This is a genomic window from Haladaptatus cibarius D43 (assembly GCF_000710615.1).
GTDB lineage: Archaea > Halobacteriota > Halobacteria > Halobacteriales > Haladaptataceae > Haladaptatus > Haladaptatus cibarius.
In genome coordinates this window covers 57,672-146,002 of the sequence record NZ_JDTH01000011.1, presented here as the reverse complement: position 1 = coordinate 146,002, position 88,331 = coordinate 57,672, and the positions used below count along the sequence as shown (strand labels likewise).

91 protein-coding genes and 5 pseudogenes (1 of these 96 only partly in view) are annotated in these 88,331 nt (G+C 53.6%); 45 read left to right on the top strand and 51 right to left on the bottom strand.

What is annotated here, in order from left to right:
• The 4 genes from HL45_RS18945 to HL45_RS18930 form a co-directional block, all read left to right on the top strand.
• Positions 1 to 779, top strand: a 779-nt coding sequence (locus HL45_RS18945) for a bacterio-opsin activator domain-containing protein (RefSeq protein ID WP_211250908.1), incomplete at its 5' end; no start/stop codon positions are given.
• 116 nt (positions 780 to 895) lie between these two features.
• Positions 896 to 1,039, top strand: coding sequence for a rubrerythrin-like domain-containing protein (locus HL45_RS20635; protein WP_144240147.1), 144 nt, complete (start codon positions 896 to 898; stop codon positions 1,037 to 1,039).
• Between the two features lie 2 nt (positions 1,040 to 1,041).
• Positions 1,042 to 2,343, top strand: coding sequence for a glutamate dehydrogenase GdhB (gene gdhB / locus HL45_RS18940; protein ID WP_049972767.1), 1,302 nt, complete (start codon positions 1,042 to 1,044; stop codon positions 2,341 to 2,343).
• 477 nt (positions 2,344 to 2,820) lie between these two features.
• Positions 2,821 to 3,564, top strand: a complete 744-nt coding sequence (locus HL45_RS18930; RefSeq protein ID WP_049972766.1) for a uroporphyrinogen-III synthase — start codon at positions 2,821 to 2,823, stop codon at positions 3,562 to 3,564.
• A 235-nt stretch (positions 3,565 to 3,799) separates the two neighbouring features.
• Here HL45_RS18930 and HL45_RS18925 read toward each other — a convergent pair whose 3' ends face one another.
• A complete protein-coding gene (locus HL45_RS18925) occupies positions 3,800 to 4,966 on the bottom strand; it encodes an MFS transporter (protein ID WP_049972765.1) in 1,167 nt (388 codons plus the stop codon).
• 176 nt (positions 4,967 to 5,142) lie between these two features.
• Positions 5,143 to 6,093, bottom strand: a complete 951-nt coding sequence (locus HL45_RS18920) for an NADP-dependent oxidoreductase (RefSeq protein WP_233274858.1) — start codon at positions 6,091 to 6,093, stop codon at positions 5,143 to 5,145.
• Between the two features lie 548 nt (positions 6,094 to 6,641).
• On the opposite strand from HL45_RS18920, the gene HL45_RS18915 reads away from it, so the two are divergent.
• The gene (locus HL45_RS18915) at positions 6,642 to 7,076 is read left to right on the top strand and encodes a DUF488 domain-containing protein (protein WP_049972764.1); all 435 of its coding nucleotides are present in this window, start codon (positions 6,642 to 6,644) and stop codon (positions 7,074 to 7,076) included.
• Positions 7,077 to 7,135: 59 nt separating this feature from the next.
• Here HL45_RS18915 and HL45_RS18910 read toward each other — a convergent pair.
• Positions 7,136 to 7,506, bottom strand: a pseudogene (locus tag HL45_RS18910) (NAD(P)-dependent oxidoreductase); the annotation flags it as partial.
• Positions 7,507 to 7,813: 307 nt separating this feature from the next.
• Positions 7,814 to 8,209 (bottom strand): hypothetical protein, encoded by a 396-nt coding sequence (locus HL45_RS21735; protein ID WP_049972763.1) that lies wholly within the window; start codon positions 8,207 to 8,209, stop codon positions 7,814 to 7,816.
• 202 nt (positions 8,210 to 8,411) lie between these two features.
• Here HL45_RS21735 and HL45_RS18900 point away from each other — a divergent pair, with 202 nt between their 5' ends.
• On the top strand, positions 8,412 to 8,696 hold the full coding sequence (locus HL45_RS18900) for a hypothetical protein (protein WP_049972762.1): 285 nt from the start codon (positions 8,412 to 8,414) through the stop codon (positions 8,694 to 8,696).
• Between the two features lie 69 nt (positions 8,697 to 8,765).
• Here HL45_RS18900 and HL45_RS18895 read toward each other — a convergent pair.
• The 4 genes and pseudogenes from HL45_RS18895 to HL45_RS18885 all read right to left on the bottom strand — a co-directional run.
• Positions 8,766 to 9,281, bottom strand: a pseudogene (locus HL45_RS18895) (deoxyhypusine synthase family protein); the annotation flags it as partial.
• A 16-nt stretch (positions 9,282 to 9,297) separates the two neighbouring features.
• The gene (locus HL45_RS20630) at positions 9,298 to 9,531 is read right to left on the bottom strand and encodes a helix-turn-helix domain-containing protein (RefSeq protein WP_144240146.1); all 234 of its coding nucleotides are present in this window, start codon (positions 9,529 to 9,531) and stop codon (positions 9,298 to 9,300) included.
• On the bottom strand, positions 9,528 to 10,493 hold the full coding sequence (locus HL45_RS20145; protein WP_084157166.1) for a transcription initiation factor IIB: 966 nt from the start codon (positions 10,491 to 10,493) through the stop codon (positions 9,528 to 9,530). The genes HL45_RS20630 and HL45_RS20145 overlap by 4 nt, the downstream gene beginning before the upstream one ends.
• 204 nt (positions 10,494 to 10,697) lie before the next feature.
• Positions 10,698 to 11,993, bottom strand: a complete 1,296-nt coding sequence (locus HL45_RS18885; protein ID WP_049972760.1) for an OFA family MFS transporter — start codon at positions 11,991 to 11,993, stop codon at positions 10,698 to 10,700.
• Between the two features lie 313 nt (positions 11,994 to 12,306).
• Here HL45_RS18885 and HL45_RS20140 point away from each other — a divergent pair, with 313 nt between their 5' ends.
• The 5 genes from HL45_RS20140 to HL45_RS18860 all read left to right on the top strand — a co-directional run bounded on the left by HL45_RS20140 (position 12,307) and on the right by HL45_RS18860 (position 17,856).
• Positions 12,307 to 12,789, top strand: coding sequence for a helix-turn-helix domain-containing protein (locus HL45_RS20140; RefSeq protein ID WP_158413730.1), 483 nt, complete (start codon positions 12,307 to 12,309; stop codon positions 12,787 to 12,789).
• Between the two features lie 327 nt (positions 12,790 to 13,116).
• Positions 13,117 to 14,034 (top strand): DMT family transporter, encoded by a 918-nt coding sequence (locus HL45_RS18875; RefSeq protein ID WP_049972758.1) that lies wholly within the window; start codon positions 13,117 to 13,119, stop codon positions 14,032 to 14,034.
• A 371-nt stretch (positions 14,035 to 14,405) separates the two neighbouring features.
• Positions 14,406 to 14,783 carry a winged helix-turn-helix domain-containing protein gene (locus HL45_RS18870; protein ID WP_084157162.1) on the top strand — a complete coding sequence of 126 codons (378 nt, stop codon included), beginning with the start codon at positions 14,406 to 14,408 and terminating at the stop codon, positions 14,781 to 14,783.
• Entirely contained in the window at positions 14,780 to 15,055 is a 276-nt protein-coding gene (locus tag HL45_RS18865) for a DUF7521 family protein (protein WP_049972756.1), read from the top strand. Before HL45_RS18870 ends, HL45_RS18865 begins: the two co-directional genes overlap by 4 nt.
• A 194-nt stretch (positions 15,056 to 15,249) precedes the next feature.
• The gene (locus tag HL45_RS18860) at positions 15,250 to 17,856 is read left to right on the top strand and encodes an efflux RND transporter permease subunit (protein ID WP_049972755.1); all 2,607 of its coding nucleotides are present in this window, start codon (positions 15,250 to 15,252) and stop codon (positions 17,854 to 17,856) included.
• Between the two features lie 182 nt (positions 17,857 to 18,038).
• Here HL45_RS18860 and HL45_RS20135 read toward each other — a convergent pair.
• Positions 18,039 to 18,488 (bottom strand): annotated as a pseudogene (locus tag HL45_RS20135) (IS5/IS1182 family transposase); the annotation flags it as partial.
• Between the two features lie 216 nt (positions 18,489 to 18,704).
• Between HL45_RS20135 and HL45_RS18855 the strand changes: the two are divergent.
• From HL45_RS18855 to HL45_RS18845, 3 genes are all read left to right on the top strand, one after another.
• The gene (locus HL45_RS18855) at positions 18,705 to 19,670 is read left to right on the top strand and encodes a PLP-dependent cysteine synthase family protein (protein WP_049972754.1); all 966 of its coding nucleotides are present in this window, start codon (positions 18,705 to 18,707) and stop codon (positions 19,668 to 19,670) included.
• A gap of 656 nt (positions 19,671 to 20,326) precedes the next feature.
• Entirely contained in the window at positions 20,327 to 20,560 is a 234-nt protein-coding gene (locus HL45_RS18850; protein ID WP_049972753.1) for an antitoxin VapB family protein, read from the top strand.
• Positions 20,541 to 20,924, top strand: coding sequence for a type II toxin-antitoxin system VapC family toxin (locus tag HL45_RS18845; protein WP_049972752.1), 384 nt, complete (start codon positions 20,541 to 20,543; stop codon positions 20,922 to 20,924). Before HL45_RS18850 ends, HL45_RS18845 begins: the two co-directional genes overlap by 20 nt.
• Positions 20,925 to 21,483: 559 nt before the next feature.
• Here the strand turns inward: HL45_RS18845 and HL45_RS18840 are convergent.
• From HL45_RS18840 to HL45_RS18830, 3 genes and pseudogenes are all read right to left on the bottom strand, one after another.
• Complete coding sequence (locus tag HL45_RS18840) at positions 21,484 to 23,781, bottom strand: heavy metal translocating P-type ATPase (protein WP_211250907.1); 2,298 nt, start codon at positions 23,779 to 23,781, stop codon at positions 21,484 to 21,486.
• A gap of 67 nt (positions 23,782 to 23,848) precedes the next feature.
• The gene (locus tag HL45_RS18835) at positions 23,849 to 24,598 is read right to left on the bottom strand and encodes a helix-turn-helix domain-containing protein (RefSeq protein WP_049972751.1); all 750 of its coding nucleotides are present in this window, start codon (positions 24,596 to 24,598) and stop codon (positions 23,849 to 23,851) included.
• Positions 24,599 to 24,666: 68 nt separating this feature from the next.
• Positions 24,667 to 24,951, bottom strand: a pseudogene (locus HL45_RS18830) (hypothetical protein).
• Positions 24,952 to 25,192: 241 nt separating this feature from the next.
• Here HL45_RS18830 and HL45_RS21730 point away from each other — a divergent pair.
• On the top strand, positions 25,193 to 25,414 hold the full coding sequence (locus HL45_RS21730; protein WP_084157160.1) for a hypothetical protein: 222 nt from the start codon (positions 25,193 to 25,195) through the stop codon (positions 25,412 to 25,414).
• A gap of 78 nt (positions 25,415 to 25,492) precedes the next feature.
• Here HL45_RS21730 and HL45_RS18825 read toward each other — a convergent pair whose 3' ends face one another.
• Positions 25,493 to 25,966, bottom strand: coding sequence for a hypothetical protein (locus HL45_RS18825; protein ID WP_049972750.1), 474 nt, complete (start codon positions 25,964 to 25,966; stop codon positions 25,493 to 25,495).
• Between HL45_RS18825 and HL45_RS22000 the strand changes: the two genes are divergently transcribed.
• Positions 25,965 to 26,420: a winged helix-turn-helix transcriptional regulator gene (locus HL45_RS22000; protein ID WP_368085956.1), complete on the top strand. Its 456-nt coding sequence runs from the start codon at positions 25,965 to 25,967 to the stop codon at positions 26,418 to 26,420. The two genes, HL45_RS18825 and HL45_RS22000, sit on opposite strands and share 2 nt — an antisense overlap.
• 94 nt (positions 26,421 to 26,514) lie before the next feature.
• Here the strand turns inward: HL45_RS22000 and HL45_RS18815 are convergent, their stop codons facing one another.
• Positions 26,515 to 26,883, bottom strand: a complete 369-nt coding sequence (locus HL45_RS18815; RefSeq protein WP_049972748.1) for a winged helix-turn-helix transcriptional regulator — start codon at positions 26,881 to 26,883, stop codon at positions 26,515 to 26,517.
• A 153-nt stretch (positions 26,884 to 27,036) separates the two neighbouring features.
• On the opposite strand from HL45_RS18815, the gene HL45_RS18810 reads away from it, so the two are divergent.
• From HL45_RS18810 to HL45_RS18795, 4 genes are all read left to right on the top strand, one after another.
• On the top strand, positions 27,037 to 27,444 hold the full coding sequence (locus HL45_RS18810) for a DoxX family protein (protein WP_049972747.1): 408 nt from the start codon (positions 27,037 to 27,039) through the stop codon (positions 27,442 to 27,444).
• Positions 27,445 to 27,460: 16 nt separating this feature from the next.
• A complete protein-coding gene (locus tag HL45_RS21995; protein WP_368085955.1) occupies positions 27,461 to 27,997 on the top strand; it encodes a DUF6789 family protein in 537 nt (178 codons plus the stop codon).
• A gap of 85 nt (positions 27,998 to 28,082) precedes the next feature.
• Complete coding sequence (locus HL45_RS18800) at positions 28,083 to 28,331, top strand: SelT/SelW/SelH family protein (protein WP_049972746.1); 249 nt, start codon at positions 28,083 to 28,085, stop codon at positions 28,329 to 28,331.
• A 47-nt stretch (positions 28,332 to 28,378) separates the two neighbouring features.
• Positions 28,379 to 29,371 (top strand): arsenic resistance protein, encoded by a 993-nt coding sequence (locus HL45_RS18795; protein WP_049972745.1) that lies wholly within the window; start codon positions 28,379 to 28,381, stop codon positions 29,369 to 29,371.
• A 269-nt stretch (positions 29,372 to 29,640) separates the two neighbouring features.
• Here HL45_RS18795 and HL45_RS18790 read toward each other — a convergent pair whose 3' ends face one another.
• Positions 29,641 to 30,249: a class I SAM-dependent methyltransferase gene (locus HL45_RS18790; protein WP_049972744.1), complete on the bottom strand. Its 609-nt coding sequence runs from the start codon at positions 30,247 to 30,249 to the stop codon at positions 29,641 to 29,643.
• A 349-nt stretch (positions 30,250 to 30,598) separates the two neighbouring features.
• Between HL45_RS18790 and HL45_RS18785 the strand changes: the two genes are divergently transcribed.
• The 5 genes from HL45_RS18785 (at position 30,599) to HL45_RS18765 (ending at position 35,557) form a co-directional block, all read left to right on the top strand.
• A complete protein-coding gene (locus HL45_RS18785; protein ID WP_049972743.1) occupies positions 30,599 to 31,303 on the top strand; it encodes a metal-dependent transcriptional regulator in 705 nt (234 codons plus the stop codon).
• A complete protein-coding gene (locus tag HL45_RS18780; RefSeq protein WP_049972742.1) occupies positions 31,303 to 32,562 on the top strand; it encodes a multicopper oxidase domain-containing protein in 1,260 nt (419 codons plus the stop codon). The genes HL45_RS18785 and HL45_RS18780 overlap by 1 nt, the downstream gene beginning before the upstream one ends.
• A complete protein-coding gene (locus tag HL45_RS18775; RefSeq protein WP_049972741.1) occupies positions 32,563 to 33,798 on the top strand; it encodes a ZIP family metal transporter in 1,236 nt (411 codons plus the stop codon).
• An 11-nt stretch (positions 33,799 to 33,809) separates the two neighbouring features.
• Positions 33,810 to 34,238, top strand: a complete 429-nt coding sequence (locus tag HL45_RS18770) for a plastocyanin/azurin family copper-binding protein (RefSeq protein WP_368085954.1) — start codon at positions 33,810 to 33,812, stop codon at positions 34,236 to 34,238.
• 371 nt (positions 34,239 to 34,609) lie between these two features.
• Positions 34,610 to 35,557 carry a cation diffusion facilitator family transporter gene (locus tag HL45_RS18765; protein WP_049972740.1) on the top strand — a complete coding sequence of 316 codons (948 nt, stop codon included), beginning with the start codon at positions 34,610 to 34,612 and terminating at the stop codon, positions 35,555 to 35,557.
• An 18-nt stretch (positions 35,558 to 35,575) separates the two neighbouring features.
• On the opposite strand, the pseudogene HL45_RS18760 reads toward HL45_RS18765, so the two are convergent.
• Positions 35,576 to 36,085: pseudogene (locus tag HL45_RS18760) on the bottom strand (permease); the annotation flags it as partial.
• A gap of 638 nt (positions 36,086 to 36,723) precedes the next feature.
• On the bottom strand, positions 36,724 to 38,979 hold the full coding sequence (locus tag HL45_RS18755; protein ID WP_049972775.1) for a copper-translocating P-type ATPase: 2,256 nt from the start codon (positions 38,977 to 38,979) through the stop codon (positions 36,724 to 36,726).
• A 211-nt stretch (positions 38,980 to 39,190) separates the two neighbouring features.
• On the opposite strand from HL45_RS18755, the gene HL45_RS18750 reads away from it, so the two are divergent.
• The 3 genes from HL45_RS18750 (at position 39,191) to HL45_RS18740 (ending at position 41,648) form a co-directional block, all read left to right on the top strand.
• Entirely contained in the window at positions 39,191 to 39,685 is a 495-nt protein-coding gene (locus HL45_RS18750; protein ID WP_049972739.1) for a CBS domain-containing protein, read from the top strand.
• A 337-nt stretch (positions 39,686 to 40,022) separates the two neighbouring features.
• Positions 40,023 to 40,586, top strand: a complete 564-nt coding sequence (locus HL45_RS18745; RefSeq protein ID WP_144240145.1) for a hypothetical protein — start codon at positions 40,023 to 40,025, stop codon at positions 40,584 to 40,586.
• A gap of 60 nt (positions 40,587 to 40,646) precedes the next feature.
• Complete coding sequence (locus tag HL45_RS18740) at positions 40,647 to 41,648, top strand: sulfite exporter TauE/SafE family protein (protein ID WP_233274855.1); 1,002 nt, start codon at positions 40,647 to 40,649, stop codon at positions 41,646 to 41,648.
• A gap of 13 nt (positions 41,649 to 41,661) precedes the next feature.
• Here the strand turns inward: HL45_RS18740 and HL45_RS20970 are convergent, their stop codons facing one another.
• Together HL45_RS20970 and HL45_RS18735 are read right to left on the bottom strand one after the other, a co-directional pair.
• A complete protein-coding gene (locus tag HL45_RS20970; protein ID WP_158413729.1) occupies positions 41,662 to 41,835 on the bottom strand; it encodes a hypothetical protein in 174 nt (57 codons plus the stop codon).
• 42 nt (positions 41,836 to 41,877) lie between these two features.
• Positions 41,878 to 42,696, bottom strand: a complete 819-nt coding sequence (locus HL45_RS18735; protein WP_211250904.1) for a hypothetical protein — start codon at positions 42,694 to 42,696, stop codon at positions 41,878 to 41,880.
• Between the two features lie 289 nt (positions 42,697 to 42,985).
• Between HL45_RS18735 and HL45_RS18730 the strand changes: the two genes are divergently transcribed.
• Positions 42,986 to 43,330, top strand: a complete 345-nt coding sequence (locus tag HL45_RS18730) for an SHOCT domain-containing protein (RefSeq protein WP_049972735.1) — start codon at positions 42,986 to 42,988, stop codon at positions 43,328 to 43,330.
• 23 nt (positions 43,331 to 43,353) lie between these two features.
• Here HL45_RS18730 and HL45_RS18725 read toward each other — a convergent pair whose 3' ends face one another.
• A complete protein-coding gene (locus HL45_RS18725; protein WP_049972734.1) occupies positions 43,354 to 43,584 on the bottom strand; it encodes a hypothetical protein in 231 nt (76 codons plus the stop codon).
• A 163-nt stretch (positions 43,585 to 43,747) separates the two neighbouring features.
• Between HL45_RS18725 and HL45_RS18720 the strand changes: the two genes are divergently transcribed.
• The 3 genes from HL45_RS18720 (at position 43,748) to HL45_RS18710 (ending at position 45,385) form a co-directional block, all read left to right on the top strand.
• The gene (locus HL45_RS18720) at positions 43,748 to 43,945 is read left to right on the top strand and encodes a heavy-metal-associated domain-containing protein (RefSeq protein ID WP_049972733.1); all 198 of its coding nucleotides are present in this window, start codon (positions 43,748 to 43,750) and stop codon (positions 43,943 to 43,945) included.
• Positions 43,946 to 44,021: 76 nt separating this feature from the next.
• Positions 44,022 to 44,621 carry an AsnC family transcriptional regulator gene (locus tag HL45_RS18715; protein WP_049972732.1) on the top strand — a complete coding sequence of 200 codons (600 nt, stop codon included), beginning with the start codon at positions 44,022 to 44,024 and terminating at the stop codon, positions 44,619 to 44,621.
• A gap of 410 nt (positions 44,622 to 45,031) precedes the next feature.
• A complete protein-coding gene (locus HL45_RS18710) occupies positions 45,032 to 45,385 on the top strand; it encodes a four-helix bundle copper-binding protein (protein WP_049972731.1) in 354 nt (117 codons plus the stop codon).
• Positions 45,386 to 45,446: 61 nt separating this feature from the next.
• Here the strand turns inward: HL45_RS18710 and HL45_RS18705 are convergent, their stop codons facing one another.
• The 4 genes from HL45_RS18705 to HL45_RS18690 all read right to left on the bottom strand — a co-directional run bounded on the left by HL45_RS18705 (position 45,447) and on the right by HL45_RS18690 (position 49,280).
• A complete protein-coding gene (locus HL45_RS18705) occupies positions 45,447 to 45,965 on the bottom strand; it encodes a DoxX family protein (protein WP_394324790.1) in 519 nt (172 codons plus the stop codon).
• Positions 45,966 to 46,089: 124 nt separating this feature from the next.
• Positions 46,090 to 46,728: a helix-turn-helix domain-containing protein gene (locus HL45_RS18700; protein WP_049972730.1), complete on the bottom strand. Its 639-nt coding sequence runs from the start codon at positions 46,726 to 46,728 to the stop codon at positions 46,090 to 46,092.
• 75 nt (positions 46,729 to 46,803) lie between these two features.
• The gene (locus HL45_RS18695) at positions 46,804 to 47,742 is read right to left on the bottom strand and encodes an alpha/beta fold hydrolase (RefSeq protein ID WP_049972729.1); all 939 of its coding nucleotides are present in this window, start codon (positions 47,740 to 47,742) and stop codon (positions 46,804 to 46,806) included.
• Positions 47,743 to 47,876: 134 nt separating this feature from the next.
• Positions 47,877 to 49,280 carry a permease gene (locus tag HL45_RS18690; protein WP_049972728.1) on the bottom strand — a complete coding sequence of 468 codons (1,404 nt, stop codon included), beginning with the start codon at positions 49,278 to 49,280 and terminating at the stop codon, positions 47,877 to 47,879.
• A gap of 330 nt (positions 49,281 to 49,610) precedes the next feature.
• On the opposite strand from HL45_RS18690, the gene HL45_RS21725 reads away from it, so the two are divergent.
• Both HL45_RS21725 and HL45_RS18680 read left to right on the top strand, forming a co-directional pair.
• Positions 49,611 to 49,910 carry a hypothetical protein gene (locus HL45_RS21725; protein WP_233274854.1) on the top strand — a complete coding sequence of 100 codons (300 nt, stop codon included), beginning with the start codon at positions 49,611 to 49,613 and terminating at the stop codon, positions 49,908 to 49,910.
• A gap of 187 nt (positions 49,911 to 50,097) precedes the next feature.
• Positions 50,098 to 50,370, top strand: coding sequence for a hypothetical protein (locus tag HL45_RS18680; protein ID WP_049972772.1), 273 nt, complete (start codon positions 50,098 to 50,100; stop codon positions 50,368 to 50,370).
• Positions 50,371 to 50,476: 106 nt separating this feature from the next.
• Here the strand turns inward: HL45_RS18680 and HL45_RS18675 are convergent, their stop codons facing one another.
• Both HL45_RS18675 and HL45_RS20620 read right to left on the bottom strand, forming a co-directional pair.
• On the bottom strand, positions 50,477 to 50,839 hold the full coding sequence (locus HL45_RS18675; RefSeq protein WP_049972727.1) for an SHOCT domain-containing protein: 363 nt from the start codon (positions 50,837 to 50,839) through the stop codon (positions 50,477 to 50,479).
• A gap of 566 nt (positions 50,840 to 51,405) precedes the next feature.
• A complete protein-coding gene (locus tag HL45_RS20620) occupies positions 51,406 to 51,675 on the bottom strand; it encodes a hypothetical protein (RefSeq protein WP_144240144.1) in 270 nt (89 codons plus the stop codon).
• A gap of 24 nt (positions 51,676 to 51,699) precedes the next feature.
• Here HL45_RS20620 and HL45_RS20615 point away from each other — a divergent pair, with 24 nt between their 5' ends.
• Positions 51,700 to 52,122: a hypothetical protein gene (locus tag HL45_RS20615; protein ID WP_144240143.1), complete on the top strand. Its 423-nt coding sequence runs from the start codon at positions 51,700 to 51,702 to the stop codon at positions 52,120 to 52,122.
• A 179-nt stretch (positions 52,123 to 52,301) separates the two neighbouring features.
• Here HL45_RS20615 and HL45_RS18660 read toward each other — a convergent pair whose 3' ends face one another.
• From HL45_RS18660 to HL45_RS18620, 9 genes are all read right to left on the bottom strand, one after another.
• Positions 52,302 to 52,574 carry a DUF7521 family protein gene (locus HL45_RS18660; RefSeq protein ID WP_049972725.1) on the bottom strand — a complete coding sequence of 91 codons (273 nt, stop codon included), beginning with the start codon at positions 52,572 to 52,574 and terminating at the stop codon, positions 52,302 to 52,304.
• A complete protein-coding gene (locus tag HL45_RS18655) occupies positions 52,574 to 52,882 on the bottom strand; it encodes a winged helix-turn-helix domain-containing protein (protein WP_233274853.1) in 309 nt (102 codons plus the stop codon). The genes HL45_RS18660 and HL45_RS18655 overlap by 1 nt, the downstream gene beginning before the upstream one ends.
• 160 nt (positions 52,883 to 53,042) lie before the next feature.
• A complete protein-coding gene (locus HL45_RS18650) occupies positions 53,043 to 53,567 on the bottom strand; it encodes a hypothetical protein (RefSeq protein ID WP_049972723.1) in 525 nt (174 codons plus the stop codon).
• Positions 53,564 to 54,583, bottom strand: coding sequence for an ABC transporter ATP-binding protein (locus HL45_RS18645; protein ID WP_049972722.1), 1,020 nt, complete (start codon positions 54,581 to 54,583; stop codon positions 53,564 to 53,566). The genes HL45_RS18650 and HL45_RS18645 overlap by 4 nt, the downstream gene beginning before the upstream one ends.
• Positions 54,580 to 55,638: an ABC transporter ATP-binding protein gene (locus HL45_RS18640; protein WP_049972721.1), complete on the bottom strand. Its 1,059-nt coding sequence runs from the start codon at positions 55,636 to 55,638 to the stop codon at positions 54,580 to 54,582. The genes HL45_RS18645 and HL45_RS18640 overlap by 4 nt, the downstream gene beginning before the upstream one ends.
• Positions 55,635 to 56,543 (bottom strand): nickel transporter permease, encoded by a 909-nt coding sequence (gene nikC, locus HL45_RS18635; protein ID WP_049972770.1) that lies wholly within the window; start codon positions 56,541 to 56,543, stop codon positions 55,635 to 55,637. The genes HL45_RS18640 and nikC overlap by 4 nt, the downstream gene beginning before the upstream one ends.
• A 20-nt stretch (positions 56,544 to 56,563) precedes the next feature.
• Positions 56,564 to 57,511 (bottom strand): nickel ABC transporter permease, encoded by a 948-nt coding sequence (gene nikB / locus HL45_RS18630; protein ID WP_049972720.1) that lies wholly within the window; start codon positions 57,509 to 57,511, stop codon positions 56,564 to 56,566.
• An 11-nt stretch (positions 57,512 to 57,522) separates the two neighbouring features.
• On the bottom strand, positions 57,523 to 59,127 hold the full coding sequence (locus tag HL45_RS18625; protein WP_049972719.1) for an ABC transporter substrate-binding protein: 1,605 nt from the start codon (positions 59,125 to 59,127) through the stop codon (positions 57,523 to 57,525).
• A 23-nt stretch (positions 59,128 to 59,150) separates the two neighbouring features.
• Positions 59,151 to 59,348 carry a heavy-metal-associated domain-containing protein gene (locus HL45_RS18620; protein WP_049972718.1) on the bottom strand — a complete coding sequence of 66 codons (198 nt, stop codon included), beginning with the start codon at positions 59,346 to 59,348 and terminating at the stop codon, positions 59,151 to 59,153.
• 770 nt (positions 59,349 to 60,118) lie between these two features.
• On the opposite strand from HL45_RS18620, the gene HL45_RS18615 reads away from it, so the two are divergent.
• The gene (locus HL45_RS18615) at positions 60,119 to 60,901 is read left to right on the top strand and encodes a hypothetical protein (RefSeq protein WP_211250903.1); all 783 of its coding nucleotides are present in this window, start codon (positions 60,119 to 60,121) and stop codon (positions 60,899 to 60,901) included.
• Between the two features lie 134 nt (positions 60,902 to 61,035).
• Here the strand turns inward: HL45_RS18615 and HL45_RS18610 are convergent, their stop codons facing one another.
• On the bottom strand, positions 61,036 to 63,630 hold the full coding sequence (locus HL45_RS18610; RefSeq protein WP_049972717.1) for a heavy metal translocating P-type ATPase: 2,595 nt from the start codon (positions 63,628 to 63,630) through the stop codon (positions 61,036 to 61,038).
• Between the two features lie 105 nt (positions 63,631 to 63,735).
• On the bottom strand, positions 63,736 to 64,335 hold the full coding sequence (locus HL45_RS18605) for an AsnC family transcriptional regulator (RefSeq protein ID WP_049972716.1): 600 nt from the start codon (positions 64,333 to 64,335) through the stop codon (positions 63,736 to 63,738).
• 131 nt (positions 64,336 to 64,466) lie between these two features.
• Here HL45_RS18605 and HL45_RS18600 point away from each other — a divergent pair, with 131 nt between their 5' ends.
• The 6 genes from HL45_RS18600 (at position 64,467) to HL45_RS18575 (ending at position 70,245) form a co-directional block, all read left to right on the top strand.
• A complete protein-coding gene (locus tag HL45_RS18600) occupies positions 64,467 to 64,664 on the top strand; it encodes a heavy-metal-associated domain-containing protein (protein WP_049972715.1) in 198 nt (65 codons plus the stop codon).
• 274 nt (positions 64,665 to 64,938) lie between these two features.
• On the top strand, positions 64,939 to 66,336 hold the full coding sequence (locus HL45_RS18595) for a vitamin K epoxide reductase family protein (protein ID WP_049972714.1): 1,398 nt from the start codon (positions 64,939 to 64,941) through the stop codon (positions 66,334 to 66,336).
• An 87-nt stretch (positions 66,337 to 66,423) separates the two neighbouring features.
• Positions 66,424 to 67,344 (top strand): NAD(P)H-binding protein, encoded by a 921-nt coding sequence (locus tag HL45_RS18590; protein WP_049972713.1) that lies wholly within the window; start codon positions 66,424 to 66,426, stop codon positions 67,342 to 67,344.
• A 1,363-nt stretch (positions 67,345 to 68,707) separates the two neighbouring features.
• On the top strand, positions 68,708 to 68,848 hold the full coding sequence (locus HL45_RS21330) for a hypothetical protein (RefSeq protein WP_162833898.1): 141 nt from the start codon (positions 68,708 to 68,710) through the stop codon (positions 68,846 to 68,848).
• Between the two features lie 339 nt (positions 68,849 to 69,187).
• Entirely contained in the window at positions 69,188 to 69,667 is a 480-nt protein-coding gene (locus HL45_RS18580) for a DsrE family protein (RefSeq protein WP_049972711.1), read from the top strand.
• Positions 69,668 to 69,717: 50 nt separating this feature from the next.
• Entirely contained in the window at positions 69,718 to 70,245 is a 528-nt protein-coding gene (locus HL45_RS18575; protein WP_049972710.1) for a DUF411 domain-containing protein, read from the top strand.
• Between the two features lie 135 nt (positions 70,246 to 70,380).
• Here HL45_RS18575 and HL45_RS18570 read toward each other — a convergent pair whose 3' ends face one another.
• Together HL45_RS18570 and HL45_RS18565 are read right to left on the bottom strand one after the other, a co-directional pair.
• Complete coding sequence (locus tag HL45_RS18570; protein WP_049972709.1) at positions 70,381 to 71,826, bottom strand: multicopper oxidase family protein; 1,446 nt, start codon at positions 71,824 to 71,826, stop codon at positions 70,381 to 70,383.
• A 424-nt stretch (positions 71,827 to 72,250) separates the two neighbouring features.
• Complete coding sequence (locus HL45_RS18565) at positions 72,251 to 72,649, bottom strand: DUF302 domain-containing protein (protein WP_049972708.1); 399 nt, start codon at positions 72,647 to 72,649, stop codon at positions 72,251 to 72,253.
• Positions 72,650 to 72,836: 187 nt separating this feature from the next.
• On the opposite strand from HL45_RS18565, the gene HL45_RS18560 reads away from it, so the two are divergent.
• Positions 72,837 to 73,199, top strand: a complete 363-nt coding sequence (locus tag HL45_RS18560; RefSeq protein WP_049972707.1) for an SHOCT domain-containing protein — start codon at positions 72,837 to 72,839, stop codon at positions 73,197 to 73,199.
• Between the two features lie 566 nt (positions 73,200 to 73,765).
• Here HL45_RS18560 and HL45_RS21490 read toward each other — a convergent pair.
• The 4 genes from HL45_RS21490 to HL45_RS18540 form a co-directional block, all read right to left on the bottom strand.
• The gene (locus HL45_RS21490) at positions 73,766 to 75,175 is read right to left on the bottom strand and encodes an AAA family ATPase (RefSeq protein ID WP_211250901.1); all 1,410 of its coding nucleotides are present in this window, start codon (positions 75,173 to 75,175) and stop codon (positions 73,766 to 73,768) included.
• A 47-nt stretch (positions 75,176 to 75,222) separates the two neighbouring features.
• Positions 75,223 to 76,710, bottom strand: coding sequence for a hypothetical protein (locus tag HL45_RS18550; RefSeq protein WP_049972706.1), 1,488 nt, complete (start codon positions 76,708 to 76,710; stop codon positions 75,223 to 75,225).
• A 73-nt stretch (positions 76,711 to 76,783) separates the two neighbouring features.
• On the bottom strand, positions 76,784 to 77,893 hold the full coding sequence (locus HL45_RS20610; protein WP_144240141.1) for a hypothetical protein: 1,110 nt from the start codon (positions 77,891 to 77,893) through the stop codon (positions 76,784 to 76,786).
• 793 nt (positions 77,894 to 78,686) lie between these two features.
• Positions 78,687 to 79,028, bottom strand: coding sequence for a hypothetical protein (locus HL45_RS18540; RefSeq protein WP_049972704.1), 342 nt, complete (start codon positions 79,026 to 79,028; stop codon positions 78,687 to 78,689).
• 244 nt (positions 79,029 to 79,272) lie between these two features.
• Here HL45_RS18540 and HL45_RS18535 point away from each other — a divergent pair, with 244 nt between their 5' ends.
• Entirely contained in the window at positions 79,273 to 79,641 is a 369-nt protein-coding gene (locus HL45_RS18535) for a helix-turn-helix transcriptional regulator (RefSeq protein ID WP_084157150.1), read from the top strand.
• Positions 79,642 to 79,729: 88 nt separating this feature from the next.
• Here HL45_RS18535 and HL45_RS18530 read toward each other — a convergent pair whose 3' ends face one another.
• The 8 genes from HL45_RS18530 to HL45_RS18495 form a co-directional block, all read right to left on the bottom strand.
• Complete coding sequence (locus HL45_RS18530) at positions 79,730 to 80,317, bottom strand: metal-dependent hydrolase (protein WP_049972703.1); 588 nt, start codon at positions 80,315 to 80,317, stop codon at positions 79,730 to 79,732.
• A 600-nt stretch (positions 80,318 to 80,917) separates the two neighbouring features.
• Entirely contained in the window at positions 80,918 to 81,553 is a 636-nt protein-coding gene (locus HL45_RS18525) for a hypothetical protein (protein ID WP_049972702.1), read from the bottom strand.
• Between the two features lie 71 nt (positions 81,554 to 81,624).
• Entirely contained in the window at positions 81,625 to 82,431 is an 807-nt protein-coding gene (locus HL45_RS18520; protein ID WP_049972701.1) for a hypothetical protein, read from the bottom strand.
• Positions 82,432 to 82,525: 94 nt separating this feature from the next.
• Positions 82,526 to 83,695 carry an SHOCT domain-containing protein gene (locus HL45_RS21485; protein ID WP_049972700.1) on the bottom strand — a complete coding sequence of 390 codons (1,170 nt, stop codon included), beginning with the start codon at positions 83,693 to 83,695 and terminating at the stop codon, positions 82,526 to 82,528.
• A gap of 945 nt (positions 83,696 to 84,640) precedes the next feature.
• The gene (locus tag HL45_RS18510; protein ID WP_049972699.1) at positions 84,641 to 86,230 is read right to left on the bottom strand and encodes a transposase; all 1,590 of its coding nucleotides are present in this window, start codon (positions 86,228 to 86,230) and stop codon (positions 84,641 to 84,643) included.
• Positions 86,231 to 86,421: 191 nt separating this feature from the next.
• Complete coding sequence (locus HL45_RS18505; RefSeq protein WP_049972698.1) at positions 86,422 to 86,817, bottom strand: VOC family protein; 396 nt, start codon at positions 86,815 to 86,817, stop codon at positions 86,422 to 86,424.
• 4 nt (positions 86,818 to 86,821) lie between these two features.
• Positions 86,822 to 87,139 carry an ArsR/SmtB family transcription factor gene (locus HL45_RS18500; protein WP_049972697.1) on the bottom strand — a complete coding sequence of 106 codons (318 nt, stop codon included), beginning with the start codon at positions 87,137 to 87,139 and terminating at the stop codon, positions 86,822 to 86,824.
• Positions 87,140 to 87,486: 347 nt separating this feature from the next.
• Complete coding sequence (locus HL45_RS18495) at positions 87,487 to 87,678, bottom strand: hypothetical protein (RefSeq protein ID WP_233274850.1); 192 nt, start codon at positions 87,676 to 87,678, stop codon at positions 87,487 to 87,489.
• Positions 87,679 to 87,936: 258 nt separating this feature from the next.
• On the opposite strand from HL45_RS18495, the gene HL45_RS18490 reads away from it, so the two are divergent.
• Positions 87,937 to 88,331, top strand: the 5' portion of a protein-coding gene (locus tag HL45_RS18490) for a helix-turn-helix domain-containing protein (protein WP_049972696.1). Its footprint extends 262 nt past the window's final position; 395 of the gene's 657 nt are visible here — the first part of the coding sequence; it begins with the start codon at positions 87,937 to 87,939; its stop codon lies off the right edge, out of view.

Sequence of the window (88,331 nt, the reverse complement as noted above, 5' to 3'; positions counted from 1 at the left end):
ACGACACGGCAAAGGCCGTCCTTGCCGAACTCGGGGAAACCATCGCGTCGGCCCTCAGTGCAATCGAACGGAAGAACGCGCTCCTCACGACATCGATGACGCGTGTCGAGTTCGCTATCGACGACCCTACGTTTGTCCTCTCACGCCTTGCACAAGACGCTGCGTGTACCCTCTCGTATCAAGGTGGCGTCCAGCAATCTGATCAGGGAAGTTATGTATTTGTCACAGTTGAAGACGCATCTCTAAATGATGTCGCTGAAGCAGCAGCCCAGCTCATTGCAATCGACGATGTACAACAGATCAGCGTAGATGATGAGGGCGGCGTCTTACGGTTACGCTTCACACAGCCGTTCCTTGCCTTAGAACTCGCCGATCATGGTGCTATCTTCCGGGAAGCGACAGCTAATCCGACCACCACGATGTTGGTCATCGATATTCCGGACAGCATTGACGTCCGAACAATCACCCAACTTGTCCGTGAGACGTTCTCCACTGTCGAACTCCGTTCTAAGCAGACGCTCGACCAATCGATAGAACACGATCTTTACTCGAAGTTCCTCAATAAGCTGACCGAGCGACAACTCGAGGTGATTCAGACAGCGTACTATAGTGGTTTCTTCGAATCACCGCGCGAGAGTACAGGGGAAGACGTTGCGGAAACTCTCGGGATCTCCCCACCAGCGTTCTATAAACACGCTCGAACCGTTCAGCGCAAACTGTTTGCAACGTTTTTTGAGGAGAACAATCTCACTGTCGTGATGCCTACCGGATCGGTTTAATAGCTAACCCCTTGATTAGAATATAGTTTGATAGTCAACTGCTGATTATTCCCTTATACACTTATTACATCTACACAGAGTGCCCCGGATTCCCTGCAGGCACTCGTGAGTTCATTATGAGAGATGTCAACCCCAAACCGGACGGAGAAACCCCATATGAGTGCTTCCAATGTGGCAACATCATCATCGCTGAGAACAGCCCCAGCCAATGCCCCGACTGTAGCGGTCCAATGCGAAATCGCCGGATTCCACTCGAATAGCCATGCCATCTCAAACTGATACCACCCGCAACAGGTCGGATGATACGGCGGCAGAATCTACCGACTCGGAATCGGCGCTGGAAACGGCCCGTCGGCAGCTGTATCATGCTGCTGACCATCTGAATATCGACCAGAATATCGTCGAACGGCTCAAGTATCCAAAGAAGGTTCACGAAGTAACAATTCCGGTCAAGCGAGATAGTGGAACGGTTGAGGTGTTCGCCGGCTATCGAGCCCAACACGATAGTGTTAGAGGGCCATTCAAAGGGGGGCTCCGGTACCATCCCGAAGTGACCCGGGACGAGTGTGTCGGACTCGGCATGTGGATGACCTGGAAGTGCGCAGTCATGGATCTCCCGTTCGGTGGTGCCAAGGGTGGTGTTGCGGTTAACCCCAAGGAGCTGAGCTCGGCGGAAAAGGAGCGACTCACCAGACGGTTCGCACAGGAACTTCGGGACGTTATCGGCCCCAACCAGGATATCCCAGCCCCAGATATGGGGACGGACCCCCAGACAATGGCATGGTTGATGGACGCCTACTCGATGCAGGAAGGTGAAACGACGCCGGGTGTCGTTACTGGAAAACCACCAATTGTCGGTGGCAGTGAAGGCCGTGAAGAAGCGCCCGGACGTAGTGTGGCGATCATCACGCAACTGGTTTGCGAGCACTACGACCGACAACTCGATGAGACGACGGTCGCGATTCAGGGCTACGGGAGTGTCGGTGCGAATGCTGCTCGACTACTCGACGACTGGGGAGCGACTGTCGTCGCAGTCAGTGACGTGAACGGTGCGATGTACGACCCAGAGGGAATCGATACGGCTTCGGTTCCATCTCACGACGAAGAGCCAGAGGCCGTCACCAAATACGCGGACGACGTCATTTCGAACGACGAGTTGCTCGCCCTCGACGTCGACGTACTCATTCCAGCCGCGCTTGGAAACGTGATCACGAAGGAGAACGCGGAGGCGATCGCCGCTGATTTCGTCGTCGAGGGTGCGAACGGTCCAACGACGTCCACGGCCGATTCGATTCTCGCCGAGCGAGAGGTCGCAGTTGTGCCCGATATTCTCGCCAACGCTGGCGGAGTTACGGTGAGCTACTTCGAGTGGCTTCAGGATATCAATCGCCGGGCATGGTCGCTTGAACGAGTGAACGAGGAACTCGAAACGGAGATGCAGGCCGCGTGGGATGCGGTTCGATCAGAGTTTGAACAGCGTGACGTCACCTGGCGCGATGCAGCCTACATCGTCGCACTGTCCCGCATCGCGGAAGCACACGAAGCACGAGGGCTCTGGCCGTAATCAAATGTTCCACCCCTCCGCTCTGCGAGCGTGGCACCCATCGACGCCGCTTGAGCGAGAGCTTTATCGAGTGTTTCGGCTGTCATCGGTTGGGAGCGCAGTGACAGTGGTCGGCTTCGCCGGGTATCTCTGCATTGGCATTGTTCTCCGTGTAGTCGGCATCTATACGCCCCCATTCCCACTACTGAGTTTCTCAGATCCCGTGTTCATGATTCTGAGCTTTGTCATTGGGGGATTCATCTGCCTCCTCTCTGGGTCACTCACGTTACTCACACTTCTTACGAGTGTGAAGGATGCCAACGCCGAATTTGTCCTCTTGATGAGTCTCATCGCCTTCGGTTTCGGGGCAGCCACGATTCGAGTCACGGCCGATCCAGTCTTGTCCTGGCTTGTAGCACTCGGATCGGTATAGAACCCAGAAATGACGGATTCTGCAAACCGCTGCACATTAATTCCAATACGACCATCTTTCAAAATATGAGTAAGCCAACAGTAGCTGTCCTCCGGCCCGATGACAATCGTATCGACGAGGCAGTCGAGTATCTCCGCTCACGTGGAGTTTCGCCAGTGGCAGATCCCATGCTCACGGTCTGTTCAACCGGGGAGACGCCAACGGCGGCAGATTATTACGTCTTCACAAGCCGGACCGGGGTACAGATAGCTGCCGACCAAGATTGGCAGCCTGGCAGGGCAACAGTATGTGCCGTCGGACAGCAGACTGCTTCGGCATTACGAGTCTACGGCCACTCAGTGGATGTTGTGCCGTCGACGTTCACGTCTGCCGGTCTTGTTGAAGAGCTCGCTGCTGAGGTCAGCGGAGCGACTGTCGAGATCGCTCGCAGCGCACACGGCAGCGATGTATTGATTCAGGGACTAGAGGCTGCCGGTGCAGATGTCCATGAAACGCAGTTGTACCGATTGGAAAGACCGAAATCAGCTGGTCGGTCAGTCTCGCTTACAATTGACGGTCAATTGGATGGGATATTGTTCACGTCACCGAGAACGGTCGGTCATTTCTTCGAGATTGCTACGGAGCAAGACGATGCGGCGGAACTCAAACGTGGGTTAGAGGAACCGGTTATCGGAGCAATCGGCGCTCCGACGGCACGTGTGATACGTGACATTGGGCTGGAGATCAATATCACACCAGATTCTGTAGATTTCGAACAATTAGCCAGACTCACTGTCCAAGAGATTAGAAATGGAGCGTCAACCAGATGAGTGTCCTCATCACGATGACATCCTGGTCGATGACGTTCCTCGTGGGATGTGTATTGGCAATCGTCACGGGATTCAGTGTATTTCTTCTTCGGCCGCCACGGGATGTGAAATAAGTCAATTTTGGTGTATACCGACGTCAGAGTAGTAGACGTAGTCTCTCGGAGTCGTATTTTCAAACGACTGCGTATGCAACAGAGTTCCCCGTTGGCGAGTGAGCGAGTAAGTACGGGAGATATTATAAACGTTTGACCATGAACCAGCTCATACCAATGACGAAGGCACCGGCGCCGGAAACCAACAGCGTTCGTCGATAGCCGAACAGTGCTGCAGTCCCGACACTGAGCGGCGGGCCGATCGTCGTCCCGAGTCTGAGTACGCTTGTACGAATACTCATGATACTCCCGCGAAATTCGTCCGGTGCTCGTTCGTTGAGTGCCGTATCCGTGATTGGCTCTGCAAGCCCTTGACCAAGGCCGAACAATAAGAGTGCGCCAGCGACCAGGTAAATGGAGTCCGCGACGGCGACGATGACGAGTCCGATCCCGTAACTCACGAATCCGAGTGCGATCGATTGGAAGGTTGTGAGCGACCGAAGCACGCGGCCACCTTGCATTGCTGTCGCCCCCATTGAAATCGCTGGTAATCCCACGAGAAGGCCGATGCCGGCTGAAGAGAGGTGATATTCGTTGGCGAGCAGGAACGGAACAGCGGTAAGCTGCGCGCCATAGAGGATGACAAAAATACCGAAAATTGCCAGATAGAGTACGACGAAGGGAGTCATCGGTGTGGGCCCAGTGAGGAACGCATGGATACTCGAATTCGCATTGTTCTGATCCCGTTGTGGCTCCTCGAGCAAGGTTATGCCGGGTACAGCGACGAGCAGCGCGAGGAGAAAACATGCGAATGGGGCCGACCAAGCGACTGTTGCAAGTGCACCACCGAGTAGTGGATAGCCAGCGGCACCCACCGCGAGAATCGCCGCGTTGGTCCCAATCAGCACTCGTCGTTGTTCACCGGAATAGAGATCCCCGAGGAGTGTGACCGTGAGCATTGCAATCGCACTACTCGCCGCCCCTTGGATGGCTCGCAGGACCAAAATCAGGCTGAAATCGGAAATAAAGATGATACCGCCCCCACTGATCCCGAAGACAACGAGCGCCGGGATTAGAATCGGTTTTCGACCGATGTGGTCGGTTAGCAGTCCAATCGGGAGGGTGAGAAAGATCCCGGGAAGCGTGAACGCCGACAACAAGAGGCTGGCCTGCGCCTCCGAAATGTTCCACGCTGCCTGCACCGCTGGAAGTGCAGGACTGATGAGTGAGACACCCATGACAGCGACGAGCGTACTCGCGAAAATCACGGCTGCTGCTGGCGAGTTCCGGAGTTTTTGTATCCATTCCATTCGTTCTACTACTCTCTCGGTAAGTGCACCCCGTAAGTCATTCGCTACAGGGCGGTGGTCACGCTGAATCGGTGTTGGATGAATATTCTAACACTATTGTATGTTCAAATTTGGGTGAAGTAGCAGCTTCCACCGATAGAGGCTATGGATCTGAATACAATGTACGCTATGTCGAATCATGCAACGCTGAGAACGAGTTTCCCTTGTACGTGTTCTGTCTCACCTACTTCGTGTGCCCGAGCTGCATTTTCGAGTGGGAATTCGGCACTGATCGTAGGGCGCACTTCTCCGGCGTCAATCAGTTCGCTAATGGTGGTCAGGAGCGACGGCGAATTCGACCGCCCACTTACCACCTGTACATCAATGTCGTGGTTGGTGGTGAGCGCTCCGGATGGTTGTCCAACAACTGAGACGAGTACCCCATGTTCCTTGAGCACGTCGACTGAGCGTGCTGGGATTTCACCCCCGACTGTATCTACTACGATATCGACATCGTCAATCACTGATTCGAAGCGCTCTTCGCGATAGTTCACGAACGCGTCAACGCCCAAATCTCGGAGATAGTCTTCGCTGTACCCCGACGCCGTGGCGATTACGTCGGCCCCCTTCCATTTCGCCAGCTGGACGGCCATGTGTCCAACACCACCGGCTGCACCGTGGATGAGAACTCGCTGGTCAGCCGTGCAATCAGCATACTCAAATAACGCTTGCCAGGCGGTCTGCGTGACGACTGGCACGCCGGCCGCCTCTTCGTGACCGAGCGTTTCGGGCTTCGGGGCTAATTGCTCGGCAGGTGTGGCCGAATACTCCGCATAGGAACCTAACTCCGGGAACCCGTTGACACCGAACACCGCATCGCCCGTCTCAAATTCAGTGACTGACGCGCCGACCTCCTCAACGACGCCTGAAACGTCCATCCCGAGAATGAGGGGAAACGGGTTCTCGGGCAGCATCGACACCAGCTGCATTCCCTGTCGAATCCGCCAGTCGACTGGATTGATGCCCGCTGCGTGAACCCGAACGAGAACGTCATCATCGAGCGGGTCCGGGCGAGGCGCATCCTCGTATCTGAGGACATCCGGCGAACCGAATTCGTGAATACGAACAGCCTTCATTTTATCCGTCATGTGTACTCATTCCTCGGTAGGTGGTTCAAGCTGCAGACTCTTAACCGCCTTCATCAGGAGCACTGGTGGTCAGAGAGTCGGTTGCCAGCGGGTGAAGAACCAAATGATTTTGCGGACAATTATCTCAATGGTTCAAAGGGAGGCTTGGGAATCGCTACTGGAGAACACATGCATTGAGAGCATCAGATCCGACCGTCACTGGCAGGATGTACTCGTCGTTGCCGCCGGTACACACAGACACTCCGAGATCATACTGCTTTGAATGGTTCTTGTCGAGAGGTTCCAAGCTAGGGATGTGAGACAACATCGTCTAATTCTCAACCCCTGTTCAAGGAGTAGTCTCCATTTGGCGTGCACTATGGCAGCAGTGCGTCAATCCACTGGGACAATCGATGTGGATGTCCTGCCTGCTGTGGGCTTCGACTGTATAGGCCAGTCGTATTCCTCGACTTTTTTTAACTATCATAGAAGTCTCACCAAGCAGGAGCGGCACAGACGTCCACCGGGAGGTTGACTACGCTGGGTATCAAACGGCCAAGACAGAGATCATGACCACAACTGACCGCCTCAAGGATACGTACGTCGCAGCGCTACAGCATGATCTCGTGGACATTTCCCCTGAAGCCACGCACGTGGGTGTAGTTCGCCGGCCAACCGGCTGGTTCAGAACAACGATCGACGAGAACTATCCTGCACTCGGTCCACCCCCAGACCTCCTCGACGAGTTCAAACGGCGCCACGAGGATTTCAAGATGCAAGGGCTGTGTGACGAAGGCGCCCATAATGCTGCCTGGGACGAGGTCGGATTCGAGGACCGGTACCGAGCATATCTCACCGAAACTGCGGAAGCCCAAGACGCAGTCGCTGAACTCACCGATCGCCTCCGTAACGAGGAACACCTCGTCCTAGTCTGTTTCGAGAACACCGACCAGAAGCGGTGTCATCGAACGCTGCTCAAGAAGTACATCACAGAACAGCTGTAGCCGGACTCTATCGTGTCTCTGTTCAAACTGCGCAATCTGCGTAATCCCAAGCCACTCGACTATACGATCCGATTGACGAAATCCTCGCCAGCGTCGATGTGGGCGAGGTTCTCCCGGACGAGATCCGCGACGTTCCGATAGTAGTCCTCAGTGAACCCTGCGCAGTGGGGAGTGATAAGAACCTCCTCGAACTCCCAGAGTAGAGACTCCTCGGGCAGCGGTTCCGCCTCGAAGACATCGAGTGCAGCGCCACCGAGCTCCCCAGCTTCGAGGGCGTCGACAAGCGCCGTCTGGTCGACTACGGGGCCACGTGCGACGTTAATCAGAATTGCATCGTCGCGAATTTTTCGGTGGACATCAGATGGTGAGTCTCGTCGACGGCGTTCCTGAGAGCATTCCACAACTCTTCGGGGGGTGAGACGGTCGAGACAGACTCATCGACTGCAATACTCGAGACTTCCATACTCATCGTGTTCGGTCGAACGGGTATTCAAGGGTTCAAAGCGTACCGAAACAGGACGGTTACTGCATCCCAGTTCAAAGTTGTGACGGCCTCCGGCTCTTAGCGGACTCATCAGTATGTGTCTTCAGCCTCAATCAAGGCGTTGACTATCGAATAGTGTTTCTCAAAGTCCCCGATGTAACAGCAGGCCAAACTCGGGCAGCATCACAGCTCCACCGGAATGCTTGGAATGGGTTCACAGCTCCTGGAAGAATGTCGCCGGTGAGATGATTGGTCACGGATCCGTCGATGTACGCGTATCGTGGACGAACTGGATTACGGCAACGAGGAGGGCGAGACAGATAACAATCATCGCGCCCTGAGAGACGGCCGCGATAACGGAGTCGACTGCGTCGCCAGTTAGCAACGCGATGATCGCTGGAATCCCCCGCATCGACCCCAGCACTCCGAGAACCGCCAGGAGGCCGATTCCGTAGGCAGCGAGCCGTTGCCGAGCCGGCTGCTGGCGTCCCACCACGCCCAGGATGGCGATGACAACGCCGAAGATAGCAGGAATGAGCGCCGTAATACTCGCGAAGTCGGAGAGGACGTAGGCACCGATACCCAAGACGACGAGTACGATTCCGAGGACTATGCCCAGCATGAACGCGGACGGACTGGAATTCGCCATATACGAACCCTGTGTGGGACAGACGTATAGGTTTCCACTCGTGACGGCCTGGTTCACCGCTCGTCGCTGTTCCGGGACGGATACCAGAGGGTAGTTCACATAGCAGTGATGTAGGCAATTATGGTACTAGGTTCGTACTGTTACGCCGAAAGGACAAGGAGATAATCAAAACCGTTTATTGCCACGCTCTCGGCGATCAGGTATGGCAGATCTCAATCGAATTGCGAAGCGAATTCACAATGTAAGTCCGGATCCCATCAGACTCACACTTGACGACGGGACGAACGCAATCTTTCATATCTCCGGAGCTGAATTCTTTCAAGAAGACTTTCAGGCAGAAGGGACTCGCGAGAACGAGGATGCCCAATACCGATTCATCTCAAGTGAAAATAACGAGTCTGTCCTTGTTGGCCGAAAAGAACCAGACGAATCGAACTGGTCTATGGTCGGAACCATCCTTGAAGTAGATACAGTAGAATCCAGATGAGATATATAAAATCGGATGACGAGTTGGCGGCCTGTTGGGGTGGAGATTCGAGGCGGGTTGCTGTGTCGCCTATCGCTTGAATGTACCCGCCACAAGCAGTGGGAAGACGAGCGTCGTCTCCGCCTCAACTTGCGTGTAGTTCGTTCGCTTTTCCTTTATCTTTCCCCAAGAGACAGCCTCGTCCAGTGTAGCCTCCGATAGGGATCCGTCGCCCTCCATTCCTGTCGAGATATAAAGAACGTAGTCCGCCCCGCCCCGAAAGATATTTGTCATAATTACGTGGTGTTTTGGCACGCCGCCCCCGACCGCGATGAGACCCGTCGAATCCGCGAGTAACCCGTCTTCGATAAGTGAATCGCAATCGTCCAAAATCTCGATGCAGACCTCCGAGTCGTAGCCTTGGCGATAGTAGTAAAGGAAGTTCCCGACTTCGGCGTCTGTCAGCGCCGGGTAGTAAATCGAGACGTCGTTATCTGCCGCCTGCTTTAGGACTGAAACCTCGTCATCAAGGGTCTCGCCCAACTCGCGTGCAAACGCCGTCGGCGTCCGGATCTTCTCCTCCGCGAAGAAGTCGTTGAGAGAATTAGAGATGATAATTGACTCAAGATTCATCTTGGTTTCTATCGTTGGCTAACAACTCGTATCCATTGTCAGTCAAAGAATAGCGGCCACCACCAATTGTAATAATATAACCGCTTTTATGAAGTTGTGAACATGCTTCATCAACAGTAATGGGATGTTCATCGAGTCGATCAGCAAGTTCAATAATGGATAAAGGATCGCCGAGACAAAGCACAGAAAGAATATCCGCTTTCACGCTTCCTTCTTCGGTCATTTTTCCTTCGCTTCGAGGAGTTCTGGGTAGCGATCTCTGATCGTGACTTTACTGACATTAGCAACATTGCTTACCATTTGTTGTGTGAGAGCGTCATTTGTTAGATGGGATGCAGCGTACAGAGCAGCTGCTGCAAGCCCTGACGGGCTCTTGCCACTATGCAGGCCCTGTGCCTTTGCTGTTTCCAGAAGATCACAGGCAACATGCTCGACTTCACTGCTCAACTCAAGTTTTGATGCGAATTGTGGAACATATTGTACAGGATCGGTCGGCTCAATTTTGAGATTAAGCTCCCGAGATATGTAGCGGTAGGCACGTTGAATGGGTCGTTCCTCGACACGGCTAACATTGGAGAATTCAACCAATGTGCGGGGCGAGTCCAGTTGTCGAGTAGCTGCGTACAGACTAGCTGTTGCGACACTTTCAATTGATCGGCCGGGGAGGAGTTCTTCCTCAACAGCTCGACGGTAGAGTACACCCGCGGTCTCCCGGACGTTTTCTGGGAGATCAAGAGCACTTGCCATTCGCTCGATTTCGCCGAGGGCTTGTTTGAGATTGCGTTCCTGAGCGTTCTTTGTCCGAAAACGTTCGTCCCATGTTCGGAGTCGCTGAAGTTCTTTTCGCCGATCCGAAGGAATAGGATTCCCTCTTGCGTCCTTATCTTGCCACCCGATAGTCGTACTGAGTCCTTTATCATGCATTAAATGTGTGAGTGGCGCACCTGCGCGACTCCGGTTCTTCGTTTCTGTAGAATTAAATGCGCGCCACTCCGGACCACGATCCAGGATTTCTTCGTCGAATACGATACCACACTCCTTACAAGTTGTCTCCCCACGTGCACCGTCATTGATGATTTGTCCACTACATTCGGGACAAGATTCGTGTGTTGAATCGCTGGAAACGTTATTCTCGAACTCGCGTTTTTCGGTGTGATTCTTTTGCTCAGTGGATTTTTCACTCATGTCTCTAATTCACAAGTATTCCACACTACCCAGATTGTGTGTCTCTAGCATACTACTGAGGTGATGTATTGTAAATAATCGGTGGAATTTCATATACTGAGAATCAGCGAAAAGTGTGTGTATACCGATAGAGACGCTCGCTAGTACATTGATACGTGTCGGTCAAGTGAATAGTGTACCCTTCATAACGGGCTTGTTGTAGATCTATGCCTCGGTATCTGGGGCACGTAACACGGTTGCCCCCAACCCAGCAATCAATGCGAGTACACCACCGATGAGAAATGCCGTCGTCCAATTCGTAACGCCTACAATCCAACTGACTGCGGCCCCGCCGAAAATGCCACCAACCATTTTTGCGGAGTAGAGGATTGCATAATTTGTCGAAGAATGCTCTTCACCGTAGTAATCTCCGATAACACTTGGAAACAAGGTATACTGAGTGCCCTCAAAGCTGGCTGCAATCACAACAGCTCCGAGAAATCCGAGGGTAGAGCCGATCGCTCCCATCCCGACAAGCAAGAACAGGCCAATTCCACAGAGTGAAAAGGTTGCAATCATTGAGCGTTCACGACCGATCCGATCGGAAATTCCGCCTACACCGAGTCGACCAATCCCATCAGCAATCGGTAGCACAGTTGCTGATGCAGTTGCAATGAATGCGGCGATTCCCAGGTTCTCAGCAAATGGAATCAGGTTCGCCGCAAGCATTAGATTCGCTCCAGAAATACCAACAAACATCGCATACATTACCCAAAATTGCCACGTTCGCACTACTTCATCCCAAGTGTATTGGGGTGTCCTGTTCACTGATGGGTTCATAGCAGTCGACTGTGCTGTCTGACTTGGATCCGATATCAAATCTGCCTTGTTCTTGTCAGGAGTTTCGGTGTCGTTGGGCCAATCATCTGGTGGATCTCGCAAAACGAGTGCACCAACAATGACACCGATGCCGATGAGCAATCCAACATTTTCCAGGACGGACGCAAATGCACTAACAGTAGCATTTGCTCGCACATACGGGACAAAGAGGGCACTTCCTGCCGCGAATGCCATCGTACCAGCACCAGTTGTGAGCCCACGCCTGTCCGGAAACCATTTGACGGCAGTATTCACAGCAATCGTATAGACGATTCCGACACCGATCGCACCAAGTGAGTACAGAAAATACACTTGCCAGAGTTCGTTTGCATATGCGAGACCGACGTAACCACCACCAGCGAGAAGCCCTGCTACTACCGTCATTGTCTGTGGTCCATGCCGATCACGCCACCAGCCGGCAGGAAACTGGGTTCCCGATTGAAAGATCACGTAGAGCGTAAACACAGCTCCAAGTGCCGGTAATGAAACTCCAAGGTCATTCGCAAGTGGTTCTTGAATAGACGACCACACATATTGGTATGGACTAACGAGAGCCATCATTACCACCGCTGCAACGATCTGCCACCATCGCGAAAACCCCAACTCTTCATGGGCTTGAGTCGCGATATCCACTTCAGCCATTCAAACCATTACTCCTGTTCGTGTGATTCATTTCTATCTCATACTTGTAGTTAGACTCGCGAAAATGTCTTGCCCAGTATATAGGGGAAGAGAAATATGCTGTGAAGCCTATAAGTATTCAACAATGTGGGACGCTACGCTATTAATTCGGCATCAAGGATGCCCAATCTCTGATGAAAGTTCGATGGTCTCCGATATACAACTCCGATATCTTTCGAAGATATATGATGGATCTGAGCGACGGTTGATTTATGTCGATGGCCCAGAGGTACAAACGGAACAATTTTTAGACGCATTGCGGGCACGCCCGGAGGTGACGTACCTTGACACAGATGTTAGAACAGATACAAGCCAGATAATTGTCTCAGTAGAGTATTCGTCAGACAATCCGAGTATCAGACAGCTAATCGAGCAGTTCAGCTGCTATCCAGTGGAATTAGTGGTCGTTCAAGACGGAGTTGAACGTTGGCAAGTTCGGGGTGAATCCAATGTTGATCTCCGCAAGCTCATCGAGGCGATTGAGGGATATGAAAATTCGGTTGAATTGCTTTCTCGAACCGGAGTGCGAGAATCAGAAACAGGAATCGTTCCAATTGCACCACCAACAGATCTACTCACGACAAAACAACGCGAAACACTCCACAAAGCGTTTACTCTCGGCTATTACTCCTCAGATAGCGAAACTACAATTGAGAAGATTGGAAAAGAACTTGACGTGCATCCAACAACCGCTTGGGAACATCTGAAAAAAGCAGAAAACAAATTAATCAACAATTATTGCTCTCTCGTCTTCTGAGTTCTCTGACTCGCTAAAAAGGCTTTATCTACTCACCGCGAATCCGGTAATGTATGTCTATTTACTATTTTATGTTAATTTGAGCTTTCCTTCGACACCGTGTATTTGGGCTTCAAACGACTGGCATCAATACGGCATATTCAACCGTGACCCACATCACTATTTGAATTGAAATCGAAGTAGGCATATCATGTTGTATTTCGTGCCAAAAAAATGCAGTTTTATCAAAACATTATCACACACGGGTTGTGCTACCACGCAACCATCAACACGTAAAAAGACAGTCCAGGCTGTGATGACCACTCGACGTAAGGAGGTGAGTGTTACGTGAACAGGCGTCTCATCGTGGCTCAGTTCCTTTTGCTTGGCGTACTGTGGGGAAGTTCATTTGTTGCCATTGATATTGGACTACCATTCTTCCCACCAGTGCTCTTTGCTGCACTACGATATTACATCGCTGGGTTCGTAATTCTCCTCTTTGCGGCAACCACAATCGAGTACTGGAAGCCTCAAACCCTCCCTGATGTAGCTGTAATCGTGGTGGTCGGTGTATTCATCATCGCAGGCCATCACGCTCTATTGTACATTGGTCAACAATATATCTCTGGAGCAGTCGCTGCGGTCATTATTAGTCTTGGCCCTGTGCTGACTGCACTGTTCGCAGGTGTAATTCTCGGAGAACGGCTCACATGGCTTGCGGGCATTGGCTTCGGTTTTGGAATTTTGGGCGTCTCGCTTGTAGCTGATCCTGATCCTGGACAGATATTATCCGCAAATGTGACTGGAACCGCTATTGTTCTACTCTCGTCTGCTTGCTTCGCACTTGGAAGCGTTCTTACTCGACCACTGAACACACAGATGCCACCGCGGAGTCTACAAGCTTGGGGAATGCTTTTCGGAGCACCACTTCTTCACATTACAAGTCTGGTTCGTGGCGAGTCAATGGGTTTGATCGAGTGGACATCGATCTCAGCTGGATCATTGCTCTATTTGGGACTTGTGTCTGGGGCTGTTGCGTTTCTTATTTATTTCAAACTTCTTGATGAACTAGGGCCGATGGAAATCAATCTTATTGGATATCTTGAACCAGTCGTAGCAGCCCTCATTAGTTGGGCGCTTCTGGATCAATTGATTAGCCCTCTTACTGCTATTGGTTTTATTACTATCTTTATTGGATTCACATGTATTAAGCGTCGTGCCCTTATTCAGATGATACTCTCACTACGACATAAGTCGGCAGGCTGAGTCACGTTTTGTTTTGGCAACTCTGCAGACCATGGCTTTCGGGTTGACTCGATTTGTAGTTTCGTGTGCCATCAATCAATTATTTCGAGGGAGATTATAAACGTCAAAGGAGACATCCCAAAGTCTGGGATCGACATTCGTGGCACATAGAAACAGCATCGAAGGGTTCAACGTGCTATTCCAGCAACCTGGGAATGACCCACGACTGTATAAGCTCCACGACGAAAGAATTGAGCACTATAACATGACACCCATGAAATGCCACAGCAAGTATACGTTATACAGCAACAGAGATGACCGAACAAAACGTTGACTCGAATCGGCTATCACTGATTCCGTCGAAGATATCATTTCATAACTCATCTACTGAAATGGGCCGATTGTCGTCCGAAGAAATCGACGAACCCGCCCTCCCGACGGTGTTAAAATCCCTTGAGGACGATAAGTGTCGAACCATACTCACGCTTTTGGACAAACCGAAATCTGCCAGCGAACTCTGTGAGGAGTGCGCTCTATCGAGTTCATCAGTGTACCGGAAGCTCGACTTGCTCCGCGAATCAATGCTCGTCCGTGAATATACCGAAGTTCGACGGGACGGACCGAACGCGACTCTCTACGAACGCAATTTTACTGATATCTCAATTAGCGTCACCGATGACGAGTTCACGATCGAGGTATCCCGACCCAAAGAAGACCCAGAAGACCGCATGGCAACGTTTTGGTCTGCAATGAAGGAGGAATCGAAATGAACCTCTCTATCGTTTTACTTGGCGTGGTCAAGATTGCTACCCTCGTTCTCGGGGGTATCGTGTCTCTGATGGCATACAGAGCGTACAATCGCACGCGAATCGCAGGTCTCCAGTTCTTTGCGATAGGGTTGACAGTCATCACGCTCGGAACGTTTCTCGTTGGCGTTTTTCATCACATTGGGGGAGCTTCCGTTATTATCGGGATGACCCTTGAGAGTGTGATCATCAGTATCGGATTCATTGTGATGATCTATGGGCTCAAACAGACGTAGAATCCGGTCTGCCCTCGTCGAGGGTAGCTACCCCAGCAGGTGCGTTCGAAGCTTCGACTAGTTCTCCCACGTTTTGGGAACCTTCCATTGTCCCTTATCAATCCTAATCGAAATGAATGTATGGACAGATTCAAGATAGTTGTCAATCAGTCAGATTTCACACCAACTCGAATAAGAGGCGGTGTCAGTAATCGATGAAGCGAAACCTGACATCCGAGTACGCGGATCTAGTGGCATCGCGGAGCAGGTTACTTATTGTACTGTTGCTCGTCTTCAGCGCCCTCGTTGGCGCTGGCGCGATCGTCGGCACCACTGGGGAAGGACAGATCGGCCAAGCTGGCATCGATTCTCCAGAACAGGCGGCACTTGATCGTATCGAAGCGACGTACGAGACGGACGATACAGCTGTTGCACAGGTCGTTGTCAGGGACGAAGGCGGTGACGTACTCACCCGCGAATCGCTACTCGAAAGTCTCCGTTTTCAGCAGGAACTCCGAGAAAACGAATCGGTCAATGCGACACTTCGTGACGGGACGGGGATGGTCGGCATTGAGAACGTGGTTGCGAACGTTGCGTACGCACACGAACAGAGTGAAAGCAGCGGTTCGTCAGCCATCGCCAATGATTCTGGAAACAATACGTCGGTGGCAAGACAGGGTCAGTCGTCAGCACCGACACTCGACCAGCAGATCACAGCACTTGAATCCAGCACCAGCGAGGAAGTCGAAACGTATCTCAGCCGTATCCTCGACCCAGAGGCGTCTGTCCCCGGCAATAACCCGACCCAATTTCTACCGACGGATTACGAACCAGGAACGACGAATGCAGACGCGAGAACGACCCTCGTCTTTCAGCAGAGTCCGAGCAGTTCGGCGACAACCACCGAGTCGGTGAACGATGCACAGCTGGTCATCAGCTCATACGTCGAGAAGCGCTTTGACGACGCGTTTGTGTTCGGGCAGGGTACCATCGATGCGGAATCTTCGCAAGCCATCGGTGACACGTTCATCATCATCACGCCCGTTGCAATCGTTCTCTTGCTCACCGTCCTCACGATTGCCTACCGAGACCTCATCGACGTTCTTGTGAGTGTATTCAGCGTGGCCGTCGTGCTGGTGTGGTACGCTGGCATACAGGGGTGGCTCGGGATTCCGTCGAGTTCGACCCTGATCGCCGTTCCGTTCTTGCTTATCGGCCTGAGCATCGATTACTCACTCCATATCGTCATGCGCTACCGCGAAGCCAGAGAGGGAGTGCTCGACACCGACGATGAGAACGTCGGTCGGCGAAACCCCGCGACAGCGATGCGTCTCGGAGTCGCCGGGGTCGTTCTCGCTTTGGCCACCGCCGCGTTCTCGACGGCTGTCGGGTTCCTCTCGAACTACGTCAGTCCGTTGGGATCAATTCAAGATTTCGCCATCCTGAGCGGTGTGGGAATCGTCGCCATCTTCGTCGTTTTCGCCGCGCTTGTACCAGCCGTCAAGCTCGAACTCGAACGGTTTTTCGACCGCCGTGGCCGCGATCGGCATGCCCCCGCCGTCGGTGTCGGTTCCGGCCGGTTGAACCGTGTTCTTTCGGGTACGGCGACGGTTGCTCGGCGAGCTCCCATCGTCGTTATTGTCCTCTCGTTAATCCTCGCCTCCGCAGGGGCGTACGGCGCGACAAATATCGACACTGAGTTCAACCAAGCCGATTTCATCCCCCAGGATGCTCCGTCATGGATGGAGTCTCTCCCGGAACCATTCGCACCTGGTGAGTATGAGGTGAGTGAGAACCTTGCATACCTCAGCGACAATTTCCGCCAACGTGGAGAGGGCTCAGAAGGCCAGATATTGATACATGGGAACGTGACCGCGCCAGCACTGCTTACCGCAACCGACGACGTGGTCCGCAGTACGAACAGTAACAAGACAATCGTCGTCGGTTCTGATGGAAGAGCAGCTATCGAAAGTCCAACATCTGTCCTTCGAGCTGTCGCCTCGGAAAATCAAACGGTTGCAGATTCAATCGCAGCACGTGACACGGATGATGACGGCCTCCCAGACAGAGACGTCGCGGCAGTCTATGACCTGGTGTTCGGTGCGGCTCCCGAACAAGCATCGTCGGTCCTCTATCGTGCCGAGAACGGGTCGTACAAATCTGCACGGCTAACTATCGGCGTGCAGGGAGACGCCTCGGCTCAGTCGGTCGCAAGGGATGTACGAGACATCTCCTCGGCTATCGAACAGAACGCCCCAGTACGAGCTGTTGCAACGGGCGGTCCGGTCATCACTGCCGTCGTCCAAAGTGCCCTGTTCGAAACGCTCGTCGAAGGATTTGCTATCACTCTTGGGGTCATTCTTGCCCTTCTTATCGGTATGTACTGGTGGCGGTACCGCGCGCCGGGGTTGGGTGTCGTGACGCTCGCGCCCGTCCTAATCGCGCTCGCGTGGTTGCTCGGCACCATGTCCGTGCTCGATATCCCATTCAACAGCGAGACCGTCGTGATCACGAGCCTGGCGATTGGTCTCGGTGTGGATTACAGCATTCACGTCAGTGAGCGGTTCGTCGATGAACGTCCTCGCCACGATTCGCTCGCCGAGACGCTGGAGACAGCACTTGAGGGAACTGGTGGTGCGTTACTCGGAAGTGCGGTGACGACTGCGGCAGGCTTTGGGGTGCTCGCACTGGCGCTGTCACCCCCGCTCCAACGCTTTGGCATTGTTACCGGGTTAAGTATCGCCTACGCGTTCATCGCCTGTGTGACGGTACTTCCGTGTCTGCTTGTCGTTCGGGAGCGCGTACTCACACGAGTAGCCTAAGCATCTCCTTGGGACGCACACGTGTTCGTCCTTCCACACAATGCTGTAGTTTCTCAACCGGGTTGGTCACCTTGCGATCCAGAGAACATTCTGAAGGAATATATTGAATCGTCATAAGACGGTGGAATTCATTGTTTCACGGCACGCCTGATGTTATAGCCAACACACATCAGCGCGATTTCTCAGAATTCATGGAACCAAGACACGCTCGCACGGCGAAGCCAAGCAAACGCTTCACAGCCGAGTTCACCGTCTCAGACATCGAGTGCTGATTGTAGCACTGCGTCTATTCTGGCGTTGTGAGCATGGTCGTAGGGTGCGAAGATACGATGTTTGATGAGCCGGCGAATCCCGAGTTCACGAAGAGATTTTGCGGAGCGATTGCTTGTCGTTCCCATCATCGGCGGCAAGAAACCGTAGATCGCCCGCGTTCCGGCGGGCAACCTGCGGTCTGCATCACCTCCCTCACGGTTCGCCGAACGGTGTACGTCAAGAACGGCTTGAGAATCTGTATCGGCGAACTTCGTGAGCTTTTGCACGCAGTCGCTCGTTCGCTGGCAGTAGTGGCGGCTCGCAGCTGAGCGTCCGTAGAATGTGGTGTCAATGACAACGTGTTTCGTGGGATCGTGCAGCTACACCGACTGGCGGGTGCCGTTATCATCGGGTTCGGACTGCTCGCACTTTGGAGTGCCCTGTAACTCCAGCCAATTTGTTGGAGTAAAGGGGCTAATCCAGAACATCCACCAGATATATAACCGTACGACCTTGCCGATTGTTTGGTCAATGCATCACAGTCAGACCAAAAACAGCAAAAGAGATGCCCCCAAACACAGGAGTAATACCCAAGCATGCCTACACCAATGAACGAGACTAACACACTCGGTGCAATCGGTGAGACACCGATGGTCGAACTCCCCTCGATGCGCCCAGAGGGCGGTGCATCGATTTCCGTCAAATGGGAAGGAGCAAACCCAACAGGAAGTCTGAAAGACCGGATGGCTCTTGCAATGATTACCAAAGCACGACAACACGGAGTGCTCCAGCCAGGTGAGCCAGTTGTGGAATTCACTGGTGGCAGTACCGGGTCGAGTCTTGCGTTCGTGTGTGCGGTATTAAATCATCCGTTACACATCGTGACAGCCGACTGTGTCGCAGAGGAAAAAATCGCATCGATGCGAGCTCTCGGGGCACACCTCGAAATCGTCGAAACGCCCAACGGCACGTCGTACGACGGACTATTTGACGACCTCCGAGACAAAGCCGAAGAAGTGCAGGCACAAACGGGAGCGTACTTTACCGATCAGTTCACCAATTCAGATCAACTCAACGGATACGAGGCACTAGGGCAGGAGATTCTCGATCAGCGGCCAAACATCGACGAGTTCGTGATGATCGTCGGGACAGGTGGCTGTGCAATGGGTGTATCTCAGTCGTTCCGAAATCACGGTGCTGAAGTTGATGTCACGCTCGTCGAACCTGCAGAATCGCCCGTCATTTCCAGTGGAACCACCGGATCTCACACCGTACAGGGGACAGCCATTGTTGGAGCCCCACCGCTCGTCGAGCAGGAACGATACGACCGTGTTCGAACACTCCCCGCTCAGAAGGGCATCGACTGTGTTCAGCAGCTCGCAAGCGATGATGGGCTTCTCGTTGGAACAAGTACTGGAATGAACGTCGCGGCAGCGCAGCAGATCGCAGCAGAGCGTCCTCCCGATGATACGGTGGTTACAATTGCCTGCGACACCGGATTAAAATACCTCTCGGATGGCCTCTATGAGGGGCTGAGAGGGTCAGAGTTCTGTCTGTCATGATCTGTTGAGATTCTAGTATCTGAAAAATGTATTTCCACCACGATCTTGCCGCTGGTAGAATTTCTAGATCTCGTTGAAAACCACATTGTTAAACATAGTTAGTGAGGGAACGAGACAGAATGAATACCCTCCCGAAGTCACAACTCCTCCGACTCATTGAAGATGCTGGCGTGTTGGCTCGTCGGATTGTGTCACGGTTCTCGACGCGATACTCCCGGAATCATCACCTCAGAACATGTTTCCGGGCTTTGTTTGATCACACGGGTACTTTCAACGACGTGCTCGAGGGGACGTGGGAATGTTCGGAAGACGGGGTTAGTTGGGAAGTGGATTTCAACATGACTTACACGAGAGTCGGAGTGTAGAGCGATGAGGATTGGATGGGTCGGGCTTCCGGCACGTTGATCGTCGGCGAATAGAAGACAATAGGCGCGCTAGGGATTCAGGATAATATATTCTACCTGAATGCATCCGCGCTACCGATGGAAGTTCGAGCCAGAGTATTGCCTCGAGGAGTAGATGCTTGCTTTGGGAGTAGTGTCCGTACATAGATTGGTTGGGCACTCCCGGGGAGGGTCTACTTCTGCTTATACTCTAATCTCACGTTGGAAGGTTGACACAACACTTATCTCCGTGTACTGTGTATGTGTATGTGTATGAGTACAAAGAACATTAGTCTCACCGAAGAGGCCTATGAAAAACTCAAATCTCGAAAGCGAGAAGGAGAAAGTTTCACCGACGTGATTCTCCGCGAGTTCGGTAACGAAAAGGACGTATGGAAAGGCTTTGGCAAGCTCGAAGGGACGGGACTCCGAGAGGCCTACGAAGAACAGCGCGAAGAATTTGACAAGGATTTCAAAGAGAGACAGGATGAACTGTTTGGACAGTAGCTTCCTTATCGACTATCTTGAGGGAGATGACGGTGCACAAGCGTGGTTGGACGACCATGAAGACACGATGCTGGCAACCACGACAGTCGCATTGTATGAGACGTATCGGGGCGTCTTGTGGTCGGACTCTCCAATGACGATGGACGACGTGTTCGACACGTTTGACTGGGCGACTGTGTTGGATTTTGATGAAACTGCGGCCCGTGAATCAGCACAAATTCAGCGAGAATTGCGCGAGAGCGGGACGCCTGTTGGCACACCCGATGTAATGATTGGTGCCATTGTTCGGTCTATCGGTGGCACTGTTGTCACCCGTGATTCGGATTTTGACTACATCCGAGGTGTCGATGTTGAGAACTACTGAATCTACTGCTCATTTCGGATTTTTACGACAGTGAATCCAGGCTGACTTAGTTGAGATCCGTTCGTATCACTACCCCATGTTGCACAAGACGGAAGTGCACTACACACCACCACGTCCAGTGTAAATACCGGATATAGAATCGCTATTGTACGGTTGGGAGTGCTGCGATCGTCGGCTCCTGTACGTGTGGGTGTTGTGGTCCACTCGTTGCGAAAATCGCAGTGCTCGCAGCCGGACCCTCTATTGCAGCACCCCTCTATTGGGTATTCGTCGATACAGCGTCTCCACTCAGTGCACTATTCATTATCGGGAGTATCATCCTCTTCACTGGGAGCTTGGTCTATTCAGTCGAAGCAGCACGGCAGCCTGATCGACCGACCTCGATTATTCCCGCCGATTAGATCACAGGCGAGCACGTTTCCAGAGAGTGCTGACAAACGCACGGTGGTTCGTTAGGAAGAGAGCTCAGAAAATGGATAATGAGTGGGAATGGATCTCAAGACCGGGATGATTGTATCGAGATGGTCGGCTGAAACGTTTTGGGGTACGTAGTAGCCGTTCAGGACTCGAAAAACTGGTCAGGTTTGAGCCGCGACAGCCGCATCGCGTTGCTTGTCACCCCGAGGCTCATCCCCATGTCACCCACCACGACTGCAAGCGCAACACTCACATATCCAAGCGGCACGCCAATCGCCAACACTGCCTTCATACCGAGACTCATCCAAATGTTCTGTCGGATAACGCCGTTCGCCTTGTGCGACAGCGCGTACAGATACGGAAGTTTCTCAATATCATCACCCATCAATGCAATGTCCGCCGTTTCGAGGGCCGTATCAGTCCCTGCTGCACCCATCGCGATACCCACTTCAGCGGTCGCGAGGGCTGGCGCATCATTGATACCGTCACCTACCATCGCAACATCGCCATACTCTGCTTGTAGTTGTTCTACTGCATCGACTTTCTCCTCGGGAAGGAGTTCAGCACGATACTCATCAACGCCGACCTGTTCAGCAATCGCTCGTGCAGTTCCCTCGTTGTCACCAGTCAACATCACCACGTGGGTGACACCCAGTTCGTGCAGGCGTTCGACAGCACGTTCAGCGCCCGGCCGCATCTCGTCGGCGATCGCCACGATACCCACCAGATCCGACTTCGTGCCGACAAGAACAACTGTTTTACCCTCCTGTTCCAAATCGACAAGCACGTCCCTGCTCTCTTCAGTTATCGAATCCTTCGTCATCGCACCGCCATCTGTCGCACGGTGAGTATCCGACAGGTCGAAGCCAAGCTCCTCGAACAGTGCGGGCTTGCCTGCATAGTACGTGTCGCCCTCGAGTTCAGCACGGATCCCCTTTCCGGTGAGACTTTCAAATGCAGCGGGTTCTGGAAGGGCGGTCACGTTTGCCTTGTCAGTATGGGTGAGAATTGCTTCCGCAATCGGATGCTCACTTCGCTGCTCCAGTCCGGCAGCGTATCGAATAGCGTCTGTTTCGTTATAGTCTCCGAGTGGGACGACATCCGTGACAGTCAGTTCACCTTTCGTGAGTGTGCCAGTTTTGTCGAGTGCGATGGTATCAACCTCACCCATCGCCTCAAGATGATTCCCACCTTTGATCAGAACACCATTCTTTGCAGCACTCGTGATGCCCGACACCACGGAGACGGGCGTCGAAATAACGAACGCACAAGGACAGGCTATCACGAGGAACGTCAGGCCCCGGATGAACCACGTCTGCCACGGCCATCCAAATGCGAGCGGCGGGACCGCGGCGGTGAGAATGGCCAGTGCGACAACCACGGGCGTGTAGTAGCCTGCGAACCGATCGACGAACTGCTCTTTCTCTGTCTTCTTCTCTTGGGCGCCCTGAACCATCTCGATGATTCGCGACAGCGTTGAGTCACCTGCAGCGGAGACGACGTCTATTTCAAGATATCCCCCCTCGGCAATACTCCCGGCGTACACCTCATCTCCCATCGTTTTATCGACAGGGACACTCTCACCAGTAATCGGAGATTCGTCAACGGCGCTCTCACCATCGATGACTTCGCCGTCAAGTGGAATCTTATCCCCGGGACGGACGATAACAGTCTCGCCGACCTCCACATCGTCGGCTGGTACGGTCACCTCTTCGCCGTCCCGGCGGACAGTGGCCTCGTCCGGCGAGAGCTCCATCAACTCGCGAAGCGAGTTCCGTGCCCGATCCATCGAATAGTCTTCAAGCAACTCAGCAATGCTGAAGAGAACGGCTAGCGTCGCGGCTTCAACGAAGTAGCCGATGCCCGTCGCAGCGAGAATCGCCGTCCCCATCAGAAGATCGATATCGAGACTCCGATTCCGTGCCGAGTAATACCCACCGCGAATAACCGGATAGCCACTGATTGCGATTGCGACAAGGAATGCCCCATCAGCGAGCGTAAGTGGGTAATTGAGGACGCTTGCAATGGCGAGATTCTGTCCCGTGAGGACGAATTCGAAGAGAAGCCCAAATGTGACGAACACTGCACCAATCCACGTTTTGATCGCCCGTGAACTCGTCCAGATCTCTGATGGCGGTGCAATCGCCATCTCGCCACCAGTCGCTTCCGTGGAGTCACCCTCGTCGTCAACAACCTCGTAGCCTGCATTCTCGATGGCCGCAACGACGTCAGCTTTGGCGACATATTCGGGGTTGTAGGTAACCGTGGCCATCCCTGTGGTCGGTTGCAAGGTGATCTCGATGATGCCCTCCACACGCTGGAGACTCTTATCGACCTTCTGTGCACAGGACGGACAGTCCATTTCCGGGACCGTGAGACGGAGCGAAAGCTCTCGCGATTGCCCGTTACCTACCTGCTCAGTCGTCGCGTCATCAGTCATTACGTAGAGATTGGACAGTCAGTTCGATAAGCCTTAGTTGGAATATTCCAAACCCAAAGAAGCAGTGTCAAACCGGAGTCGACGGCCCATCTGCAATCTGTTCACGAGAAACATGCTGTTTTGCTAAATGTTCCTCTGCACGTCGAAGTCGGTAGGTGAGCGTCGATCGTGGCACATCAAGATGCTCCGCGAGTTCGCCGACGTCGATGGCCCGTGGTGATTGGTAGTAGCCATGCTCAACGGCAGCTCGAAGTGCAGCCTCTTGTTTCGGCGAGAGTTCGCTCGCCTCGTCGTCTGCACCGGGTGTCGAGACAGAGGTATCCGCCGTTCGAAGCATTTCCATGTGGGCACAGTCGCCGACAGCATCATCTAGCTCAGCAAAGAACGTAGCGACATCTCCGTTCCCCGGGTGGATGATGCGCCATGTATAGTGACGGCTCTCGTGGCGTGTATCGAACAGCAAGCCGTCTCCAAGGTGTTCACGTGCGATATGAGGAACAGACGAGCAAGTAGGAGTGCGTTCCCAATACGAGTAAAGGACGAGTGTATCATCGGTGTGATCGAGAACCTCGGTAGATTGAGAAGCACCGCAATCTTCGGTCGCAAGACAATCCGCATAGTAGTCAGCGGTGAGAAAAGCATCTTCGATATCAGTGAGTGCATCGGGCGTTCCAGTGGCATGGTCAACTCGCCAGAGGCGCTCGGTTGTAGCGTGTAACGAGAGTGATCGAATCCGGGCGTCAGGGTGTGTAGCAAGTGTATCTGCTACTTTATTGCACCCAGGCTCATACTCAAGGGCGAAGACGAGTTCGCGCATATTGCTATTGTAGGAATCGCCGAAGCATAACGGGCAGGTTCCCACTATTTGTAGCGCCAATATTGAAGTTATATGCTGTCGTCAGGGGTGTGGGAGTCCTTCATCCGCTGAGCTTCGGCAGCGTATCGCTCTTGCAGCTCTGGATCGTCAACCGAGCCAAGATTGTCGGAGTCAACGGTAACAGCTGCTGTCGTATCTCAGGTATCAGTAAAGGAAGTGAGTGCTCGCTCCTTTCGGTAGTAGCGGTCACCATCTGGGGTAGCATAGGTCAGGATGATGAGGTTCTGCTCGTCGTCCGAATACGTTCGTTCCACTAACCACACACGAACTCCGTCGGCCAGCTCATTCGGCATGGTTCATTGTTCTTAGTGGTAGGCGTTAAACGCTGGCGGCTCTCAACAAGAAATTGTATGATGGTAACTTCTGAGAAGCTCAGATGATAACCTCAGTTTCGGAGAATGGCGAAGTTAGTAGTCAGTGGTTCGGTACGTTAGTGGGATCGTTGAATACAGTATGAGAGCCAACTGGTATCGTCCATGGAGTTTAGACGGGTGACTGCGAAACACTTTCTTCGGTCTGTCTCCTAATACAAATATGTCTACGAGCATTGCAGTACCTGACGCAGAAGAGGAGTGCGCGTACTGTGAGTCGCATATATTCGACCACAACCCAATCTGTGTACGTGATTGTACCGACAAATGTGGATCGCCCAAATACTTCTGTAACTATGCTTGTCTCTCGACGTACATCGCTGAAAACGACCTTACAATGGGAGATGCATGCGAATGGTCACCCGACGAAAGCGGTAGTTGTTGATTAAGGTATCTCATTGAATACGCAGCTCTACTGAACAAGTGAATTGCATTCAGCTAAAATCGAATTGTGGCAAATACACTAATTAAATCCACCCTTCGAGGTTGGGATGACGTGCCTTTGGCAGAGACAACGCAGAACATAGTCTCCTGTAGCTGTGTCTTCGAATTCTTGGAGCGTTTCCTGGAACTTTCCCCTAAAGAAGTCCACACCCTCTTTCCGGTCTGAACTGATATTCCACTTGAGGGGATCGTCGCCTGGCGGGAGTTCGATTTCAAACGTGGCCCATGAGCAGCATTGAGTTTCCTTCCACGCTACTTCTGCGACTGCAGTGTAGGCCTCCGGATTCCGGTCAAACACGAACGAGAAGCCGTCCTCGTGCTCCTCGATAGTCTCTAAATGAGGGAGAAGGTTCTCCTCAACCCATTTTCTCCGTTGGTCGGTCTGTTCTTCCGTGAGCGTGCAGGTAATCTCTTGAAGATCTCCATCCGTAGGACCATCGATCACTCTGTTTACAGGCTGGTTGTCTCTCGTACTCTTACTGGGGTCTACCATGGTGCACTGTTACTTTGAGACTCAAAGCTATTATACTGTCAAGGCCGAAGTATCGAACGAACTACGGGGAACAACAGCTATGGCGAATAATCAAGAGACATCGTCTGAAACGGAAAATTCACCTAGTGACGGTCCAATCTGTTACTGTCCACTTGGGGGAGTAATGGATCTACTCAGTCGCCGCTATGCAATGCAGGTAGTTTGTGTTGTGGGGGCGTTAGGGCCAGCTCGGTACAGTGAAATCGAGGATATGTTCGACGACGTAAGCAGTTCAACGCTATCGACACGCCTCGATGAACTCGTTGCAGCCGGGTACCTCTCGCGAGAGCAGTATGCAGAAATACCGCCGCGTGTCGAATACGAACTCACAGAGAAGGGAGAGAGCCTCCGTGAGAAACTTGATCCTCTGCTCGAATGGGTAACTGAGCAGGAGTCTGTCCAAACCGAATCCTAAACCAGGTCGATAATCGGCATCGGTGTCTAGTTTGATTTCACGTAGCGGCGCATGATTGTGGCAACGAAAATCCGACGAGATAGACTGCATCGATTCAGGCACAGCTGTTGGATCTATTGAGATAGTCATCGCCCCAGGCATCCATCGCCTCAATAATCGGCTTAAGTGATGCTCCTTCCGTTGTTAGGGAGTACTCGACGCGAAATGGTTTCTCGCTCACGATCGCGCGATTCACCAGGCCATTTTCTTCGAGATCCTCCAGACTATTCGAGAGGACAGTACTGGAGATACCGTCGATTTCTGTTTTAAGGGCGTTAAACCCGAGTGGGCCGCACGCAAGTAACCGATGCACGATAACCGGATGCCACTTCTTCCCGATAAGATGGGCTGTACACGTCACAGTACACCACTCATCGTCAGCACACCACGACGCAATGCAGTCCTCGTTGGATGCTTGGCTCATTCTACTCAAGCAGTAGTGATTGAGACGTCATTACTATACTGCTACTAAGTCCGCATTCCAAAGCCAATACGGTAATTAGAGTTGGTTAGTAAGCAGTACCTCATCAGCATGAGCTTCGCTTACGCTTATTCGAGCTGTTGACGACTGCCAGATATGGGAGAAGTGCGCGTAAATCCTCTTCAGTCACTTCATCAGTTGACCCCGAACTGGCTTCTTACAGGCCTCCGTCTCGTTCTCGTAGCACTTATCGCGAAACCAGCACTGAGTAAGTTCGTCACGTACAGCGACTCGGTTGCTTTCTTTGATGCGTATGGAATACCATTTCCGGCAGTAATGGTCATCGTCACCGGACTTCTCGAAGTCGCAGCAGTTGTGATGCTTTTGTTCGGAATTGGCGGGCGACTCGCAGCTTTGTTCTTAATTCCCGTGATGATCGTCGCGATTCTGTACGTTAGGCCAGATTGGAAAAACATCGTCGTCCTCGTCGGATCCAGTGTGATTCTCGTTCTGGGCACCGGTTCATATTCGCTGTGGCAACCAACTGACCGTCTCCTCGATTAGGGTGACCTCACCTGGTATGGCTCCGCTGAGTTCGTCAGTTCGGCCTTGTCTTAGCCTTATGTGGGCGGTCTCGGTCTCTTTGACTATGCCACGACAACGACTGAGACGCGGATTCAGCTATGGGATTGGTGCGACAATCGCGATGTCGATCCCCATGCTGCTAGCAACAGTAACAGGTACATCCCCGATGCCACAACCAATCCCAAAAGCTGTAGCCGGTCAGCTCCTCGGTAGTGGTGTCCCAAAACCACTGCTGATGGCACTCGCGATCGGGCTCCATCTCGGATATGGTGGTCTGTTCGGTGCCGTTCTCGTCCGAGTTGCGCATCCAGTGACGATCTGGAAGGGACTTGGTCTCGGAGTCGTGCTCTGGGCCCTCATGCAAGTCACGTTCCTTCCCTTCCTCGGGTGGGGAGTCTTTGGGACGGCGATTACTCCCAAAATTGCAGTTGCAACATTCGTTCTGCATTTGGTCTATGGTGGTGTGCTTGGCTGGACACTGGACCGTGACACTTCGTTGACGAGCGGAGAACCGGCCACAACTGCTGACTGATGAGAAGCTGGTTAGCTTGCGCTAACCCGGTTAGGGAACCCTCATCCTAGCTTTATGGCGATACCAGCTCGAGAAGCGAGTAGATATGACAGTAATCGAAATCGAATACTGTGTTCCCTGTGGACTTCTCGACTCGGCGATTAAGACTCAGACCCGACTCCTGAACGAATTCGGGCAGGATCTGGATGCTGTCACATTCACCCCTGGCCATGGGGGTGTGTTCATCGTGACTGTCGATGATGAGACGATCTGGGAGAAAGACGTTCACGGCGCTAACCTTGACGTGGAACTCATCGTTGGCGCGGTCAATGACCGACTCCCGGCAGAAGCCTAACCACCCCGTACTCAATACTCGAACTTCAATAACTACAGAGAGACTCTATGACCCGACTTTCAAAGCAATGGATTCAGCACAACCAGGTCGGATTGTACGCTGTCGCCGTCCTCCTCGCGATCGGGGTCGGTCTTGGACTGCCAGGTGCGAGTTCAGGTCTCGAACCGCTCATTAATCCTGTTCTGGCGGTATTGTTGTACGTGACGTTCCTGGAGATTCCGTTCGTTCGAATCAGGCGAGCCTTCCGGAACGGGCGCTTCATGGTGGCCGCGCTTGGGATGAATTTCGTGGTTGTCCCCGTCGTGGTGTTCGGCCTTACACGGTTCCTGCCACAGAAACCGGTGATACTCGTCGGTGCGTTCATGGTGTTGCTGACGCCGTGTATCGACTATGTCATCACGTTCACGGATCTCGCGGGCGGGGACGCCGAGCAGATCACTGCTGCGACACCGGCACTGATGCTCGTGCAATTGCTGTTGCTCCCGGTGTACCTCTGGGTGTTCATGGGCCAGCAGGTGGCTGAGTTCATTGAGGCTGGGCCGTTCATCAAGGCGTTCGTCATGATCATTGCACTACCGTTGACGCTCGCGTGGGCAACCGAACTCTGGGCAGATCGGTCAGAACGTGGTGAAGAGTGGCAGGACGTGATGGGATGGTTGCCGGTGCCGATGATGGGTGTGACGCTGTTCGTGGTCATTGCCTCACAGCTGCCGCGCGTCCAGGATTCGATCGGGCAAATCGCGGCTGTCGTTCCGGTGTACGTGGCGTTTCTTGTCATCATGCCGCTGCTCGGTCGACTTGCTGCTGGACTGCTCGGGATGGACGTCGGTGAGAGTCGTGCGCTCGTATTCACGTCCGTGACGCGAAATTCGCTTGTTGTCCTACCGTTGGCGCTAGCATTACCATCGGGCTATGCACTCGCACCGGCGGTCGTCGTGACCCAGACGCTCGTCGAACTGACTGGGATGGTCATCCTGACGCGGATTGTTCCGGGGTGGCTTCTACCAGATTCCCCGTCCCCGATTCCGTCAGGCTCATAAGTGGATGCCGAAGTGACCATCCGCTTTTGTGTGTACAGCATATGACTACCATGAGAAGTCAGTGAGTGAGAACGTAACCGCACTTGCGAGTACTGTGAGCTGCTCGGAGAATCCTATGCAGTGAGAAACGTATTCTCGACTTCTGGGAAGGGATGGAAGACCGCAGACTCGAAGGAAATAGTACCTTCATTTCATCAAGAACGGTCAGGCTGTGTCGGAGCTCATTTTTCCTTCAGGATTCGATCCTATTCGCTCTCGGTTCAGTTGAATCACTTCCTGACGATTGCGACCGTGTAGAGTCCGTTGAAAACGGGTTCCCGTACCTCGATGGAGAGATCAGAGCTGTCAACCATCGGTTCGAGTCGTCGATTGAGATCCGAGAAGAGCGCGGATGCAAGCGGATTAATCAGTCGTCGAGGGAGCGACGGCTCTTCATCCATAGGGAGGAACTTATCGTATATTGAAACTCGACCACCCTGAACGAGAACCCGCGAAACTTCGCTGACCACCGAGGACGGTTCGGGAACGACGGCGAGGATCAAGTGAAGTATCACGGCATCAAATTCGTTGTCGTCAAACGAAAGCAAACGAGCGTCCATCACTTGCGAATCGATTTCGTGACCAATTCGTTCTGCGGACGCTACCGTCCGTCGAACCATTTCTGGCGTGAGATCAACTGCGGTGATATCCACCCCCCTAGGGATGTATTCGAGGTCTGCGCCGGTACCACAACCGACGATGAGAAGCTTTTCATTCGGATCCAGGTCAAGGAGTTCTATCGCTTCGCGACGACCCTGTTCCAGCGGCTTGGTTATTCGGTCGTAGATTGGCGCGTAGAGACGGTATCGGATTCGATTCCACCAAACAGGGGATAGCATACATCCTATCCATTGGAATCACCAAACATAACAACCACCGATTAGTTCTGCGGATAGATTCAAGACAAATAGTTCGGAGCTTGTTGGTCAACGAGCTCGTGTCGTTGGCGCTGATGCTGTCTGAATGGTTCTCGGAGGGGCCAGCCCGTTCAAGTTACAGTGCAATTGAATACACTTGGTTAATTGACAGATGAACAAGGCAAATGCCTCGGGGCGTGACCCCGAGTTGGTTCACGTTCGTTAGAGGCTCAGTGGGGTGTAGAAGAAGCAATATCCACCGTATTTAATATCGCAAAAACACAATAACGGGATGGCAAAGTTTTTATTTAGACGTATCAAAACCTTCGTCATGGTCACTCCAAAAGTGGAAGACTACCTGAAGGCGATCTACAGTCTTCAGGATGACCACGCACCAGTCGCACCATCAGCGATCGCGACTGAACTCGGAGTGACGCCACCAACAGTAACTCGAATGCTAAACCAGTTACAGGACGACGAGCTCGTAGTCTACGAGAAATATCAGGGTGCAAGTCTCACCGAGAACGGTGAGAAGATTGCACGTACGGTAGTTAGACGTCATCGTCTGCTTGAACTATTCCTGACGGAGGAATTCGGCTACGATTGGACGGAAGTTCACGAGGAAGCCGACGTGCTCGAACATCATATCAGTGAAAAATTGGAGTCGCGAATCGCCGACAAACTGGACAACCCGACAGCAGACCCACATGGGGCGCCTATTCCGACAGAGGAGCTCAAACTCCCAACAAATGCAGACGACTGTTTCCTCACCGAATGTGAGGTGGGCGACAAAGTAGTAATAAAAGAAGTTCACGAGAATACGGCAGACGTTCTCACGTACTTTGCTGACATCGGTGTTGTTCCTGGAGCAGTGATTCGGGTGACCGAGGTGGCACCAATTGGAACAATAACTATCCACGTTCGGAATACGAAGCAGAGCAGTCCGCTTACTCAAGAAATAGCAGCGACAATTCGTGTTATTTCAGCAGATAGAGAGGATTCTGCAGCAACCGAACAGATACACGAGGTAACGTAATGCCATCACTAGATTATTCACGTGCAGCAGAACTCACAGACAAACTGGAACATAGCTTAGTAGACTCACTTGGAGAGGACTTCAAAACCACTCGGCGAGCAGTTCTCGGCGGTGTCGGTCTAGCGGGAAGTGCCGCGCTTACTGGTATCGGACGAGGAAGCGACGACCACGGGGGCTCTGGCGGAGACTCACACGGGAACTTTGGAGCGGTCGGCGAATACCGTGATGTGGATTTTGACCCGCATGAGTACCTGTATCAGTTCAACACGGGTCGCGGCGAACAGGAAAACGTCCCTCAGCGGAAATACAAGGAGAATGGTCGAACGGTTCGCGAGTTTGAATTCAGGGCCGTCGATACGACGATTAGCATCGCACCCGGAATCGAGTTTCCAGCGTGGGCGTACAACGGGCAGGTGCCTGGCCCGACGATTCGCGCCGTCGAAGGCGACCTCATCCGCGTGAAGTTCGAAAACCTCGGTCGGCATGCTCACACGATCCATCCACATCTCCGGAACCTCAATCCGGAGATGGACGGGATTCCGCAGAACGGACCGGGTGTCCTCAATACGGGAGAGTCGTTCACTTATGAATGGATTGCCCAACCCGCAGGTAGTCACTTTTACCACTGCCACTCGCTTCCACTCAAAGAACACATCCATCGAGGATTGTACGGGGCAATCATCATCGACCCAGACCCGGAGCGCGTTGCCGAGCAACCAGAGGAGTACTGTAATTTTCATCGGTCGCAGATTACCGAACAACTTCGGACAGAACTCGTCGCGGAGGCAAAAAGCCGGAACCACGAGTATCAGGAGAACGATGCCATCAACGAGATGGTGATGGTGATGAATGGGTTCGACACCAACTTCGATGGCGACAACGAGGTGTACGCCGCGAACACTCGTGCGTTTGCGTACGGCGTCGGGCAGACTGACGGCAGTGGCAACTGGAAAGCTGGTGAGACGAAGCGCCCGATTCAGCTGGACAAGACGAAACGCCATCGGGTGTACCTCGTTAACGCCATCGAGTTCGATCCCATCAACTCGTTCCACACCCACTCGCAGTTCTTCGACTACTATGACCACGGGACGACGCTAACACCGACGCTCCAGACGGTGGATACGGTCATGCAGTGTCAAGCACAGCGCGGTATCATCGAATTAGACTATTCAAATCATGACCCGGGACTGTACATGTTCCACGCTCACCAGTCCGAGTTTGCTGAACTTGGCTGGATGAGCTTCTTCGAGGTGGTCTAAATGAGCAAACCCAACACTGATGGCGGCACGACTGTGAACCGAACCGAACGTCCACTCGGGCTTCCCAAGTGGGTGGCTGCACTCCTCCCAATCCTCCTCTTAGGCCTCATAGCAGGCGGCTTCTTCGCAGCAACGCCGTTCGCGTCGCTCGATACCGGGGGCGAACCACTTCCCGACGTGACAGTGACGCACACGACCTTGCCGAACGACGAGACGGTCGTCGTCCACGTCACGAACAACGGGCCGAACGAAGTGACGATATCACAAGTGCTCGTCGCCGAGGCATATTGGAACTTTGATGTCCAAGGTGCAGGTGGCGACAATACGCTCGCGCCACGTGAGAGTGCGCAAGTCGTCGTTCCGTATCACTGGAATCCAGGGTGGGATCTTGAAGTCGCCCTGATGCTCTCGGACGGCAGCACCGTCCACCACACTATCGTCGCACCCAGCCAGTCGCCGGGATTGACGGGTGACCTCTTGTTGACGATGGCCGTCATTGGCCTGTTCGTTGGCGTCATTCCCGTTGCACTCGGGATGCTGTGGTTCCCGTTCCTGCAGTCAATGAGTGATCGCTGGCTGCATGCGATTCTCGCCTTCTCGGCAGGTATCTTGGCATTCCTCGCTATTGATGCCGGATTTGAGGCGTTTGAACTCGGCGAACAGGTACCGGGTGCGTTTGAGGGAACCGCCCTCGTTGCACTCGGCATTATCGGCGCATTACTCGCAGTGCAATCCGTCAGCGCATGGCGGAAGGGCCGCGCTGCTGCTGGTGATTCGCGTGCACAGAGCGGGCTGTGGATCGCTTATTTGGTCGCGCTCGGCATCGGCCTGCACAACCTCGCCGAAGGGCTAGCCATCGGAAGTTCGTTCGCACTCGGACGCGTCTCGCTTGGCGCGTTCCTCGTTATCGGCTTCATGCTCCACAACGTGACCGAAGGGCCGGCCGTCGTCGCACCCGTTGCACGTGGTGAACGTCCAAGCATCGCACACTTCATCGGGCTCGGTGTCCTCGCAGGAGCGCCCGTCATCCTCGGTGGATGGCTCGGGAGTCTTGCATTCTCGCCGACGCTCGGTGCATTCTTCCTCGCCGTCGGCGTGGGTGCAATTCTCCAGGTCATCTGGGAACTGCGCGGCATGATTAGCCGGAACGGACAAGCAGCGTCTGCACTGAACCTCGTCACATTCCTCGTGGGACTCGTCGTGATGTACGTCACCGACCTTTTCGTCGCACTCTAATCGTACTCCATATGACCTTCACACAACATATGAATCGACGACAACTACTCCGACTCGGCGGAACGACAGTCATCGCGACAGTTCTTGCAGGCTGTTCGTCCCAAAAGAGTTCAAACGGGACGACGCGTATCTCGATGAACGATAGTTTTGCCTATGATCCGAAACGTCTCACAGTCAGTCCAGGCGCGACAGTAAAATGGGTGAACGACAGCGACGTTGGTCACACAGTAACGGCCTACGAGGACAAAATACCCGCTGACGCACGATACTTCGCCAGTGGTGGATTCACGTCCGAGCGAGGGGCTCGAAACGACGTCAGTGGTGGTCTCCTAGCTGCGGGGGACACATATGAACATACGTTCGAAGTCACCGGCAGTTATGAGTACTTCTGTGTGCCTCACGAGAGTTCTGGAATGCGTGGGACCGTGGTAGTTGAGTAGCTGTACTCGATATCATCCCATCTCTTGGATTGGTGGCGTACCGACTCGATTGAACTCGTGCAGATCTCGAGATTAGCTAACCACTGATGACCTTCTTACTTGTTGATATTTTCATGACTTATTTAGGAGTTGGAGATGGGTGACACGATCGGACTGGGAGCGGTAAATAGTCTCAAATATTTGTGAAGATCTGATCATAGTCTGTTTCAACTGTTGTTGAATCATCCTAGGCCGGTTTCGCTTACGCGCCTGTATCAATAGGTGAATAGATTATTAATAAAATATCTACCGTCTCTTGTTAGAGATAACCGAAAATAACGTCATAATTGGTAGCTGATTTGATAACGGTGGCGTGACAACGAGGAAGCACGATGAACGACCACGGGATGACTGGTTCCGACGATGGCACTCATAACGGACATAGCCACGGCGACAGCATTGATTCAACAAGCAGTCAGAAATTGGCCGCTGTCTCCGTGATCAACCTTCTAGGATTTCTCGCCGAACTCGTTGGCGGCCTCCTCTTCGGTTCGGTCGCGTTGCTTAGTGATGCTTTCCATATGCTGTTCGACGCATTGGCGTACGTGATGGCGTTCGCCGCGTCATATATCGCCGAGAATTACGGGAGCAGCGATCGGTGGTCATACGGACTTCATCGTCTCGAACCGTTTGCAGCCTTCCTCAACGGGCTCTTGCTCCTTCCGATGGTTGGGTTTATTCTCTGGGAGTCTTACCAGCGATTCCTTGACCCAGTCACCATCGGTACTGTGCCTACACTTGTTATAGCAACCGGTGGTCTGCTAGTGAACATTGGATCAGTCTACGTTTTACAAGGTGGAGAGATGAGTCTCAACGAACGGGGTGCATTCTATCATCTCCTTGGCGATACAGGTGGCTCAATCGCCGTTATTTTCTCTACGATCATCATCGAGGTGACTGGAATCCGTGTCGTCGACCCGATCACAGCAGGCCTCATTGCTGTCATCATCACGTGGTCAGCGGTGAAAGTACTGCGGGGTAGTAGTGCCATTTTCCTCCACCAGACACCGCTGAGCGGGGAGGAAATCCGGGCACGCCTCCTTGACATCGAGGGTGTTGAACGAATTGACGACTTCCATGCGTGGCAGATCTGCAGCCAGATCACGATCGCAACGACGCATATTGAAACCCCAGTGGAGACAATGACCGAGGCCGAGGTAGTGTCGCAGCGTGTCCACGAAGCACTCGCTCACAACGGTGTTGACCACGCAACGGTCGAGCTATATCCTGCCTCCGTCTCTGGAGACCGTGATTCCTACCTCACCACCCACGGTCACTAACGCTGTCGAACGATATTGAGGGACGACGTAGACGAACCCGAGTGCCATCAAGCCGATGAGCATGAACCCACCGATGATGTCCGCGAGTAGGAACTGCCAGCCGAGTAGAATCCAGATGACTGCGCCGATTTCGATGACAAGGTTCGTACTCGCGAACATGAACGCACCGATGGTCGCCGCCGCCGATCCTCCCTTCTTGAAGAGGTTTTTCGCCGTGGCGATGGCGCTGTACGAACACGACGAGGAGATGAATCCGAACAACGATCCGTACCCGATCTCACGTGCACCGTGGCCGTCGAGGAGGTCCGCGACTTCTTCGTTGGACGTCCACGCTTCGACGCCACCAGCGATGGCGAAGCCGATGACGAGCGCCCACCACGTGATCCACGCCATCGCCGCTGTCGTGGACAGGAACTGGCGTGTGCTCTCGACGAAGAACGTCGCCAGTGGCTTCGACGTGGTGATCACGCCGATCCCGACCGTCGCGAGCGCGATGAGTGCGAGGATTGCGTACTCTCTTCGGTCCATGTCTGTGGCTTATGGGAGAGACACTTTACGGGCTTTCGGCTAACAAGACAAAGGTACGAAGGGGGTTGTGGTTTGTCTTGATAGCCTGCTCGCCACTGTGCTCACGTTCTCTTTAGCGACAAAATCCGTCAAGCAACTAATTCAACTGTGGCTTTGAGCATCCCTGGACAGCCATGAGAACCGTGTTTGTCATCAGAATTCTGGTACGGCGGATTACGTACTGTGTACGACATACAGTGTTATCACATGTCACAATCTTTTCCGAGACTAGCTCGCTACACATGCCACTGGGAAACTGCAACTAATAGGGGGTCCTTTGCAATCAAAGCCAGAAGCGGGGAAAGTGAGCCTGCTGTAGTGTGTGTGTGTGCAATGTCCCTTGCAGAAACGACGTCCAAGATCGACCACCTGAGTGACGAACAGCAAGAGTGCATCGAGATCTGCACCCAAGCGATCGAGGTCTGTGAGTGGTGCGCCGAGAGCTGCCGCGACATGATGAGCGCCTGAATGGCCAAGCGCTCGCCATCAATCCACACAGCTGCTTTGTGCCAGTCTAATAGATAGGCCACTAATCGGAGCAAACCGTCTCAATACGAGCATTGGGGTGCAAAGGAGTCGAAGAGCGATGTGGTCTTCGGTTAGTCGGCCGGTCGTGGACTCCTAGAAGGAGAAGTGCCTGGAAGCGATGGAAGATCAAGATCGACGCGACGGAGGAACTGGGCATTGATGGCGACGATGACCGTGCTGAGTGACATCAAAAGTGCCCCGACAGCAGGTGAAAGGAGGATTCCAATCGGTGCGAGCACGCCCGCTGCAAGTGGAATCGCGAAGACGTTGTAGCCCGCAGCCCAAACGATGTTTTCCTGCATCTTCCGGTAGCTCGCCTTACTTAGCTTCACGAGTCGGACCACATCCATCGGATTGTTCTGGACGAGGATGACGTCAGCTGACTGGACGGCGACGTCCGTCCCACTTCCGATTGCGATACCGACGTCGGCCCGCGCCAGTGCGGGTGCGTCGTTGACACCGTCGCCGACCATTCCGACAAGTTTACCCTGATTCTGGAGTTCCTGTACTTTCTTGTCCTTGTCTTCAGGCAAGACCTCGGCGAACACCGTGTCGATACCCAGCTCGTCCGCGACGGCGTTTGCGACATCCTGGGCGTCACCAGTCAACATTGCGACCTCGATGTTCAGGTCATGGAGTGCGTCGACGACCCGGTAGCTTTCCTCGCGAATGACATCGGCCATCGCGAACGCAGCTATTAGTTCTCCCTCCCGGACGAGATAAACGACCGTCCGGGCGTTTTCGCCTGCTTCGTCGGCGAAATTCTGTAGGTTGGCTGGAACATCCCTGTCAAGATGCCCTAGGAGGTTCGGACCCCCGACGTAGACCTCTTGGCTTTCGACGGTTGCGCGGACGCCCCGGCCTTTCATCGCTTCAAAGTCGTCTGCAGCAGGCGCGTCGATCCCCCGCTCAGCGGCAGCCTCTCTGATAGCTCGCGCAATCATATGCTCGGAATCGCTCTCGACGGCAGCAGCGAGTCGGAGTGCCTCCGCTTCATCAATGCCGTCGACAGTTGCCGCCCCGACGACGCCATGTTCTCCCTCTGTTAGCGTTCCAGTCTTGTCGAAGATGATCGCATCGAGATTTCGCGCCTCCTCCATGGCGATGCGGTCGCGGACGAGTATCCCATTGCGAGCCGCTAGCGAGGTGTTGATTGCGACCACCAGTGGAATCGCCAGGCCAAGTGCATGCGGGCAGGCGATGACGAGGACGGTGACTACCCGTTCGATCACGGTCGCATTGAACGTCGTCGCGACCGTCCAGGCGACTGCGGTGAGCAGTGCTGCCCCGACAGCGACGTAGAATAGCCATCCCGCTGCGCGGTCGGCGAGTACCTGCGTCTTCGACTTACTCGACTGCGCCTCCTCTACCAGACGCATGATCCCGGCAAGGGTCGTTTCGTCGCCGGTTGCGTCGATCCGCACCCGGAGGCTCCCATCACCGTTGACCGTCCCACCGATCACCTCGTCGCCGGGTTCCTTGGCCACGGGTTTGGATTCGCCGGTGATCATTGCCTCGTTTACGTCCGACTCGCCGTCCTCGACGATGCCATCCGCGGGAACGCTGGCGCCCGGCCGTACGAGGACGAGATCGCCATCCGAAAGTCCATTCACTGGCACCTCCTCAGTGTCACCTGACCCAGTGATCCGCTCTGCAGTGTCGGGCATCAGTTTTGCCAGTTCGTCTAGGGCACTGGACGCCCGCCGGACTGACCGCATCTCGATCCAGTGGCCTAGCAACATGATGTCGATGAGCGTCACGAGTTCCCAGAAGAACGCAGACTGCGTCGGGAAGACGACGCTCGCCAAGCTATAGATGAACGCGACAGTGATCGCCATCGAAATGAGTGTCATCATCCCCGGCGAGCGATCTTTCAGTTCGGGGCTGGCCATCTGGAGGAACGGCACACCGCCGTAGACAAAGACGATCACCGCGAAGACGGGGTTGATCCACTGGCTTCCTAGAAATACCGGAACGGAAAAACCGAGCGTCTCCTGGAGGAACGGACTGTAGAGAAGAACAGGAATCGAAAGGAGGGTCGAAACGAAGAAGCGTCGACGGAACATCTGTTCGTGCCCTTCGTGCATACCCCCGTGATCACCGTGACCGTTTCCACCGTTGCCGTGACCCATCCCGTGTCCATCGTGTTCTGCAATCTCCCGCTCGGCCTCGTCAGCGTCCTCGGCCTCTTCCTCGAGCATCGATTGCTCTACGCGGTCGTCCGCATTGGTTCCGACTGGCTCATCATCATCTACACTGTTGCGACCATGGTGAGAATCGGTTCCTGATGGAGGATCTCCGTTCTGTGAGTGTTCGTGGTCGTCCATGGCGAACTTATAGATGTACGATCCAGAGGTTGATGGATGTGTGGGCTCTACACCGAGTCGATCACAGTATATCGCAGTGACCTCGTCAACCGGAGTGCGATCATCGTCGTATTTGCCGACGATAGCGTAGACCACTGGCACGAACGCCGACTCAACCGGCCTTAGGAGACAGGCAAATAATTTAGACTATCGCTAGCGTACGGTTGGTGCCATGGCCACCGAACGAACCGACCTTGGGATGACCGCCCGACGACTCGCACGGAGGGACGTGGTCAGCGTCACGCCGGACACGCCCATCACCAAGACTGCCCAAATAATGCGCGACCGAACGGTCGGGAGCGTCCTCGTCACCGAAAACGACGAACTCGTTGGCGTCGTCACCGACCGGGACATCGCTGTCGAAGTCGTCGCCGACGACGGGTCATCAAGCCTGACCCACGAAGACACTGATATCGAAATGCTCACTGCACAGGACGTGATGACGCCGAATCCACAGTCCGTCGACGCAGACGCAAAAATCCAGCGTGTCTTGCGGGCGATGAACGACGCCCACGTCCGCCGAATTCCAATTGTTGACGACCATCAAGTCGTCGGCGTCATTGCCTTCGATGACCTCGTCCTTCACCTTGCCGGAGAGTGCACACACGTCTCGGCGCAACTCGACAGTCTCGCCGAGATCGTCCACGCCGAGTCCCCACCGGACTGACAGCGTGACTGGTGTATCCAGCGTTTTCGATGCACTGCGAATCAACCGGGGATTTCACTGAACTGCCAGTTATGCCATCGTCATGGGCTTGCGTGTTACGAGTTTAATGCAAATATCGGTCCCGAAATCGATTGTATTGATTGCACTGCTATGGGATATTAGTTTGATTTATTATCATCTATGCCGTGGTCGCGAGGGGGGGAGTACCATGTTCGAGAAACCACGACCAGCAAAGCAGACACGAAGACGGTTCATCGCGACCGTGGGAGGGACCGTAATTGGCTTGTCATCAGGAGTGGGCGCACAAGAAACGACGTCTCGTGATCAGCACCGCGGTATGTGTTGTTTCCGCTTCGGTGGCCGCGTCTCCGGTTGGCGAGGACAGGGTCCACAATCGATTGCCGGACGACAAAACCCGACGCTCCAGCTAGAACCGGGACAGACGTACGGCGTCATGTGGCAGAACCTCGACGGGCAACCGCACACGTTCGCGTTGAGAGACTCGAATGGGAAGAATCTCTCTGTGATTTTGCCGACTGTGCGGACCATGCAGGACGGCGGGCCGATGATGGGTGGTCAGAACGGGACGATGATGGGCGGAACGAATGGAACCATGATGGACGGGATGATGGGGAACCATCGAGGGAGACAAGAACCACCCGAGGATGCGATTCGAGTGACGCCACAGGTTGCCGAAGAGGGGGCAGTACAGATGCTCGCGTTCGTTGCTACGCGCGACATCGCCCAGTATATTTGCACCGTGCATCCATCGACGATGGTTGGTGACGTAACTATCGAGAACGACCGAGACCAGAGCAATACGAGCGGTGACCACGGTAGCAACGGTGAGCACGGGAATGGCGGCGAAAGTGGCAACGAAGGCGGACACGACTACGACTGACGGACACCTACGGCACGCGGAGTAAGATCCAATATCGTTGCTCTCGTCACGGACAGCGGTATGGGGGGAATGAGCCTGTGGTCGTTCGAACCGGGAATCGCGTTCTTCGTCTTGTTCGGATTCACGGTCGGCATCCTCTTCGGCTTCTTTGGTCTTGGTGGAAGCTTCTTCGTCACGCCTGCGCTGCTCGTTCTCGGCCATCCGGTCGAGGCGGCGGTCGGCTCCGGGCTGGTATTCGTCTTCGGAACGTCGATTACGGCCGTCGTGACACACCGCCGTCTCGGCCACATCGACTACAAATTGGGAGGGCTCCTCATCGTGGGGATGACGATGGGGTTAGAGGTCGGGAAGCGGGTGTTGTTCGAGCTTTCAGCCATCGGACTCGCAGACCTCATCGTCAGCACCGCATACGTCGGGTTGTTAGCGGCGGTCGGACTATTCGTGCTATTCGACGCTCGTAACAGGACTGCCGTGCAGGGAACAATGGTAGATGCGAACGTCCTTCAGCAAATTGGAACCGTCAAAATTCCGCCAATGCTATCGTTTAGCGGCGGGGTTACCGCTTCCGTGTGGGTCGTGCTGGTAATCGCATTCACGACGGGGGTGCTGGCTGGCGTCCTCGGTGTCGGCGGTGGATTCCTCGTCCTGCCGAGTCTGATGTACGGGTTGAGCCTGCCGGAAACGGTAGCGGTCGGAACAGACATCTTTCAAATCGCAATATCGAGCGGCTACGGCGCATTTATCTATGCCCGAACGGACGCGGTTCACCTCTCGGTCGTCGTTCCTCTACTCGGTGGGAGTGTCTTCGGCGCGTATCTCGGCTCTCGGTTGACGGCGTTCGTCGAGGAGGCGAAGTTCAAGCAGTACTTCGCGCTCATTCTACTCGTCGACAGTGTGGCAGTGGCGAGCAAAACGATCAGTCACACCTACGATGTCGTCGCACTGCACGTCCTGAGTCTCGTTCTGCTCTTCGGAACTGCAGTGGGCATGAGTTCCATCGTTGTCTCATTTGGAACTCGAAACGCCCTTCGAGAAGGCGATACTCTGTCGAAAAATAACTGAAAAACGAGGCGTTTTAGTTCTCGTTTCGACGTCGGACATCTCGAACCGCATAGACCAAGATGGTCAATTGGACGACGACCAGGACTACCGTGAATCCCCAAAATGCGATACCAGTGAATATCGAGGCACTGCCTAACCAGAGGCCGACCAGCACGAGCGTCACGAGGACATATATGAGTTCACGCATTTGTGAAACCCATCTCGTATCGAATCGGGCCCAAAGCACTAATCAGAACTGGTATTCTTCGTCTGACGCGGTGAACGGCGCGACCGACGCGTTGTGTTGGGCGACCCACGAGAGTCGGAGGACGAACGAAAAGAGAACGACAAGGGGACCAAATCCGGCAGTAAGTGCGACAGGGACGAGCACGTCGAGCCACCCGGCGACGAGTGGTGTCGTCTTTACGCCACCGTAAACGACGAGGACGACGGCCAAGAGGAGCTCTGCAGGGACGCCGACGTACAGGATGATTCGCGAGAGATGTGAGAGTTCCTTTTCGACGTAGACAGTTCGATAGTACTTGCGGGCGACGTCGATCTGCAGGAAGTTCGTTCGAATCTCTCCGAGTACGTTTCGCTGGTCGTCAGTCAGGTACTCGTCGAACTCGGCCTCTATTCGGTCGATTTCACGGAGTTGCCGGGCGTGATTTGTCCCGAGTGTCGCCTCGATGACTGCGAAGATTTGCACTGGCTCCGTGTCGAGCGCCCGAAGAACCGTCTTCACGTCCATAAGAACGTCGTCGGCGAACGTCTCGACACGTTCTTGCAAGCGCCCGTCCGTCGTGTTCACCACGCTCTTACGGAGTTCTTCGGTTCGCGTTTCGGTCGTTTCGTGCAGAAACCGCAAGAAGCTCCCCGGCAGTACCGGAGCTACCGATTGGTCGGCGCGTTTTTGCGCGTTCTCGCGGTATTCGAGCGCGTTTTCGATTCGCTGACGTAACTCACCGGGAGCACCCAGTTCACGCGAGAGGACGAGCTGGTTGATTGAGAGCACGACCGAGATTACCGTGAAATTCCCGCCGAGAAACGCACTGAACAGAAAGTACATTGGACTAGACGGCCGACCAGAGAGGATACCAACAGACGTCAGCACAGCAACGAAGAGGAGAATTCCACCGAGAAACACACCGGCGAGAGTCACGCGGTTGCCAGCCACGAGCAGCCACCGGAGCGGTCGATTGGACAAGCCATTACTAGGTCGTTGTTCTTCAGACATCAGTGGGTGCTTTCACATTCGGCGCGGCCGACTAATCCATTCTGGCAGTCTGATTTCGCGGTTCTAGAACGAGTGCAGAACCGTCGATACCTCTTTTTGACTCTGAGTGCTAGTATTCCATATGACCGCCACACGTCAGAACGACTCGTGGCTTCGACTGATCGTCGTCATACTGGCTGTCATCTTGTTCGCGCCGATGCTGATGATGGTGTTCGCGTTCCCGATGATGGATGGCTGGATGATGGGGCCGAGATACGGCGGCCAAACGCCAGTCTGGGGCTGGATGATGATGCTCGTCTCGCTATTGGTCGTGCTTGCACTCGGGTACGTCCTCTACCGCGCGCTCGCTGGCGATGGGGCTGGCGGTGATGCAGCGCTCGAAGAACTGCGACTCGCCTACGCCCGCGGCGACCTCTCTGAAGAGGAGTTCGATACGCGCCGGGAACGCCTCCAACGCGAACAATAGCGGCGACGACTCGCATCGTCCAGTTATTCGGCGATCAAGAGGTACGCCAAGACGACGACCAACAGCGTCTGGTTAACTTTGTCCAATAAACCGTAACCCTGGAAGTGTGGCATGCCGCTTGTCCACCAGAGGACGAGTTGCGCCGCGACATACGGAATGCCGCCCGTGTAGAGGAGTCGTCGGTTCACGCCGAGGAAGAGCAAGACGACTACGCCGGTGGAGGGTGAGGAGTTCGCGTGGATAACAATCCTCACACACGGTCACGGATGCTTGTAATCGGAATAAAGCATTTCGGGTTTTCTCGCTGGCTGAAAAGGCCTTCGAATCGCTTAGTTTTGAAACCTCGAATTTATCGACCGATGATGCGCGGATTCGAAGCCGAAACGAGAAAAAGACGTTCGCCCGTATTATCGCGATATGACGACCGAACTTACCGTCGAAGGGATGAGCTGTGGCGGATGCGAACAGACAGTCGAATCGACACTCGAAGAATTAGACGACGTTGAGAACGCCGCCGCAGATAATGAGTCCGACCGGGTCAGGGTTAGCGGAAACGCAGACACAGATACCATTGCACAAGCCATCGAGAACGCAGGGTATACCGTGGAACGCTGAGCATGAACTATCACACTCTTCCAAAGAAGCGACAAGCAGTTGCACGAATTACCCCGAACCTCTCCCGACCCCATTAATGACCGAGTTGGACTCCACCGATATCGAAATCCTGCAATTGTTGCTCGAAGACGCCCGTCGCCCATATCGGGAGATTGCCGACGTCGTCGGTCTGTCACCTCCGTCGGTGTCCAACCGGGTCGAACGACTCCAAGACCTCGGTATCGTTCGACGATTTACCGTCGAGATGGATCAAACACAGCTTTCGAGAGCCGACGAACTGCTGCTGATTCTCGACGTTCAAGCCAGTAAGGCGGCGGATATCCGGTCACAGTTGGTATCCATCGAAGGTGTCGAACACGTGTTTCAGACGGTCGAATCGCGTATCGTAGCTAAAGTGATTCTCGACACGTCGGAAGTTCACGAGTTGTTCACCGACACCTTAGACGAGGCGGCAATCGAGGACTACAAAGTCGAATCGGTGCTGCATTCGTCGTGGCAACCAGCGCTCCGAAGTGGCGACGTTGGCATCCAATGTTCAATCTGTGGAAACCAGATTAGTGGCGACGGTGAGACGGTGGAAGTCGATTCCGGGGATATGTACCACGTCTGTTGCTCGTCCTGTGCCGAGGAGATCGTCGAACAGTACGAATCACTGCAGGAGGCAGCCAACGAGTAATAGCTTCACGCTTTTTGTCTCCTCATCAGTTCGTGTATCTGCGATACGCCTCATAGGGGTGGGATTTTGAACGGAAACGCGAGGACGTCGAAGAGAGCCAGTGCATGCTTCAAAGTAGACACACCGCGGTAGAAACGATGGAATCAACGTGACCGTTAACAAACCACCGAATATCAACCTCCCTATTTCGGTTTGTAAACCTCCGGTCGGACTACTTACCCCATGAGGACGAAGATCCTCCACAGCAGCGAGTTACGTTCCATGGTTCATGGCCAATCTCGGGATTCTGCGCTCGTCCGTTGCGAATACAGCACCTCCACGAACCCGTCGATGGTCTGGATTACAGTCGTTGTTCCTTTACAATCGAAGCCACAATCCCGGAAAAGCAGCATCCCATAGTAATGGATGCAATGTCGCTTTCAGACACCGTCTCCGAGATCGACCACCTGAGCGAAGAACAGCGCGACTGCATTGAAATCTGTACGGAAGCCGCCGAAGCCTGTGAGTGGTGTGCCGATGCGTGTGCCGACCACGGCGAAGACATGGCCGAGTGCATCCGTCTCTGCCGTGACGTCGCGGACATCGCATCGCTGCACGCACGGTTCATGGCCCGCGATTCGGACTACAGCGACCAACTCGGTGAACTCTGTGCGGACGTCTGTGAGGCGTGTGCCGATGAATGCGAGCAACACGACCACGACCACTGCCAGCTCTGTGCAGACGTTCTCAGCGAGTGCGCCGAGAGCTGCCGCAGCATGCACTGATTACGGAGCCAGCCGAACGGCGAACTCGTTCGAACACCGTTTTTTGCGTCAAATATGAGTTTCAGCCGAGAACGTATTCCAACTGAGGGTATCGGTCGAGCAAGGCCCGTCCATCGATTTTGTACTGTTCGACGATGGCGTCGAGACCGAGAATACGACCGGCACCGAACGCAGCGACAGAGAGGAATACCAGCAGGTACATGAAATCAGCGTTGATGAACCCGTGTTCGAGGTTCCAGTTGCCGAAGTAGAACATGAGCATCAGGAACGCACCGAAGAACGCCACGAGACGGGTCAGAAGTCCGACTATGAGGCCAAGTCCGATGGCCACTTCTCCCCACGGAACGGCGACGTTCACAAAATCGACGAACCACGACGTCTGCCCCATCGACAGGAACAGTCCTGCAAGGGGGTTCCCATTCGTCGCGGCGACGTTTACGAGGTAGTTCTGTGCGTCGAACCCGCCGAGAATCTTCTCGATACCCGTGTAGAAGAACGCGAACCCAATGACCAGTCTGAGCGCGAGGACGAACCACGCGCTCAGCGAGTGGGCACGTCCTTCAATGGTAACGCCAGCAATCGTAGATCGGAACTCGTTGTACTGAGGTTGTGAGTCGACCACTGTTCTCACCTCTTCACTAGAGTACTCCACCAAGCAGTGTATACGTACCGTCTATACAAAAACGAGATTCTTAGTTTCGCGCTCACTCCGAGCCTACGAGGTGGATAAAGAGTCGTGCTTCGAGTTTCCGAAGATGTTCAGCCGCCGTACTCGGCGCACACCCGACGACTTCACCAACGTCTTCGGCGGTTCCCGACCGCGGTGTCGCATAGTAGCCGACTGCGACGGCCGCATGCAACACTTCTCGCTGGCGTTCAGTGAGGACTGACAGAATGCCAGAGTAATTCGGGACGTACTTGCCCACTTGTTCGATTGTCGTTCGGTGTCGAATTTCCGGCGGGAATTGCTTGTATACCTGGTGTAAGGACTCGGCTTCCCCGATGATGTCGACCGTCGCGCCAGTCGTATCATCGAATAGCAACGGAAGGACGACCATCAGATGGAACTCTTCTAGCAGTTCGATGAGAGCCTGCACTTCCTCGCTCGGACGCCCGGAGTGGAAAATGTAATGCCTACCAGCCTGGGTGCCCAGATATTCGAACCGACACGTGTTCGGACTGGTTTCCATCTGGTGTAAAATCCTATCCAGGTCTCCCTCGACCGAGTAGAGCTCTAGAACTGTTCCATCGGAGACGTACTGAACGTTGAGTACCTCGCCACTGGTCGCTGCTGGACTGGGCGCGATGAGTTCCGGACCGAGTGTTAATCGGAGAAACCGCATACCGTATCCGTTCAGCGGCACACGTAACGAAGCTACCGATGAGAGTATGCAGTCACATTGGATGCGATTTGCTCGTCACTCTCTTGTGCCGTTCTGTCTAGAGACGCTCTTCTCGGCGAGTGCGCCAAGAATTTCGTCGAAGTGTTCGTACGCGATGAGGTGGCCCTCCTCGGGAAAGATCGTGAGATGGCTGTGAGGAATCGTTTCGGCGAGATACTCGGCCATCGGAAGCGGTGCGTTGCGGTCGTCGCCGCCGTGCCACAGTCGAACCGGGATGGAGATTTCGGCGAGCTCGAACTCCCACGACCGTGCAAGTGACTTCAAATCCTCGACGTGCCCCTCGACGCTGTGTTTGTACGCAGACGCTAGTTCGCGTGCCATATCTCGTCGGATATCTGGGTCGTCCAGTATCTGCTGGTCGGATGGTGTGTATCGGGAGCGAGCGTCGGAAACGACCGCTTCGGCGTCATCTCGTGCTTGCCGAGCCATCGAGCGGAGAACCAGTGGTAGCACGAATGGTGTATAACGAGCGAGGAGGAATCCAAGCCGATTATACAACGACATCCCCTCGGTCGTGTTTCCCACTCCTATCGGAGCCATGCAGCTAATCACGTCGACAGTTGTAACTCGATCCGGAAGTGCTGCTCCGCAAGCCAGTGCGTATGGTCCGCCGCCTGAGAGCCCTGCAACGGCGAACTCCTCAATGCCGAGAGTATCGGCTAACTGGGCCACGTCGTCGGACCAGTCCATCAGGGATCGATTGGAAATCGGCGTCGATTTACCGTAGCCGGGTCGGTCGACGGTGATGAACCGGACGTTGTTTGACGATATTGCGAGTGGGTCCGGGACACAAATGCGGGACCCAGGTGTTCCGTGGAAGAAAAATACTGGAGTACCGGATAGGTCTCCGTATTCGGTGTAGGAGAGGTTTCGTCCATCGTGGAGTTCGAGACTCGATTCCGTATCGGAAAGGCCGTCGCACGGCTGGCCACTCGATTGGGGTTGCTCTTTCATACTGGATTCGAAGGGATGATTATCGATGTCGTTGCTGCGCCAATTCTATGGTGTTTTAAAAACAACACAAGTCGTTTCCGCCGAGCGAAATTATAGCGGGTATATAAGCAGTGACGAAGGCTAGAGTGGGTCGTTCAATGATGCTCGTGGCTTTGAGAAGAACTCGTCCCAGAAATTTGTGGGTGTAGCTGCGAGAACTCAGCCGGATTGCTCTCGAACGACTGCTTACATCGATTGGAGCAGAAATAGTAGGTTTCACCGTCGTGGGTCACGCTCGGACCGCTGTCGTCGATCCGCATCCCGCAGACGGGATCCCGGTACTGCCCGGGTGCGCCAAGTCCTCGTCGGTAGACGTAGAAGAGGAATCCCGAGAGCGCGAACGCGACGACATTGAGATAGAACGTGTAGTTGAGTTCGAAATACGTCTGTTCGGTCGCCGTCTCCCCGCCAGCGAGGTTTGGCACGATACCCAAGGCAGTGAACAACTCCTCCATAAGAAATCCGGAGAACGCCATCGTGACGAAGAACACACTGAAGATGTAGAGCGTCACCTTCCAGCCGTAGTACTTGCGGTAAACGTTCAGCACCGGAATGGTGATGAGGTCGGCGTAGACGAACGCAATGACACCCGCGAAGCTGATGCCGCCGCCCCAGAGTGCAACGGCGAACGGAACATTTCCGATACTGCCGACGAAGCTGATGACGGCAATTGTCACACCCATGATCGCATTTTCGGCACTTACGAGCAGGCCATCTCCCTGAAGGAAGAGACTGTTCCAGACCCACTGTGGGACGAAAACGATAACGAAGCCGGAGATAAGAAAACCAGCGATAACGTCTTTCCAAATCATCGACCACTCTTTCCGATACTGATTCCCGAGTTTGTACCAGCCACCCCACGTCAATAACTCGTCCCGCCAGTCACCACTGCTCGCAACCTCCTGCTGGTACGTCTCCAGACACCCAGCGGAACAGAACTTCAGTGTTTCACCCCCGTCTGTCATGAGCGAGTACTCGTCCTTGCCCTCCATTCCACACGTCGGATCCTCGGTGACACCGTGGTCGTGGTCTTGCTGATTCAGTTCCTTCCGAACGTCTTCAAAGAGATTTTCCGGGAGTGTTACGTGGACGATAAGAGCCATCACCGCGATGAGAATGAGGCCTCCGAGGAGTTCGGCGACGAGAAACTCCCAGCCGAGGAGGATCAAGATCATCAAACCGAGTTCGATAATGAGATTCGTCGAGGCGAACATAAACGCAAGAACGTTGACCACGTGGGCCCCCTTCTTGAACAACCCCTTTGCGATAGCAACGGCCCCGAAGCTACAACCACTACTAGCAGCACCGAAGACGGTCGCCTTCGCGAGTCCACTGAGGTCATCGTCGCCGAGCAGGCGTGCCATCCGTTCTTTCGAGACGTAGACTTGCACGAGGCTCGTGATCATTAACCCCATAGTGATTGCCCATGCAGCGGTCCAAAGGAAACCGACCCCGATTCGTAACGATTCGAGGATTCCGCTGACGACAGTGGTTTCCATACATGAAACTTGGCCCGCATCACTTTTGCCAATTGCCCTTAAAAATGTGAAGGAATAGGCAATCCATACGGTTACTCTGAAAGATAGTATCTGGCACGATAATCAGCTACCGCGAGTCAGCGACCAGAGCATCTTCTAGACGGTGGTTAAAACTGTTATTACATTTAGCGCGACGACGTTTATATCGAAACATCCTATGTGAACTATTCACACGGTCTTACTCCTGTCTTTCGTTTTGGTTCGAAATGAAGCCACAGAGGATTGGGCAATGGCGAGTGCTTTCGAATTTAAGCTGCAATCCGATTGAACGAGCGCGACGTATCTCTACGTATGAGCACTACGACCACTAGCCATAGAGAGTACGAATCGGAGACTGCCCACGAAACGATGAAACTCAACGCACTAGCATTCGCTAGTGCCGCGGCAATTGTTTCAGCCGTCGTCATGCTCCTTCTGAGAATCTTTGGAGCAGTCGGCGTCTACGAAGGCGCAGTCGAGATGATGGAACAGTGGCACCTGTTCTTCGAACCGACCATTGTCGGAACCGTAGCAGGCATGATCGAAGCAGCGATCATCAGTTTCATCTTCATCTACGCCTTCGCGTGGCTGTATAATGCACTCACTCGGTAGAACTGGATAGTGCCGCAGTTCAATGTACGTCACCGACCCAGTTCACTGGACGGCATCGAATCCCGAGACTCATTAGAGACTTAACTGCGAGTATCGCTATTCTCTCGAATTCAGGTATTCCTGACACCGATTTCGAATGCGAAGGGAGACCAAACTGCCTAACATCGTGATTCCCGTCACTATCACTATGGCTACTGAAACTGGGGATATCCGTGTGTGGCTTGTCGAGCGTGGGTACAACAATCGTGATCTCATCATCCTTAAGTACGCAACGCCAGACGGTAAGCGACTCTATCGCCGAGAGCTCGCTGCACAGGCGGTCGACATGGATTCGGTGACCGCTGCGAAAGACGTCCCACCTGCCGATCTCGAAGCCGTTGATGATTCGACCCTCCAAAACCGATACGAGGCCGAAGTCGAGCGAATGGCGGACAAACACGACCCCAGTGATACAATTTAACAGAGTAGGACTTTTTCTGTTGATCGCAATGACAGTCTCGTAATCGGGCGACTTCTCCGGGAGCTTCCCCGATCAATCGTAACCCGATTTCGGGAATGTCGTTACTCTACCTATCTGTTCGAAGTTTCTCCCGGCGCATCTCGAACTCTTCTTCGGAAATTTCCCCGCGAGCAAATGCGGTTCGGAGTTCGTCAAGCGCTGGGTCATTAGTACGAGCGCTATCACTGCGCCCGACAAGTCCACGATACAAAGCATAGCTGATGCCCAATAGAACGAGGAGCCACACGAACATCATACCGAATCCCCATACTGGCGAGACTCCTCGTCCGAACATGCCACCACCCCACCAACCCATCATCCCCATCATCGGCACCGCAAAGGCCATCAACAGCACTGGAATCAGGACGATGACACCCAGAACGATAAGAGCAGTTCGGAGTAGTTCGTCTTCCGTGGTTTTAGTTGCCATAGTATCTAGAAAGCGATGGAGATTTAACCCAATTATCCATTATAAATCACAGGATATGAGTGAAACACCCGCGCAACCACGTCAAATAGGTGGTCAACCCTTTACTTTCAAAATTCAACAGCGACAGACCATCCCGATACGGAGTTCCGTTTCTGCACCACTATTTCAAAATGACCACCGGAACCCGAACTAACGCCGTCAGGATGCAGTTTGGGTGCGAAGGTTCATCAGGCAAGATGGACAGCCAACTATGGAACTCACCGGTTGCGCCCAACTCGCGCGAGAGAACGAGTTGGTTGATCGAAAGCACGACAGAAATCAGCGTGGAATTCCCGCCGAGTAACGCACTGAAGAGTAGGTTCATTGGACTCGACGGCCGACTGGAGAGAACGCCGACGGACATGAACAGAACAAGCAGAAACAGTATGCTGGAGAGGAGCACAGCAGCAACGACTAGCCGGTTGCCGGTAACGAGCAACCAACGAGAATCTCGATTTGAAAGGCCTGCACTCCATGGCGGTTGTCTGCGCATCGGTAGATAGTCTCGTATTTCACGGTCGCGAGGGCTATTCCACGATGAGAAGGTACGTCAGGACGACGACAAGCAACGCTTGGGAGGCCTTGTCGAGCAGGCCGTAACTCTGGAGGTGTGGCATGTCACTCATCCACCAGAGAACGAATTGTGCTGCGACGTACGGAATGCCGACTGCGTAGAGAAGTCGTCGGCTGATTCCGAGGAAAAACAGGACGACTGCGCCGATAAATCCGAGTCCAGCGAGGAGCATCTCGAGTTCGCTGTGCTGGAGGAATAGATAGAGGTGAACGGCTGCACTCACTAGAATAAGTCCGACTGCGGCAACATGGGCAGCATCGACATTCGAGATGTGATTTCGTTGTTTTCCAAACCAGTAGACGGGTCCAACGGAAACCGCAGAGAGCGCGAGCAAGCCAGCGATACTGGCCAGCCACGCCATCGAACTTTGGTTATGCTGGTCACCGCTGCTCTCGCCTGCATGATGGTCATCGCTATTTCCATCGGAATGGTGACCACCAGTGGTTTCGGTTCCTTCATCGTGACTGTCCCCATCCGAATGATGACCACTCGTAGTTTCGGCACCCCCATGGTGGTCACTCGTAGTTTTGGTCTCTTCCTGGTGGGCGCTAGTAGTTTCGGCTTCTCCGTGGTCGTCATCGCCATGACCGTGGCCCTCCGTCGTCGTTGTGTCTGCAGCAACGCCAGCGACAGCAGCAGTCAAGAGCGCTACGACGACTGCAAGTCGTAGTAGTTTTCGTCGGTGATTAGAATTTTCCCTGGACATTGGTGAACGGTTCTACATACAGAGGGCTCAAAAGCGAATGGCGTATTTTCACTGGATTTAATCGGCAGAACCATTTAAATAGGACGAGACTGATTCCTACCGCGGCAAGAGGAGATTCAGCCAGCAAGGGCAGTTCGAAAGCGTTAGCGCTCCCGACCGTACAGAGAGTACAGAACAGCGACCATGCCGAGTGCGACGACGATTGACTGAACCATTCCGGCGTAGAAGAGAGACAATTTCACGACTTCGTAGAGAACCCCTTCGATGACTGAGCCAATACTGATGAGGGAGAAACCGAGTGCAAGATACAACATTGGACTGCTGTCGTACCGAGCGTAGGCGCGATAACTCTGGAATGCAATGAGTAGGCCGAGTATCGCTACGACGATTTTGGCGACGACGAGTCCGATATGCATTATGACTCATCCTCCCGAATGTTGTTCCACATTCGCATGAACCGATCCGGTGCATCTTCTCGTTCAACGGTGTCAAGATCAACGACAAATTCGCCGTCGTCCAACTGAACGGTTGCTTGCTCAAGCAGTGCCTCATACGTCTTGTAATGATTGCCGTTAGCGTCGATCTCGTTTCGTTCAGCAAGGAGGTGACAGGCGACCATCTCTTCGATGCGCCGATACACTGTCGGCAATGATGTCCCACAAATATCACTCAATTCGTTCGCTGACAGTGGCTTATCACTCGTAGCGGAAAGTACGGTTTGCACGTATTCATCTCCCAAGAGGGCGAGGAGTTCGCGCGGACGGCAATCCTCACACACGGTCGATGATGAGTGCGTCTATAAGTAAGCATTGTGGGTTTTTTCTCCCGGTGAAAAAGCTTCCATTGTGTGAATCGAAAGCAAACCCTTCGAAAAATAGCAGCGATTACTCCTCTTCAACGGGATTTTCGATCCAATTGTAACACCGGAAATGTTCCGGCTTCCGATCCGTCGTGAGCATCTCGACGGGAACGAACCCACGACCGGCACGGGCACCGATCTTTGGACTGTCAGTATCCTGCGCGAGCATGACTTTCGCGTCCAACTCGAACGACACCTTGAGTTTTCCACGATGATCGTCGTCCGGTTCAAACGCCATCGATACTGCATCGGGCCGGATACCGAACGTGACGTGGCGGTCGGACGATTCAACGGCGATGTCGTGGCTGGTGAGCCCTCCGGCAAGGTCGGAGAGCCAGTTTTCCATCTCGTCACGCTTCAGCGTTCGTTCGAGGTCGAACGATCCATCCGGAGAAATAGAGCCGTCCTCGAACGTAAACTCCGGATACTGAAGATCCTCTGCGGGTAGTGCGTTTTCACTCGGTTCAATTGAAGTAGAGTCCGTTGATTTGCTGGTCTCCGCTGACCCAGTATCGGACGGCACGGAGGTGTTGGAATTGTCGTTAGTCATTGTTCCGCCTCCGATTCGATTTCATCATCTATAGGATATAGACACTTTGTCCGTCCATGACTAATACCCTCGTACTGAGGGTTGATTTCGGCACACTCCGGTCGCGCAATCGGACACCGGGTGTGGAAAACACAGCCACTCGGAGGATTCACTGGGCTTGGAATATCTCCGTCCAGAATCACCGTTTCGCCATCATCCGGCCCGACCTCCGGAATCGCGGAAAGGAGTGCACTCGTATAGGGGTGCGTTGGTTGTTCGAACAGTTGTTCGGTCGGTGCAACTTCCATGACCTGCCCAAGATACATGACGGCGACACGGTCGGCGATGTGTTCGACGACACTGAGGTCGTGTGCGATGAACAGCATCGTGAGGCCGAGCGTCTCCTGCAGTTCGACCAGTAGATTGGTGATTTTCGCTTGAACACTCACGTCGAGTGCCGATGTGGGTTCGTCGAGCACCAGCACACGTGGTTCGAGTGCGACCGCACGTGCAATAGCAACTCGTTGTGCCTGTCCGCCCGAGAGTTCGTGAGCGTAGCGGTCAGCGTGATGCTCCGACAAGTTGACCAGCGTGAGCAACTCTTCGATTCGCTCCTCGCGACGAGTGCGTGACCAGCCCTGTGCTTTCATCGGCTCCTCGATAGCATCCCGAATCGACATTCGGGGGTCGATACTCGCTTTCGGATTCTGAAATACCATCCCGATTTCCGAGCGCACGTCGGTCGATCGAGCGGAAACGTGACCGACTGGCTCACCGTCGAAGGAAATCGTCCCCTCGGTCGGTTCGTATAGCCCGGTAATCAGGTTCGCAAGCGTCGATTTACCGCTCCCGCTCTCTCCAACGAGTCCGAGCGTTTCACCCTCGTGGATAGTCAAGGAGACATCGTCGACGGCGGTGACGAACTCCCGTGTCCCGATGGCTCGGTCGAGCAACGAATCGGAGAGCGCGAAGCGTTTCGTGACGGATTCGATTTCGAAGACCGGCGTCGAACCTGTCATGGGTTGCTGAAGGCTCATTCGGCATCACCACCGCTCGCCACACCAGCATCGCTAACGAACTCGATTTCATCACATTTCACTACGCGATCGGAACCGACGTCGTGTTCCGGAATTGGGCCGTTAGTACAGGCATTCGTTGTGTGGGAACAACGGTCGGCAAACGGACAACCAGTCGTCCCACCGACCATATCCGGTACCTGTCCTTCGATGACGTTGAGTGGTTCTTTGCGCCTCGTATTCTGTGGCATACAGTCGAGGAGTGCCTTCGTGTAGGGGTGTTTCGGATCGGAGAGCACGTCGTCCGTTGAGCCGGTTTCCATCACCTCGCCACCGTACATGACGATGACGCGATCGCACACCTCGGAGACGACACCGAGGTCGTGGGTTACCATCAGAATGCTCATTCCATGCGTTTCGTTGAGTGTTTTCAGTTCACGCAGAATCTGTGCCTGGATGGTCACGTCCAGTGCGGTCGTCGGTTCGTCCGCGATGAGGAGATCGGGTTCGCTCGCGAGTGCGATAGCGAGCATTACGCGCTGACGCATACCCCCACTAAACTCGTGAGGATACGCGTCAGCACGTTCCGCAGGGTAGGGAATACCAACCTGTTCCATCAACTCAACTGCGCGTTCCTGTTTGCGTTTGTGTTCTGACCGATTGCTGAACAGTGGTGCGTTGAGAAAGTCGAGGAGGCTCTGCGAGTTCGGTTTCTCGTGTACCTTGAGCGATTCGATGATTTGATCGCGCACCGTAAAGACAGGGTTCAACGTTGTCATCGGGTCTTGGAAGACCATCGACATCCCACCGCCGCGGAGACGGCGAATATCTTGGGATGACGCCGTCGTTAACTCTGTTCCCTGAAACCGTATCGAGCCATCGACGATACGACCCGGATTTTCGAGACGCATAAGCGAGAGTGCGGTTACGGACTTCCCACTCCCGCTTTCTCCAACGATACCGACGATTTCGCCGTGGTCAACAGAGAATGAGACGCCGTTGACCGCGTGAACGGTTCCTTCGTGCGTGCTGAATCGCGTATGTAAGTCGTCAATTTCGAGTAATGGTTTGCTCATAATCCCTTGTCCTCCATATCGGCCATATCCTTGGGGTCGAGAAGGTCACGAAGGCCATCACCGAGGAGGTTGAATCCGAGAACGACGAGCATAATCGCCAATCCGGGGAAGTTCACGACCCACCACGCATCCTGGAGGTAGTTTCGTCCGGAGGCCAACATCGTTCCCCATTCGGGTGTCGGCGGTTGGGCGCCGAGACCGAGGAATGATAGCCCCGCCGTCCCGAGGATGACGTATGCCATATCCATCGTGCCAAGTACGACGACCGGCGCGATGACGTTCGGAATGATGTGTTTGAGAACGATACGAGTTCGTGAGACGCCCATCAATTGCGCGGCTCGAACATACTCCATTTCCTTCACGGAGAGGACGCTTCCGCGAACGACCCTCGCGTACTGCGTCCAGCCGACGACGGCAAGTGCAATCATGATGTTCGTGAGACTCGGCCCGAGGATTCCCGCGATAACAAGCGCGAGGAGAATTCCTGGGAACGCGAGCAGGATATCCACGAAGCGCATGAGCGCCTCGTCCACGTATCCACCTGCATATCCCGCTGTCACTCCGACAGCGGTTCCGATGACCAACGTGATGCCCACCACCGTAACGGCGATTCCCAGCGAAATGCGCGCGCCATAGAGAAGTCGGGCGAAAACGTCGCGACCGAGTTGGTCAGTTCCGAGGAGATGTTCCTCTGATGGTGGCTCCAATCGGTCGAAGAGGTCTCCCTTTTCCGGATTGTACGTCGTGAGAACCGGGGCGAATACCGCACCGAAAAGCACCGTCACGACGATGACAAGGCCGATGATGTTCAGTTTGTTCGCGGTGAACTGGCGGAACGCTCGTGACTCGACGGCGGATCGATATCGCGGGAATCGCGTCTCGTCCACGACGCCGCCGTCAGTCATCGCATCGGATTCTGAATCGCTCATGCGCTGGCCCCCTCGAACGAGATTCGTGGGTCAATATAGCGATAAACGATATCCACAGCGAAGTTCGTCAGGACGAAGATGGCCGCGATAAGCAACACTAATCCCTGCACAACGGGGTAATCGCGGGCGAAAATGGCATTGATGAGCAAGCTTCCGAGACCCGGTCGTTGGAAGACGATTTCCACCACGACAGCACCGTTGAGCAGATAACCGAACTGGAGACCGACGATGGTTACGACCGGGATGAGTGCATTCCGAAGTGCGTGTTTGTAGACGACAATCCGTTCTCTTAACCCCTTCGCACGGGCCGTCCGAATGTATTCATCGTCCAGCACCTCGAGCATCGATGACCGGACGAGTCGGGTCACGATAGCGGCCATCCCGGTTCCAAGCGTCACGGCAGGGAGAATCAACCGTTCGAAACTCCCAACGCCGGACACCGGAAGGACACCGAGTTCGAGAGAGAAGACGATGATGAGTAGATAGCCCAGCCAGAAGTTGGGCATCGATACGCCGAGCAGTGCAGCGAACTGACTGAGGTAGTCGGGCATCTTTCCTTTGTGAACCGCGCTGAAGACGCCGGCAGGGAGCGAAATAGCCAACGATACGGCCATCGCTGCGACGGCGAGTTCAAGCGTGGGCCACACACGGTTCATAATCATCGCGGACACCGGTGTGTTCTCGTAATACGATTGGCGAAGGTTTCCGTGGAGAATGTCCCAGACCCAGTTCGCGTATTGAATCGGAATTGGGTCATTGAGACCGTGTTGAACGCGAAACTGTTGGACGGCCATACTTGATGGTGTTCGGCCTCCCATCTGCTTACGAAGTATCGTCGTCGCGGGATCGCCGGGCGTGAAGAACATTAAGGCGTACGTGAGTATCGAAACGCCGACGAGGACGAGCAGAGCGGTTGCGGTTCGACGAACGATGAATTTCCACATTCTGTCGTGCCTCAGTTTGTATGCGTCAGACTATCCCACCGAACCATCTCGGGGATGGGTCGAAGGTCAAGATTGTTCACGTCACGAAACGCCGCGACGACGTACTCGCTGTAGTACAGCGGAACGATAACCGCCTTCTCAGCGATCATCCGTTGAACCTCTCGATAAACCTCCTTCTTCTTCTCCTTGCTCCCCGTTTGGAATCCGGTCTTCAGAAGTGAGTCTACCTTCGAACCGAGGTTGTAGAGACCAGTTCCTTCGTCGCCGTACAGTCGCTCGTTCATGTCCCCTTCCGAGTGGAAACTCTCGTAGATGACGTAGTCCGCCGCGCCGCTGTTCGTCCCTTTCTCGCTCAGTGCGAGATGGCCCTGTCCGTTGCGCTCGGCGTCGTTGAACGCGGCATCCTCCAACACCTGGATGTCGATGCTGACACCGACCGCTTCCATCTGTTGGGCAACGGCCTGGGCGAGCAGATTCCCGTCGGTCATATCCGTGCTGACGAGGAGTTTGAGCGCCTCGCCGTCATAATTTGAGGACTTTACGAGAGACTTCGCTTTGGACTTGTTCTGGCCGTACTCGGGAAGTTGGTCGTGGGCCGACCAGTAGATGCTCGGGGCGATTGAACCGCGCGCCGGTTTGCCGACCCCACTGAGGATGGATTCGACGATGGCGTTCTGGTTGACTGCATAGTTTAGCGCCTTCCGAAGTTTCACGTCGTCAGTCGGCGATTTGTAGAGATTGATACCGAGATAGCCTGCGGACGGCGAGCCTTGTGTCTCGACGTTCGTTTTCGAGGCTTTCCGAATCGAATTTATCTTGTTCCGAGGAGGCTGATACGCGACGTCCGTTTCATGTGCCGACAGCGACAATGCACGCGTATTTGCATCCGTGATAACACGGAACTTCAGACCCGATAGTTTCGGCGGGTCGTTCCAGTAGTCCTCGAACGCCGTCGTTTGAACGAACTGTTCTTTCTTTACGGTCTCGACTTGGAACGGTCCCGTCCCGATAACCTCTCCTGCCTTACGGTCACGGTCTGGGTGTTGGATTGCAACCATGTTGTGAGCAATGGTTCCAGGGAACGTCGGGAAAGGGTCGGTCGTGGTAAACTCGACCGTCGTCTTATCGAGTGCCTTCACGCCGTCCTTTTCGACGTGGAGCCATCCGGGTGCCCACGACCACTCATCGAGGAGTTGATGGAACGAGAAAACGACCGCTTCGGCGGTGAGCGGCTTGCCGTTGTGGAACGTGACGTCCTCGCGGAGCGTGAACTCCCACGTCGTTTCACCGGTTGCCTTCCACTCCGTAGCGAGCCACGGTTCGAGTTTCATATCCTTCGAAACCCAAATGAGTGGTTCGAGAATGTTTGTATAATACGGCATCACACCGCCGTACACGCCCCACGTGCCAGCAGTGAGGTCTGTCGCGAGGGCAACCGTCGCACTCTTCGAACCGTTGGTGGCACCATCGCCTCCGCCCGTAGTCGAAGTGGACGAACCGTATGGATCCGATTGGTTGGGAGAATCCGATGAACTCGAACAGCCAGCGAGCCCAATTAGACTGCCCGCACCGATTATTTGTACTGCGCTTCGCCGAGTGATGTTTTTGTTTGTCATTGTTTCGTCCCGTATCGGGTCGGTTACGCACTCGCGTCGTATCCAGCGTCCTCGACAGCACCGATGAGTGCGTCCGTCTTCGCGGAACCCTCGACGGACGCCGTGTTTGCTTCTCTGTCCGCGTTCGCATTCGAAACGCCCTCCACCGCTTCGAGTGCGTCGATGACGTTCTGTTCACAACCACCGCAAGTCATTCCTTCAACAATGAGTGTTGTTGTCATCCACCAATACCAATGAAGGAATCGTATTAGCCACTTTCGCACAATATAATTTCAGAAAACGCCCGTATTGCTTAGAAAATAAGGTGAACGGTGAGAGGGCGGTGATTCAGTAAGGTGTATTCTGATATTAAGCCGTAGTATCAAAATTTGAGATGGTGGTGATAACGATCTATCGAGGTTAATCAGTGTAGCTCAAACTGGATAAAAATCCGTTCAAGCCCATACAACGCCGTCAGACGTTCAAAGGAGAGAAGAGGGTCTCTTCGAACGATGTGTTCGTTGCTTCCTGATTTAGAAAATAAAATAGAAAATATTACAGCTGACGGGGGTTGATGGGGACGGTTTACTAATGAAATGGCCGTCGCAGAGGAATGAATGTGTAAAAGTTAGTCGGCAGTGTAGGTATGCTCGCTTTGTCCCGCCACTATCCATATACACCGATAGGGGAGTTACGACTAATGGCGTTTTGACCAACAGACCATCGATGAGGGGGCGTCTACAAGTATGTTCGTTAATCTCACTTTCTCAGCTATTTCTATACACAATACTAGCGTGTGAAGGGATTTAGAGCGTTTGCAACTATCAAAACCCGTCAAGTAGAGCGTGGCCTGCGAAGATACCGAGAGACATTACATTCGAATCAATCGGTTGGCCGGACGAACAAGCGGTAACTATGCACCGATCAAAATTTTGTATCTGTACCCCCATGCATTGCCCAGATTTCAACGACTGGAGAAACCGGTAAGAGGATAGCAATGGTACCCAGTGTTATGGGGGAGCAGTCCGATCATGAGAGTCACGACACGGAGTTTCAAGATGAGACATCCGCTTCCAGTTCGGGTGGACACACGGCAGTAGATGGACTGTCGGTTGCCAGCGACGAATTTCGACTGGTACCGTCGGAAATTCGATTTGAGTCCGGCGTCCCGACCGCTTGGTCGTTTCAAGTCGTGACTCATGAGGGGGATACAGTAACTGAATTCGAAGATTCACACGGAGAGCTCCTTCACTTGATCGTAGTGCGCCGAGATTTGGCTCATTTTCAGCACTTACATCCCGATATCGACTCGGATGGCACGTGCCGCGTCGAAGATTTCACACTTCCCGAGCCAGGAGTGTATCGTGCATTCGTAGATATCGCGATTGCAGGTCGGTCAATGACGCTCGGATTTGATCTCTTCGTACCCGGTTCTACCACGTTCGAATCGGATCCGGAGATAGCGCGACAAACGACGGCAGAAGAATATACGGTCGAACTACGCACCGACGATATTGGCGCGAACGAAGAGACGCAGGTATCATTCGAGATACGTCGTGACGGCGATTCTGTTTCGGACTTACGGGATTATTTAGGAGCACGAGGTCATCTTGTGGCACTTCGGGAGGGAGATCTCGCGTATCTCCATATACATCCGAAGAACACAACGCCACAACCAGGTCGCGTCGAGTTCGGTACAACATTCCCGACACCAGGTCGATATCGGCTATACCTACAGATCAAACCGGATGGAAATCTGATTACGACCCAGTTCGATGTCCGGATCGAAGATTGAAAAAACGTTCATTCATTTCACTTGTACGAATGTCGAGGAACAGACCGATGATGGTGAACCGTCGTTCCGCACACGTTAGCTGCAGTCACGTTCGGAGTAATTGACTCACCACTAGTGAAGTGTGAAACGGATCGTTAGCGCAGTCTGCCGAAGAGTTTGTAATCGTGGTCAGGAGTGTATTGGCGGAACAGCAAACTGTTCGTGAGCACCGACACGCTGGAGAATGCCATTGCACCCGCAGCCAGCACCGGCTGAAGTAAGCCGAGCGACGCCAGTGGGATCATCGCCGTGTTGTAGCCCAGCGCCCACACGAGGTTCTGTTTGATCTTTGCGAGCGTAGCATCCGAGATACGGATCGCCTTCACCACGTCGAGCGGATCATTCCGCATGAGCGTTACGTCCGCTGCCTCGATGGCAACGTCGGTTCCGCTCCCGATAGCAGTCCCAACATATGCGACAGCGAGCGCCGGCGCGTCGTTAACGCCGTCACCAACCATCATCGCCTTCCGTCCCTCGTCCTGAATTGTCTCGACTGCATCGGATTTGTCTTCGGGAAGGACTCCAGCCCGGACGTTTTGGGAATCGATCCCCACCTGCTTGGCGACAGCACGGGCAGTACGCTCGTTGTCACCGGTAATCATCATCACGTCGATGCCACGCCGCTGAAGCGCACTTACCGCATCTCTTGCGCTCTCTTTGACCGTGTCGGCATCAGCGACCACCCCAATGAGTTCGCCCTCGTACGCGACGAGCATCGCCGTTTTCCCTTCGTTTTCGAGACGTTGCATCGTTTCTTCGGCCGGATCCGGAGCGACGTCATTATTGGATAGGAGTTTGCGATTGCCGACGAGAATCTCGCTTCCACCGAGCGTTGCCTGGATACCGTGCCCCGGAACGTTCTCGAACGAGTCAGGTTCCATGACCTCGATATCACGTTCTTTGGCTCCCTCGACGATAGCTTGCGCGAGTGGATGTTCACTCCCGCTCTCCGCACTGGCGGCAAAGCGCAGCACGTCGGCCTCGGTGAGACGTTCGTGAGTGGCCAGTTGGCCACCATTGGCAATTGTGTCTCCGCCATCCGTACGAGGCTGACCATCGGCATCGAAGACAATGACGTCCGTGAGTTCCATTTCACCTTTCGTCAGGGTACCTGTTTTGTCGAAGACGACGGTATCCACGTCTTTCGCCCGTTCCAGAACATCGCCACCTTTGAAGAGGACGCCGTTCTGCGCACCCAGTGTGGTGCCAACCATCGTTGCTGCTGGCGTTGCTAACCCGAGCGCACATGGGCACGCAATGAGTACCGCGCTGGCAAAGACGATGACCGCGAACTCGAACGTGGAGAGAGCAGTCGGCCCACCACCAACTAATCCCCACAGTGGGAGTGCGTCCACGAAGCCAGCGAGTGCTCCGGGGAAAAGATACCAAATAGCCCCCCAAAACAAGGCATTCACGATGACAACGGGAACGAAGTACGCTGAAATTCGGTCGGCGAGATTCTGAATATCGGGTTGACGGGACTGTGCTTCTTTGACTGTCTGAACGATCTGCTGGAGTGCAGTGTCCTCCCCGACCTTCGTCGCTTCGACGACGAGGACACCATTTTCGTTGATGGTCGATCCGACGACCTCGTCCCCCTCCTCTTTCTCTACGGGTACTGATTCTCCGGTAACCATCGATTCGTCAACCGCACTCTGTCCATCCACGACGACACCGTCAGTGGGAATTTTCTCACCGGGACGGATCTTCATCCGGTCGCCTACTGTCACGTTTTCGATGGGTACCTCGCGCTCGGTACCGTCTTCATCAACGACGGTTGCAGTGTCGGCTTCCATCTCCAACAACTTGCGTAGCGCGTCACTCGCTTGCCCCTTCGAGCGCGCTTCGAGATAGTTGCCGAGCGTGATGAACACGAGGATGAGCGCGGCCGTGTCGAAGTAGAGACTTCCGGCGATCAGTCCGAGCAGCACGACGACACTGTAGAGATACGCCGTAGACGAGCCCAACGCGATGAGCACATCCATGTTGGCGCTCTTGTTCTTCACGAGGGCCTTGTAGGAGTTCTTGTAGAACTCCCACCCAAGAACGATTTGAACCGGCGTCGCGAGCAAGAACTCGACCCAGCCGAACTCGATTCCGAATACCGTCTCCGGAAGAATCCCTCCGCCAAGAATGAATTTCTCAGCAAGGAAGAAAATGAGCGGTGCAGAGAGTACGGCACCGAACAGAGTGAGTCGTAATTGTTTACGGATTTCGGCCTGCCGAGCGGCATCGCGGCGATCTGTGGCAGATTCACCGGACTCGCCGTCCGCGCGAACAGGTGCGTAGCCGGCATCTTCGATAGCATCGTAGAGGTTCGTGAGCGTCGCTTCAGCGGGGTTGTATCTGACCTGTGCCTCGTCAGTAGCGAAGTTGACGTCCGCTTCGATAACGCCTGATGTCCGCTCGAGCGCGCTCTGTACCGTCTCCGAGCAGTTCGCACACGACATATCCGTAATGCCGATCGTTTTCGTCTCCGTGACAGGAGTATAGCCGGCACTCTCGATAGCTTCGTAGATCTGCTTTGGAGAAACCTCGTCCGAGTCGTACTCGATGGTTCCTTCGTCGGTCGCAAAATTGATGTTTGCTTCCGACACCCCATCAAGGGATTCGACGGAATCGGCGATGGTCTGGGAACAGTTCGCACAGCTCATTCCCTGAATATCGATGTGCACTCGATGCTGGCTCATTACTATATCATAGGGCTTGGCTATTCAATCGATTTGTCCTTTCATCTATTCGGAAAAGGAGCTCGAAAAGCTTCGATTCAAAAGCGCTGGCGCGTTGACCGTTGCTCAGTCCGCTCCTTGCTGGAGTTGTTCATATTTCTCCTCGAAACGGGCTTCACACGACGGACAACAGAACTGATAGAGATCGCCATCAATGCGAGTCGATGTTCCTTCGCTATCGACCGTGTTACCACACTCCGCGCAGGTCAACGCGAACTCCATCCCACCAAGGTCAGGAGACCAATCCGCACCTGACAACAGTGTCACTTCGAAGTCGTCGATCGTTCCCTCGTCGAAGATCGTGTCAAGCCAGGCAGCGACATCAGTGTCGGGTACCCGCACGTATGCAATGAGGTCAGCTTCTGCAGTAGTAAACACGTATTCGACTTCGCCGGTATCGAGGAGTGTCTCCTTAACTGACGGAGCGTCTCGACTGTCAGCCGCGACGTCAAGAGTTACCAGAATAGGAATTCCTTGACGAAGTTGTGAGGAGTCGATATCGAGCGTAAATCCACGGATGATTCCCCGCTCCTGTAGTCGAGCGACCCGATCCGAGACGGCAGGTGGTGACAAATCAACAGCGTCCGCCACATCGCTGTAGGGCCGACGAGCGTTCGACATCAGTAGCTCCAGGATTTCGAGGTCGGTTTCGTCCAGATCGCGCATAACAGCACTACGTCACCGAGAGCCAAAAGCCGTGCGTGTTTTTGACTTTCGTTTCCAATGTTTCTAGACGGCTTCTACCGACCAATCTAAAGAGAAGTCCACAAAAGAAAGCCACCCATACACTGAGATGTATGACGACGACCATCACTGTCGAAGGAATGTCGTGTGGACACTGCGAACAGACTGTCGAAGACGCCCTCCGTAGTATCGACGGCATCACTGATGCTACTGCAAACCACGAAGCCGAACAAGCGAGTATCGAAGGAGATGCCGATGTCACGGTTCTGGTTCAAGCCGTCGAGAATGCAGGATATACCGCGCACGCCTGAGAGACACCGGACAATCTGCACTACTAAACTCATCGGTATGTGATCCATTTTTTCGTTGGTTATCATAATAATGACCCAGTTGCGTTGTAGTCAGTTTCCAGATATAGAGACTCGTATTGGAGCGTTTGCCGCGTATCGACGACTGTACGCTAAAGATGCGAAAAGCTGAGAACACTCAATCGGTGCGGTAGACAACTACTCAACAGACTCAGTATTTCCGAAAAGTGCAGTCAGAAATCTTCCACCACAGGTGTTGCCAGTGATTCTTTGGCCGATGCCGCCGAAGAGAACCATCGGGTGGGAAACAGTGAGTGGGAATCAGGACAGAGTATCCGATGGAACGGCTGACCGCCAACACCAGGAGTCACGAGCACCGGGAACGATGATGCTCAAACATCCCACGATGGAGATCTGGCCGCAGTATCCTATCGTTATCCTCGGACTCTGGCTCATAGCGAGTCCGTTCACCTTCGGGTACGAGAGTCTCGCGATGACCATCAGCGACACGGTCAGCGGAGTGCTCCTCATTGTATTCAGTGGTGCTGTGATTTTACTCGGGAGCGGCATCGCGAATTACGTAAACGGGTTCGTCGGTGTCTGGTTGCTGCTTGCTCCGTTATTCTTCTGGGCTCCGACGAGCGATGCCTACCTGAACGACACGCTCGTCGGTGTTTTCGTCATCACCTTCGCTGTGCTCGTCGTCATGCGAATGGAGATGTCGGGGCCAGATATCCCGAGAGGTTGGACGTACAACCCATCGACGGCAGCACAACGGGCACCGATCATTATTGCCGGACTTATCGGCTTCTTTTTCTCGACCCACATGGCCACGTTCCAGCTCGGCTACACCGACTTCGTCTTCGACCCGTTTTTCGGCCGTGGAACGGAGAACGTGCTCACGTCCGATGTCTCGAGGATGTTTCCGATCTCTGATGCGGGTCTCGGTGCCGTCGCATACGCGGTCGAGGTTCTTATGGGGTTCATGGGTGATAAGCGCCGGTGGCGAACGATGCCGTGGATGGTGACGCTATTTGGTATCGTGGTCATCCCCCTCGGCTTCGTTAGCATCGTTCTCATTATCCTCCAGCCGTTAGCCGTCGGGACGTGGTGTACGCTCTGTTTGCTTTCCGCGCTCGCGATGCTGTTCATGATTGCACTGACGGTTGATGAGGTCGCCGCAATGGGACAGTTCCTCTACCAACAGACGCGAGGTGATGTCTCACTGTGGCATGTCTTTTGGATGGGTGGTTCCTTCTCAACTTCGGATGCTGGTGTGGATGGAAAGACACGCTCGGATGCAGACTCGTGGTGGTCGATGTTCTGGGGAATGTCCGTGTCTCGGCCTCTTCTCGGTACAACAGGGTTAGGTCTCTGGTTAATATCGTCGCCTGCCCTCCTCGGAACGGTTGGTGCCGCCGCAGACAGTAGCCATCTCGTTGGCGCACTCGTCGTCACGTTTTCGGTCATTGCGATGGGAGAACCGGTTCGTACCGTCCGATTCCTGAACATTCCTCTCGGGATATGGGTCATCGTAGCCCCGTGGGTTCTCACAGGATCCTCAATAGTCGCGATGTGGAGTAGTGTTGCTGTCGGTATCCTCATCGTTGTTTTCAGCGTTCCTCGCGGAAGTATTCGTGACCAGTACGGCAGCTGGAATCGATATATAAGATAGTGCAGATTTGAGCGAGGATTCATTTATTCGCCAGAAAAATGAAAACTGAGACAAATATTTACATTCGAAAACGGTGCCAGTCTGCGTATGAACGTTCTCATCGCGGGGGGAGACGGGTTTGTCGGCCGAAACGTCTGTGCCGAACTCGTCACCCGAGGTCACACAGTCACGTCGCTCTCTCGGTCGCCGGATGCCGAAGTTCTGCCGGATACTGTCGAACTAGTATCGGGCGATATCACGGACTACGACTCCATCGAAGCAGCATTCGAAGAAAAAGACGCTGCAGTAAACCTCACAGCACTCCCACCGCTTCATCAACCACGACCGGGAACATTCCACGACACCGTCTGCATCGGCGGCGTGATGAATGCGGTACATGCTGCTCAGGAACACGATGTATCACGATATATCGAGATGAGTTCACTCGGTGCAGATCCGTACAGTCCGATTGCTTATTGGCGAACGCAGGGTCTCGGTGATTTGGTAGCTCAGTATTCAGATCTGGACTGGGTGATTCTCCGTCCCTCGTTCATTTTCGGGAAGGGGAGTGAAACGTTCGCCTTCATCAAACAGTACACAACGCCGTACGTCACGTTTCTCCCGGATGGTGGAGATCAACCGAGTTTTCAGCCGATATGGGTGGAGGATGTCGCGCAAATCGTCGCAGATGCAATCGAGCAAGACCGTCACGTGAGGCAGGTGTACGATCTCGGAGGTCCCGAGATACTTACGTTTGGGGAGGTCACACGCATGCTCTATCATGCTGCAGGGGAATCAGTCCGCATTCTCCCAGTGCCGATGCAGTTAGTAGAGTTTGCTCTGTCTGCTGCCGAACCGCTGCAGACAATTCCGTTTGGTATCGACCAGGCGCGGGCACTGGAAATGACGAACACTACAGATCACAACGATATCAAGGCATTCGGCCTCGATAAAAGTGATCTGATGCGGGTTGAGACGTACCTGTCGACTACGTCAACGAACAGCAACAGGGAGCAGAATCACGGATAGTAGTCAAAGGGAAGTGATGGGTGGCGAGGAGGGAAGTAGATGCAAATCATTCAGTTTCGGAAACTGAGATTGGGCCGCAAACCTCCCATTTGTACGGTCGACGAAATTTGCTTCCCCGAGGGTGGCGATCCGCCCCATTTCATTTCCACTTCTGATTTGAGGGGACAGTAAATTTGTCCTGCTCACCCATGAAGAGTGAATTGGCTATGGTTCAGTTGTCTTACTACTCCATGTTGCACTAAGCAAAACTAGGAGAGTCTAATAAACGATTGGTAGACGTGACGACAGTAAACTGCTCATCGGGGAAGTCCTTGGGATTTTGAATGGATTCACCTTAGAGTCCAGAGCCGAAATACGACACGACGATGCCGAAGAAGAGACACAGCCCATCCATCACCTGGACTACCCGCCGAGCGATTCGACCGTGCGTCGGATCATCTTCGGGATACCAGAATTTGTCTGGAGCGCTTGGATCTCGTATCATCGACGCGCCGAACACGACACAAATCAATCCAAAGACAAGTGCGACGACTGAAACCATAGTTCAGGGTGAATTAGAAAGTGAATAAAAATTCCGGGCATTTTGTGACACTAATCATAAAGAATGGTTCGACTTGGTAGTAGTATGAGAAATCATTTCAACACCTACCGTAGTCGATTCAGCGACCTTTCAGTCGTTCTTCGACCATCGTTATCTCAAATGGACATACCATAGCTCACCGCCCCCAATGCCGGCCTCCGTTGTAACTTGTCGAGTGCTCCAACTCAGCGCCACCGTGGAAGAAATACTACTGATTTGGCGTGGGATATCCGGCCAGACCATCGACAGCGGGTGTGAAAGTAAGCGTACGGCGCGTATCTCCGCCCTAAAGGGCGAGGCTTTGCGCCTGTGATCCACATAACCATCGGCACCTACTAGCGGCGTTCATGCACCGTTTCAGTGTGAGGGATCGCGTCCGTGTCGATATTCCTGACAAGAGTGATCCTGACTTTGAGACAGCCCACGATCGACAGGGGAGTGTTGCTGAAATCATCGCGGATGATGCGAGCGATATCACTGGTGACCGGCGCGACAACCGACTCTATCGGGTTCAGTTCAACAATGGCGATCAAATGGATTTTCGCTGGCGAGATCTGCGGCCACTATGATCTCGATACGTGTGTAGCACAACGGCTCTATCATCACCTTCTCATCAACGCACAAGCGTGCATCTGGGGACGTTACGGTCCAGTGATCAGAACAGCTGCTTAAGTAGCACAGGAGAGGAATAATTGTTAGTATATCATACTAACAAGCGTCTGCCGCTGTTTTATACGATTCCCGTGAGAAGGCCTGCGTGTCCGTCTGAAACGGCGGACAAAAATGACGACAGAAACACCGTCGCATGGTGTTTCCGTTGCGCTCATCACTGCCGGAGCGACGATCGTTGCCAGCCAGCAACCTGCTGGATGGATACTCGTCGCTGCTGGATTGGTGGTAGCAAGACGGAAACAGGGCGAGTGAAGCTCTCCAAGCAGACTCGCCCAAACGTCGCATTTTATTTGTTTTCGCGACGCCGAGCAATCGGGCTCGACAGTCAATACTACACGCGTCTGTGATTTAGGTTTTGTGGAGATTTCAGCATCCGTCACAACCTACCCTTGACACAGAGATTACGACAGCGTTCTCGGGAAATCTCCATCGCTGCTTATGATTTAATGAGGAAATTTCAAACGAATCCTTCCGACATAAATGGTTTCCCTATCCGCCACTTTAATCGGAATACAAATACGTTTTGCTACTTCTCAGCGCCCGCAGTTACTACAGTGTATTTATCCCAATTTCGTACAACGATATCAGTAGATGCAACGACGGAACTTCGTCTCGGTAACTGGCACGCTTGGTGCGATACTCCTAGGGAGTGAATCGGTAAGTGCGAGGAACACGGATCATCCCGCACAGCAAAACTCGTGCGCGCGACCCGCACCGAAAACGAAAACAGTTCTTCATCTCTCGAGCGGCGACTCGATGGCCCACAAAGGTGCCCTAATGAACGGAAAGAATCTTCTGGACGATGAGAGTGTTCCTGTTAAGGATCTCGTCGTGTTAGCGAACAGCAAAGGGGTACAACTGTACACACCGCCGACCGACGACAACGAGTTCGCAGATCAAATTGCGTCGCTCCAGGATCGTGGCGTTACGTTCCGTGCTTGTGGGAATGCAATGGAGATGCTGGGCCTCACGAAGGACGATCTCCTCTCAGGGGTCGAACAGGTCCCGTCTGGTGTCGGTGAACTCGCTCGCCTGCAAGCACTTGATTTCGGATACATCAAGGTTCCATAGCACAAAATTACGATGCCAAATCAATATTCCGATACATAGAGAAAATACCTATGACAAACCTCGATCGCCGTGCCTTCCTCGGCACACTTACGACAGCAGGGCTGGGAGCAGTTGCTGGCTGTACGAACAGTGGTCAGACCGAGACCAATATGAAATACAAGACGGATGGGAACGAAAAGCAGCTCCGTCAAGCAGCGACGACATATTTGACGAAAGCCACCCTCTACAAAGCACCAAACTGCATGTGTTGTGAAGGGCATAAGAAGTACCTCGAATCAACAACAGATGTGGATATGTCGGTGAGAGATATAGATGACCTGATGAAAGTAAAGTCAAGATTTGATGTGCCAAAAAAGCTCGTGAGCTGCCACACTTTGGACACTGGGAAATACATCGTGGAAGGTCATGTTCCTCGAGAAGCAATCGGAAAGCTTGCACTTGAAAAACCAGACATTCTCGGCATTGCACTCCCAAAAATGCCAGCGGGATCACCCGGTATGGGAGGCGAGAAAACCGAGGAATTCGTTATTTACGCAATGGAAAAAGATGGCTCCTATCGTAAGTTCATGACTATCTGATATCATGGCTTCGATGCTGATGATTCTGACCACTGCAAGTGAATAAACCAGACTTCTCCAGATGGGATGAACCGTTATCCGGGTAGCCTACACCAATGTGAGGCCTTCTACTGTGTAAACACACGTCCCGAGGAGCTATCCCCTGACGTATTTAATGACACGGGCCATCCCCGCCTCCAAGTGATAGAGGTTGTGACAGTGGAAGAACCAGTTGCCGGGGTTGTCTGCGAGGAAGTCGAACGTCACCGACCCCATGTGACCCGGCACGATGACCGTGTCCTTCATTGCGTCTCCGACACGGAAGAAATGCCCATGGAGGTGCATCGGATGAAGCACCGGACTCCGATTCGTCATCTTCACGCGCACGTGTTCACCTTCTCGAATCTGTAACGGATCGGCGTCGGGATACGCCTGTCCGTCGATGAGCCAGCCATACGAGCCGCCCATCTCGGGCGAGAGTGTCAGGTCGAAGGTTCGGTCGGGAGTTCCGCGGAGTTGCTTCGGAATTTGCTTTGCTCGCAGATCCCCATACTGGAGTGTCTGTCCCCACGAGTTGAGACCGGTTGGTGACTCCGACGTATTACCATACCGAAGGACTGCACGAGCCGGCTGTTCGTCGCCATCGACTGCTTCCCCTCGTAGTTCCCATGCACCGGGATTCGTCGCTTCGATGACGGCATCGTAGCGTTCGCCAGCCCCAAAAACGAACGAATCCACTGGGACGGTGTCAATGGGTTGCCCGTCGGCGTGCGATATCCGTAGTTTATGTCCGGCAATCCCGACACGAAACGCCGTTGCACTGCTTGCGTTGACGAACCGTAAGCGAACTCGTTCTCCTTCCGTCACATCGAAGGATGCAGGGTCTGCTGGAAGACGTCCGTTTACGAGTAAGCCGGCGTACGGGGGGCGTTGGTCACCCATCATTCCACCGCCGCCCATACCACCCATGCCACCCATACCGCCGTCCATTCCGCCACCACCGCTCGACGACTCCCCGAGCGGTTCGGGTGAGCGGGCCAGATAGTCGTCGAAGAGGAGAGTGTATTCGCGGTCGTACTTGACGTGTGGTGATTTTTCTTCGATTACGAGCGGGGCGTACAGTCCGCGATCAAGTTGGAGACCAGCATGGCTGTGGAAGAAGTACGTTCCCGCCGGTTCAGCCCGGAATTTGTACGTGAACGTCTCGTCGGGCTGGATGGGCTGTTGGGTCACGTTCGGTACGCCGTCCATTTGGTTGGGAACAGGAAGCCCGTGCCAGTGTATCGTCGTTTCCGAAGGAAGCTGGTTCTGCAAGTCGACGTGAACGATGTCGCCTTCTTTGGCGCGGAGTTCGTTGCCAGGGAATGACCCGTTGTACAGCCAATTCTGTGCCGACGAAGAGGCGGGCGACACTGTACCAGGGGAGGTAGTCAGTGTGGTTTGCACGTCCGGGTTGCCCGACACCGTCGTCCGTGGGGCGACTGTCTTTTGCTCGTCGAACGACGGGACGGAACTGGAGGAACAGCCAGCCAGGGAACCAATTCCTGTGACACTGAGTCCACGAAGGAGGGCGCGTCGGGAGAGACGTGAGTCGTTCGTCATCGGTTGGCGTACGAACTGAAGGATAATAAGGTGCGGTATTGGGAATATTACGAAAAATACTGGAAGAAGATCTAAATATGAACGAGGTGACGTCGAGACCGTCACCGTAGATGACGAGGCCGACCTGGTCAGGGTCGAGAGGAGTACCGATGTCGACACCATCGCACAAGCTATCGAAGACGCAGGCTACATCGTCTTGGTTCTCTACTCTCTGTCGTATCCTCACGCTCGTTTCAGTAACTTGGAAAGGTGAACCGCCTCGGGTCAAGTGGTTCGAGACGCCTCCGGCGTCTCGTCATCACGAGAGAGCGTCGCTCTCTCGAACGACCCCGAGGTACTCGGCCTGTTACGCCTGTAGATGCTCTATCTGGAGTACCACTGGCGAGTCTTTATGACCCAGTCGCTCACCGGCAGGAATAACTCGTCAGTACTCGGCGGCGACATCGTCTAACACGCGATCGAATCGTTCGCGAACGTCTTCGGCGATACCGTCGAGGGCTGGATTCTCGACGACACCCAGCAGGGTATCGGGGTCAACGGCGCTGACGACCACGTCGCCGTCGTCCTTGTAGACGACGACGTTACAGGGCAGCAGCGCGCCGAGGTCGCGTTCGGCATCCAGTCCTTGTTCGGCTAGCGGTGGGTTACACGCGCCGAGGATGCGGTACTCCGGATATCCCTCGAGGTCGAGTTTCTCTTCGAGTTTGGCTTGTAGGTTGATATCGCTCAGCACGCCGAACTCCTCGGCTTCTAGCGCGTCGACGGTCGAGTCGACGACATCTTGAAACGGACCATCGACGCGGCGGGTCATCGTGTAGCTCATAGCCACCTCACGGTTCGACCGCCACCAGTATAGTGTTTAAGGCACAATCGTGATAGTAGCTGACGCATCTACAGTACGGGAGATGGAATCGCTAATTTCGATGGATTATTGTTCTCAGTGGATAAGAATCACCGACTTGATATAATTCATCAGACATCGTAGTAGTAGATGTAAGGGTGAGCTCCACATGACTCTCGCACGCCGACTCACAACGAGAACAACAACACTGACCACTCTCACGATGGTGCTCCTCGCAACGACGGCTGGAACGGTCGTCTCTCACACGAACGGTACGATCGGCGGTACTCACTCGTGGGGCGGTCATATGTGGGGTGACAGCTGGATGACCGGTCCCGGCTGGATGGGTCTCTGGGGACTCCTCTGGATAGGTCTCCTCATTGTGGTCCCCCTTGTGCTCGTGTACATCTTCGCAGGGCGCCACGATACCGAGCGTGAAACTGACTCCGCGACGGCGGTGCTTCGAGAGCGATACGCTCGGGGTGAAATCAACGATGAGGAGTTTGAACGACTTCGGGCGAAACTGTCGTAATCCTCATTTCGCTGTTTTAGTTAACCAGTCGTGCCTCTAGTGTCTGATGTCCTTCTGCTCATGCAACCAGTAGATGGCTATTGGATACTGATTGTTCGGGCAGGCTGCCGATGTGGAGCAGGTGAGAGATGTGGACAGACAAAATATGCTTCACCGAGGGCGGCAACTCGGGCAATTGCACTTCCGCTTATGGATTTAGGCGATAGTAATTGCGAATCGCGTAAGGAGAGCGAGTCGGCTGAAAGGCACCACTGCAGCTTCGAGCGTCACGAGAACCGTGTGATCATTTTCCAGCGATCACTAACCCATACTTCGAGAGGGAAGTAGCTCAGCACGAGAGATAGAGGTTAGTATAATATACTAACAATCGTCAGTCAAAGACGGAGCTCAGACATCAACGAGAAGTGGTATCGCGTGAAAATCTTCCTCACATCTATTCCTTGTCGCAAGAATAGCTTAAATGAACGAGAGGTACCTAGAACACCAGAAAATGAAGGGAGAGACCTTATCAGCAGCTACTACCCATCGTACTCACCACAACTACACTTCTCAAGCCATTTGATTTCCTATCCAGTAGTCATCGAATCAGGAAACGACTCGGCGAGATCCTCGTACGTGATTGCTTGCGCATCTCGTTCAGCAGCTTTCATTGCAGCGTCGTCAACAATCCCAACAATATCAGCACTACTGAGCTCGGTGGATCGCTCGGCTAACTTCTCGTATTCCTCTTGATCGAGCTCAGTCGGGAGCGTTTGCAATCGGACTTTGAAGATTTTCTCGCGTGCCTCCTTGTCGGGAAGACCAACCTCATACTGCTGGTCAAAGCGGCCACGGCGGGTGGCGGCTTCATCAAGCAAGTCTGCACGGTTCGTTGCCGCAATGAGCAGAAAACTCGGGTCTTCATCGTCCAAGTGCGCCAGAAACTCGTTGACGACTTGGGCGTGCTCCCGGTGAAGATCGTTCCCACGACCGGCAAGGAGTGCGTCTATCTCGTCGACGAAGATCACACAGCGCTCGAACTGCTCGGCCTCATTGAACAACTGGTTAACTTGCTCGGTGGACTCATTCACCCACCGGCTTTTGATATCGCCAGCGCTCAGCTCGAGGTATGGATGGCCGAGTTCACCAGCAATTGCCCGAGCGAAATGCGTTTTTCCGGTACCAGGTGGGCCATGCAGGAGGATGCCGTTTGGTGGCGAGACGTTGAATCGTTCGTAGGCAGCGTCAGTGTGCGAGAGCGGGCGAAGCACTGACCGCATTATATTGCGTTTGAGGGCGTCCATGCCCCCAACATCGCGAAACGTCGTGGTGGGCGCTGACTCCCAGCCAAATGTGAAATCAGACTGAATATCCGTCATCGTCTCTTTGTTGTGATTCTGATGCTGACTCTGCTCTTGTCGTTTGGTGGATTGACTATCCTGGTGGTTACGATCTCGAGATTGTGCTCGCTGTTTCTTTGTCTCCTTTGAGTGGTCCTCATCCGAGCCGAGAACTACTGAAAAGCTCGTCAACTGTATCGGAATGCATGCGATCCAACTAAGGCCCATTAGCCATGGCTCGTCGAGCATGGGAGCAACACGGAAGAGTTGCAAGATTCCTGCAAGCTGTGGGAAAAGGTGGGTCCAGAGCGGAAGAAACCACACACCTGTTAGTAGAGTTAGTCCGATGACCTCTCCAAGAATCCATCCAGTATCTATGTCTTGGGAATCCAATCGAGCTACCTGGTTCGTGAGGTCATAGATTATAGAGGTTACAAGAGTTGGAACGGTCCAAATAGCAAATACTCCGATAATTGCTGGAATGAGTATACCAACAGTCGAGGCGAGTTCACCTGTGACCAATAATAATCCAATTGGAACAAGGAAATAACATATCGAAGCAATCAGTGTCGAGAGCGCAATTCTAGTAAGTCTCTTGGGATCGAGTGAGCGATTGTTCTGCGCTGCGGTGGACGTTATGTTTTCTTGACCGTCCATGAGTTATCTTAGATTTCCCCCGTCATAAGTGCGTTCTGTGAGCCAGATTATCTGGTTCCCCGTTTCTCTTGGGATGAGTCGGTCCATTCGTTCAACGTGCTTTGGTCTGCTTTTGATCCATTCTCAGATGGGTCTATAACTGGATTTTCGCGATAGTGCCCCAGACCTGCTTCTGCCCAGTCAAGGGGTGAGCGATCAAGATTTCGCAATGCGAAATTTGTGCCGACACGAGCGTCGTTTGCAGCACGCTTTCCACCGCTCTTTGCTCGCTTTCCCTTTTTCTTCATGAATTCAACCCCTTGCTCTGTCCTGGGCCCTTCAATTTTGGATCCAGCACGACTTTTAACGCTTCCAACAGTTGAGCTGGCTTTACTGACACTTCCACTAACCGCTCCACCAGTGAAACGCTGATCAAGGGAACCCATCTTAGAACCTGCATAGCTACCCGCTTGCTTCCCTCCAAACCGTGCCTGCTTCATGATACTGGCACGGCTCGACTCCTGTGACCCACCTGCTGATGCAGCCGATCGACTTCTGGATGTCCGCTTCCGCCGACTACGTACGCGACCAGGAATAAAGCCCGACGACATGGCTGTTTTCAAGCCATAGATCGCCGGTGCGACCAAGCCGATCAACCAGAAGAGGAACGACTCGAGAACTTCATTGAACGACCCTGGATCTGACCCTGCAGTGGCCGCTGCATGTGTAGCTGTGCCAGATCCAGTGGCACCAATCGCAGCAGCGCCGACATACATGAGGGCAGCCATGAAGATTCCGGCGAGAAATAGCGAGAGCGTCGCGTTGATGAACATCTTCGCTGCTTTCGCTGAATCCTCAAATGGCCCGAAGTCAAGATAGAGCATCACCGCCAAAATCGGTAGCGTCACAAACATCGCCACGAAGAGGAACTCCCGAATCACCAGCATCGCAAACAGGAGGAGAATTCCGGCAATCGAAGTTACACTCAAAATTACCATCCCGACTGCAACAACACCCGCCGAGGCAGCGGCGCCTTCCATCCCGGTTTTGAGCACTTGCGTCCCGAATGCGCCATAGCTCTCGGGGTAGATGTAGGCGATGACCGCGTTCACGAGCAGCAGGCCGAAATGCATGAGCTGGCGCCCCACGGCAACAAAGATAATCGCCTTGAGTGCCTTCCAAACCAGGATGACACTATCCACGTCGGCGTTCTTTGAAAATGGCTGTGAGGCAAAGCCAGCCATCACCACGACCACAAGCAATTGGGGAAAAATACCCAGCAGGTGGTCAAACGCCTGGAGGTACTGCGGATCGGTATACGGGCTATCGAAGACCAAGAACGTGTACACGCCACCGGACATCAACAGCCCCACAAAGCCCATTAGCCTCGTCATCAACCAGGTGAACAGATCTGCGATCCAGCCGGTGAATCCGGCGGCAAGAACGAATGACGTCATCTCTAGCGGGTGTTGTACAGCTCCAACTGCGAGCTTGGGAATCGTCACTAGGATGCTGTGAACAATGGATGTGCCGTGTGATTGGAGGGTGGGGATCATTGGGTGTCAAAAAGATGGGGTTTACTTGTCTATCGCCATCATCGCGTAAAAATATTTTCTTAGCTTTTATGAATTATCGTCGGCGGAGATAGTGGAATGGGAGATAGAATAGCACAAACGCGATGACAGCCACGAATCCGTTACTCAGTGCCACCAGTGCGCTATAGATGTTGAACGATGTTGGCGCAAATCGAATCTGATTGTGCGATGGGGCGTAGTAGAGACCACGTGAATCGTTGGCGACACCGCGAAACGTCGCTTCGACGGCACTCTCATCACGCATGACGACAGCAACACCGTTGCTGTTGGTGGTGACACGACCCTGAACGGCCCCATGGAGATAGATCGGCTGGTTAGGGACCGGGCTCCCAGTCTGTGCATCAGTGAGTTCGATCCGGACGTGTCTCTTATCCTGCTTCGTGAGTGTGAGCGAAGCTGGGTGTTCGGAGACAGTCCTCGTTTTCAGTGGAATTGCATCGCCATGAATATCATAGAGCGTGGTGAGTGGCTGATCGACGTTCGTAATAACCACACGAGTGGACGCCCGTGGTGGAACCGATGAGAGGTTGACGGTCGGCTTGAGCGGTGCAGCATCTGGAGCGAGTGGAACAGTACGAACGCGACTAACGGTTGCCATCGACGCTGTCTGGGAGGCTGTGCGAGCAATCGCTGGCTTGCTTCGAACGGCGATCAGTTGTTTCTCGAGAACACCTGGCGGCGGGACTGTTCTTTGTGAAGTCGTGCTGAGTGGCGAGGAGCGATTGACCGACCTGTTGAGCGGAACTAACGGTTGTGATGTATTGAGTGCGAGCGTCGTGTTGGGATGCTGGGTACCGATCGTTGCATTCTGGTAACGATGCTGGGAGTAGACGCCCCACACGTTTTCGAGGCGCATCTGCCCGGATTTGAATGACGCGTAACTCCAGTATCGGCGATTAGTGACGGTCGCCGGCCCGTCCAGGCGGAGAATAATGCGTTTGAGTTCGCCGTTGTCAGTGACGAGGGTTTGCGTCGCGTTGAGGTGCTGGTTCGGTGTGATCACGACGGGTGCTGCATCGCGAACAGTATGCGAAAGAAGAGTCGTATTCGAGGTCACATTCGTTTGCTGCCACCCCGAGTTCGTCCGGATTGAGACGGTCTTGTGAATGGCCAACTGCGTTGTGATCGTCCCTTTCACGACCATTGTCGTCCGCCCAGTCGCCCGCACGTTCGTGTATGTGAGCGGCCGCGATGCTCCGGCTTCCTGTGAGGTCTCCTCGGAAGTCCATGTTTGCGAGCCGATTCTGAGAGACCGATTGATGGACTGGCTTGTGATGGAGTAGTTGATGCAGGTCTTGGTGCCATTCGTGACCGTACAGGTCTGATTTGGAATCGCCGTCGAGTAATCGAGCGAGGCGAGAATAGATCCGTTTCGAGGAAGCAAGAAGAGATTTTGTGACGATGTATTCGGTCGTCCCAGACGGGTTTGGGTGCCGTTCTGCGTCCCGAGGATCGTCACATGCGCATTCTTAACGACAGTACCGTTCGTACGATTCGAATCAGGAAACCACACGCTCGTCGAGCGATTGTGCGGAAGGGTCTGGAGGCTGGTGCGACGGTACTCGGCAAGCGTCTGATTGTGAGGCCCGACTGCGTGAGACGGCTGGGACGTCGAATACGTGAAATCACGAGCTCGACTGGCATTTACTGCCGAGATATTCGGAGACTGAAGAATCGTCCGGAGGTCTGGTTGAATGAACGGTGGCAGTGCACCGATATTGGGATCTGGGTCATCAGAGACGAAGACGTCAGTAGCGTTCGCGAATCGGTCGGTGCTGACGCCAGTTGTAAACGAGCTCAGCAATAGGAGCAACACAATGAGTCCAAGAATGAGTGGCCGAAGACGTGTGTCCGAGAGTGGTGGCATTCGTGGGGAAAGCGTGTCTAGGGCGATGGTCAGCCGATGAGATACAGGAGACGAAACTGGCGCACCGTCGTTAGAGGAACGGTGGGACGATCATCCCCGGTGCGAGGTTTTCGAAGAGGGTGACGAACACATTATAGCTGACCGAGAGCACGATCATCCCAGCGCCGCCCCAGAGCGCACGCCAGCCCCACTGTGTGCGACTCGCGTTCCGCCCGGAGACGAACCACAGAGCGGCGCCAACCAGGAAGACAATGACTCCGAGTTGGCCCAACGTGGTTGCGACGAACTGTTCGATCTCACTGAGCGAGTTGTTAATCTCGCTTTGCTGAGCGGCGGCGATGCCCGTACTGACGCTGATCGTGAACAGGGCGGTGACCACATACGTAGCTTGCTGTCGGAATGGGAGGTGCATACACGATTTCGTTCTTTTCCCCGTGGTAAAAACTTTAGCCTTTATGAATAATATACTGAATTTTAGCGGGCGTGGTAGAGCGATCTGGACTCGTTTTGAAGATGGTTTCGGACGGTCAAGACGGTCGATACTCATCTTTTCCCAGCAAAGACGAGCGTTGATCTGTATTCTTCCACGTGTTTCGCATTGATTATTCACTATATATTATAGCAGGATTTAAGTAGCGAAGATTAGTCACTCCAGTATGACTAATTTAGAATCCGACCAGGACGACTCTGCTGACCCAGACGAGAACGAATCCGCTCTTGATTTTGCGTCCTATAATCTCCCGACTGATCTCACTGCCTTTCAGGCACACCTGTTGTGCGTCATCTACCGCTTAGGGCCAGCTGAGGGTGTTGATCTGCAGGAGGCGTTAGAAGACATCTATCCTGAGCCGATCAATCATGGCCGATTATATCCTGGCCTCGACCGACTCGTGGAGAAAGGGTTGATCTCGAAGCAGACAAAAGCAAGCGATAAGCGACGGAATGCGTATGCGACTGTCGGTCGTGGCGACTGGGCGGTCGAAGAGTATCACCGATTCATGCACGATATTGTGACGCCAGAGTAGCTATCAAAACATCTCTAACTGCTCGTCGTCGCTCTCTCGCTCGGCCTCATCACAGTTTATGATGGGACTTGATTCGGGTCTGATTCCCTTACGGGAACGCTCCTGCGAACGGAGAGAGTGCGAAAATGACTGTCCCCATCGCGAGCACGCCAAGCAGCAAAAAGACGGTGTTCGCGAGTGTGCTCGCAGCACGAAGGCGTGACAGTGAGATCCGGCGCCGAGAAAACGGGAGGAATGGATGGATACCGCTGACCGTAATGATGTCACCGGCGAGATGGGCACAAATACCGAGAACGCCGATGACAAACCCGAGTCCGGCGAGTGTCTCGGGAGTGAGTGCGGCAAGTTGCTCAGTCGCGATTACAACTACCGTCGTATTGGTCGCTGGAAGGACACTCGTCTGCATCCAATGTGCAAGTGGGACAGTCAGATACCGTCCAAGAAGCCAACCACAACCGGCACATATGAGTCCAATGACGCCAGCGGTCAGCAGCGAGTGACTCACGCCACGGTGCGAGAGTCCAGGTACCCAGTGGTCGTTATCAGGAAGAGGTTCGATAATGAGGACGCCAAGAACGAGCAACCCAGTAAGTGCGAACTGACCAGTTTGGACGAGTGCATAGGAAATTGGTGCGAGAATGAGAAGTGTGATGCCGAGGTGGCCGTGTCGGTACATGCTGAGTCGCCTCTGGATCTAATTTTGCCTCGTTTTCCTGCTCGCATAAGCTCTTTGTATCGTCTCAGTCAATTCTGTTTTGAACAGGGTAGCGTTGGATATCAAAAATCGATTATCAAACGTTAGTATGAGATACTAACTAGCGTCTGCCCCTGTTTTATACTATTGCCGTGAAAACCCTCCGCATGTCCGTTGTAAAAGACGGACAAAAAATGGCCAACGGAACACCCACGAACGGTGTACCCGTGGCGCTTATCACCGCTGGCGCGACCATCGTAGCTAATCAGAACGTAGCTGGTTGGGTACTCATCGCTGCTGGCTTGGTGGTAGCAAAACGGGATCGGGGTGAGTGATAGAGTTCCAATCGAGCACTCATTCCCGATGACCTCGTATTTATTTTGTTTGAACGACGCCGAGCAACGACGCTCGACAGTATACGGTTGTATGCGAACGCACATCAGTTTTTCCCGTGGACGATCGCTTCCCCCGCCTGGCCGTCTGTTTGTATAAAATCAAATTATCCTATACACCGGTTGAGTTGGATCTACTGGGAGCGTTCACTTTCAATACGGGTGAATCAGGTTCCCGTCCGAGAGATAATCAAGTAGTGCGAAGATGACCTCTTGCTGGCTCATAGACCTCCCCTTTCTGCTTAAGGTTATCAACCTCTTGTTGCGCTTTGATTTGTGACCATCCCTGTTCCTCCGCTGACAAGACAACAAACGGAATGGGTGCTCCATGGTCGTATTCATCTTCAAGTTCCTGGATGAGTTGTTTGAAGTTCTTGATTTGATCGCGCCTGCTGAGTGAACTCAGATCTTTATCCGAACAATTACTCTGCGAGCGGTGGTCGTCACACCAAGTCTCTACACTCTCACGTTCCAAGAACGTCTGGGAGATACCACATCGGTTGCAGTGACCGGTCCAGACTGTGGTTTCTGTAGTACCGTTTGCTTCGTGGTCTGTATATTCGGCATGCTCACTTCGAAATGTCTCGGCAGCTTCAAACGAATCAAATGACCATGTCTCATCACAAGTCCGGCATTCTAGTTCAACGTTCGTACCCTCCTCGATACCTACATCCGGAGGCGAAGTGTTGGTTGTCCATCTGACCGAGTGACCGGTGTGTTCCTGATGCTTCTCTGCAAATGTGAGCATCTCGTTATAGTCATCGGCGTCCTCACCGAGGGTGCACTCTTGACATTCAACCGCGACGCTCTTTTCAAGCGAAGTCATATGAATTCAGGATGCAGTCTCCGACTATCAACGTTTATGTTTCTCGTAATATTGTTGGTTAGCTCTACTCGTTATGAGGGTGTCTCTTCGATATTCACAGTTTCCCAGTATTTTCGATCTGAATTGTATGACCAACCAAACTCATTTTCTGCTTTGGAGAGATACGCTTCTTGTGGGTCGATATTTTCGGCTTCGGCAGGCACACTAAGCTCACCGCCTGCATCATAATTTCGTATCTGCTGTTCAAGCAGGTATGTCATAGCCCGAACCCCTAGCAAAATAGCATCATAAGAATACTGCATATCAAGCCAAGACCGATGTGCGACATCGTTACGAATTGCTCGGACAAGATGACCAACGCGACGCTCAATATCCGTGAGAAAATTCACCTCATCGTATGTAGATATATTGAGTAGTTTGGCGAAGGATGGGTCGTTATGATCAATAAAATCATTCCATGGAATAGTGTTTTGGAGATATTGTTCAAAAAAGGCACATCCACGTATAACAGCAGCTGCTGGATTATTTGGTTTCACATCTCCACTAACATAGTCTATATCAAAAGCAAGATCATCGATCTCACAGTATTCTACCATGAGAAGAAACACCTCTGCACTAATCGAGCCTCCTAAATCTCTCATACGCTTGAAATTATAGTAGAGCATTTTTAGAGCATTGTAGCGACCGTGTATTCGCTTCATTTCAATCGCTGCTGGCACTACGTGGTCTATATCTCCAATTGTATACTCTCCTGTTGTTTCTGGCAGATCCAACTGATCTCGGACGCTAGGCTCGACCTCGAATTGGTTCGGTGGATATAGGCACTTGACCGCTTTGAGTATCTGTTGCTGTAATTCTAGCGGGTCACTTAGAGACATCAGTTACTACAAGGTAATTAAGCAGTAAAATATCATTTGTTCTTGAGGGGTGGCTGGCTCCTATACACTCACATTCGTATGTCGATCTCAGTAATCAAATCTGTTCCAGTAACTCAGCTTTCTTCGTCTCAAACTCCTCGTCAGAGAGGGCGCCGTTCTCGTATAAGGCAGACAGTCTCTCTAATTTTTCGAGCGGATCAGCACGCCCCTCGTCTGAGTCGGGATCCTCCTCCGATCGCGAATGTTCAGTCTGCTCCTCCTCAATACGATCTCGGATGTACTCGATCGCCTGCATAATCTTCTCTTTCTCCACTTTTTTCGAGGGGAACTCGAGTTGGTAGACTAAGCTACCACTATGTAGATGCATCCCATGATCGTACCCGGATTTGTAGTCGACAGCTTCGATTTGGTAGTACCGTCGAGTGATCTCCTGCTCTTCCATCATATGTGCGATGCCTTTCTCCGGAGTTCCCGCTCGGATATACACCTCATCGATCGTGACCTTCACCTCTTTCAGCCTCGTTTCGTAATCATTCCCTTTGATTGTCGCCGCTTTCGTCCAGGTAGGCCTACCGGGGTTGTGTATTTCCTGGTCGCCACCGGTCTCGAGGTTCGGTATCCGCAGTGTTCCGCCAGAGAACTGCACAATCACGTTCTCGTCGAGCACATCCTCGTCACCAGACGGGTCGGCGTCATCGATTGCTTCATCCTTCGCTGAAACCTCATCTACTAGCTCGATGTCGTCGTTCTGTTTGACGACGTACTCCGCCATTGCCAACAATTCGTTGTCATTAATGTCGGTGAGATTGCGATCAGAATTGAAGGTGTAAGTCTTTTCGTCGGTCGTGATTTCAAAAACGCGATCGACCCCGGAGAATCTCGTCGAACCATGCGGTGCGATCCGGACGAGTGTGATTGAGTCATATGGGATCGGAATAATCAGATCGCCATCTTTCGACGGAGTCGCAAATATGACGCGACGGTCTGTGATAGCGACGAAATTCCGATAATTGACCCCGAATTTGAACTTCTCACCATCGTCCGTCTTCAGTGGCTGCATCGACCGGTAAATAAAATGTGGTTGCTCACCCGTTTCGAGATGAGTGATGAGCGGGCCATCGTTGAAGTACTGGACAATCCCTAACGTAGACCCCTTCGTCTGTGTTAGGATATCCATCGTCACTGACTCGCTCTGTGCATTCGCAACCAGCTTTTTCGCTTCCTCGCGGTACTCCGAGCCCGATCCGCGGTCGAAAAGGCCCATTGATTATCGTCCCTCCGCTCGGTCGCATGGACTGTTCACTGAGAGCAATATTTCAATTGTTAGCATTGATATTCACTATTTAATTAGAGTGTCTTATAGATACTCCAGAAGAACCTGCAATAACCCTCTCTACGTGGTGTTCACTTTCACTCTGACACGGAAGGGGTTACTGTAGCTGCTGTTGAGACTAGAGTTCGCTTCGTGACACACCGCTCTATAATATGCTCCACAGCGAGCTCCGAACCGAAATCGAAGCTTGCCGATCATAGGTCGATGCCGAGCGAGTCGTGACGAGAATTCTGGATAATGATGGCGACAAGTGGCTGGTAATCGGATTATACCATGGTTTCAGTGGGGTTCTCACATACGATCGGTTGATGAACTCGATCGACAAGACGCCGATACTCGAGGAGGATTGGACGGGTCGGGCTCCCGGCACGTTGATCGTCGGCGAACAGAAGGCGTATAGGCGCTCCAGGGACTCAGGATAATGCATTTTACCTGAATGCATCCGCGCTACCGATGGATGTTCGAGCCAGAGTATCGCCTCGAGGAGTAGGAGCTTGTTTTTGGGGAGTAGTGTCCACGCATAGATTGGTTGGGCACTCCCGGGGTGAGTCTACTTCCGCTTACTCGGTTAAGTGGAAGTGAATAGCCGTGCGTCGAAAACGCTGATTTACCGTGTAAAATCCGCTGAAACGCACGAATCCGATTTGGTAAACCACATATAGCTATATAAAAAAGAGTCACCGGAAGATGCAGAGTTTCGGAGGATGGACTATTTTCGCGTATTTTCATACCTATCGTAGTTCAGGTGAATCTCATTGATAGTGTATCGACTACTTTTCTCGGTGAAATGCCATTGACTACGCGAATACAGCCTAAAATTCGACCTCTCGCAGAGTGTCGCCACTCACGATGGGCGGGCCGAGTCGGCGTTAAGCGTTAATCCGGCGGAATCAGTGCTGAACAGACCAACTCGACACACTCGCCAGCTGTCAGAACCGGAGCGTAATCCATCTCACCACCGACACCAGCCTTCAACAGGAAATCGGTAAGCCGCCAGATATTGTGCAGTAGCACCGCGAACACGAAGTAGAACAGCCGCACTCGATAGTCCTTCGACGATGTCTTCGCCAAGAAGTCGTTCTTGATGCTCTTGTACCCGTTCTCGATCTGCCAGCGGCGGCTGTAACGGCGGCAGAACGTCTCAGCTTCCTTGGAACCGACTGAGAGGTTCGTCGCAAAGACCGCTGTGCCCTCTCCTTTCGTTGAGGGGACGTACAGAAACTGCATCGCGTGCGACCCATGATCGACATGGACAGTAGCCGATTCAACGGCGACTTCTTGCCCATCTTCGTCCATCGTCTCGATGTTTTCGCGTTCGGTACTGTGGATTCGCTTCGGGATGAGATAGTTGACGTCGAGATTCAAGAGCGTCTGAGATACCTGCATCGAGTCGAATTCGCGGTCGCACAGCACCATCTCGATGGGGACGTGCTCCTGTGCGCGTCGAACGAGTCGTCGGACCACGCGATGAATCCGGTTCGGCGGGTTCTCGTCCCATGATGAACTCTCACGAACCGGTTCGACAGCGAGAATCAGTGGGATATTCCATCCAACAATTGAGAGCGTGGCGAACTTGAATGCCCGTCCTTTGCCGTCTTTCGTGCCGCTGACCATCGGCATTCCCTCTACATTACCGAAGTAGCGAATGGTCGTGATATCAATCGCTACCGTGACTGGACGGCGAAACGAGGACTCTGATTGAATCACCGAAAGCAACCGTTCTGTCGCCTGTTGAAATCCTTCGAGCAGATCTTCGGGATTGAATTGCTTGACTGCACGGAGGTGCGTGTCACCGTGAGGACCGTATTCTGTGCCCCGACGGAATTTGAACCGTACTGCGCCTTGTGGAGTACCACAATTGACCATTCCGATGAACGTTTGGAGCTCGAAGAATCGTGTATCCTCGTACGTCGCGTTCTGGGCTCTCCCGGAGTCGAACGGCCCGAAGCCATGCTCACGAGCGAGACGGGTTGTACGGTAGATTTCTTCGTCAGAGAACTCGGTAGCATCCTCAGCCGAGTCAGCATCCTCTTCTGATGGCTGCTTGACCTCTTCTAGTGGCCGGACTTCGGGAACAGAGAGGTCCTCGTTGTGGATTTCCTTGACTAAGAGGTGTGCGCTGGCGGTGATGTAGCCTCGAACACCGTCGTCGAAGCGATTGCGCCACGTCCGTGAGAGGACCGACTCGTCAGGGATTCGCTTGAGACCGAACACGTCTGTGAGTTCCGGGTGACGTGTGAGCGACCGATAACTGTCCCCGGTAATTTCGAGGTAGAGGAAGAGCTTGAGCATGCCAACGAATGGATACGAAGCGGGATGCCACTCAGGATACCCATCTTCGAGTGTCTCTATCTGAAGCGTAAGATCGGTGAGCGCAGTACAGAAATCCGTGCCTTCACGGAGGTGTTCGCGGAGTCCAAGAGCAGCGACGAATGCGTCGGTCAATCGGCGGCCACGCTGTTCCATCGGATCGTCTTACCGGTAGATAATCAACAGCCGGGACGGCCCTTTCTCTGTACATCTCACGGAGTCGATTCTCCCCGAAAAATCGATTGCCGGTACGCTACACTCAAGAGCGAAACTGACTGACTTCACACCGAACTCAAGAGTACGTGTCGCAGTCGGCATCTGGTGGTTGGCTTTGTCCACCAGATCCATCACTGTTGGATGATCTGGATGAGGTTCCCGCATGTGTCGTCGAAGACGGCCATCGTGACGCCCCCGGCGGTCATCGGCTTTTGGGTGAACTCGACGCCTTGCTCGCTCAGGCGTTCGTATTCGGCCTTCACGTTCTCACACCCGAACTGCGTCCAGGGGATGCCGTTGGTGACGAGCGCGTCGCGGTACGCTTCGAGCTCCTCAGCTACTTCTGGACTCCCTATGGATTCTAGGAACAGTTCGACGCCATCGGGTGATTTCGGTTCGACCACGGTCAACCATCTCGCCTCACCAACTGGTTCGTCGGTCTTCTTCTCGAAGCCGAGGACGTTCGTGTAGAACTCCAGGGCCTTCTGCTGGTCATCAACGTGTACGCTTGTTACAGTAATTTCCATTTGGTTAACTCCTCTCGGGTTCCGTATTGGTGTCGTTCTCGGTCAGACGGTGCATCCAGGCTGCTGCTGCCTTGACATGGTCTGCGCCACCGAACTCCATGACTTTGGTCCTGCCGCGACGCGTCGAGGTGACGAGACCGGCCTCCTCAAGGACTTCGAGGTGCTTGCTCACCCCTTGTCGGGACATGTCGACATCGTGCTCCATGGTCAGGCGCGCACAGAGTTCGAAGAGCGTCTGTTCACTGTTGTCCGTCAATTCCTCTAGGATCAACCGCCGCGTGCTGTCGGCCAAGGCCCGGAATACGTCGTCGTTAGAGGTCATGGGACAACATGCAACTAGACGGTTGCATGTATAGATAAGCCTGCCGGTGGGTCGCGAGGTCGACCAAGCAGTACATCGGGATACTGTTTCAACGAATCAGGAATCGATTTCATGATGTCCGCAGAGAACAGAAGGCACGCATCAAATCCATCCTCCGAGGTTGTGATGTCTCGCACAGTTTCGGAGGTGTGAACAGGGGTGGATTCACTGATATGCATCGAAGGCATCAATCACAACCTCTGGTATTGTCCGGTTCCGATCTCCTTCTTCAGCAGTGTCAACGTATATCCGCCGTCACGACCGGCGAGTTGGCGTTGAGTCCGAGTTGAACTGCGTGGTGTCGCTAGTCATATCGAATTCACGTTCTTCCCCATGGCGGGAGCGTCTACTTCGACCGAGTTCTCGATTGCTGCCGACTGTTGGGGGTAGTCGTACGCTCCGTACTCGGCAATCGCCAAGTCCACCACTAGAGCCAGCATGCTGCCGGGGAGCATGCCGAGTTCTTTGTTGCCGACTGTGATGTAGAAGCCATCGCTCACAACCGCAGATATTCGCTGAAATTAGTTAATTGAAACGCATTCGAAATGTGTGAAGTACGGCTGACGATGGCGTTATTGGGAGAAATCTGTGACCACATCGTTCACGAAATGAACGGTGGTCAACCGTTTCTGCCATTGGTTGCATCGTCGATAGGGTATAAATTCCCCGTGTAGCTCAGTAGGTACACTGCCTCACCGCGATGGAGTTTAAGTGGCATAAGCCGTGGTTGTTTAACTCCGCGCACTCCTGGTTCTTGTATGCGATATCTCACAGTATTAGTTAAACCAGACGGAGGAAAGGCGTTCCATCCACTCGGGAAGAAACTGACAGACGCCCCGTCTATCGAGCGGAGGGCCATTCATCATATTGAACTACTTGATGATGATACTGTACTCCTATTTGCCGAGGCGAGCGGTAGTAAGAAACACTACGAGCAAATCATGGAGGAGTCCCCACATGTCATCAGTTATCTTACTTCCGGAGATGACCGGTGGATGGCAGTAAGCCAATTTGAGCCGACAGAAGAGGTTCGCCAATCCCTCGAACTGCAACGAAAATCGTTTCTGGTAATCGAGACACCAATTCACTTCACGTCCGATAACCAGCTCAAAATCACATGGTTAGGAACTGATAAAACATTCAGAAGACTGTA

What these genes read in the sequence shown, in the direction of transcription:
- HL45_RS22000 (WP_368085956.1), top strand. Translation starts at nt 25,965, where the DNA reads ATGGTGCACTGTTACTTTGAGACTCAAAGCTATTATACTGTCAAGGCC.
- HL45_RS18870 (WP_084157162.1), top strand. Translation starts at nt 14,406, where the DNA reads ATGGGCCGATTGTCGTCCGAAGAAATCGACGAACCCGCCCTCCCGACG.
- HL45_RS18505 (WP_049972698.1), bottom strand. Translation starts at nt 86,817, where the DNA reads ATGGAAATTACTGTAACAAGCGTACACGTTGATGACCAGCAGAAGGCC.
- HL45_RS18540 (WP_049972704.1), bottom strand. Translation starts at nt 79,028, where the DNA reads ATGCACCTCCCATTCCGACAGCAAGCTACGTATGTGGTCACCGCCCTG.
- HL45_RS20610 (WP_144240141.1), bottom strand. Translation starts at nt 77,893, where the DNA reads ATGGTCGTGAAAGGGACGATCACAACGCAGTTGGCCATTCACAAGACC.
- HL45_RS18810 (WP_049972747.1), top strand. Translation starts at nt 27,037, where the DNA reads ATGGGAGAAGTGCGCGTAAATCCTCTTCAGTCACTTCATCAGTTGACC.
- HL45_RS18565 (WP_049972708.1), bottom strand. Translation starts at nt 72,649, where the DNA reads ATGAGCTACACGATGACCCGCCGCGTCGATGGTCCGTTTCAAGATGTC.
- HL45_RS18530 (WP_049972703.1), bottom strand. Translation starts at nt 80,317, where the DNA reads ATGTACCGACACGGCCACCTCGGCATCACACTTCTCATTCTCGCACCA.
- HL45_RS18745 (WP_144240145.1), top strand. Translation starts at nt 40,023, where the DNA reads ATGTGTTGTTTCCGCTTCGGTGGCCGCGTCTCCGGTTGGCGAGGACAG.
- HL45_RS18790 (WP_049972744.1), bottom strand. Translation starts at nt 30,249, where the DNA reads ATGCTATCCCCTGTTTGGTGGAATCGAATCCGATACCGTCTCTACGCG.
- HL45_RS18620 (WP_049972718.1), bottom strand. Translation starts at nt 59,348, where the DNA reads ATGACAACAACACTCATTGTTGAAGGAATGACTTGCGGTGGTTGTGAA.
- HL45_RS18915 (WP_049972764.1), top strand. Translation starts at nt 6,642, where the DNA reads ATGACCACAACTGACCGCCTCAAGGATACGTACGTCGCAGCGCTACAG.
- HL45_RS18730 (WP_049972735.1), top strand. Translation starts at nt 42,986, where the DNA reads ATGACCGCCACACGTCAGAACGACTCGTGGCTTCGACTGATCGTCGTC.
- HL45_RS21730 (WP_084157160.1), top strand. Translation starts at nt 25,193, where the DNA reads ATGTCTACGAGCATTGCAGTACCTGACGCAGAAGAGGAGTGCGCGTAC.
- HL45_RS18750 (WP_049972739.1), top strand. Translation starts at nt 39,191, where the DNA reads ATGGCCACCGAACGAACCGACCTTGGGATGACCGCCCGACGACTCGCA.
- HL45_RS18525 (WP_049972702.1), bottom strand. Translation starts at nt 81,553, where the DNA reads ATGACTTCGCTTGAAAAGAGCGTCGCGGTTGAATGTCAAGAGTGCACC.
- HL45_RS18785 (WP_049972743.1), top strand. Translation starts at nt 30,599, where the DNA reads ATGGTCACTCCAAAAGTGGAAGACTACCTGAAGGCGATCTACAGTCTT.
- HL45_RS21735 (WP_049972763.1), bottom strand. Translation starts at nt 8,209, where the DNA reads ATGGCGAATTCCAGTCCGTCCGCGTTCATGCTGGGCATAGTCCTCGGA.
- HL45_RS18625 (WP_049972719.1), bottom strand. Translation starts at nt 59,127, where the DNA reads ATGACAAACAAAAACATCACTCGGCGAAGCGCAGTACAAATAATCGGT.
- HL45_RS18595 (WP_049972714.1), top strand. Translation starts at nt 64,939, where the DNA reads ATGCCGCCGAAGAGAACCATCGGGTGGGAAACAGTGAGTGGGAATCAG.
- HL45_RS18535 (WP_084157150.1), top strand. Translation starts at nt 79,273, where the DNA reads ATGACTAATTTAGAATCCGACCAGGACGACTCTGCTGACCCAGACGAG.
- HL45_RS18575 (WP_049972710.1), top strand. Translation starts at nt 69,718, where the DNA reads ATGACAAACCTCGATCGCCGTGCCTTCCTCGGCACACTTACGACAGCA.
- HL45_RS18590 (WP_049972713.1), top strand. Translation starts at nt 66,424, where the DNA reads ATGAACGTTCTCATCGCGGGGGGAGACGGGTTTGTCGGCCGAAACGTC.
- HL45_RS18605 (WP_049972716.1), bottom strand. Translation starts at nt 64,335, where the DNA reads ATGCGCGATCTGGACGAAACCGACCTCGAAATCCTGGAGCTACTGATG.
- HL45_RS18570 (WP_049972709.1), bottom strand. Translation starts at nt 71,826, where the DNA reads ATGACGAACGACTCACGTCTCTCCCGACGCGCCCTCCTTCGTGGACTC.
- HL45_RS18800 (WP_049972746.1), top strand. Translation starts at nt 28,083, where the DNA reads ATGACAGTAATCGAAATCGAATACTGTGTTCCCTGTGGACTTCTCGAC.
- HL45_RS21995 (WP_368085955.1), top strand. Translation starts at nt 27,461, where the DNA reads ATGGCTCCGCTGAGTTCGTCAGTTCGGCCTTGTCTTAGCCTTATGTGG.
- HL45_RS18660 (WP_049972725.1), bottom strand. Translation starts at nt 52,574, where the DNA reads ATGCATATCGGACTCGTCGTCGCCAAAATCGTCGTAGCGATACTCGGC.
- HL45_RS18835 (WP_049972751.1), bottom strand. Translation starts at nt 24,598, where the DNA reads ATGCGCGAACTCGTCTTCGCCCTTGAGTATGAGCCTGGGTGCAATAAA.
- HL45_RS18715 (WP_049972732.1), top strand. Translation starts at nt 44,022, where the DNA reads ATGACCGAGTTGGACTCCACCGATATCGAAATCCTGCAATTGTTGCTC.
- HL45_RS18500 (WP_049972697.1), bottom strand. Translation starts at nt 87,139, where the DNA reads ATGACCTCTAACGACGACGTATTCCGGGCCTTGGCCGACAGCACGCGG.
- nikC (WP_049972770.1), bottom strand. Translation starts at nt 56,543, where the DNA reads ATGACTGACGGCGGCGTCGTGGACGAGACGCGATTCCCGCGATATCGA.
- HL45_RS20615 (WP_144240143.1), top strand. Translation starts at nt 51,700, where the DNA reads ATGGGCAGCATCGACATTCGAGATGTGATTTCGTTGTTTTCCAAACCA.
- HL45_RS18815 (WP_049972748.1), bottom strand. Translation starts at nt 26,883, where the DNA reads ATGAGCCAAGCATCCAACGAGGACTGCATTGCGTCGTGGTGTGCTGAC.
- HL45_RS18865 (WP_049972756.1), top strand. Translation starts at nt 14,780, where the DNA reads ATGAACCTCTCTATCGTTTTACTTGGCGTGGTCAAGATTGCTACCCTC.
- HL45_RS18720 (WP_049972733.1), top strand. Translation starts at nt 43,748, where the DNA reads ATGACGACCGAACTTACCGTCGAAGGGATGAGCTGTGGCGGATGCGAA.
- HL45_RS18520 (WP_049972701.1), bottom strand. Translation starts at nt 82,431, where the DNA reads ATGTCTCTAAGTGACCCGCTAGAATTACAGCAACAGATACTCAAAGCG.
- HL45_RS18860 (WP_049972755.1), top strand. Translation starts at nt 15,250, where the DNA reads ATGAAGCGAAACCTGACATCCGAGTACGCGGATCTAGTGGCATCGCGG.
- HL45_RS18765 (WP_049972740.1), top strand. Translation starts at nt 34,610, where the DNA reads ATGAACGACCACGGGATGACTGGTTCCGACGATGGCACTCATAACGGA.
- gdhB (WP_049972767.1), top strand. Translation starts at nt 1,042, where the DNA reads ATGCCATCTCAAACTGATACCACCCGCAACAGGTCGGATGATACGGCG.
- HL45_RS18755 (WP_049972775.1), bottom strand. Translation starts at nt 38,979, where the DNA reads ATGGACGACCACGAACACTCACAGAACGGAGATCCTCCATCAGGAACC.
- nikB (WP_049972720.1), bottom strand. Translation starts at nt 57,511, where the DNA reads ATGTGGAAATTCATCGTTCGTCGAACCGCAACCGCTCTGCTCGTCCTC.
- HL45_RS20970 (WP_158413729.1), bottom strand. Translation starts at nt 41,835, where the DNA reads ATGCGTGAACTCATATATGTCCTCGTGACGCTCGTGCTGGTCGGCCTC.
- HL45_RS18550 (WP_049972706.1), bottom strand. Translation starts at nt 76,710, where the DNA reads ATGATCCCCACCCTCCAATCACACGGCACATCCATTGTTCACAGCATC.
- HL45_RS18700 (WP_049972730.1), bottom strand. Translation starts at nt 46,728, where the DNA reads ATGCGGTTTCTCCGATTAACACTCGGTCCGGAACTCATCGCGCCCAGT.
- HL45_RS18930 (WP_049972766.1), top strand. Translation starts at nt 2,821, where the DNA reads ATGAGTAAGCCAACAGTAGCTGTCCTCCGGCCCGATGACAATCGTATC.
- HL45_RS18780 (WP_049972742.1), top strand. Translation starts at nt 31,303, where the DNA reads ATGCCATCACTAGATTATTCACGTGCAGCAGAACTCACAGACAAACTG.
- HL45_RS18735 (WP_211250904.1), bottom strand. Translation starts at nt 42,696, where the DNA reads ATGTACTTTCTGTTCAGTGCGTTTCTCGGCGGGAATTTCACGGTAATC.
- HL45_RS18920 (WP_233274858.1), bottom strand. Translation starts at nt 6,093, where the DNA reads ATGACGGATAAAATGAAGGCTGTTCGTATTCACGAATTCGGTTCGCCG.
- HL45_RS18650 (WP_049972723.1), bottom strand. Translation starts at nt 53,567, where the DNA reads ATGACTAACGACAATTCCAACACCTCCGTGCCGTCCGATACTGGGTCA.
- HL45_RS18710 (WP_049972731.1), top strand. Translation starts at nt 45,032, where the DNA reads ATGTCGCTTTCAGACACCGTCTCCGAGATCGACCACCTGAGCGAAGAA.
- HL45_RS18580 (WP_049972711.1), top strand. Translation starts at nt 69,188, where the DNA reads ATGCAACGACGGAACTTCGTCTCGGTAACTGGCACGCTTGGTGCGATA.
- HL45_RS18645 (WP_049972722.1), bottom strand. Translation starts at nt 54,583, where the DNA reads ATGAGCCTTCAGCAACCCATGACAGGTTCGACGCCGGTCTTCGAAATC.
- HL45_RS18925 (WP_049972765.1), bottom strand. Translation starts at nt 4,966, where the DNA reads ATGGAATGGATACAAAAACTCCGGAACTCGCCAGCAGCAGCCGTGATT.
- HL45_RS20145 (WP_084157166.1), bottom strand. Translation starts at nt 10,493, where the DNA reads ATGAGTGAAAAATCCACTGAGCAAAAGAATCACACCGAAAAACGCGAG.
- HL45_RS18695 (WP_049972729.1), bottom strand. Translation starts at nt 47,742, where the DNA reads ATGAAAGAGCAACCCCAATCGAGTGGCCAGCCGTGCGACGGCCTTTCC.
- HL45_RS21330 (WP_162833898.1), top strand. Translation starts at nt 68,708, where the DNA reads ATGACGACAGAAACACCGTCGCATGGTGTTTCCGTTGCGCTCATCACT.
- HL45_RS18560 (WP_049972707.1), top strand. Translation starts at nt 72,837, where the DNA reads ATGACTCTCGCACGCCGACTCACAACGAGAACAACAACACTGACCACT.
- HL45_RS20635 (WP_144240147.1), top strand. Translation starts at nt 896, where the DNA reads ATGAGAGATGTCAACCCCAAACCGGACGGAGAAACCCCATATGAGTGC.
- HL45_RS21490 (WP_211250901.1), bottom strand. Translation starts at nt 75,175, where the DNA reads ATGGACGGTCAAGAAAACATAACGTCCACCGCAGCGCAGAACAATCGC.
- HL45_RS21485 (WP_049972700.1), bottom strand. Translation starts at nt 83,695, where the DNA reads ATGGGCCTTTTCGACCGCGGATCGGGCTCGGAGTACCGCGAGGAAGCG.
- HL45_RS18675 (WP_049972727.1), bottom strand. Translation starts at nt 50,839, where the DNA reads ATGGCAACTAAAACCACGGAAGACGAACTACTCCGAACTGCTCTTATC.
- HL45_RS18850 (WP_049972753.1), top strand. Translation starts at nt 20,327, where the DNA reads ATGAGTACAAAGAACATTAGTCTCACCGAAGAGGCCTATGAAAAACTC.
- HL45_RS18610 (WP_049972717.1), bottom strand. Translation starts at nt 63,630, where the DNA reads ATGAGCCAGCATCGAGTGCACATCGATATTCAGGGAATGAGCTGTGCG.
- HL45_RS18885 (WP_049972760.1), bottom strand. Translation starts at nt 11,993, where the DNA reads ATGGCTGAAGTGGATATCGCGACTCAAGCCCATGAAGAGTTGGGGTTT.
- HL45_RS18690 (WP_049972728.1), bottom strand. Translation starts at nt 49,280, where the DNA reads ATGGAAACCACTGTCGTCAGCGGAATCCTCGAATCGTTACGAATCGGG.
- HL45_RS18845 (WP_049972752.1), top strand. Translation starts at nt 20,541, where the DNA reads ATGAACTGTTTGGACAGTAGCTTCCTTATCGACTATCTTGAGGGAGAT.
- HL45_RS18770 (WP_368085954.1), top strand. Translation starts at nt 33,810, where the DNA reads ATGACCTTCACACAACATATGAATCGACGACAACTACTCCGACTCGGC.
- HL45_RS18840 (WP_211250907.1), bottom strand. Translation starts at nt 23,781, where the DNA reads ATGACTGATGACGCGACGACTGAGCAGGTAGGTAACGGGCAATCGCGA.
- HL45_RS18825 (WP_049972750.1), bottom strand. Translation starts at nt 25,966, where the DNA reads ATGGTAGACCCCAGTAAGAGTACGAGAGACAACCAGCCTGTAAACAGA.
- HL45_RS18795 (WP_049972745.1), top strand. Translation starts at nt 28,379, where the DNA reads ATGACCCGACTTTCAAAGCAATGGATTCAGCACAACCAGGTCGGATTG.
- HL45_RS18855 (WP_049972754.1), top strand. Translation starts at nt 18,705, where the DNA reads ATGCCTACACCAATGAACGAGACTAACACACTCGGTGCAATCGGTGAG.
- HL45_RS18615 (WP_211250903.1), top strand. Translation starts at nt 60,119, where the DNA reads ATGGGGGAGCAGTCCGATCATGAGAGTCACGACACGGAGTTTCAAGAT.
- HL45_RS18680 (WP_049972772.1), top strand. Translation starts at nt 50,098, where the DNA reads ATGGCTACTGAAACTGGGGATATCCGTGTGTGGCTTGTCGAGCGTGGG.
- HL45_RS18510 (WP_049972699.1), bottom strand. Translation starts at nt 86,230, where the DNA reads ATGGAACAGCGTGGCCGCCGATTGACCGACGCATTCGTCGCTGCTCTT.
- HL45_RS21725 (WP_233274854.1), top strand. Translation starts at nt 49,611, where the DNA reads ATGAGCACTACGACCACTAGCCATAGAGAGTACGAATCGGAGACTGCC.
- HL45_RS18740 (WP_233274855.1), top strand. Translation starts at nt 40,647, where the DNA reads ATGGGGGGAATGAGCCTGTGGTCGTTCGAACCGGGAATCGCGTTCTTC.
- HL45_RS18640 (WP_049972721.1), bottom strand. Translation starts at nt 55,638, where the DNA reads ATGAGCAAACCATTACTCGAAATTGACGACTTACATACGCGATTCAGC.
- HL45_RS18600 (WP_049972715.1), top strand. Translation starts at nt 64,467, where the DNA reads ATGACGACGACCATCACTGTCGAAGGAATGTCGTGTGGACACTGCGAA.
- HL45_RS18775 (WP_049972741.1), top strand. Translation starts at nt 32,563, where the DNA reads ATGAGCAAACCCAACACTGATGGCGGCACGACTGTGAACCGAACCGAA.
- HL45_RS18900 (WP_049972762.1), top strand. Translation starts at nt 8,412, where the DNA reads ATGGCAGATCTCAATCGAATTGCGAAGCGAATTCACAATGTAAGTCCG.
- HL45_RS20630 (WP_144240146.1), bottom strand. Translation starts at nt 9,531, where the DNA reads ATGACCGAAGAAGGAAGCGTGAAAGCGGATATTCTTTCTGTGCTTTGT.